Raw genomic sequence first — 114400 nt, forward strand, 5'->3', positions numbered from 1 at the left:
CCACAGATCGTCGGTCAGCCGGTCGCTGATCGACAGTACATAAGGACTGTTGCGCGCCTTGCGCCGCACCAGCGTCCGCAACCGCCCCGGCCGCGCCGCCCAATAGGTCGCGAAATCCCGTCCCGCCGGGCGCAGCAGATAGCGCCCTCCCATCGGCCGCGACAGCGCAAACCAGCCCGCCCGCCGCAAGCTGGTAAGCAACGCGCCGCCATCTTCCAGCGGATAGAAATCGATCTGGCTATTGCCCACCAACAAATGGCGCGCCAGCGCATCGAGCAGCCGACGCTGTTGCACCGCGTCGGGGTCGCCCACAAATATCGGCGCCCAGGCAAAACTATACCAATTGGCCAGCGCCGACACCCGCCGCGCTTCCGGCTGCATCAGGACTATCCACGCCTGCGCGCCCCTCTCTTCCGCCACCAGCACGCGCACCGGCGCGGCGGCAAAGCAATGCTGGTGCAGCAGCGCATACCAGTCGAACCGGTCGAACAGGGAGGGCATGGTGAGGCGATCGGCACGGCCCTGCAGCGCGTGCCCGACTTCGGCCAGGCTGTGATATTCCCTTGTCGTCGGCAACCGACTATCTCCGCAACCAGAAGAGGAACGCTTAGGTGCAAAGTCTGGAAATGGAGTTAAGCCCGACAGGCCCGTCTGCGGACAGCCTGCCGATCGATCATGTCCTGCTGCGTGGCGATCCCCTCCGCCCGGCGCTGGACGGGCGTTCGGGCACTTACACTTTCGCCGAACTGGAAGAAACGCTGGGGCGGCTGGCGGGCTGGATGGCCGGGTTCGGGCTGGAACCGGGCGCGCGCGTCGCGAGCTGGATCGCCAAAGGACCGGTTGCAGCCTTGATGCCGCTCGCCGCGCCACGCGCGGGCCTCGTCCATGTACCAATCAACCCGCTGCTCAAACATGCCCAGGTCGCCCATATCCTGTCCGACAGCGGGGCGGCGATGCTGATCGGCACGGCCGCACGACTCGACAGCCTGTTGCCCGGCGACGTGCCACCCGATTGCCATGTGCATCGGGAGGAAGACGCCGCCTGCGCCATGAGCGGTGGCGACCCGATCGGCCCGTCCGACGCCGCGCCCGATGCGCTGGCCGCCATTCTCTACACCAGTGGATCGACCGGACGTCCCAAGGGCGTGATGCTCAGCCACGCCAATCTTTGGCTGGGTGCGGTTGCGGTGGCCGATTATCTGGGCATGGGCACGAACGACCGGACCGCCTGCGTCCTGCCGTTCAGTTTCGACTATGGCCAGAACCAGCTTTTCTCCACCTGGATCGCGGGCGGCTGCGTCTATCCGCTCGACTATCTGACCCCGCGCGACGTGATGAAGCTGGTCGACCGGCGCGACATCACCACGCTCGCCGGGGTGCCGCCGCTCTGGGTGCAACTGACCGAACTGGACTGGCCACAGGAGGTCGCGGCCAAGCTCAAGCGCCTGACCAACAGCGGCGGCGCGCTGACCCGGCCGCTGGTAGCGAAGCTGCGCGCCCTGTTCCCCCGCGCCGACCTCTATCCCATGTATGGCCTGACCGAGGCCTTCCGCTCCACCTATCTGCCGCCCGCCTTGGTGGACAGCCACCCCGATTCGATGGGCCGTGCGATCCCCTTTACCGAGATACTCGTGCTGCGCCCCGATGGCAGCGTCACGGATGATGATGAGCCGGGCGAACTCGTCCATTGCGGGCCATTGGTGGCGCAGGGCTATTGGCGCGACGCCGCGCGCACCGTCGAACGCTTTAAGCCCGCGCCAACGGCCTCCCGCTATGGCGGCATGGCGGTCTGGTCGGGCGACACGGTGCGGCGCGATGCGCAGGGACTGCTCTATTTCGTCGGTCGCGACGATGCGATGATCAAGTCGGCGGGCAACCGCATCAGCCCGACCGAGATAGAGGAATCCGCCGTCGCCGTCGCCGGTGTCGCCGAAGCGGTGGCGCTGGGGGTGAAGGATGACCGGCTGGGGCAGGTGGTCCGACTGCTGCTACGCGCCGACGATCCGGCAGTCGCGCAGACGGTCGCCGCCCACCTCAAAAGTGAACTGCCCAATTATATGCAGCCACGGGACATCCTTGTGCTGGACGAATTTCCCAGCAATCCCAACGGCAAGACCGATCGAGTCGCCCTCACGCACCAACATGGTGCTCCTGCGAAAGCAGGAGCCTAGGGTGAGGCAGGTGACCTATCGCCCTGGACTCCTGCTTTCGCAGGAGCACATATGAAGCTGAGAGGGTTTTACAGATGAAGCCGATGGGACCGATCCCGCCCTGGTTCGCGGGCGAGGAGGGCATGTTGCTGATCGGCGGCTATGGCGCGGCCAGCCTGGTCGACGAGGCAGGCGACACGCCGCTCTTCGCCTATGACATGGCCATCGTCGAAGCGCAGGTCTGGCGCTTCCGCGCCGCCATGCCGCCCGCCCTGCACCTCCATTATGCGATCAAGGCGAACCCCTACGCCCCGCTGCTCGCGGGCATGGTGGCGCAGGTCGACGGCTTCGATATCGCGTCGGGCGGCGAACTGGACATGGCGCTGGCGGCCGGGATGGACCCGGCGCGGATCAGCTTTGCCGGGCCAGGCAAGCGCAATGACGAACTGGAAGCGGCCATTTTCGCAGGCGTCACGCTGAACCTCGAATCCGAAGGGGAGGGGCGTCGCGCGCTCGCCATCGGCCAGCGGATCGGCAAGACCCCGCGCGTCGCGGTGCGGGTGAACCCGGACTTCCACCTCAAAGGCTCCGGCATGCGGATGGGCGGGGGGGCCAAGCCGTTCGGCGTGGATGCCGATCGCGCGGCGGCGCTTGCCCGCACGATGATTGACGGCGGGGCCGACTGGCGCGGCTGGCACATTTTCGCCGGCTCGCAAAATCTCGATGCCCTGGCGATCATCGAGACGCAGGCTGCCACCCTCGCGCTGGCGGCGCGCCTGTCCGAAGCGGTCGGCGTCGCGCCGCCGCTGGTCAATCTGGGCGGCGGCTTTGGCCTTGCTTACTTTCCCGGCGACGTCCCGCTCGACATCCGCCCCATCGGCGTCGCCCTCGAAAGGGCGCTGGAGGCGCTGCCCGACATCCTCAAACCCACCCATTTCGCGATCGAACTCGGCCGCTGGCTGGTGGGGGAGGCGGGCGTCTATCTGACCCGCGTAATCGACGTAAAGATCAGCCAGGGCGAAACCTTTGTCGTCGTCGATGGGGGCTTGCATCATCAACTCGCCGCCAGCGGCAATTTCGGCACCGTGGTCCGCCGCAACTATCCGATCGCCATCGCCAACCGTTTCGGCGCGGACCCGGCGGCAGAACCCGTGACGGTCGTCGGCTGCCTTTGCACGCCCATTGACCGTCTCGGTGACAAGGTGGCGTTACCCCCGGTGCAGGAAGGCGACCTCATTGCCATCTTCCTTGCAGGGGCCTATGGCGCGTCGGCCAGTCCGACGGCTTTTCTTGGCCATCCAAGTCCTCGTGAAGTTTTACTTGGCTGAATTACTCTGCACATAACTCCTAACGGTATCTTTACCCTTTGACGGCATGAAGAGGTCCGAAGCCCTGTGCTGAACGGCCTTGCCACCCCTCTTTGGCGACCGGTCGCGCAAGGCCGCACAAAGAGGTGAGAATATGCGTTTCCTGTCCGTTTCCAGGCTCCTGATCGGTGCATCCTTGCCCGCCGTCGCCCTGTCGGGCTGCGCCACGGTGCCTGCCGGGCCGCAACTGCCCCCGGCATCCTTCGTGTCGACGCAGGAAGGGCCGGGCGAGGAATATATCATCGGCCCGCTCGATGACCTCACCATCTTCGTGTGGCGCAACCCCGAATTGGGGGCCAAGGTGCAGGTGCGGCCCGACGGGCGCATCACCACGCCGCTGATCACCGACATGCCGGCGGTGGGCAAGACGCCCCGGATGCTCTCGGACGACATCAAGCTGGCGCTGACCAAATATATCGAAAATCCGCTCGTCTCGGTCATCGTCAACAATTTCAGCGGCACCTTCAGCCAACAGGTGCGGATCGTCGGCGCGACCGACAAGCCCGCCTCCATTCCCTATCGCGCCAACATGACCCTGCTCGACGCGATGATCTCGGTCGGTGGCTTGTCCGAATTTGCCGCGGGCAACCGCGCGCGTCTGGTCCGCTTCGACAAGGATAGCGGCAAGCAAAAGGAATATCAGGTCCGCCTGAACGACCTGCTCAAGAAGGGCGACACGCGCGCCAATGTCATGCTCGCCCCCGGCGACGTCATCATCATCCCTGAAAGCATGTTCTGATATGGCCGGTCTGTACGACGAATTGCTGGTCCTGCTCCATGGCATATGGAGCCGCCGCTGGATCGCGCTGGGCGTCGCCTGGGGCGTGGCCATGCTTGGCTGGCTCGGCGTGGCGCTGATACCCAACAGCTATGAGTCCAAGGCGCGGGTCTATGTCAGCACCCAGTCGCTGCTTGAGGACAAGGTCGGCATCACCCAGGTCCAGTCGCAGCAGGAACTGGAGCGCGTGCGCAGCACGCTCGCCAGTGCCGAAAATCTCGAAAAGGTCGTGCGCGAAACCGATCTGTCGCAGGGCGTTTCCGGCCCGCGCGACGTCGCCGCCAAGATCACGACCCTTCGCGAAAATATCACCGTGATGGCGCAGGCCGACCCCAGCATGATCGACATCAGCGCCGTATCGGCCGATTCGAGCCTGTCGGATGGCGCCAACGCCCGCATCGCGCAGCAGGTGGCGCAAAAGCTGATCGACATCTTCCAGGAGGAAAATCTCTCCGGCGACCGCACCCAGACCCGGCAGAGCCTCGCCTTCCTAGACCAGCAAATTGCTGCACGCGGCAAGCAGATGGAGGCCGCTGACCAGCGCCGCGTCGAATTTGCCCAGCGTTATGTCGGGCTGTTGCCCGGCGCAGGCTCCATCAGCCAGCGAATGGACGCCGCCCGGACAGAGATCAACCAGATCGATTCGCAGCTGGTGCAGGCGCAAAGCGCTTTGAGCGCCATGAACGGCCAGCTGGCGGGCACCCCGCAAAGCCTGCCGGGCGTCGGCGCGGCGGGCGGCCCCTCGGCGCTTAGCCAGGCCCAGTCGAACCTTGCCGGGATGCGCGCGCGCGGCTGGACCGCCAATCATCCCGATGTGATCGCGGCCCAGCGCGAAGTCGATGCGCTGCGCCGTCAGGGTGGCGGCGGCAGCGCGGGCGGCGGCGGCACGCCCAATCCCGCCTATCTGTCGATAAAGTCGATGCAGGCCGAACGCGCCGCCACGGTGCAGGCGCTCTCCACCCGCAAGGCACAGCTTCAGGCCGACCTCAACGCCATGATGGCAAAGCAAGTCGACGAACCCGGCATCGCATCGGAGCAAGAAAAGCTCGACCGCGACTATGAAGTGCTCAAGACCCAATATGACAAGCTGCTCGCCGACCGCGAGGAAATCCGCCTGCGTGGCGAGGTGAAGTCGGAAACCGGATCGGTCCAGTTCCGCGTCATCAACCCGCCCAGCGTCCCCACCGCGCCGACTGCGCCCAACCGGCCGCTGCTGCTGCTCGGCGTGCTGATCGTCGGCATTGGTGCTGGCGTCGGCGTCGCCTTCGCCATGGGCCAGCTCAAGGGCACATTCCCCACCGCCGCCCGTCTGGAACGCGCCATCGGCCTGCCGGTCGCCGGATCGATCAGCCAGGCGGTCAGCGCGACGCAGGTTGCCGTCGAAAAGCAGCGGATGAAGTGGTTTGCGGGCGCCAGCGGCGGTCTGGCGGCGGTCTGCCTGCTGCTGATCGTCGTCGAATTTGTCCAGCGTGGCATGGCTTGAGATGTGGGCGTGAAGGAACCAGGAAACATGAACCAGCATAGCCCCATCAAAGGTGGATCGCTGATCGAGCGCGCCACCGAAATCTATGATTTCAGCGCTGCCCTGCGTGGACGCGCCGCGCCTGCGGTCGAAATGCCCGCCGATGCGCCGCCGGTCGCCGAGCCGGTCGCCGTCGCGCCCGCCGCGCTGGCCCCGGTGCCGACGGGCTTCCGCGCCTTGCCCTGGACCGGCCCCATCCAGCCGATCGACCGCATCGCGCTCGCGGAAGCTGGCCTGCTCCAGCCCGACGGCCCCGTCACGGCGATGAGCGAGGAGTTCCGCCTGCTCAAGCGCGACCTGCTTGCGCAGCTACAGGATAATAAGCGCGGCAACCGCATCCTCGTCTGTTCGCCCCATAGCGGCGACGGCAAGAGCTTCTGCGCGATCAACCTGGCGCTCAGCCTCGCGGCCGAAAAGGACCGCGAAATCCTGCTGATCGACGCCGACTTCGGCAAGCCCGGCATCCCCGCAGCGCTGGGCCTCGATGCTGGCCCTGGCCTCATGGACGCGCTCGCCGATCCGATGGTGGCGATCGAGGATTGCGTGATCCGCACCGACATCCCATCCCTGTCGATCCTGCCCGCCGGACAGCGTAGCAATGCGGACACCGAATTTCTGTCCTCCGCGCGCACCGAACAATTGCTCGCGCGCCTGACGGAAGGACGGCCCGACCGCATCCTCGTGTTCGATTCGCCACCGCTGCTCGCGGCCTCGCCCGCCGCCGTGCTGGCCAGCCATGTCGCCATCGCCCTGCTGGTGGTGCGCGCCGACAAGACCAGCGAAGCCGCCGTGCGCGACGCGATCGGTCTGCTCAAGGGCGGGGCGCAGGTGCAGCTTCTGCTAAATGCCGTCCGTTTCACCGGCGGCGGCCGCCGTTTCGGCAGCTATTATGCCAAGGGGGAACCCCGCTCATGACCCGTTTCTGGATCGGCGGCGCATCGCTCGTCGCGCTGGCGACCGCCGCCGCGCCTGCGCTGGCGCAGGATACGGATCGCCGCATGAACGTCACGCCCTATATCGGCATCGATCAGGTCGTGACCGGCCCGCTCAAGGGCGGCGGCGATGTGCTGACTTATACCAATGTCACCGCTGGCCTGACCGCCGAAGTGCAGAACCGCCGCGTCGAGGCGGTGGTCGACGTTCAATATAATCACAGCTTTGGCTGGGGTAGCCAGGCACCGGACCAGGATGTGCTGAGCGGTATCGCCAGCGCGCGCGTCAACCTGGCGCGTGGTCTCTCGCTCAATGCGGGCGGCTTTGCGACGCGGGTGCGAACCGATGGCTTGTCGGGCGCGACCTCGCTCAACGACAATAGCTATACCAGCCAGGTCTATGCCGGTTATGTCGGCCCGTCCTACACGACGCAGGTCGGCGACTTCACCGTCAACGGCTCCTATCAACTGGGCTATGCGCGGGTCGAAGACAGCGTCAATGCCGATTTTGCGGGCGGGCAGGGCGGTTCCTTCGCCGATAGCTGGACGCACAGCCTGTTGGGGTCGGTTGGCTTTGCCCCCGGCACGCTGCTGCCGGTGGGCCTGACCGCCAGCGCAGGCTATAATCGCGAAGACGCCAGCCAGCTCGATCAGCGGTTCGAAAATGCCTGGGGTCGGCTCGATGCCACCCTGCCGGTCTCGCGCACCGTCGCGCTGATCGGCGGCATCGGCTATGAAAAGATCGAGATCAGCCAGCGCTCGCCGCAACGCGCGACCGACGGCACGCCACTCATCCGCAACGGCCGCTATGTCACCGACAAAAGCTCGCCGCGTGCGCTTATCTATAATTTCGACGATATCATCTGGGATGCAGGCGTCCTGTGGCGGCCCAGCCGCCGCACCTCGCTGACCGCGCGCGTGGGTGAACGCTATGGCGGCATGACCTATCAGGGCAGCTTCACCTGGCAGGGTCAGGACAGCAGCTTCGGCGTCATGGTGTTCGACGGCATCGACAGTTTCGGCCGCATGATCATGGCCGATGTCGCCGCCGTTTCGGGCAGCAGCCTCAACGTCGTGCGCAATCCCTTCACCGGCGACCTCACCGGCTGCGCCTTCTCGACCACCGGCGGGGGCCAATGTTTCAACGATTCGCTGTCGGGCATCACCGACGCCAATTTCCGCTATCGCGGCGTCGCGGCGCAATATGCGCTGCGGCGGGGACAATGGGGCTGGGGCCTGGGCGCTGGCTATTCGCAGCGCAAGTTCATCACCCCCCAGGGCCAGAGCGTGCTGATCAGCGGATCGCGCGACGAAAACTGGTATGGTAACGGTTCGGTCAGCTACATGTTCAACGACAGCGACAGCATGGATCTGGTCACCTACATCAACTATTTTGATGCCAGTGGCGATCGGCCGGACGTGCTGAACTTCGGTGCGTTCACCAGCTATTACAAAAGCCTGACCCGGCGCTTGTCGGCATCGGCCTCGGTCGGTGTGGACGGCGTTCAGGCGGACGATTTCGAAACCATCATCAGCGCGTTGGGCCAGGTCGGCCTGCGCTACAGCTTCTAACGGGTCGGCCTGGGGAGACGAAGATATGTACGATCAATTCTACGGTTTGCAGGGTCGCCCGTTCCAGCTGACGCCGGACCCGCATTATTATTTCGAAAGCGCCACCCATCGCAAGGCGCTGTCCTATTTGGGCTATGGCCTGGCGCAGGGTGAAGGCTTCATCGTCATCACCGGCGACATCGGCGCGGGCAAGACCACTTTGGTCGGCCATCTGATGCAGACGATCGACCCTTCGCGTCTCACCGCGGTCAAGATCGTCTCGACCCAGGTGCAGGGCGACGACATGCTGCGCCTCGCCGCGCAGAGCTTCGGCCTCGCGACCGAGGGCATGACCAAGGCGGCGACGCTGCAACAGGTGGAAGCCTATCTCCACATGCAGGCGCGCGCCGGACGGCGCACCCTGCTGATCGTGGACGAGGCGCAGAATCTCGCGGTCTCGGCGATCGAGGAATTGCGGATGCTGTCCAATTTCCAATTGGGCGGCCAGTCGCTGCTGCAGATTTTCCTGCTCGGCCAGCCCGAATTTCGCGACCTGCTCAAATCGCCGCAGCTCGAACAATTGCGCCAGCGGGTCATCGCGACCCATCATCTCGAACCGATGATGGCCAATGAAGTCGAACCCTATGTCATTCACCGCCTGACCGTGGCGGGCTGGGACGGTCGCCCGATCTTCAGCCGCGATGCCTTCGCCGCGCTCTACGCCGCGACCGGCGGCGTGCCGCGCCGCCTGAACGCGCTGGTCAGCCGCGTCCTGCTGATGGGTGCGATCGAGCAGTTGGAAGCGATCGACGCCGATGTGGTGCAGGCGGTCGTCGCCGATATGGGGCTGGACATTGATGTCACGCCAGCGGCGATGACGCCGTCCGCGCTGGACGATGTCGAAGATGTCGAGGGCGATAGCACCCCAATCGTGCCGGAAGTCGAAGCAGAAGGCGAAGCAGACGGGGCAGATGACATCGCACCGCTCGAACTGGAAACAGTCGAAGAAGCGGACGAGATCGTCGCCGAAGTCGAGGAAGAGCAAGATATGATCGACGAGAGCTGGCCCTTGGCCTCCGACACACAGGATGCCGTGATCGAAGACGCGCCGGTCGCGCTCGAAGACAGCCCCGCACAGGATGACGCCACCCTTGGCGACTTCACCTCGCCCTACGACCAGCAGGACTGGTCGATGCAGCGTGCGCCTTTCGCGCCGCCTGTCGGGGTGGAAGCCATCGAAGAGGATGACGATCAGCTCGAAGCCGACGTCGTCGAAGAATTGGCCGACGAACTGGACGCCAAGATCGCCGACCTGCACGAAGCCGAAGCGGAACAGCCCGACACCATCGATGCCCAGGCCGTCGAAACGCTGCGTCACGATATGCTGGGTGAGATCGAAGCCTTGCGCGCCGAAATCGCTTCGCTGCGCGCGGTGCAGGCGCATGTGCCCTTCGTCCCCGCCCAGACGATCGATCCCGAAGCGCTCAAGGACTGCTTCACCCTGATCGAGGAACGCCTGTCCTCGCTGGAATTCCGCGCCGAGGAACAGGACACTGCATTGCGCCGCGTCCTGACCCTGCTGGTCGATTGGGTCGAACGCGAAGATCGCATGGCGGGGGTGACGCAGGACAGCGTCGCCGCCTGACTGCAAGACGCGCTGGGATCACCGGAATGATGCAGAACGCCCTGTCGGTCGATGTCGAGGACTGGTTCCAGGTCGGCGCGTTCGAGCGCACGATCCGTCGCGCCGATTGGGACGGGCTGACTCACCGGGTCGAGGGCAATACCGATGCGGTGCTCGACCTGTTCGCGCAGGCGGACGTCAAGGCGACCTTCTTCACCCTGGGCTGGGTGGCGGAACGCTATCCCGCTTTGATGCGGCGCATCGCCGACGCGGGGCATGAAGTCGCCAGCCATGGCTATGACCATGCCCGCGTCTTCACCTTCACTCCCGAAGCCTTCCGTTCCGATTTGCGCAAGGCGCGCGCCATATTGGAAGATGCCAGCGGTCAGGCCGTAACCGGCTATCGCGCACCGAGCTTCTCGATCGACACGCGCACCCCCTGGGCGCATCCCATCCTGGCGGAGGAAGGCTATCGCTATTCTTCCAGCGTCGCGCCGATCCGGCATGATCATTATGGCTGGCCGGAATCGCCGCGCTTTGCCTGGAAACCCGTGTCGGGGTCCGATCTGGTAGAATTGCCGGTGACGACGGCGAAACTGGGCAATCGCACACTGGCGGCGGGGGGAGGGGGCTTTTTCCGCCTACTCCCCTATGGATTTTCGCGCTGGGCGATCCGGCAAGTCAATCATCAGGCCGGGCGACCCGCGATCATCTATTTCCACCCGTGGGAAATCGACCCGGACCAGCCGCGCGTCGCTGACGCACCGCTGCGCTCGCGCCTGCGCCATTACAGCAACCTGTCCGTCATGGCCGCCAAGCTGCGCCGCCTGACACGCGATTTCGCCTGGACGCGCGTCGATGCGCTGGCCGACGCCGAAGCGGCACGCGCGTCCTGACCATGGGGCAGTCTGCCACCCCCTTCGTCACGATGATCGACCTGTCCGACCCGGAACAGGCGCGGGCGGTTGACGCCTATGTCATGGCCCATGCCGACGGCACCCCCTTTCACCGCCCGGCCTGGTTGCTCGCCGTGCAGGACGGCACCGCCAATCCGGCCCTGCTACTCGCAGCAGTCGGCCCTTCGGGCGGCATCAGCGGCCTGTTGCCGCTGCATCATGTGCGCAGCCGCCTGTTCGGCCAAGCGCTCGTTTCGACCGCCTTCGCCGTCGATGGCGGTATATTGGCGGACAATGATCGCGCCGCCGCAGCCCTCGTCAGGGCGGCGGAAGATCTAGCGCGCGATCGCGGTGGCCTGTCGCTCGAACTGCGCGGCGGCCCGGTGCCCGGCGGAGCCTGGGAACAGCGCGCCGATCAGCATGTCGGCTTCGTCCGGCCGATCGCCGCCGACGACGACGCGGAACTGCGCGCCATACCGCGCAAGCATCGCGCCGAACTGCGCAAGGCGCTGGCGAACCCCGCCTTGGCAATCGACATCGGCCGTAGCCGCCAGCATCTGCGCGACCATTATCGCGTCTACGCCACCAGTGTCCGCAACCTCGGCACCCCGGTCTTCCCCGCGCGCCTGTTCCGCGCCGTGCTGGAGCGGTTCGGCGAGGATGCGGACATATTGATCGTGCGCGATGGCGACCGGCCTGTCTCGGCCGTGCTGACGCTCTATCATCGCGGGCGGGTCATGCCCTATTGGGGCGGGGGCCTCGCCGACGCGCGGCGGCTGCGTTCCAACGAACTCATGTATTATCGCTTGATGGGCCATGGCCGCGCACGCGGCATGACGATGTTCGATTTTGGCCGCTCAAAAGTCGGCAGCGGGCAGGCGGCCTGGAAAAAAAGTTTCGGTTTCGAGCCGCAGCCTCTGGTCTATCATGAATGGGCACCCGATGGCGCGCGGCGCGACGTGAACCCGCATAGCGAAAAATATCAGCGCCGCATCGCGCTGTGGAAACGATTGCCGCTGCCGGTCGCCAATCTGGTCGGTCCGCTCATCGCGCGCGGTTTGGGATGATATCTGGGATATATGCTATGCCGGTCCATGGGGCCGGCTGGGGTCGGGGGGATTAGGACGTCGTGTTCATGCAAGGGATAACCGAGGTCGGCCTCATCGTGGAAGAGGCGCGCCTTACCGATGCGGCGGAGGTCGCCGCGATCGACGCCTGGGTGCGCACGCATCCGGCATCGACGCCGTTCCAGCGCCCTGGCTGGATCATGGGGGTCGAACATGGCACGGGTCAGAAAGCCCTGATGCTGGTCGCGCGGCTGGGCAGCCAGATCGTCGGCGTCCTGCCGCTCACCTATATCCGCTCGATGCTGTTCGGCCGCGCCCTCGTTGGCAGCGGCTTTGCGGTCGATGGCGGCATCCTCACCACCCATCGCAAGGCCGGCGAGATGCTGGCCGACGCCGCCTGGACGCTGGCCGAAAAGCTTGGTTGCGCGACACTCGAACTGCGCGGCGGCGAAGCGCCAGCCGGTCTCGCCTGGCAGGCAAAGGCCGACGCCTATCTCGGCTTCTCGAGCCCCCTCGCTGCCGATGACGAAGCAGAACTCAAGGCCGTGCCCAAGCGCCACCGCGCCGAAATCCGCAAAGGCCTAGCCAACGACCTGATCTTCGAGAGTGGCCGCGACAAGCGGCTGCGCGACATCCATTACCGCCTCTACGCCCATAGCGTCCATCATCTGGGCACCCCGGTTTTCCCACGCGCCCTGTTCGACGGCGTGCTGGATCGCCTTGGCGGCGACGCCGACATCGCCCTGGTGTCAAAGGACGGCAAGCCCTTGTCGGCGGTCATCAGCCTCTATCATGGCGGCGCGTGCATGCCATACTGGCATGGCGCGGCGGATGGCGCGCGGACCATGCGCTCGAACGAAGCGCTCTATTTCCTGCTGATGCGCCAGGCGCGCGAACGCGGCTGCACGACCTTCGATTTCGGCCGGTCAAAGGTCGGCACCGGCCCCGCCGCCTGGAAAAAGACCTGGGGCTTCGAGGGCGAACCGCTCGGCTATCATCTGCGCACCGCACCGGGCAAGGAGACGCGCGACGTCAATCCGCTCTCGCCCCAATATCGGCGCAAGGTCGAATATTGGAAGAAGCTCCCCGAAAGCCTCGCGACGCTGATCGGCCCGCATATCGCGCGGGGCCTTGGATGACGGGCGACATCCTTTTCCTCTGCCACCGCATCCCCTTTCCGCCGGACAGGGGAGACAAGATCCGCTCGTGCAACCTGCTCAAGCGCTTGGCGCAGGTCGCGCCCGTTCATGTGGGCTGTTTCGCCGATGATGATCGCGACATGGGCTTTGCCGGGGAACTCGACGCCATCGCGCAGAGCCAGTGCGTGCTACGGCGCGACAGGTCCAGGATCGTGGCGGGCCTCACTGGCCTCGCTAAGCGCGAACCGTTGCTCGTTTCGCTGTTCGACCATCCCGGCCTGCACCAGTGGGTCGCCCAAACGCTCGCTGACCGCCCGATCCGCGCCGTCGTCGCCTATTCGGCGCAGATGGCGCATTTCGTCCCCGCGCTGCCCCCCGGCGTCCGCTTCCTGATGGATTTCGTCGATTTCGATTCGGCCAAATATGCCACCTATGGCGCGCAGGGGTCCGGCCCAATGGGCTGGATCAACCGGCGCGAAGGCCGCGTGCTGCTCGACTTCGAACGCCGCGTCGCCGCCCGCGCCGACATCTCCACTTTCGTCAGCGAAGCCGAAGCCGGCCTTTTCCGCACCGCCAGCGGCCTTGGCCCCGACCGGATCGTGCCGCTCGAAAATGGCGTCGCGCTCGACTATTTCGATCCGGCCGCTGACTTACCCCCAGTGGCACATGGCGACGGCCCCTTGCTCGTCTTCACCGGCCAAATGGACTATCGCCCCAATGTCGAGGCGGTCGAAAGTTTCGCGCGCCAGACCTTGCCCGCCATCCGCACCGTCCATCCCAACGCCCGCTTCGCCATCGTCGGTCGCAACCCGTCCAAGGCCGTCGAAGCGCTCGCCGCCCAGCCCGGCGTGATCGTCACCGGCGGCGTGCCCGACGTGCGCGGCTGGCTGGCGGCGGCCGACATCGTCGTCGCGCCCTTGCGCATCGCGCGCGGCATCCAGAACAAGGTGCTGGAAGCCATGGCGATGGCCCGCCCGGTCGTCGCCTCGCCCCAAGCCGCCGAAGGCATCGACGCGCAGGATGAACTGCACTTCTTGATCGCCGCCAACCCCGCCGAAGAAGCCGCCAAGATCAACAGCTTGCTCGCTGATCCCGCCCGCGCCGCCCAGTTCGGCCTCGCCGCCCGCGCGCGGATGGAGGCCCGCTACCGCTGGTCGGCCACGCTCGCGGATCTGCCCGACCTGCTGTTCGGCCGCGAAGCGGACAGCCGCGCCGCATGACCGGACAGACGCTGCCGATGGCGCGCACCCCACTTGTCGACCTGACCGGATGGCGCGGCCATCTGACCGCGCTCGGCGTCGTCGCCTTCGCGATCCTGACGCTGTTCTTTGACGACGTGCATTCGATGGTGTCGATCTGGTGGAATTCCTCCACCTTCGGCCATTGCCTCTTCATCCCGCCGCTCATCGCCTGGCTGGTGCAGCAACGCCTGCCGGGCCTGCGCCAGTTGGAGCCGGTGGCCTGGACGCCGGGCCTCCTCTGGCTGGGGCTGGGCGCGCTCGCCTGGCTGCTCGGCGCAGCGGCGGGCGTCGCGATGGTCCGCCATGGCGCGCTGGTCCTAATGCTCCAGGGCGCGACCGTCGCGCTGCTTGGCCCAGCGGTCGCGCGCGCGCTCATCTTCCCGCTCTTCTACGCCTTCTTAATGGTGCCCTTCGGTGAAGAACTCGTGCCGCCGCTGCAACTGGTGACGGCGCATCTGACGATGTTCTTCCTCGACCTGTCGGGCGTACCCGCCCATATGGAAGGCATCTTCATCACCACGCCGACCGGCTATTTCGAAGTGGCGGAGGCCTGTTCGGGCGCGAAATTCCTGATCGCCATGACCGCCTATGGCGTTCTCGTCTGTAACGTCTGTTTCAAAAGCTGGCCGCGCCGCATCATCTTCATGGGCGGCGCGCTGCTGCTCTCGATCCTCGCCAATGGCGTGCGCGCTTTCGCCACCATCTTGGTCGCGCATCTGACCACCATCGACGCCGCCGTCGGCTTCGATCATGTCGTCTATGGCTGGGTCTTCTTCGCCATCATCATGATCGTCGTGATGGCAACCGCCTGGCCCTTTTTCGACCGCAAGCCGGGCGACCCCTGGTTCGATCCGCAGCGCCTGCAAAGCCCCGTCGTCCAAACCGGATCGGCAGGCCGGAACGCGGGCATTGCACTGGCCCTGATCGTCGCCGCGCCGCTCTGGCTCGCCGCCACCGCCGCCAATGCCGATCCCTTGCCCGCGCGCATCGACTTGCCTTCGGTCCCCGGCTGGACCCGCAGCGCGACGCCGATGGCCTATCCCTGGAAGCCGCGCTTCGATGGTGCCGACCATGCCACACTGGGGCGTTACCACAACGCTGACGGCCAGATCGTCGATCTCGCCATCATTGCCTATGAACGGCAGGATGAGGGCCGCGAACTGGTCGGTTTCGGCCAGGGCGCGGCCGATCCCGACAGCCAATGGGTCTGGTCCTCGCCCGCCGCCGCGCCACAGGGCGCGCGCGGCGAACAGATCACCGCCCCCGGCCCGGTCGTGCGGCAAGTGGTGAGCTATTATGTCGTCGGCGGCAATGCGCCGACTGGCAGCCGCCCGCAGGTCAAGATCGCCACGATGAAAGCCCGCCTGCTGGGCCAGGATCAGCGCGCCGTCGCCATCCTCATCTCCGCCGAAGAAGGGCAGGGGCGTCCCGCCGATGCGGCGATCCGCGCCTTCCTGACCAATGTCGGCGACATACAGCTTTTGGCTGACCGCAGCGCGGGCATCCGCTAGGGAGGTTCGCATGTGCGGCATAGCGGGTATCTTTCATCTGGAAACGGCCAAGCCGGTCGATCCCGCGCGGGTGCGCGCCATGCTCGATGCGATGCCGCATCGTGGCCCGGACGGCAGCGGCATCTGGACCGCGCCGGGCGTCGGCCTTGGGCATCTGCGCCTCTCGATCATCGATCTGGAATCGGGCGCGCAACCGATGCTGACCGACGACGAGGCGTTAGCCGTCGTGTTCAACGGGGAAATCTATAATTTCGCCGAAGTCCGCGCCGAACTGGAGGCGAAGGGCCATGTCTTCCGCACCCATAGCGACACCGAAGTCATCCTCCACGGCTATCGCCAATGGGGCGAGGAGTGCGTCCACCGTTTCAACGGCATGTTCGCCTTCGCCCTGTTCGATGCACGCGCGCAGTCGCTCTGGCTGGTGCGCGACCGTCTGGGGGTCAAGCCGCTTCATTATGCCTTGCTGTCCGATGGCAGCCTGATCTTCGGATCGGAACTCAAAAGCCTGCTCGCCCATCCGCTGCTGCGCCGCGCGCCGGACCTGTCTGCGCTCGAAGATTATATGGCCTATGGCTATGTTCCCGACGATGCCTGCCTGGTCGCGGGCGTGCGCAAGCTCGGCGCGGGCGAAACGCTCCGCCTGGTGCGCGGCCGTCCCTTGCCCCAGCCGCACCGCTATTGGGACGTCAGCTTTGCCGACCGCACCAAATCCTCGCCCCAGGAATCGGAAGAGGAACTGGTCGCCCTGATGCGGCAGGCCGTCCGCTCGCGCATGGTCGCCGACGTGCCGCTGGGCGCCTTCCTGTCGGGCGGGGTGGACAGCAGCAGCGTCGTCGCCCTGATGGCCGAAGCCTCGTCGCAAGCCGTCAAGACCTGCACCATCGGCTTCGATGTCGCCGCGCTCGACGAAACCGCTTATGCCGACCGCATCGCCCGCCGCTTCGCCACCGATCATCGCAGCCGCATCGTCTCGCCCGACGATTATGGCCTGATCGACCGGCTCGCCTATCATTTCGACGAACCCTTCGCTGATGCCTCCGCGCTGCCCACCTTCCGCGTGTGTGAACTCGCGCGCGAGCAGGTCACGGTCGCGCTGTCGGGCGATGGCGCGGACGAAGCCTTTGCCGGCTATCGCCGCCACCGTTTCCAGATGCAGGGAGAACGGATTCGTGGCCTCATCCCCGCCTCGATCCGCGAGCCTCTATTCGGGACGCTCGGCAAATATTATCCCAAGGCCGACTGGGCACCGCGCGCGCTGCGGGCCAAATCGACCTTCCTCGAACTCGCGGGCAGCGGCGGCGAAGCCTATGCCGCGTCGGTCGGCGTCACCCCCCATGCCCTGCGCCAGCGCCTGTTCACGCAGGAGGTCAAGGGGCGGCTCGGCGGCTATCGCGCAGAAGATCGCTATGTGAAGGCGATGGCCAACGCGCCCGCGCGCGATGCGCTCGACCGCGCGCAATATGCCGACATCAAATATTGGCTACCCGGCGACATCCTGACCAAGACCGACCGGATGAGCATGGCCGTCAGTTTAGAAGCGCGCGAACCCCTGCTCGATCATCGCCTCGTGGAATTTGCCGCGCGCCTGCCGGTCAGCCAGCGCATTCGCGGCAATAGCGGCAAATATCTGCTGAAAAAGGCGATGGAGCCGTATCTGCCGCAAGACATACTCTATCGCCAGAAAATGGGCTTCGTCACGCCCATCAGCGCCTGGTTCCGTGGCGCGCTCGCGGGCGAAGCGACCGCGATCGCGGGCGGCTCAGCCCTGGCTCGGACCGAATGGTTCGACAGCGCCATGCTCGCCCGCATCGCCACCGACCACCGCTCCGGCGTCGCGGACCATGGCCGCCTGTTGTGGCAACTGTTGATGTTGGACAAGTCCCTGACACGCTTGTTCGGGGTGTAGGGTCCACGCGATCGACCCTAGCCGCATCCTCCCCTGTAAGGGGAGGTGGCAGCACGCAGTGCTGACGGAGGGGTGTCCCCCTATCGATGGCGGGACACCCCTCCGTCTGACCTTCGGCCAGACACCTCCCCTGAAAGGCGAGGATGAACAAGAGCGGACACTGCGACTTCCACCCCCTTGCAACCCGCGCCGCCTGGTGCCAACGGAGCGCATGGCGATGATCAGGGCGCAACAGTGACAGTTTCCAAGGAAATCGTGCGGTTCCGGCTTTACGCGCTGTGCCTCGGCGGGGACATGGCCGGGCTGTTCTGCGCTTTCCTCGCCGCCAACTGGTTCGTGCTGGGCGCGCTGTGGGGCGAACCGGGCAAGCCCCACGGCCTTGTCATGTTCGCGATGATCGCGCCGCTCTATGCGCTGCTGGCGGTGCAGGGCGGCGGCTATGGCATTCAGAGCATCAACAATGTCCGGCGGGGCATCGTCCGTGCGCTCTGGGCGCTGGTGCAGGCGGCGCTGCTGATGCTGCTGATCGTCTATCTCGGCAAGATGGCCGAACAATTGTCGCGCCTGACCTTCGTCACCGGCCTTGGCCTCGGCGGTCTTGCCGTCGCACTGGTGCGCCTCGCGATCGCGCGGCTGGCAAGCCAGGTGCTGGGCGACGTGCCCGACCTCACCGTCGTCATCATGGATGGCGTGTTGATCGCCACCGGGCCGCACATGACCGTCATCGAAGCCGCGGCCATCGACCTGCGCCCCGAACGCCATGATGCCGACATGGCGGCACGGCTGGCGAGCGCGGTCGGCATGGCCGAGCGCGTGATCGTCGCCTGTCCGCTCGACCGGATGGCCGACTGGTCGGCGGCGCTTAAATCGCTGTCGGCGCGGGGCGAGATCGTCGTGCCCGAACTGCTGCGTTTCGCGCCTGCGCGGGTTGCCGAATTTGACGGCCAGCCGACCATCATCGTCGCAGGCGGCCCGCTCCAGTTCCGGGACCGGTTGATCAAGCGGCTATTCGACCTGATCGTCGCCACCGTTGCCACCATCCTGCTCTCGCCCATCCTGATCGGCGCCGCGCTGGCGGTGAAACTGACCAGCCCCGGCCCGATCCTCTTCCGCCAGCCGCGCATCGGCAAGGATGGCCGCTCCTTCTCCATCTACAAATTTCGTTCGATGCGGGCGGAGGCCAGCGACACGAAGGCCGCAACGCTAACCAAGCGCGACGATGATCGCGTGACCCCGATCGGCGCTTTCCTGCGCAGGACCAGCATCGACGAATTACCTCAACTTTTCAATGTTTTAGAAGGCGATATGAGCATCGTCGGCCCGCGCCCCCATGCCGCCGCCGCGCGGGCAGGGGACAGCCTCTATTGGGAAGTCGACCCCCGCTATTGGGCGCGCCACTGCATCAAGCCCGGCATGACCGGCCTCGCCCAGGTGCGCGGCCATCGCGGATCGACCGACCATCATCAGGATCTGATCGACCGGCTCCAGTCGGACCTGGAATATGTCAGCGACTGGTCGGTCTGGCGCGACCTGCGCATCATCGTCGCGACTCTGGGCGTCCTCGTCCACCACAAGGCCTATTGAGCATGACCGACCTGCTGATAGGCATTCTACTGTCCGCTTCGCTGTTCGCTTTGCTGTGGCCCTTCCTCTTCTACCCCCTGATTCTGCGCGCTTTGCCGACGCTTCCCGAAGCGCCCATGGCGACCACGCCGCCCAGCGCCTCGCTGCTCTACTGCGCCTATGATGAAGCCCATGCGATGCCCGAAAAGCTCGCCAATATCGCCATGCTCAAGGCCCGCCATCCGGACCTTGAATGCCTCGCCTTCGACGATGGTTCGTCCGACGGCACCGGCGACCTGATCGCCGCCCAGGGCGATCTCGTTACCCTGATCCGTGGCCCCGGCCGCAGCGGCAAGGCGCATGGCATGAAGCATCTCGCCGCCCGCGCCACTGGCGACGTGCTGATCTTCACTGACGCCAATGTCCTGCTGGACGGCGACGCGATCGACAATCTGCTCGCCCGCTATGCCGACCCGGCTATTGGCGGCGTGTTGGGGTCGCTCCATTATATCGGCGCGGACGAAAGCGCGACCGCCTCGGTCGGCTCGCTCTACTGGCGGATCGAGGAACGGCTGAAGGACGAGGAATCGCGCACCGGCAATGTGTTGGGCGCCGACGGCTCGATCTTCTCGATCCGCCGCGACCTCTATCCCGATTTCCCCGACAGCGTGCTGGATGATCTGACTGTCTCGATGGCCGTCGTGTTCGCGGGCAAGCGCCTGATCAAGGCCAAGGACGTCATCGCCCGCGAACGGCTGGTGACGGGTCGCAAGGATGAATATCGCCGCAAGGTACGGATCGCCGCCCGCGCCTGGCACACCCATGTCCATCTGCGCCCGCAACTGCGCCAAATGCGCGCGATCGATCGCTTCAAATATGCCTCGCGCAAGATCGTCCGCTGGTTCGGCGGCATCTTCATCCTGACCGGCGCTGTCGCGGCGGGCACGCTGGCGATGCGGATTTCGCCCATGCTCTATATGGTCGGCGCGCTGGCCGTCGCCCTGGCGATCTGGGCCGGTGTCCGCGCGAAAAGCGGGCCGTTCGCGGCGCTGGTCGATATACTCATCGCCTATGCCGCCACCCTGCAGGGCGTGATCAAGGCCATGACCGGCCGCACCGTCACGACCTGGAATCCCGCCAAGTCACGCTGATGGGTCAATCCTCCCCTGTAAGGGGAGGGGGACCGCCGAAGGCGGTGGAGGGGTGTTACCCTATCGATAGGGTGACACCCCACCGTCAGGGCTACGCCCTGCCACCTCCCCTACAAGGGGAGGATGCCTTTGCCGCTTTACCTTCAGAATATACGGAACCTCTCTCACCCCCCTCGTCAAACGCCGACGATATTGTATAGCCCATCCCCTGTTCCCAAGCGGAGAATGCCGTGATTACTGTCCAGCGGGTGGCCAAAGCCGTCGGCAAGCATCTGACCCGAACCGCGCTCCAGGCGCGCAAAGCTGCGGGTGTGCGGCGCAAGCGGGGCTGCCCGGCCTGTGGCGCGACCGTGGTGGGCTTCTTCCGCTATGGCGACAATGGCGAATGGGGCTGCCCCGAATGCGGCGCATCGCCGCGCGAGCGGCTGATGAACTGGCTGATCGCCAATGGCCGCCTGACCGTGCCAGTGGAAGGCGCGATCCTGCATATGGCCCCCAATGAAGCCAGCCTCGTCCGCCGCTTTTCCGCCGCCGCTTATTATATGCCCGCCGATCTCGATCCGTCGCGCTACACCGTCCCCAACATGGCGCAAATCGACCTGATGGAACTGGCCGTCACCGACCGCTACGACCTGTTCTACGCCAGCCATGTGATGGAGCATGTGCCTGACGATAGGACGGTGCTGCGCAACATCTACCGCGCCTTGAAGCCGGGCGGCGAAGCCTGGCTGATCGTGCCGCTGTGGACCAAGCCGACCGAAGATGGCAGTTTCGACATCCCCCCGCGCGAGCGCGAGCGCCGCTTTGGCCAGTGGGATCATGTGCGCCAATATGGCCCCGATTTCGCCGACCGCATCCGCGCCGCCGGCTTCGACCTCGAAGAGATTGACGCCAGCAGCATCGACGTCGCCGCGCGCCATTATTACGCGCTGGACGACCGGCTGTTCCGCGCCCGCAAGCCCGGCGGAGCCGCGCCGCGGTGAGCATCCTCGCGCGGATGGAGGCATCCGCCCGCATCCTCGCGCTGGTTAAGCTCGCCAATGTCGGCCTCGTGCTGATTTGGGGCTTTGCCGTCACCTTCGTTTTCGTCCGGGTCTTGCCGCTGGCCGAATTTCAGGCGTTCCTGCTGCTCGTCGCCTTCGGCAACTTCACCATTTCGGCAGAATTCGGCCTGACCAGCATCATCTACGCCCGGCTGCGGCGGCACTGGCTGGGCGGCGATCAGGCGGATGGCGGATTCCGGCTGGAGGAAATGGGGGTGCTGTTCCTGTTCCTTGGCCTCATCGTCGCGGGTGGCACGGCGATCCTGATCGGGGCGCTGGCGCTTGGCTGGTTCGACACGGCGATGCCGCTGCTGTTCCTCCTCTTCTTCCTGTCCGCCTGCCTCAACCTGCCTGCCTTGCTGGCCAAGCGGGCGCTGGCGGCAGTAGACGGCAATTTCCTGTGGGAAGCGCTCGATTGCGGACGGCGGGTGCTGACGATCGCGCTGCTGCTGGCGATCCTCCTGGGCCTGGACCCGCGCCTGTCGATCGCACTGCAACTGGCGGTCAGCCTGCTCGTCATCGGCTGGGCCATCGCCCATGTCCACCGGCGCTTGGAGATGAACACTCGCCACTGGCTGGCCTTCCGCGTCGGCGGCGGCCATGTCCGCGCCCATTATCTGCGTGACATCGGCGCATCGGCCGCGTTCACAGCATCCGACATCATCGCCTATAATGCGCCCTATTTCACCATCGCCATGGCCACGTCCGACGCCCGCCCGATGCTGATCTTCGACTTTTTCTTCAAAATGTCGCGTGCCCTTTCGATGCTGGTCCGCGCCGTCGTGGAGGCCGCCTTGCCCCGCATCACCCGCGCCTATCATGCGGGCGACCGCACAAGGCTGCGCCAGTTGCTGGCCCGCTCGCTCGGCGCGGGGCTGGTCTTTGCCGTCCTGCTGTCGGCCCTGTTGCTGGGGGCGGGAGGCTGGCTATTCACCACGCTGTTCGACGGTCGTGCCACGATCGACCGGACGGACCTCACGCTGATCGTCGCTGCATTGGCCGCGCTCACGATCATCTGCGTTTCGGTCTATGTCCAGGGCGCGCTCGGCCGCTTCTCGACCCTGCTGCATCGCTCGCTGCCCTTCCTCGCTGGATCGCTCGCTAGCGCGCCCCTTGCCCTCGCCATTGCACCCCAAGGCTTCGACCGCACCTTCCTTGGCCTCTACACGCTGACGCTCACCGGCGCGGCCATCCTGCATCTCATCTCGCTCCAAAGGCTGGCACGGGCATGAAGGTCGCGATGCTCGACCCGTCGCTCTTCACTGGGCGCTATGACGACAGCCTCTGCGCCGCGCTGGGGCACCAAGGCGCGCAGGTCACGCTGCTCGGCCGCCCGATGCGCACAACCGATGCCATCGTGCCGCACGGCTATGCCTACGCCCCCCATTTCTTCCGCCACAGCGAAAAGCTGCGGGACCGCCTCGGCGAGGGCCGCGCCTTTCGTCTGGCCAAAGCGGCAGAATATGCGCTGGCCTGCGCGTTGGGTGATCTGACGCCCTTACTCGCCGCCGATGTGGCCCATAGCCAATGGCTCCCTCTCGCCCCCGCAGACCGTCTGATGTTGAAGCGACTCAAAGGGCGCACTGCTTTGGTCCACACCGTCCATAATGCCGACGCCTATCATGCCGATGCCGGGCTGCAGGGCCGGGGCTATCGCGCGTTGCTCGACGGCATGGATGCGTTGATCGTCCATGGCGACACCACCCGCGCTGCCCTCATCGCGCAGGGCATCGACCCCGCCCGCATCCACATCACCCCGCACCCGCCGATGCGGTTGGCGGCCGCCAGCGCCGACGATCTCGCCGCCGTTCCCGCCTCCACCAAACCGCGCCTGCTCTTCTTCGGCACGATCCGCCCCTATAAAGGCGTAGACCTCGCGATAGACGCCTGCCTCTCGCTCTGGCGCGACGGCCATGACTTCGACCTGATGCTGGCGGGCAAGCCCTTCATGGACGTCGCGCCGCTGTTGGCGCAGGTCGCGCAAGCAGATTTTGCCGACCGGCTGCTCACCGACTTCGGCTTCCTGACCGAAGGCCGCCTCGACGCGCATATGGCCCGCGCCGACATCATGGTCTTTCCCTATCGCCATATCGATTCGAGCGGTGCCTTCCTCTCGGCGCTCCATCATGGCAAGGCGATGGTCACGTCCGACGCGGGCATGTTCGGGCGATTGCCTGACGGCGTGGCAGTCAAGGCACCTGCGGGCAATGTCCCCGCTTTGGCCGCCAGCCTCTTGCCGCTGGTGCAAAGCGCCGCCATCAGGCAGGAACAGGGCGAGGCGTCGCGCGCCTATGGGGACAATATGGGAAGCTGGAACGACATGGCGGTGGCGACGATGAATATCTATCAAACCATGCTGGCCGCGCGCGCATGAACCGCTATTGGCGCGAATTGTCCGACCGCAGGCTGGCCGCGCGTCTGGCGCTCGCTGGACGGGTGCATCAATATCCCGAAATCCAGGCGCTCCGGCGCTTCCTCTCCACCTTCGCGGTCGATTGCCTGTTCGACGTTGGTGCCAATCGCGGCCAATATGCGACGATGCTGCGCAAGGATGCGGGCTATAAGGGGCTGATCCTCTCCTTCGAGCCGAACCCCGATGTGTTTGCGGAGCTACAGCGCCACGCCGCCTCCGATCGTCTCTGGCACGTCTTCAACATGGCGCTCTCCGATTTCGACGGCACGGCCAGCTTCAACATCATGGCCGCCGATCAATTCTCGTCGCTCAAGACTCCATCGGGCGAACAAGATGCGATCTTCGCCGATCGCAACAAGGTAACCAAGACGGTCGAAATGCAGTGTCGCCGCCTCGACACGCTGCTGCCCGAACTGGTGGCGCAGCATGGATTTACCCGCCCGTTTCTGAAAATGGACACGCAGGGCCACGATCTGTCGGTGTGCGAGGGCGCGGGCGACGTGCTGGCGCAGATGCTGGGCATCCAGACCGAACTCGGCGTCCGCCCCATCTACGAAGGCGGCACCGGCTATCGCGCGATGATCGACTGGCTGGACGCCCGCGCCTTCGTGCCCTCCGCCTTCTTCGCCAATAATAAAGGCCATTTCCCCCTGCTGGTCGAAATGGACGGCATTTTCGTCAACCGGACGCTGGTCGCGGCGTGACCGGGGGCGGGGCGACCAGCTTCGTGAGCGCGCGCCGCCTGTTCCTGGCCGGCGCGATCGGCCTGACGCTCTGGCTGGGTGCCACCTTCGTCTGGCATGTCACCTGGCGGCAGGGGATCAGCCTGCCGGTCATCCTGTTTCTGGATCAGGATTTCCCGCTCCTCCTCGGCTCGCTGCTGCTGCTGGCGCTGGCCGCGCCCTTTGCGGAAGGGAAGGGCATCCGCCTGCCGCGCCCGACCGCGCGCATCATCGTGCCGCTGATCCTGCTCATGGGGCTGGCGGCTTGGGCGGGCCATTATGCCCTGTTCCAAAATTACGCCATTTCCCGTGACGAGGAAGTCGCGCGTTTCGCCGCCGCCTATATGCGCGAAGGGCTGTTCGCCCGGCCAATCCCGGTCGAATGGGAACCCTATCGCCGGGCGATCATGCCCGAATTCTTCTCCCCCTTCGGCGCGGCGGATTATTGGACGGCGGCCTATCTGCCGGTGAACAGCGCGATCCAGGCCTTGTTCTGGCAATTGGGCGATCCCAATCTGGCTGGGCCAGTGCTGCTGATGGCCGGGCTGCTTGCGCTCTGGCGCGTCGCGCTGCGGCTGATGCCCGATCGCCCGGACGCGGTGTGGGTCACCGTGCTGCTTGGCTGTTCGTCCAGCCAGCTCTGGATCACGGCGATGACGCCCTATGCCATGACCGGCCATTTCGCGCTCAACATGATCTGGCTCGCGCTAATACTGCGCGGCGGGGTGATCGGCCATGGCAGCGCAGGCGTCGTCGCTTTGGTCGCGGCGGGCCTGCACCAATGGCATTTCCCGCCGCTGTTTATCGCGCCCTTCATCCTGTGGATGCTGCTCGCCCGGCGCTGGACCGTCGCGGCCTTCCACGCGCTGACGCTGGTGGCGATCGTCATCGTCTGGGCCAAGCTCTGGCCCGAATTTCTGCTCCATGCGCTGGGCGCTCCCGCAGATGTGCGTCCCTCCGCCGGAGTCGCCGACAAGGTTGGCAGCCTGTTCCAGAGGCTCGGCGACCGCTGGCAGCCACTCGTCAATTTGAGCCGCTACATCGCCTGGAACGACATATTGATGGTGCCGCTGGCGGTGCTGGGCATGGCCGCGATGCGCTGGCGCGCGATGTTCCGGGGGCAGGAAATCGCGCTACCGCTGGCACTCGGCTGCTTCGCGGGCTGCATGCTGGCGCTGGCGCAGGGCTATGGCTGGGGCTTCCGCTACGCCCATGGCTTCATCGGCCCCTTCTGCCTGCTCGCTGGCCTCGGCTGGGCGCGGTTCCGCCCGCAGGACGCGCTGCGCCCGCTGGTCATCGGCCTGTGCATCACCGCACTAGGCAGCATTTTCCTCGTCTGGCGCACCCACGCCTTCGTCGCCCCCTATGCCGCGAGCCACCGACTGATCGATTCGAGCCAAGCCGATGTGGTGCTGATCGATCCGCGTGGCGGGCTCTACGTCACGGATCTGGTGCGCGGCCGCAATGGCGTGCCAGGCAAGCCGATGGTCATGAACCTTGGCATGCTGACGCTTGATCAGGTCGACGAACTCTGCAAATCCTATGTCGTCGAACTTTTCGACCGCGCCGAATTTCGCCCGCTGGGCGTGCCACTCGCGCGCTGGAATATCAGCCGCATGGACACGCTGCGCGCGCATATGAAGGAAGCGGGCTGCGACAAGCCGGTCCAGCCGCCGCTGCCTGAAACCTTCGAAGACGCGCTGAACGCCGCCGACAACGCGATGTGAAAGGGCTTATTGCCCCTTCACATGCACCCGCTTGCCGCCGATCCACGTTTCCAGCACCTGCGTCTCCCGAATGTCCGCAGGCCGTGCGGTGGAAATATCCCGGTCGATCAGCAGGAAGTCGGCCCGCTGTCCCGGCACCAGACTGCCGAAACGCTTTTCTGCAAATCCGGCAAAGGCCGCCTGGCGCGTAAAGCCATCGAGCGCCGCGTCGAACCCAACCCGCTGCGTCGGCATCCACCCGCCCATCGGTTCGCCCTTGGCATCCTCGCGGCTCATGGCGACGGCTATGCCTGCAAAGGGATTGGGGCTTTCGACCGGTACGTCCGATCCGAAGGCCAAGGGCACGCGATTGTCGAGCATCGCTCCCCACGCATAGGCGCCGCCCAGCCGCGCTTCGCCCAGCCGTGCGGTGGCCATACGCCAGTCGGACGCTTCATGGACCGGCTGCATCGACGCGACGATGCCGAACTGGGCAAAGCGCGGCAGATCGGCCGGGCTGACAATCTGGGCGTGTTCAATGCGCCAGCGCCGGTCGCCCTTGTAGGTTTCGGACAATTCCTGGATCGCATCCAATATTTCGCTATTGGCCGCATCGCCGATCGCATGGGTGGCGATCTGGAAATTGTCCATCGCGGCGCGGCTCATCACATTGCGCAATTGCGTCGCCGAAATCATCGGCAGCCCGCGTTGCCCCGGCGCATCGGCATAGTCGGCCTTCAGCCACGCCCCGCGTGACCCAAGCGCGCCGTCCAGCACCAGCTTGATGCCGCCCAGCCGCAGCCGGTCGTCATACAGCCACTGCGTCGGCTCCGGCCCGGCGATCAGCGTCATATTGTCGAGACCCGCCGCATAGGCCATGATCCGCACCCGCAGCGCCCCGCGATCGGCCGAGCGGCGGAACGCCTGCCAGTCCTCGATGCTCGTGCCCATGTCGGCAATGCCAGTGACGCCCATCGCCAGCAAAGCGCGCTGCGCCTTTTCCAATGCGATGTCCCGATCCTTGGGTGCAGGCGCAGGTACGACCTTCTCGATCAGCGCCATCGCCTGATCCACGAACACGCCCGCAGGTTTGCCCGCCGCCATCTCGATCCGGCCGCCTGTGGGTGATTTGGTCGCGGCCGTCACGCCCGCCGCGCGGATCGCCGCGCTATTGGCCCAGCCCGCATGGCCATCGACGCGCGAGAGCCATACCGGAATATCACCGACCGCGGCGTCCAGTTCGGCGGCCGTCGGAAAGCGGCCCAAGCCCCATTGTTCCTGGTTCCAGCCCGTCCCGATGATCCATTTGCGCCCCGGACTGGCCTGCGCATAGGCACGGATCTTCGCCTGCGCCTCTTCGAGCGACTGTGTGTCCGACAGGTCCAGCGTGATGAGCGACAGGCCAAAGCTCATGACATGGCCATGCGCGTCGATCATGCCCGGCACTAGAGTCTTGCCGCCCGCGTCCAGCTTGAACGACAGCCCCTTGGGCGGCTGCGGCCAGGGCTGGCCGCGCTTCGGTTTCTTGGGCTTCTTATATTCCGGTTCCTGATGGCGGCCCGGAATCAGCCTCTCGACCTTGCCCTCATCATCGATCAGCAGCGCGCCAAAGCGCACGACCTTGCCAGTGGGATCGACCGCAATGCCATTCACATTGTCGATGACGCCGGACGCGAGCGCAGGGAAGGGGAGGGCGGCAATCAGCCCCAGACCCAACACCCCAAATCCGTTCGCCCTGAGCCTGTCGAAGGGTCTTTCTTTCTTCGATCGAGGTGCAGACAGAAAGGCAGCTTCGACAAGCACAGCCCGAACGGACGTTGGGGCAATATTCACGCCTTGATAATCCGTCGCACCAGCGCGCTGGTATCCTGCCGATGGCCACCCATCGCCTGCACATCGGCGTAGAATTGATCGACCATCGCCGTCACCGGCAACGTCGCGCCATTCGCTCGCGCTTCCTCCAGCGCCAGCCCCAGATCCTTGCGCATCCAATCCACCGCGAAGCCGAAATCGAAACTGTCCTGCGCCATCGTCTTCCATCGATTATCCATCTGCCAGCTTTGCGCCGCGCCGCCCGAAATCGCTTCGAACACGGTGTTGAGGTCGAGTTCGGCCGCCTGCGCAAAGCGCATCGCTTCCGCCAGACCCTGCAATACGCCCGCAATGCAGATTTGGTTCACCATCTTGGTCGTCTGGCCCGCGCCAGCACCGCCGACATGGACGATCCGCGCGGCATAGGCCTGCATCACAATCTTCGCCGCCGTCACGGCCGGCTCGGTGCCCCCACACATGATCGACAACCGGCCATTCTCCGCCCCGGCCTGTCCGCCCGATACCGGCGCATCGACACTATGGATGCCCCGGCTTTCGCCTTCGACGAACAATTGCCGGGCGATCCGCGCGGAAACGGTGGTGTGGTCGATGAACAGGCTGCCCGGCTTCATCGTGCGGAACGCGCCTTCGCGGCCCAGCGTTACCTGGCTCAGATCATCGTCGGTGCCGACGCAACTGATCACGATCTCCGCCTCTTCCGCCGCCTTGGCCGGGCTGGTCGCGACCGTCCCGCCATAGGCTTCGGCCCAGCTTTTCGCCTTGCCGATGGAACGGTTGTAAACGGTCAGGCTGTGTCCGGCCTTGGCCAGATGTCCTGCAACCGGGCCGCCCATGACGCCCAGGCCGATAAACGCGATGTTAGCCATATGCCTCGTAGGATAAGTGCTTGGCGACCAGCCATAGGGGCAGTTTTCCGACAGTGCCAGTTTCTTCCACCGCAATTTTGCGTTAGGGCGCGACCATATGAACACGCTTGCCAAGATCGAGAGCGCCCCGCCGCTGCCCATCACCGTCGATGACGTGCTTGCCGCGCGCACTCGCATTGCCGGGGCGATCGTCAAGACGCCGACGCTGATCAGCCAGACGCTCTCGCAAATGCTGGGCTGCAACGTCTATCTCAAATTCGAGAATCTCCAGTTCACCGCCGCTTACAAGGAGCGCGGTGCGCTCAATCGCCTGCTGCAATTGGATGAAGCCTCGAAGACCAAGGGCGTGATCGCCGCGTCCGCGGGCAACCATGCACAGGGCCTTGCCTATCATGGCAAGCGGCTGGGCGTCCCCGTGACCATCGTCATGCCGCTGACCACCCCGATCATCAAGGTGACACAGACGCGCGGCCATGGCGCGACGGTCGTGCAATATGGCGAGAAGTTCGATGACGCCTACGCCCATGCGCGCTTGCTGGAGGTGGAGCAGGGGCTGACCTTCATCCATCCTTTCGACGAGCCGGACATCATGGCAGGGCAGGGCACGGTCGCGCTCGAAATGCTGGAGGATGCGCCGGAAATCGACACGCTGATCATCCCGATCGGCGGCGGCGGCCTGTTTTCCGGCATGGCAACGGCAGCGCGGGCGATGAAGCCGGACATCCGTTTGATCGGCGTGCAGGCGGAACTCTATCCGTCGATGTACGACTATATCAAGGGCGAACATCTGCCCTGCGACGGCGATACGTTGGCGGAGGGGATCGCGGTCAAGCAGCCGGGCGACAACACCCGTCTCGTGGTCGAACGGCTGGCGGACGACATGCTGCTCGTCACCGAACGGCGGCTGGAAGAAGCGCTCAGCCTGTTGCTCCAGATCGAAAAGACCGTGGTCGAAGGGGCCGGGGCCGCCGGTCTCGCCGCGCTGCTGACCTATCGCGAACAATTTGTCGGGCGCAATGTCGGCCTCGTGCTGACCGGCGGCAATATCGACACGCGGCTGCTCGCCAACGTCCTGCTGCGCGATCTCGCCCGGTCGGGACGGCTCGCGCGGCTGCGCATCATCCTGCAGGATCGGCCCGGCGCGCTGTTCCATGTCGCCCGCATCTTCGATCAGGAAGCGGTCAACATCCTCGAACTGGCGCATCAGCGGATCTTCACCAACCTGCCGGCCAAGGGCTTGAGCCTCGACGTCGAGTGCGAGACGCGCGATCGCGCCCATCTCCAGCGGCTGATCGCCGCGCTCGGCGAAGCAGGCTATGAGGTCGCGCCGATCGAGGTTGCCTGACGGGCTGCAACCTTTTGTTAATATTTCGTGGTAAACGCCCTTTTCACGCGCGCATGGGGTCGGCATAGTCTGCGCATGACCCATATACGGCACAGCGATGAACAGGATAGAGGCGCGTGACCGCACCTTTCCGTTTCCCCCGCTTTTTCGTGACCAACCCCTCGCCCTGTCCCTATCTGCCGGGACGGAGCGAGCGTAAGGTGTTCACGGAATTGAGCGGCGACAATGCTGCCGAACTCAATGACGCTTTGGGCCGCATCGGCTTTCGCCGCAGCCAGAATGTCGCCTACCGCCCCAGTTGCGCTGATTGCACTGCCTGCGTCTCGGTCCGGGTCGTCGCCAGTGAGTTCAAGCCCAACGCGACCCAGCGCAAGCTCATCCGCCGCAACAGCGACTTGGTCGTCACTGCCTGCAAGCCCTGGTCCACCGAAGAACAATTCGCCCTGCTCCAGCGCTATCTCAGCGCGCGGCATCCGGGCGGCGGCATGACGGAAATGGACGAGATGGACTTTGCCGACATGGTCGAACAGACCCCGGTCGACAGCCATATCATCGAATATCGCGAGCCCGGCGTCGATGGGCGCGTCGGTCGGCTGGTTGGCGCCTGCCTGACCGATCGGCAGGGCGATGGCCTGTCGATGATCTACAGCTTCTTCGATACCGAAATCGACTATCGGCCGGGCCTCGGCAATTTCATCATCCTCGACCATATCCTTCGCGCCGGGTCGGCGGGCCTGCCCTATGTCTATCTGGGCTATTGGGTCGAGGGGTCGCAGCGGATGCAATATAAGGTCCGCTACCGCCCGCTCGAAAAGCTCACCCGCAGCGGTTGGACCCGCTTCGATCCTGATGAGCAGGTCGAGGCCATTCGTGGCGTGGTCGCGCGCGATGAACCGCCCTTGCCGGTCGAACTGGCAGCCATCTTCCGCAAATAGATGTAGGTCGGGGGCGGCGCTTACCGCCCCCAATGCGTCATCAGCAGGCGCAGGACCGGCGTGTGCGCCGCGTGGACCTGCGCACCGGCACGGTTTCCGTGACATAGCTGGTCGTGGTCGTCGTGGTCATGACGGGCTGCACCGTCACCGTGGTCACGACCGGCGCGGGATAATAATAGCCGCCCGAAACATAACCGCCCTGACCGCCTATGGGCGCGCCACCATGCGACCAATGCGGCGCACTGGCATAGGCTGGCGCGTCATAATCGACGCCTGCGCCACGGACATCGCCTTCGAACCGGCCTTCATAGGTGCCGGTGGTGCGGCGACCATCTTCGGTGGTCCAGGTGCCGGTCCAGCGCCCCTCATACTCATTGCTGCGGGTCACGCTGTCGTCGGCATAGCCATAGCCATCGTCATAGCTTGCACCGGGACGACGCGGCGGTGGGGCGTTGCGGCGCGGCGCATCCTCCGCCTTGTCGATCGCCATGCCAGCGACGGCCCCCACGCCTGCACCGATCAACGTGCCAGCCGTGCGATTGCCCCGCCCGGCAATGCGGTTGCCCGCGACTCCGCCGACGACGGCACCGATCGCGGCACCACCCACGCCATTGTCGCGGCGACGATCGTCATAAGTGCCGTTGTCGGGACCATAGCCGCCTTCGTAGCGATTCCAGTCGATATTGCTGCGGCTGTCATAGACCCGGCCATAGCGATCGGTCATCACTGCATCGTCATAATAGCGCGACCAGCCATAGCCATAGGCCGGGGCGGGCAGGCCATAGGCACCGTAATTGGCGATATAATAGGTCGGGCTGATCCAATATCGCGGCAGGACATAGCCATAGACTGGCCGACGATAGCCGTTCCAGCCACCCGGTGCGCGCCATCCCGCCACCCAGCGGCCGTTATGGCGCTGGCCCCAACGCTGGCCGCCATTCCAATGCTGGCCAGGGCGAACCCCATGCGCGCCGGGCTGGCGCACTTCACCGGCGAGCGCGGGGCTGCCCGCCGCCGTCAGCGCGACGGCTGTGCCCAAAAGGAAGAGGCCGGATATCCGCATGGTTAACGCTCCCTGTTTTCCGGCGCGCGAAGACGCGCGCGCAGATCAAAATGCTAACGCTCCGTCTAGCATGATGATCCGCCGCTATCCATCAGCGGGACGGGGGATTCCTGTCCCGAAACGGGTCGGAACGGGCTATCGGCATGGGAAAGACGGTTAACCGGTCAGCCGACCCGCGCCGCGATCACCGCGACCAGCGCTTCCAGCCCGGCAGTATCATCCGAGTCGAACCGCGCGGGTTTGGGGCTGTCGAGATCCAGCACGCCGACCACCCGCCCGTCGCGCAGGATCGGCACGACGATTTCCGACGCGCTGGCCGCGTCGCAGGCGATATGGCCCGGAAAAGCGTGGACATCCTCCACCAACTGCGTCTCCCCCGTCGCCGCCGCCGCGCCGCATACACCCCGACCCATCGGAATGCGGATGCAGGCGGGCTTCCCCTGAAACGGCCCCAGCACCAGTTCGTCACCGACCAACCGATAAAACCCCGCCCAGTTCAGGTCCGGCAGAAACTGCCACAACAGCGCGGAAACATTGGCCATATTGGCCACGGAGTCCGGCTCGGCCCCTGTCAACGCATCGGCGGCGGACAGCAGGTCGGCATACAAGGTCGCCTTGTCGGCGGCGTCAGTGGGGGCGAAGTCATACATGGCGTTGATATAGGGCCGTCGGCGGCGAACGCCAAACGTTCTGGCGCTTATCTATAGGCCTGTCAGCTTCGAGGATGCACAGCCTGTTTCTTTGAGATAGCTGCCTATCGCGTCCATCCGTCTGGTCGTCGTGGACCTCTCGATTTCTGCTTCCTTGACACCAGCACGGACGAAATCGGCGCGATCAAAAACCTCTACACGATAACCTTGGCACAGATCAGGAACCGTTCCCGGATCCAGATGCGCCATACTCATGATGATAGGTTTGCGGACCATTCCACCGTCGATACGTACGACATCCTGTCCGAAGACGCTGCCGCGGGCGTCGACAAGGACAACGTCCGCTTTACGTGCAACAATGGCGGCATGGGCACGCGCATGAGGCGCAACGAAACGGTAGATCATCGCCGCTTGTGCCATCATCAACACCAGCGCCAGCACGCAACTTTGCAGCACCGGTCGGAGTGTCGAATGAACCGTATGACGGTCAGCCCATCCTCGGCCGGCAAGTAGGCAAAAAGGTCCGATATAGCCGTGAAGATAACGATAGCCCCAACCAAGCCCCTGATGAACGGTAAGTAGCATGCCGACAAGACAGCCGGCTGCTAGCGCCAGAAACAGCAAATTCGGGTATGTCGCAGCTTTGCCTTTACAAAAGCCTTTTGCTGCGCTCCGTGCCCCCAAGAGTGACAGTGGAAGGAGGAGAGCGTTGTTCCAAGCAAAGAAGCGTGGAATGTAGATGAGGGGATCAAGGCTATGCAGTCGCGGCGAAATGCTTGCATTTTGGGATCCCGCCCCAGAGAGCGGAATGTCCAGCGAATGTGCCAGCAATAGTGGATAGAATTTAAGCCAAAATATGATGAAAATACTATAGCTTACTGCGTAGATGGCAGACAGTAACCAGCGGCGTTGATATAAAAGAATGATGAGAACTGGCCCCGCGAACAAGGCATGGAACTGAACCTTATGCAGGCCAAGGGCAATTGCGCCCACCAAAATCGCTCCCGCGTGCGCCAAGGGTCTGTCCGCCACAAACAGAGCCAACCATAGTAAATTCAGGGCGAAATGTGCGGTCATGGCGTAGGGTGTCATGGCGTTGAAAAGCAACTGTCCCGACGTCAGCGCTAACAGCATCACAACGATCCGAGAATCCCGTCGGGCCGGCAGGAGGATTCCCGAAACATGCCAGAGGGCGGCCAACCCGACCAGCAGCAACAATGGCTGGGAAAGTGCCGGGTCCGCCACCAGCGACACCAACGCTTCGAAGAGCGCAGATCCCGGTAGATAAATCGAAATCCAGTATCGCTCGCCACCGATAGGGTGTTGAAATTCGGGCAACATTGCACCGCGGAACGCACGCCACTCAGGGGGAATGGCGATACCCATCTCGCCCCGCGCTATATAGTTTGCCGCCAGTCGCGCCAGGTCTTCGTCGCGCGACAGTGCGTAGCCCTGCATCAACCAATAATGACCGATCCATGCGATGCCTGCCATGACCAGCATGGCGCAGGCCAACGTTCCGGGTTGGCTAAGTAATTGCTTCCTCGTCGCTTCGTTCTGCCATCTGACCAGCATCAGGAAGCCGATCATCAGAGCAGCGACTGGAACATCTTGCGTGAGGAAGAAATATTGGGGCTGGCTTACGCTAGAGCTGGATGTGGCAAATAGAATGGCCAAAGCCATCCAAATCGCGGCGGGTACGGCAAACCAGCGTAGCCTCACCATTTTGTTCGGCGCAGAGCCATATGTTCCGCTCAAACAGATCGTCGACGCCATCTCCTGCCCCTTCAAGGACGGCATAACCGAAAAATGGTTAATATGAACTTGATGTCAGAGGTCGCGAACCTTGCCACGCCCTTGCTTGACCGTACTGCGCGCCTTCTTGGAATCCACCCGCCGTGCCTTGGCGGCTTTGCCCGGCTTGGTCGCTATACGGCGGGCGTCGCGCTGGTGGGCTTTGGCGATCATCTCGGCCAGCCGTTCGCGCGCATCCTGACGATTGGCACCCTGGGTGCGGAAGCGTGAGGCCTCGATGATAATCTCGTTGCCCGATGTCAGCCGCGATCCGGCCAGTTCCCTGATCTTGCGATAGGCATGGGGCGGCAGGCCGAGCCGGAACAGGTCGACGCGCAACTGCACCGTCGTCGCCACCTTGTTGACATTCTGTCCGCCCGGACCGCCCCCGGTGATGAAGCGCTCTTCCAGCGCATCATCGGGAATCTCAAATCCCGGCATCGTCCAGCAGCTCCGGGCCAAAACCGGCGGCGGCAAAGGTCGCGGGCAGGGGGGCCGTCGCCTCCGCCGCAGGCTTTTCGCCGCGCGCGATGCTCAGGAACCGGCTGTGCAGCAACATCGGCACGCCGCCCTCGCCATAGACCGGGTCGCCGACGATCGGAAAGCCCAGCCCGTGCAGCGCATGAACGCGAATCTGATGCGTGCGCCCGGTGCGCGGGGTGAAGGCGATCAGCGACCGGCCGTCCTTCTCGGCAATCTTGCGCCATTCGGTGATGGCGACCTTGCCCGCCTTGGCCGGGATCATGCGCCAGCCTTCCTCGGCGGTACTGACCTTCTTGAGCGCCAGTTCGATAAGGCCGGTATCCTCCGCTGGCACGCCCTCGATCACCGCAACATAGCGTTTGGCGACGGTGCCAGCCTCGAACGCCTGGGCGAAGCGTTTATGCGCCTTGGGGTTGCGCGCCAGCAGCAGGCAGCCGCTGGTGTCGCGGTCGAGCCGATGGACCGGCAGCGGCCAACGCTGGAAACCGAAGGTCAGCGACTGAAGATGATTTTCCAGCGCGATCGACCCATCGCGCGGCGCATCGACCGGCAGCCCGGCAGGCTTGTCGAGAATGAGGGCTTCGCCATCGATGAACAAAACATGGTCGGTAAGCAGGGACAAAAGGGGAATCCGATCGGGGCAGCAAGGGGTGTGGAATTGACGCGCGCGTCGCTTCCTATAGGCGGTGGGGCCGATGGAACATAGTGGGGAAAATAGCGGGGGTGCCGCGACACCATCGCCGGGTCGGCTGGACTGGGTGGATGTCGCACGCGGCATCGGCATCATCGCCGTCGTCGTCGGCCATGTGTGGACGCGCGGACCTGTGCGCCACGCCATGTACAGCTTTCACATGCCGCTCTTTTTCCTGCTATCGGGCATGCTCTCGCGCCCGCAGCCGATCATTCCCTTCGCCCGGCGGCAGTTGTTCAGCCAGATGCGACCCTATTTTCTGTTCCTCGCGCTGGTGATCGCGGCCGATCAGATCATCGAACCACTCAAGGGCAATCGACCGATCTTTCGCGACTGGCCGCAGGACATCGGACCGCTCCTGCTGGGCGGTTCATGGCTCGCTGGCCCCTTCATCATCTTCTGGTTCGTGCCCTGCCTGATGGTGGCCCGCATCCTTTTCAACGCCTTGTCGTGCCGATGGCCCGACCCGCTCACGCGCCGTTGGGGATTGGCGATGCTGCCCATCCTGCTCGTCGCCTATGCGTCCGGCCATATCACCCGCTTGTCGCCGCTCGGCCTGTTGACGGTGCCGATGGCTTTCGTGCTGCTTTGGGTGGGGGCGGCGTGGCACCGTGTCGGCTGGCGAGGGTGGATGATGATACCCTTCTTGTCGCTCTCCGTGGCGGGTCTGAGCGGCCTTCTGCCGTCGCTGAATATGCGAACGGCTGATTATGGCTGGCCATTGGCGTCGATGGGAGCGGCCATCGCGACGTCGTTTTTGATCTTCAAACTGTCGGTAACGATCGCGCCCCACGCCGCGCCGCTCGCGGCGATAGGGCGAGGATCATTGACGATCATGTATCTCCATGTGCCGCTGATCCACTATCTGTCGCCCTATATGGACAAGCTGCCGCTGCTTGCTCTGGCCCTGTCCGCGCCTTTCGCACTGGACCGGCTTATCCGCCTCTCTCAACGCGCAACCCGCTGGCTGCTGTAGCGGAAAGCAAAAAGGGGCCGATGCACAGTCCCGGTGCATCGACCCCTGCGGCGTGCCGTAATCTTCGTGCGACACAAAGTCTCGGCAGTCCACACCTCTAGACGGGGCGGTCGGCGATCAACCGTGCAGCTTGATCGCGGTTTCCGCGATACGGCGCCCCTGATAGCGCGCGCCGTCCAGTTCTTCTTCGCTGGGCTGACGGCTGCCATCGCCATCGGCCAACGTCGTCGCGCCATAGGGCGATCCGCCGCGCACCTTGTCTACGCCCATTTGGCCCTGGAACCCATAGTCGAGGCCCACGATCGTCATGCCGAAATGCAGCAGGTTGGTGATGATCGAAAATAGCGTCGTTTCCTGCCCGCCATGCTGGCTCGCGGTCGAGGTGAAGGCACCGCCGACCTTGCCATTGAGCGCGCCGCGCGCCCACAGGCCACCCGCCTGGTCGAGGAACGCCGCCATCTGGCTCGACATGCGGCCAAAGCGCGTGCCGGTGCCGATGATGATCGCGTCATAATCGGCCAGTTCCGCAACGGTGGCGACCGGTGCGTCCTGATCCAGCTTGAAATGCGCGTTCTTGGCGACCTCCAGCGGTGCGGTTTCGGGCACGCGCTTGATATCGACCTGCGCGCCAGCGGCGGCTGCGCCTTCGGCCATGGCCTTCGCCATCGTTTCGATATGACCGTAGGAAGAATAATAGAGAACCAGAACCTTAGCCATGATGCGTCTCCTTATTGAGGGGATTGAAAGGGGTGCCGCCCGCACGAGGGAGAGGCGCGGGCGGCGGGCCGATCCGTCCAAGAAGGGAATGGACGGATCGACCAAAGTTACAGGCTGTCCACCAGGACGATTTCGGCGTCCTCATGGGCCGTGATGGTGATGGGCTGGCCGCCGATAATGGCCGCGCCGTCCCGTGCTTCGAACGTCTGTCCATCGATCTCGATCCGACCCGTCGCCGGGACGAGATAAAGGTGACGACCCTCCGCACTGTCATAGGTCACGCTCGTCCCGGCCTTGATCGTTCCGCCCAGCAAGCGGGCATCGGCGCGGATGCGTAGCGCTTCCTTATCCTCGTCATAGCCGCTGGCGAGAACGACCAGTTTGCCCGACCGATCGCCGCGCGGGAAAGGCTTGGCACCCCAGCTTGGGGAACCGCCGCGCGCGCGCGGAATGACCCAGATCTGGAAGAGGGTGGTGGTTTCATCCTCCAGATTATATTCGGCGTGACGGATGCCTGTGCCCGCCGACATCACCTGGACATCACCCGCTTCCGTGCGGCCTTTGTTGCCCAGGCTGTCCTGATGCGTGATCGCGCCGGTGCGGACATAGGTGATGATTTCCATGTCGGCATGGGGGTGCGGCGGAAAGCCCGAACGCGGGCCGATCTCATCATCATTCCACACCCGGATCGCGCCCCAGTGCATCCGGTCTTCGTCATGATAATCGGCGAAGGAAAAATGATGGCGCGCATTCAGCCAGCCATGATTGGCATGACCGAGTGAGGCGAAGGGGCGGCGCTCGATGCGGCTCGCTGTGGTCGTGTTCATATGCTCTGCCTTTCGGTTTCGAACTCAATAGTTCGGGTGCCTTTTGACCAAGCGCCGGAGGTTCCGGCTTGCTTTCCGCCAATCTAGTCATCAGTATCGTTTCTGAAACAAGCAGCATCGAAACGGATTGTTTCCCTATGCGATTACCGGATTTTGAGGCCTGGGCGATGTTCGCCGCCGTGGTCGAACATCGCAGCTTCACCGACGCAGCCAAGGCACTCAGCGTATCCAAGGCGACCGTGTCCAAGGCGGTGACGCGGTTGGAAGAGCATCTCGACACCAGCCTGTTCAACCGCACCAGCCGTCGCCTGGCCTTGACCGAGAGCGGCAAGCGGCTCGCCGATCATGCCCATCGCATCATGGCCGAAGGGCAGGCGGCGGAGGAAGCGGCGCGCGACGAAACGGCGGAACTATCGGGCGTCGTGCGATTGGGCGCGCCGATGACCTTCGGCCTGCTCCGCATCGCGCCGCTGGTTGCGGAATTTACCAAGACCCATCCGCTGGTCGATGTCGACCTGCACTTGTCGGACGCGCATATCGACATCGTGGAAATGGGTCTGGACGCGACCATCCGCATTGCCGACATGCCCGACAGTTCGCTGCGCGCCCGGCGGTTGGCGGACGTGACGCTGCATCTGGTCGCATCGCCCGCCTATCTGGCGGAGCGTGGCACGCCGCAGCATCCGTCCGATCTCGGCGCGCATGACTGTATCTGCTACGCCAATGAAGCGACGCCCGACGTCTGGCGTTTCGCGGGGCCGGGGCAGCAGAATGTCGTGGTGCAGGTCCGCTCGCGCATCACCGTCAACAGCGGCGAAGCCATGCTGCCTGCGCTGCGCTTGGGCGTGGGCATTTCGCGCCTGCCGGACTTCATTGTCGGCGACGCGCTCGCAGCGGGCGAGTTGGAAGAGCTATTGGTGGACTGGCGCCCGGCCCCCTTTGGCCTGCATCTTGTCACGCCGCCATCGCGCCTGCGTCCGGCGCGGGTCGAAGCCTTGCTCGACTTCATTACCCAACATCACGCCTGCTGATATTTGTTACGAACATGAATCTACATTGACTGCGCATGAATCGTTTCGGCCTCAACGCTTTGTAAATGGATTCGTTTTTATACGACTCGCGGTTTTCTGCGGGTTAGCAATAAATTAACCTTTGTCGTTCAGAAGTTTTTTGGTTAATGAATTGGAGCAGTAGCCGTTCTGGTGGGGTGAACGGACCTGCGACGCAAAGGGGCTTCACATGCGCGTGCTGCTGATTGAGGACGAACCGACGACGGCCAAGGCGATCGAGCTGATGCTCACGACCGAAGGCTTCAACGTCTATACCACCGATTTGGGCGAAGAAGGCCTCGATCTGGGCAAGCTCTATGATTACGACATCATCTGTCTCGACCTGAACCTGCCCGACATGCACGGCTATGACGTGCTTAAGAAGCTGCGCGCTGCCAAGGTGCAGACGCCGGTCCTGATCCTGTCGGGTGTCGCCGAAATGGACAGCAAGGTCCGCTCCTTCGGCTTTGGTGCCGATGATTATGTGACCAAGCCGTTCCACCGCGAGGAACTGATCGCCCGTATCCATGCCGTGGTGCGCCGGTCCAAGGGCCATTCGCAGTCGGTCATCCGCACTGGCAAGCTCTCGGTCAATCTCGACGCCAAGACCGTGGAAGTGGACGGCAACCGCGTCCATCTGACCGGCAAGGAATATGCGATGCTGGAGCTGTTGTCGCTCCGCAAGGGCACGACGCTGACCAAGGAAATGTTCCTCAACCATCTCTATGGCGGGATGGATGAGCCGGAACTCAAGATCATCGACGTCTTCATCTGCAAGCTGCGCAAGAAACTGGCGCTGGCGTGCAGCGGCGACAATTATATCGAGACGGTCTGGGGCCGTGGCTATGTGCTGCGCGACCCGGATGAAGTGCTGGAGGAACAGGCCAAAGTCGCCTGACGCTTCACGCGGCAAGCCCAGTTTCACGGGGGTGGAAAGGCCGGTGGTCCGCACGGATCGCTGGCCTTTTTCGTTGTCGCGGGGCTCGGGACTGCCATAATGACCTCTCGTAACAATAAGTAGCGAAGGAGAGGGCATGACTACCCGCCATCTGATCGACCCGGAAATCGCGCCGGTGCTGGACCTGTTACCGGAACTCGACCTGCGCCCGGAAACGCTGCCCACGATCCGCGCTGGAATGGCATCGCCAGTCGACTATCCGGGGCCAGTGGCAGTTCCCCGCATTCGCGCCGTGCCCGGCCGCGACGGCGCACCTGACGTGCCACTTCATATCTTCAACGCCGATCCCGCCCGGCCGGGACGCCCCGCCATTCTGCACATCCATGGCGGCGGCATGATCCTGGGGACGGCCGACATGGCGAGCCGGTCGATCGGGCCGTTGGCGGAGGCGATGGGCTTCGTGGCTGCGTCGGTCGAGTATCGGCTGGCACCCGAAACCCCGTTTCCGGGACCGCAGGAGGATTGCTACGCCGCGCTCGAATGGCTCGTGGCGCAGGCCGATAGTCTGGGGATCGACCCGCAGCATATCGTGGTCATGGGCGAAAGCGCGGGCGGAGGGCTCGCCGCGGCGCTCGCGCAGATGGCGCGTGACCGGGGCGACATCGCGCTGGCGGGCCAGATCCTCATCTACCCCATGCTCGATCACCGCACCGGCGGCCCGGACTGCCGCTGGCGTTCGCGCAGCGCGGGAGAATTTGTCTGGACGCCCACGTCCAACCAGTTTGGCTGGAATGCGCTGCGCGGCGATTATAGCTGCGATGATGTGCGTCGGGGTTGGTTCTCGCCCGCGCTCGCCGATGATCTGTCGGGCTTGCCGTCCACCTATCTATCCGTTGGGGCGCTCGACCTCTTCATCGACGAAGATCTGGATTATGTCAGGCGACTGGCGGGGGCCGGGGTGCCGGTGGAGTGCCATGTCTATCCCGGCGCGATCCACGGGTTCGACATGATGGCCACCGCGCGGGTCACGCAGCAGGCGCAGCGCGACCTGACGGCAGCCATCCGGCGGCTGCTCAACCTGTCCTGATCCGTCGGCGCAGACGGCATCAGCCGGTGTGGAGCGTCCAACGCGCGGCGCCCTGCAGCCCCAGCGCGGTCAGGCGCCCGCTGCGATAGGCGCCCGTGTCGATGCCGATGCGATTCTCCTGCTCGTCCACATCCCCGCTGATGCTGTGGCCATGCACAACCATGTGCGGATGAGGCCCTATATGATCCAGGAAATCACGGCGTATCCAACGCAGGTCGGACGATTTTTGCGCCTCGATCGCTATGCCGGGGCGGATGCCGGCATGAACGAACAGATAGTCGCCCACGTCGGTCCAGTCCGGCAGGGCGCCTAGAAAATCGACATGGCCGCGCGGCACATGATGCAGCATCCAATCGACAATATCCTGATCGGTCATCACGGCAAAGACGTCCGGCGCAAGGCCATAGCTTTCCAGCGTCTGTTCGCCGCCCATGCGCCGGAAGGTCGGAATCACCCGTATGTCGCCCCGCGCTGCGGCGATGAACAATTCCTCATGATTGCCCTGAAGGCAGCGCACGTCGCCGCCTGACCCGACCAGCGCCATCACCCGTTCGATTACGGCGCGGGAGGAAGCACCTCGGTTCATCAGGTCGCCCAGGAAGATGAGGATGGGCTTTGCCGGACCGCGCGCCGCATCGTCCTGCCAGATCATGCCGAGCAGGGCATCGAGCAGGTCTGCCCGGCCATGGACATCGCCGATCGCATAGACACGGCGATCCTCACCCACGCTGGGTGGCATCCTGTCCGCTGGCGCAGCGGCACGCCGCGGCCATATTCGCCACCATGTCATGCGATGCAATGTCGCACGGCGTCAGAGCTTGGGCAATGTCACGCCCTGCTGCCCCATATATTTGCCCGCCCGGTCGGCATAGCTGACCTCGCACGGCTCATTGCCTTGAAGGAACAGGAACTGGCACGCGCCTTCATTGGCGTAGATTTTGGCGGGCAGGGGGGTGGTGTTGGAAAATTCCAGCGTCACATGCCCCTCCCAGCCCGGCTCCAGCGGGGTGACGTTCACGATGATGCCGCACCGCGCATAGGTGGATTTGCCGAGGCAGATTACCAGCACGTCGCGCGGCACGCGGAAATATTCGACCGTCCGCGCCAGCGCGAAGCTGTTGGGCGGAATGATGCAGCAGTCGGTCTTGCGATCGACAAAGCTGTTGGTATCGAAATTCTTGGGGTCGACGATGGTGCTGTCAATATTGGTGAAGATCTTGAACTCGTCCGCCACCCGCGCATCATAGCCATAGGAGGACAGGCCGTAACTGATGCAGCCGTCGCGCTTCTGGCTCTCCACGAACGGCTCGATCATGCCGGTGGAGAGGGCTTTGTCGCGAATCCATTTGTCGGAAAGAATGGCCATGATGGTCTTTTCAGCTTTTCCTGATGGGGGTGATGCCCAGATCGGCGGGGCCGAAGGCGTGGGGAAGAAGATCGGCGATGCGATGTTCGGTGACGCGGCTGCCTGACGGCGTGGCGCAATAGATGGCGATGGCGCGGCCCGCCATCTGTTCGGCCTCGTTCATCACCTGGCGGCACCGGCCGCAAGGGGTGACCATGGCTTCCTCGGTCGCGTCCATCGCCCCGCCGACCACGGCGATCGCGGCGACATCGGCAAAGCGACCCTGCGCATTGACGGTCGCCAGCGCCACCGTCTCTGCACAGAGCGACAGGCCATAGCTCGCATTTTCGAAATTGCAGCCAGTCACGATGCTGCCATCGGTCAATCGCACCGCCGCCCCCACCGCAAAGCGGCTATAGGGCGCATGGGCATGGGCCATCGCCCCGCGCGCGGCGGCGATCAGCAGCGCCACATGATCATCCGTCTCGCTCATGGTGCCACCACATCCCATCTCACCGGCCCGTCGACGCCGTCGATATGCCGCATGTCGCTGGCTGTCCACATCACCCAGGGTCGCGTCGCATAATCGGGCGGAAAGAAATTGCCGTCGAGCCAGAGCGTGCGGTTGATACCCGAACCCACATCGTACAGCGCATCAAAATCCTCGGTGACGTTGAGCAGCACCGTCTTGCCCGCATGGCTTTCGACCAGATTGACCAGCGTATTGAGTTCCGACAGCACGAGATCACGCCCAGGCCGCGCGGTGCAACCGGGGTCGAACGCCAGCCGGATCACCGGGGGCAGCGCGGCATTGTCGCGCGGCACTGTCGTCACGAAGCGGGTCGCCTGATCGCTCGCCAGCCGACACAGGCTATAGTCGAGCATCGCGCCATAGCGCAGCCCCGCCGTCCGCGCCGCGCGCCAGTTCGCAGCGAACGCCGGATCGCGCCCGGCCGCGCCCCGCGCTGCGCGGATATAGGCGAAGTCCGCCCCCTGCGCCGCCAGCGTGCCCCATTCCACTACGCCATTGTCGGCGCTGATCGTCACGCCCTGCACCGGATATTGGTCCCGCGCGGGCGCCCAGCTGCGCGCATAGAGCCACAGCGCCAGCGCCAGTAGCGCGATGATCGCCAGTCCCACGCCCACGCGGACCAGCAGCCCCCCCAAAGTCAGCCGCGAAATCGTCCCTACCCCTTGATATGCAACACGCAGATCAGCGTGAACAGGCGACGCGCCGTATCGAAATCGACCGTAATCTTGCCCTCCAGCCGTTCGATCAGCATCTCCGCCGCATCATTGTGGATGCCGCGCCGGGCCATGTCGACCGTCTCGATCTGCTGCGGCGACGCATTGCTGATCGCCTGATAATAGCTGTCGCAGATCGCGAAATATTCGCGGATCGGCCGCCGGAACCGCCCCAGCCCCAGGATGATCGCTTCGAGCGCGCTGTCATCCTCGCGATTAATCTCGATCACCAACCGCCCGTCCTCGACGCGCAGCACCACCTTGTACGGCCCCATATAGCCGTCCGCATGGACCCGCTGCGGTGCGAAATGATTATCCTCCAACAGATCGAAGATCGCGATCCGCCGTTCCTGCTCGACATCGGCATTGCGCCACAGGATCGTGCGCTCGTCGAGCTTGATGTCTATGATGCGCGGATCGGCCATGGTGAAGGGCATAGTCAGTGCGGCGATGTGCGCCGAAAAGCAAGCGGGACTTATCCACAGATGGATTGCGCGCCAGCCCTTGCGCGACGCGCGCGACCGGAGGATGAGAGGCCCATGGTCGAACTATTGAAAATCACTGCCGCCGAAGCCGGTGGCACCGAACTGCCGCGCAATGTCGAAGCCGAAGCCGCGCTGCTGGGCGCGCTGATGATCGACAATCGCATTGCCGAGGATGTCCAGATCAAGATCAAGGCGGAGCATTTCTTCGAGCCGCTCCATGGTCGCATCTATGACGCGATCATGAAATTGCTCGATCGCGACATGATCGCCAACCCGGTGACGTTGAAGCCGATGCTGGATCAGGATCCGGCGCTCAAGGAACTGGGTGGCGCGGCCTATCTCGCGCAATTGACCGGCAATGGCGCGGCGCTCATTGGCGCGCGCGACTTCGCGGCGCAGATTTACGATCTCGCGCTATTACGACAGCTTGTCAGTGTCGGCCGAGAACTGGTTGAAAATGCGCTGGATACCAGCGAGGATGTCAATCCGCGCGAACAGATCGAAGCGGCCGAAGTCGCGCTCTACAAGGTTTCGGAGGGCGAAGGCGAAAGCGGCTCGGTCAAGAGCTTCCTCTCCGCCTCCACCGCAGCGGTGCAAGTGGCCGAACGCGCGCTCAACAGCGGCGGCCATGTGTCGGGCATCACCACCGGCATCAACAGCCTCAACGCCAAGATCGGTGGCCTCCACAATTCGGATCTCATGATCCTCGCTGGCCGTCCGGGCATGGGCAAGACCTCGCTTGCCACCAACATCGCCTATAATGCCGCCTCGCGCTGGCTGCGCGACAATGCGGACGGTATTCCGCCCGAAAAAAATATGGGCGCCAAGACCGCCTTTTTCAGCCTCGAAATGTCCGCCGATCAGCTTGCGACCCGCGTGCTGGCCGAACAATCGGGGATCAGCGGCGAAGCGCTGCGCATGGGCAAGATCAGCCGCGCCGACTTCCAGAATCTCTCCCGCGCCGCCCGCGAGTTGCAGGAACTGCCGCTGTTCATCGACGATACGCCGGGCCTCACCATCGCCGCGCTGCGCACCCGCGCGCGCCGCCTGAAGCGCCGCCACGACGTCGGCTTCATCGTCGTCGACTATCTCCAACTGCTCCAGGGCAGCGGACGCGGCAACGAGAATCGCGTGAACGAAATTTCGGAAATTTCGCGTGGTTTGAAGACCTTGGCCAAGGAATTGCATGTCCCGGTGCTGGCCCTCTCACAGCTGAGCCGCGCCGTCGAACAGCGCGAGGACAAACGGCCCCAGCTCTCCGATCTGCGCGAATCCGGCTCGATCGAGCAGGATGCCGACATGGTCTGGTTCGTGTTCCGCGAAGATTATTACATCGCCGCCAAGGAGCCGGGGAACAAGGAAAGCGCCGAACATACCGAATGGGCGCAGCAGATGGAGCAGATTTACGGCCTCGCCGAACTGATCGTCGCCAAACAGCGTCACGGCTCCACCGGCCGCATCCGCATGAAATTCGACGCCCGCATCACCCGCTTCTCCGACATCGCCGAAGACGGCTATCAGGATCTCGAATATGAGTAAGCGGCCCTTCGAACGTTTGAACCGTTCGCCCTGAGCTTGTCGAAGGGCCGTCCTTCTTGAGAAGAAGGATGGGGCTTCGACAGGCTCAGCCCGAACGGCTTTTTTTAAGCGCCCATCTTCGCGCGCGCCGCCACGCGCTTCTCCAGCATCGACAGCGGCATCGCGCCTTCCTCAAGAATGGCGTGAAACTGCTTGATGTCGAACTTGTCGCCCATCGCCGCCTGCGCCGCCGCGCGCGCCTTGGTCCATACGCCATGGCCGACCTTGTAACTGGTCGCCTGCCCCGGCTGGGTGCAATAACGCTCCACTTCCCGCTGGCAGCGGGCAGGGGTAAAGCCGGTCTTTTCCACCATATAGGCGGTTGCCTGCTCGCGGCTCCACCGCTTGGCATGGATGCCCGTATCGACCACTAGCCGCGCCGCGCGGAACAGGAAGGATTGCAGATAGCCCGCCCGGTCGAGCGGCGTGGCATAGCCCTTCAATTCGTCGGACAGCTGCTCGGCATAGAGCGCCCAGCCTTCGCTATAGGCGCTCATGAACGCGGTCTTGCGCAGCATCGGAATATCGCCTGCGGTCTGCGCGGTCGAAATCTGGAGATGATGCCCCGGCACGCCCTCATGATAGTTGAGCGCGGGCAGCGTATATTTGGGCCAATCGCCGATCGCCTTCAGGTTGATGAAGAAGATCGCGGGCCGCGACCCGTCCAGCGCCGCGCGATTATAATAGCCGTTCGATGCGCCATCCTGAATCTCCACCGGCACCGCGCGGATTTCCAGCGGCGTGTCGGGGATGGTCGAGAACGCTTGCGGCAATTTCGCCTGCATCAGCTTGGCTTCGGCATTGAGCGCTGCGATCAGGTCGCTGCGCCCCTGCGCGGTATCGGGATAAAGCTGCGACGGCTCGGCATTGAGCGCCGCCAGCCGTTCGCCGATCGTGCCCTTGCTATAGCCCGCCGCTTTCAAAATCGTGTCGAGCTGCCCGCTGATTTCCGCGACCTGCTCCACGCCCATCGCGTGGATTTCGTCAGCGCTCATGTCGGTCGTGGTCGCGCTTTTCAGCGCAGCGGCATAGATTTCGTCGCCGCGCGGCGTGCGCCAAATGCCATCGCCCGCAGCCGTACCGCCCTTGAGCGCCTCGATCGCGGCAATCTGCTCGTCCAACGCCGGGTAAATGGCCTTTTCGACAACAGCCGTCGCTTGGCCCTGCCAATCGCCCGCCACATTCTTGGCCGCAGCCCGCTTGACCAGCGATTGCACGATCGAACTGGACGCAGCAGGCTGATCACGCAGCTTGCGCATCTGCGCCAGCGTCAGATCGAGCGACCAGCCCGGCGCAAGATAGCCGCGCGCCGCTTCGTCCCGCTGGACCGCCGTGTCGGTCCGCAGGTTGCGGGCAAAAGCATCGAGCCGCGCGACATAGGCATCCGCGTCGGCGGCCGTGTTGATGGTATGCGCGGTGTTCAGGAAATCGGGGGTGGAGAAATAACTGCCGCCCTGCTGAAAGATGCGATAGGGGCGCACCGCGCTGTTGAGGCCAAAGGTCGCCGGTGCGACCGTCTGCTGCCCCAGCGAATAGAGGACCACCTCCAGATTGAGCCGCTGCGGATCGGACAGGCTGGCCGATTGGAAGCCCTCCAATTCCTTGATCGCCGCCTGCGTCATGCTCAGCCGCTTCATCATCGCCGACTTGCTATTGTCGTCCAACTGGCTCTTCGCCCCGGCGCGCGCGCCCTTGTCCAGGCCGAGGCTCGTGACCATGCCGGGCGACACATCGAGCTGCTTCTCGAAAATGGTGGCGAAGGCGGCGGAAAGCCGCGCATCGTCATTGCCCGCCATCTGCGCCAGCGCGCGCGGGCCGGCGGCGGCGAGGGCAATGGCCCCGGCGGAGGAGAGAAACAGGCGGCGATCCATGGCGATGACTCCCTTATGTCTTGCCTGCCTGTCTTACCCCGCTCCGCCGCCTCGTCCAGCCCCTTGTAACAATGTTGCGCGCACGCAACATCTTCGGTCATCCAATGCGGGGCCGTTCAGCCTTCGCTCTGCAACTTGTCCTGCGTCCGGGTCGCGAAGTCTCTCGCGTCATGCCGTTCGTGCAATTGCTCTTCCAACGGGCCATTTGCCTTGTTGACCATCCGCCCGCGCTTCACTGCCGGGCGCGCGTCGATCTGCTGCGCCCAGCGCACGACATGGGTATAGCTGGCGACGTCCAGAAACTCCGCCGCCTCATAGGCGCGGCCCAGCACCAGCCCGCCATACCAGGGCCAGATCGCGATGTCGGCGATGCTGTAATCATCGCCCGCCATATAGGCGTTGTCCGCCAGATGCCGGTCCAGCACGTCCAACTGCCGCTTCACTTCCATCGTGTAGCGGTTGATCGGATATTCATATTTTTCCGGCGCATAGGCATAAAAATGGCCAAAGCCGCCACCCAGCAGCGGCCCAGCCCCCATCTGCCAGAACAACCAACTGAGTGCAGCAGTGCGCTTGGCCGGGTCGGTCGGCAGGAACGCGCCGAACTTCTCGGCAAGATAGAGCAGGATCGCGCCCGATTCGAAAACCCGCTGCGGCGGCGACACGCTATGGTCCATCAGTGCCGGGATCTTGCTGTTGGGATTGACCGCCACGAAGCCGCTCGAAAACTGGTCGCCATCGCCGATCCTGATTAGCCAGGCATCATAGTCGGCGTCGGCAAAGCCCGCCTCCAGCAATTCTTCCAGCATGATCGTCACCTTCTGCCCATTGGGCGTGGCGAGCGAATAGAGCTGGAGCTTATGCTGGCCGACCGGCAGCGCTTTGTCATGGGTCGCGCCTGCGATCGGCCGGTTGATATTGGCGAACGCCCCGCCATTATCCTTGTCCCAGGTCCAGATGCGGGGCGGGGTATAGCTGTCGGTCATGCGGGGCTGGCTCCAATATCGTGAAAGGATGGGCCGCAGGTAGGGGGCGACCCCATCCCCTGCAACCGACAGCCATCAGGCTTCACAGGATTATTCCGCAGCTACCCGCACGACGAGAACGCTGACCGGGCTTTGATGCACGATCGCCGACGCATTGGACCCCAGCAGCTTCGAGGAGAAAGACGGTTCATGCGACCCGATCACGATCAGCGTCGCGCCGACTCGTTCGGCGGCGCTGATCACTTCATCGCGCACCCGGCCGCGCCGCGTGTCGAAATGGACCTGCCCCTCGGCAAGGCCGCCTTCGCTCGCCCATTGCCGCATCAGCGCCAGCGCCTCGGCCTCTTCCTTGATGTCGAGGTCGCGCCCCAGAAGGTCGGAATAGCGGGTGGGCATATGATAGCGGACATAGAGCATATGGACCGTCGTTTCGGGTCCACAAACAGCCGCCGCCGCATCGATCGCGGCGCGCGCGTGCAGTACGTCGTTGATGTCGATGGCAACGACAATCTTCGAATAGGCCATGATGCATCCTCCTTATGGTTCTCCTTCACCAACAGGCGGGCGGGGCAGGGGATGCAGCATTCACGAAAAATAACGGTCGCGACATGAAGGCGCGGCTGACGGCAACAGTCGGTCTATCCATCGCAGGGGACATGCCATGTCGCGCGGCAATCGCCATAACCCGGAAGCGGGCGCTCGGTTGCGCGGCCCCGTAAATTTTTCTGCGCGATCGCCTTGACGCATAAAAGCACCGCTCCATATTTACGGCGCTAGCACTCTCCTCCAGTGAGTGCTAACAGCAACGCAGTTCAAGGGGAGACGGACAAGGCGATTGCGGTTTTGCGGGGAAATCATCCCCGGATCGCGCGCCGGACCCATCCCAAATAGAAGGGAAAGGCAATCAACATGGCATTTCGTCCATTGCACGACCGTGTTCTCGTCCGCCGCATCGAAGCGGAAGCGAAGACCGCCGGTGGGATCATCATCCCCGACACCGCCAAGGAAAAGCCGCAGGAAGGCGAAATCGTCTCCGTCGGCACCGGTTCCAAGGCTGAAGATGGCAAGGTCACCCCGCTCGACGTCAAGGCTGGCGACCGCGTGCTGTTCGGCAAATGGTCGGGCACCGAGGTCAAGGTCGACGGCGAAGACCTGCTGATCATGAAGGAATCGGACATTCTGGGCGTCGTAGCCTGATTTTCGGTTCGCGATTTTCACATCCAGCAACGGTGTGAACTTCGCAATTTTGCACATTCTCGATAGAAGGTATTAAGATCATGGCAGCGAAAGACGTAAAGTTTTCCCGCGACGCTCGTGAGCGCATTCTGCGCGGTGTCGACATCCTGGCCGACGCGGTCAAGGTGACGTTGGGTCCAAAGGGCCGTAACGTCGTGATCGACAAGAGCTTCGGCGCCCCCCGCATCACCAAGGACGGCGTCAGCGTCGCCAAGGAAATCGAACTCAAGGACAAGTTCGAAAATATGGGCGCGCAGATGGTGCGCGAAGTCGCATCGAAGACCAACGACATCGCCGGCGACGGCACGACCACTGCGACCGTCTTGGCGCAGGCGATCGTCCGTGAAGGTATGAAGTCGGTTGCCGCCGGCATGAACCCGATGGACCTCAAGCGCGGCATCGACCTCGCGGTCATCAAGGTCGTCGAAGACCTCAAGGCCCGTTCCAAGCCCGTTGCCGGGACCAAGGAAATTGCCCAGGTCGGCATCATCTCGGCCAATGGCGACACCGTGGTTGGCGAAAAGATCGCCGAAGCCATGGAGCGCGTCGGCAAGGAAGGCGTGATCACGGTTGAAGAAGCCAAGGGTCTCGAATTCGAGCTGGACGTCGTCGAAGGCATGCAGTTCGACCGCGGCTACCTGTCGCCTTACTTCGTGACGAACCCGGAAAAGATGGCTGTAGAGCTGGCTGATCCGTATATTCTGATCCACGAAAAGAAGCTCAGCAACCTCCAGTCGATCCTGCCGATCCTCGAAGCGGTCGTTCAGTCGGGTCGTCCCCTGCTGATCATCGCCGAAGACATCGAAGGCGAAGCGCTGGCGACCCTGGTCGTCAACAAGCTGCGTGGCGGCCTCAAGGTTGCTGCCGTCAAGGCACCCGGCTTTGGCGATCGTCGCAAGGCAATGTTGGAAGATATCGCGGTCCTGACCAAGGGCGAAGTGATCTCGGAAGACCTGGGCATCAAGCTCGAAAACGTCACGCTGGCGATGCTCGGCACCGCCAAGCGCGTCACCATCGACAAGGACAACACCGTCATCGTCGATGGCGCTGGCGACCATGACTCGATCAAGGGCCGTACCGAGCAGATCCGTCAGCAGATCGAGAACACCACCTCGGACTATGACAAGGAAAAGCTCCAGGAACGCCTGGCCAAGCTGGCTGGCGGCGTAGCCGTCATCAAGGTTGGCGGCGCTTCGGAAGTCGAAGTTAAGGAACGCAAGGACCGCGTCGACGACGCGCTGCACGCCACCCGTGCGGCCGTTGAAGAAGGCATCGTTCCTGGCGGCGGCACCGCTCTCCTCTATGCCACCAAGGCTTTGGCCGGCATGAAGGGCGCGAACGACGACCAGACCCGTGGTATCGACATCATCCGCAAGGCGATCGAAGCGCCGCTGCGCCAGATCGCCCAGAATGCGGGCGTTGATGGTGCCGTGGTTGCTGGCAACCTGCTGCGCGAAAATGACGAAACCCGCGGCTTCAACGCCTCGACCGACGTCTACGAAAACCTCGTCGACGCTGGCGTCATCGATCCGACCAAGGTCGTTCGTGCGGCTCTGCAGGACGCGGCTTCGGTCGCTGGCCTGCTGATCACCACCGAAGCGGCGATCTCGGAAATGCCTGCTGACGACAAGTCGCCCATGGGCGGCATGCCCGGCGGCGGCATGGGCGGCATGGGTGGCATGGACTTCTAAGTCCTGCTTTCCACACGACAAAGAAGAGGCCGGTGGAGCAATCCACCGGCCTTTTTCTTGTCGTCACCTGTACCAAATTCATCCGGCGCTGGTTTCCTAATCTTTTGAAGTCGCTATGCTACCCATCCAAGCATCGGGCCAGATCGACAGGGGCATTATGAACGACCGGATGGTAAGACTTTGATGCGCGGTATCCTGTGCTGATGGAGGGGGGAACGCTCTTTGCCCGCTGGCCCGAAGCGGGGCCAGTGGCGGGGCTCGTCATGGTGCTGCTGTTGTTCGTGGCCTTTGCGATGGAGCGGTTTCCGCCCGTCGTCATCGCCGTGATCGGGGCCATCCTGATGCTGGTGACGGGCATGTTGAGCCCGACCGACCTGCTGACGGTCTTCGCCAATCCCGCCCCCATCACGATCGCGGCCTTCTTCATTTTGTCCGGTGCGCTCATCCGCACCGGCGCGATCGAGGCATTGGCCAGCCTGATGGTCTCCCGTGCCAAGGAACGACCCCGGCGCACGGTGGCGGAATTGCTGGGCACGGCCATGCTGGCCCCGGCCTTCGTCAACAATACACCCGTGGTGATGGTGCTGATCCCGCTGGTCAAGCGACTGGCGCGCACGGTCGGCATCGCGGCGACGCGCCTGCTCATCCCGCTCTCCTATCTCGCGATTCTCAGCGGCACTTTGACCCTGGTGGGCACCTCCACCAACCTGCTGGTCGATGGCGTCGCGCAGGAAAATGGTCAGGCGGCTTTCGGCATATTCGAAATCACCACGGTCGGCCTGGTCGCACTGGTGACCGGTGGCATCACTCTGCTGATCCTGGGGCCGATACTGCTGCCCAACCGCCCCGACAATGAACTCGATGTCGACAGCGACCGCCTCTACATCACTGAACTTTGCCCTAAATTGAAGGATGACGGGACGCGACTGGGCGATATCAAGGCGCTGCGTCGTGGCTCCGTGCGGGTGCTGGGGATCGCGCGCGGATCGCAGATCCTGCGCAACATCGACAATGATGCTATCATCCTGCCCTCCGACCGGGTCATCGTCGCGACGAGCGCACATGAATTGGATGCCTTGGCCCGATCGCATGAATTTGTTGTCGGGCTTCAGAATATCGGACGACCGATCCGGCTGGCGGCGGACGAACGGGACAGCATGGTGGGGCTGATCGGCATCACCCTTGCCCCGACTCATCCCGCCATCGGTCGGAAGCTGCGGGAAATACCCTTTCTGTCGAATCTCAGCGTCCGCATATTGGGGCTCAGCCGCCCGCGTCATGTGGCTGGGCCGGATCTGGTGAATGTGCGCCTGCGCGCAGGCGACAGTTTGCTGGTGGCTGCCGACGATCAGGCGGCGGCTGCGCTGCGCGACAATATGAATTTCATCGCGGAGGATACCAGCGGCGTCAGGCGCTATCGCCGTCGGCGCGCGCCGATCGCTGCGCTCACGCTGGGCATGGTGATCGTGGGAGCTGCCTTCAACATCATGCCGGTATTCGCACTGGCGCTGATCGGCGTCGCGATCGTGCTGGCAACCCGCTGCCTCGATGCGGAGGAGGCCTGGTCGGCGATCGACGGCAATGTCATCGTATTGATCTTCGCCATGCTCGCCATCGGCCTGGCGCTGGAAAAATCGGGCAGCGTGGCGTTGATCGTGTCCACCCTGTCGCCCTGGATGGCAGCGTTGCCACCGTTGGCACTCATCATCGCCATCTATGCCGCGACATCGGTGCTGACCGAAACCGTCACCAACAATGCCGTCGCCGTCATCATGACGCCGATCGCCATCGGCATAGCCGGGCAGAATGGCGTCGATCCGCGACCGCTGATCATCGCCGTGATGTTCGCAGCCTCCGCCAGTTTCGCAACGCCCATAGGCTATCAGACCAACACGATGGTCTATGCAGCAGCCGATTACCGGTTCAGCGATTTCGTCAAGATCGGCGTGCCGATGAACGTCATCGTCGGTCTGGCGACCTGCTTTGCCATCTACTGGCTGGTATAAGGGAGCGCTGACATCATGAATTCGCCTGCGCCAGACCATCCCTATCCCGCGCGCTGGGATAATATTCCCTTCTATCGCTGGTGGCGGAAATCCGTGGTCGGATCGGTCGATCAGGAAAAGGTCGTCGCCCGCATCGTAGAGGAAAGCGGCTGCACGCCGCGCTATCTCTTCATGACCATGATGTCGGCTGGCATCGCCGTTCTGGGGCTGCTCCTGTCGTCGCCTGCCGTCGTCATCGGCGCCATGCTCATATCGCCGCTGATGAACCCGATTCTCGGCCTGGGGTTCAGCCTGGCGCTGTTCGACTTTGCCGAACTGCGCCGCTCGCTTTCGGCCCTGGCGATCGGGGCGGGTGCGGCGCTGCTGTTCACGGCCTTCATCGTTCTCGTCTCGCCGCTGAAAGCACCCACGGCCGAAATATTGGCCCGCACCCGCCCCAATCTGTTCGATCTGCTGGTCGCCCTCTTTGCCGCTCTGGCGGGCACCTTCGCGATCATCCGCGGGCGCGGCGAAACCATCGTCGGTGTCGCCATCGCCACGGCCCTGATGCCGCCGCTGGCGGTTGTGGGCTTCGGCCTTGCGACCTGGAACATGCCGATCCTGGGCGGGGCACTCGCCCTGTTCGTCACCAACTTCGTGACCATCGCTTTGTCGGCGATGGTGATGGCCCGCTATTATGGGTTCGGCCATTATCTATCGAGCCAGCAAAGTTGGACTCAGACCGTGCTGCTCATGCTGGTCTTCGTCGTCATGGCCGTGCCGCTGGCCATATCCCTCAGCCGCATCGCGGGCGAAGCGGTGGCCGTCAATCAAATCCGTGCCTTCCTCTCCGATCGTTATGGAGCGGAGTCGCGGATCACCCAACTCGACGTCAATTTCGACCGAACGCCCCTTGCTGTGCGCAGCGTGGTCATAGCCCCCCGATCCCGCGCTGAAAGCAACGCCTTGCTGCAGACCGACCTTAGCGACCGGCTGGGCCGCCCTGTGGCGCTGCGTGTGGACCAAGTCCTGCTCGATCCGGGCGCAGGGTCGGTCGAAGCGCAACGGGCCGAATTGCAGCAGGCCAATGATGCGCTGGCCAATGACCGCAGCCGCGCCAACAGAGTGGCCGGGCTGATCGCGCTGGCCGCTGGCGTGGCCCCCGACGCCGTGACGATCGACCGCGATCATCAACGCGCGACAGCGACGGCGGCCCTGTTGCCGGGCGCCGACCTCGCTACCTATGGCGCGCTCGAACAGCGCGCCATCCAGTCCGTGGAGGGATGGGAGGTCGCCATTATTCCACCGCTCACGCCGCTGCCGGTCATCGCCTTTGCCGACAATGTGGACGCGCTCGACCCGAAGGCGCGGCAAGCCGTGCTGCTTTCGGCCTGGGCGGCAAAGCGTTGGAACAGTCCGCAACTGTCCGTGCCCGGCTTGCCGACCGATGCCCCCGAACGACCATCCTTGCCGCAACGCAGGGCGCTAGCAATCGCCGCCCTCCTCAAGGAACAGGGCATCGCCGCCATCGCCGCACCGGCATCGGGTCAGACTTTCCGGCTACAGATTGCTGCAGCCAACCTGCCCTAACGAAGCCGACGCCACCTATTTCTGAATGATGGCCTGGGCCACGCGGATATGGTGGCCATTGATCACCGTCCGAAATTACAGCGACGCGCCGATTGACCGGAGCGCACGGACCAGGGCATCGATGTCGTCCGCGCTGTTGAACAGGGCGGGGGTTATGCGCACGCAGGCGCCGCACGCTGGGCCGTTGCGCTGCACGGAGAAGATGCGATGCTCGTCGAGCAGGCGCTTGGCGATCGCGGCATTGGCGCTGGCGCTTGTGTGGTCGGTGTAGCGGAAAGAGGTTATTCCGCCGTGCAGGCGCGGGTCGGCGGGCGTCAAAATTTCCAGCCCGGACGTACCCCGCAGGGTTTCGGCCCAGCGATCGCGCAAATACTGCAACCGGGCGGCGCGAGCGGGACCGCCGATAGCGTCCTGAAAATCGAGGGCGGCGGGCACGGTTAGTTGCGCGGCGAAATCCACGGTGCCGGTGTGGACGCGCGCATAGGCGTTGGCGGCGAAGGGTGGCGCATTGCCGATGTCGGGATCGATCAGGTCCATCTTGGCCTTGCGGATGTAGATGACACCAACGCCAAGCGGGGCGCCCCACCATTTATGCAGATTGAAGCCGATGAAGTCGGCATCCAGGTCGGGCAGCGAGAAATCGATCTGGCCCCAGCTGTGTGCCGCGTCAACGATGGCATCGACGCCCCGCGCGCGGGCCATGGCGACGATCTCCCGCACCGGGATGACGAGGCCAGTGCGGTGGCTAAGATGGGTGAGCAGGATGAGGCGAACGCGGGGATTGGCCTTGAGCGCCTGCTCATAGCTGTCGATCAACCCCTGATGAGTCGCCGGTTCGGGAAGGTCGATGCGGACGACATCGACATTGCGGCTATGTTTCAAGGATTCGAAACAGGCCTGCATGCTGTCATAATCCAGATCGGCATAAAGTACGGCGTCGCCGGGTCGCAGCCGATTATAGCCGCCGATCAGGCTTTTGAGCGCTTCGGTCGCATTGCGGGTGAAGGCGATTTCGCTGGGATCGACCTGCATCTTGGCCGCGACGCGATCGCGCACGGCGATCAGGTCGGGCGTCAGGCCGCGCCGGGCATAATAGCTGGTCGCGCGATTGACCTGCCGGACCTTGGCCTCATAGGCTTCCAGTACCGGGCGGGCCATCATGCCCCAATTGCCATTTTCCAGCTGGATGATGTCGGGCACCACATCATAATGCGCTGCGATCTTGGCCCAATGGCTTTCGTCATCGGGCCGGACGGCGGCCGCCGTCGGCAGGGCGGCGTCGATCCGTCCTGCCAGCGGAGCTGCCGCCGTTGCCATCATCATCTGCCTGCGACTGATATCCATCGGGCCATGCTATCCGATCAGAAGGTTACGCCCAAGCGAACATAATATTGGCCGCCATCGGTGTCGAAGGGGGCGTTGCGCGAGTAGATGAGGCCGCGCACCGCCTGGTTGGTGGCTTCGTCGGGATAGGTGTCGAAGATATTTTCCGCGCCCGCCCGGACCGTGATATTGTCGGTTAGTTGCGCGCTGGCCGACAGGTCGAACAGCGTCATGGCGCCAAAGCGCTGGAAGATGTCGCCAGTGGCATTGCCGCTGACGTCGGTCCATTTCCCATAATAGCGCGCGCGCGCCTGCAACCCGAACCGGCCGATCGTATAGCCGAGCGACGCCGTACCATTATGTTTGGGCAACCGTTCTTCGAAGATGACCCGCTGGGTGTCGTTGGCAATCGCGGCAGAGGTGCCGCTCGTCACCTTTGTCTGGTTGTAATTATAGGCGAGGCTGAGGTCGGCCTTGCCCGGTCCCACTTGCTGCGCATAGGCCAGCACGACATCAATGCCGCGGGTGCGGGTGTCGAAGTCGTTGGTGAAATAGGTGACGGCGGTGAACCGCTGCGGATTGGGCAGGGTTGCGGGCACGGTGAAGGAGCGTGATTGGCCGAACCGGTCGCGCAGCTTGATCTGATAGAGATCGATGCTGCCGCTCAGGCCGAACGCGGACTGGAACGTCAGACCGGCGGTGATGGTGCGCGACTTTTCCGGGGTCAGCGGTTGGGCACCCAGCGCGATGGCGATCGGGTCATTGGGGGACAGACGTCCTGTGTTGAAAATCTGCAGCGTTTGCGTGTCAAGGCCCTGGGTGGTGTTGACGGCGTTGAGCTGGGCCGGGGTTGGCGCGCGGAAGCCGGTGGAATAGGTGCCGCGTACCGCGACGCCCTTGACCGGCTCCAACCGCGCCGAAAGCTTGTAGTTGAACGTGTCGCCAAAGGCCGAGAAATCCTCATAGCGGCCCGCTGCGCCGAGCGTCAGCGCCTCGACCGGGTGGACTTCCAGATCCAGATAGCCGGCATAGCTGGTCTGCGACCATTCACCTGAACTTAGCGGATTGAAGCCAGGGAAGCCGTTGCTGTTGGGGGCAAGGCCGGTGGCCGCACCCGGCCCGATGGCGTAGGATGCCGGGTCACCAGGACGGATGCCGTAGGTTTCCTTGCGCCGTTCCGCGCCGAAAGCGATGTTGGCGGGTTCGGCCAATCCCAGCGGCAGGCGGTAGACGAAATCGGCGTTCAGGTTGAATTCGCTCTGGCGCAAACGGCCGAGATAGAAGCTCGTTGGGCTGAGCGGTCCCAACGAAGCGTTCAGCGATTCGGACATAGTATAGTTGATTCTGCTCCGGCCCGACGAGGCGCTGAGGTCATAGGTGAACTGATCGCTGATCGCGCCGCGCAGGCCGCCATCGGCCTGATAATCATCATATTGCGTGGCGAAGCGCGGCGTGAAACCGACGGGATAGACGCTGCTGAAGCTGAAACCGGGGAAGGCCGCGCTGGGATTATAGACGTTGCCGGTGCCGACCGGATTGCGCCAGTTGAAATCGGTGACGCCCTCGCCATTGCCGACCGTGCCGAAGGTATAAGCGGTGACGGCGTCGGAAAAATCATAATGGGCGTTCATCGCGCCACGGACGGAGCGCAGGTCGGGCTGGCCCCAGCGTTGCACCGGATCGGGTACGGTGAGCGTTGGATTGGCTGCCTGGAACGCAATGGCGTCGGGACGCTGGCGGGTGCGCGAGGTGGCATCCGATTTCGAAAATTCGCCGGTGAAGACGATGCTGCCGCGATTACCCAAGGCCAGGCCGCCCTGAGCGCCACTCTGGTAATTGGTGCCATCGCCCTCATAATATTGCGAATATTGGCCGAAGGCCTCCATGCCTGGCTCATCGTCGAGGATGATGTTGACGACACCAGCGATGGCGTCCGAGCCATATTGGGCAGATGCGCCGTCGCGCAGCACTTCGATGCGCTTGATCGCCAGATTGGGGATGGTTGCAAGGTCGGCGGACTGCGCGCCGCGGCTGCCCAGCAGAGCGGAACGGTGATAGCGCTTGCCGTTCACCAAGACGAGCGTTTGGTCGGCCGAGAGACCACGGAGCGTCGCGGGGCGGACAAAGGCCTGACCGTCGGCGGCGGGCAAACGCTGGACGTTGAACGATGGCAGGAGTTGCGCCAAAGTATCGGACAGATCGTTGGAAATACTATTATCGATGGACTTTGACGATAGCACGTCAATGGGCGCGAGCGTATCGAATTTCGTCCGCTTGGCATCACGCGTTCCAGTCACGATGATGGAGTCGCCACTGTCGATATCGGATGCAGCGGGCATATTGTCTTGCGCCACCGCGAATGCGCACGCAGAGAATTGCAGCGCGATCATCGCGCTACCGGCCAGAAATTTCATGATGGTCCCCAAAGGCTTGGTCGATATTATGCTATGACCGCGCCTTTAGTATGCGCTGATGACGGTTCTGTGTATCGAACCTGGAATTTCTATCGAGTGGGAGAGGCGGTTGGTACGGGCGGGGGGACTTGAACCCCCATGGGCAAAGCCCGACGGATTTTCTTACCCGCTACGGCTTTCGCCGCCGCCCGGAGGGGCGTTTGTGGTCTGGACTATCCCTTCACCATATCCCGGCAGGCCGGGGTGCAGGTGCTGCCCGTCTAGTCTCTACACCTTCCTGAAAGCGAACTTTCAGGCTTGGCTCGGGATTGCCATGTTAAAGGTTTCCCCGAATTTGAGCAGTTCTACGTCACAGATTTCCCTGTGCGCACTCAATGATCTAAGTCCGTTGCGTCTACCGATTTCGCCACGCCCGCATTACCAAGGCTGGCTATAGTCGGGAGGATCGGCAGAGCCAAGCGCGATTTGATGATCAGCGCCGGGCGACGTAATCGTCAATCCTCATGATCGGCATTCAGCCGTTCGCGCATTTCCTTGCCGGGTTTGAAATAGGGCACGCGCTTCGCGCTGACCGGCACCTGTTCACCAGTGCGCGGGTTGCGTCCAGTTCGTGCGTCGCGGGCGCGGGTGGTGAAGGCACCAAAGCCGCGCAGTTCCACACGACCGCCCGAAGCCAGTCGATCGACAATCTCCTTGAAGAAGAGATCGACGATTCGCTCGACTTCCGGGAGCGTCAGGCCCGGATTTTCGTCAGCCAGTTTCTGGATCAATTCCGAACGGATCATCGAATTCCAGAGCCCCCTGATTTTTTCCCTGCCTAATCATAGGGCTTTTACAGGGCGTTGACAATCGCGCAGGTCGGGGATTGTTTCGATACGGAAAGGATATGAAAAGCCCGCCGGGATGATGATCCCGGCGGGCTTCTCTAATTAGTCGACTTTGACGAAAGGCTTAGCCTTCGGTCTTGGCCTTGAGTGCTTCGCCCAGAATGTCGCCCAGCGACGCGCCGCTGTCGGACGAACCATATTGCGCAACAGCCTGCTTCTCTTCGGCGATCTGCATCGCCTTGATCGAGAAGGTGGGCTTCTTGGCACGATCGAAACCGGTGATCATGGCGTCGAACTTCTGGCCGATCTGGAAGCGTTCCGAACGCTGCTCGTCACGGTCACGACCAAGGTCGCTGCGCTTGATGAAGCCGGTGGCGCCATCGTCGCCAGCCTGGACTTCCAGGCCGCCGTCGCGGACTTCAAGAACGGTCACGGTGACGATCGCATTCTTGTTGAGGCCAGCAGCAGCAGCGGTCGTGCCGCCAGCGGCCGGACCACCACGCTCAAGCTGCTTCATGCCGAGGCTGATGCGCTCCTTCTCGACGTCGATGTCGAGAACGACAGCCTGAACGGCCTCGCCCTTGCGGTGCAGCGCCAGTGCGTCTTCGCCCGAAATGCCCCATGCGATGTCGGACATGTGGACCATGCCATCGACGTCGCCGTCCAGGCCGATGAACAGGCCGAACTCGGTCGCATTCTTGACTTCGCCTTCGACGGTCGAACCGATCGGGTGACGTTCGGCAAAGCTGTCCCAGGGATTGCTCTGGGCCTGCTTGAGGCCGAGCGAGATGCGGCGCTTTTCGGGATCGACTTCGAGGACCAGAACTTCGACTTCCTGGCTGGTCGAAACGATCTTGCCGGGGTGGACGTTCTTCTTGGTCCAGGACATTTCGGACACATGGACCAGGCCTTCGATGCCGGCTTCCAGCTCGACGAACGCACCATATTCAGTGATGTTCGTGACGCGGCCCGAAAGCTTGGCACCGACGGGGTACTTGGCCGATGCGCCTTCCCACGGATCGCTCTCAAGCTGCTTCATGCCGAGCGAGATGCGCTGCGTGTCGCGGTTGATGCGGATGATCTGCACCTTCACGGTGTCGCCGATGTTGATCATCTCATTGGGGTGGTTGATGCGCTTGTACGACAGGTCGGTGACGTGCAGCAGGCCATCGATGCCGCCCAGATCAACGAACGCACCATAGTCGGTGATGTTCTTGACGACGCCTTCGATGATCTGACCTTCGGCCAGCGTCTGGATGAGGCCGCTGCGCTGTTCGGCGCGGGTTTCTTCCAGAATGGCGCGACGCGACACGACGATGTTGCCGCGGCGGCGATCCATCTTGAGGATCTGGAAAGGCTGCGGAATGTCCATCAGCGGGGTGACGTCGCGCACGGGGCGAATGTCGACCTGCGAACCAGGCAGGAAGGCTACGGCGCCGTCGAGATCGACGGTGAAGCCACCCTTGACGCGGCCGAAGATGACGCCTTCGACGCGGGCGCTCTCGGTGAACTCGGCTTCCAGCTTGTCCCACGCAGCTTCGCGACGGGCACGGTCACGCGACAGCATCGCTTCGCCATGGGCGTTTTCGACGCGGTCGACATAGACTTCGACTTCGTCACCGACCTTGATGTCAGCCTTCTGGCCCGGCATCGCGAATTCGCGCAGCGGCACGCGGCCTTCGGACTTCAGACCTACGTCGATGACGGCCAGGTCGTTTTCGATGGCGGTAACGGTGCCCTTGACGACGCGGCCTTCGAAGCCGCCGTCCTCACCACCGAGGGAATCATTGAGAAGCGCGGCGAAATCGTCGCGCGTGGGGAATGCCGTAGAGGCCATGGTTAGTCCTTCACTCATCATTGCTGGCCAACCGGTTGTATCCGATGGTCTTTGGCCAAACTGTCCCGAACGCCGCATGCGGTCGGGACATCCGTTACCGCAAAGGCGTTTGCGGACGCGCAGACGAGAAAAGCGAAAAGGGCGCGCGGATTACCGCACGCCTTAACGGGTCAGCCTCTGGAGCGACCTTCAAGCTGGGCGTCCACAAGCGCAATCGCCTGGCGGACGGCCGCGTCTATAGACAAATCGCTGGTGTCTAGCAAGTCCGCACCATCGGCGACTTTGAGCGGCGCATGGTCGCGGCTCATGTCGCGGGTGTCGCGCGCCTGGATGTCGGCGATAAGGCTGTCCATGTCGGGATGGCCGCCATGCGACAGGGCATCCTGATAGCGGCGTTGAGCGCGGACATGGACGCTGGCGGTGACGAACAGCTTGGCATGGGCATCGGGCGCGATGACGGTGCCGATGTCGCGGCCGTCGAGGATCGCGCCGCCCGGTTGCGTCGCGAAATCGCGCTGCCGCTTGACCAAGGCGTCGCGCACCGCCTGATGCACGGAAACGCGCGAGGCGAGGCTGCCGACCGCTTCGCTGCGCAGCGCCGGGTCGGCCAGAGTTTCGTCGCCAAACGAGCAAGCCGCGAGCGCATCCGATTCGATGTCGGGATCGCCGCCTGCTTTCAGAACGGCAAGGCCGACCGCGCGGTAGAGCAGGCCGGTGTCGAGAACGGGCAGACCATAATGGCGACCAAGCGCCTTGGCGATGGTGCCCTTGCCCGATGCGGCGGGGCCGTCGACGGCGATGATCATACGGATTTTCTTTTCATGGCTTTGACGAGGCCCAGCAGGGCGATGAGGGTCCAGACGATTTCCAGCGCCATCGACGCCAGGTTGAAATGCACGGTCAGCGACCAGATGAGCAGCAGCGAACCGACAAGGTTCAACAGATTGAAAAAGACAAAGTTCATCTGCTTGGCGATGTTGCTGTAGGCATAAGCGACGACCATCATGGCGCTGCCCGCCAGACCGATGATGTTGGCCCAGTCGAAGGTCATGCCATCGCGCCTAAATTTTGGAGCAAAGCCGTGAAGGTCGGGAAGCTGGTGGCGACCGGGCGCATGTCGTCGATCGTCACGCCATCGCGTGATACGAGGCCCGCGACGGCGAAGCTCATGGCGATGCGATGGTCGAGCTTGGTAGCGATCGGACCGCCGCCTTGGAGCGGCGCGCCACCGCTGCCTTCAATGATGAGGCCGTCTTCCAGTTCCTCGACCGTCACGCCGATCGCGCGGAGGCCCGCTGCCATGGTGGCGATGCGGTCCGATTCCTTGACGCGGAGTTCGTCCAGTCCGCGAAAGATGCTGCGTCCCTGTGCGAGCGCAGCGGCGATGAAGGCGACCGGATATTCGTCGATCATGCTCGGCGCGCGCGCCGGGTCTGGCTCGACACCCTGGAGGGTGGAGGCAGTGACGAGCAGGTCGCCCACGGGTTCGCCGCCGACTTCGCGGGCGTTGATGACTTCGATGGAGCCGCCCATTTCGCGGAGCAGGTCGATAAGACCTGCGCGCGTGGCATTGAGGCCCACATTGGCGATCGTCACTTGCGATCCGGGCACCAGCAGCGCGGCGACCATCGGGAAAGCGGCGGAGGAGGGGTCGCCAGGCACGATAATCTGCTGCGGCTGCAATTCCGCTTCGCCGACCAGCGTGATGATGCGGGTGCCGTCGGCTTCCACTTCTACATGCAAGTCCGCGCCGAAGCCGCGCAGCATCCGTTCGCTATGGTCACGGGTCGGAATCGGCTCGACGACGCGGGTGATGCCCGGCGTATTGAGGCCCGCCAGCAGGATCGCCGACTTCACCTGTGCGGAGGCGACGGGCAGGCGATAGTCGAGCGGCACGGCGGGGCAGGCACCGCGCATCGTGAGTGGCAACCGGCCGCCGGGGCTGGTGGTGAAGCTGGCACCCATCTGCGTCAATGGGTCGGTCACGCGCGCCATGGGCCGCTTGCTGAGCGAGGCATCGCCGATGAAGGTGGCGGTCAGATCATGGCTGGCGAGCAGGCCCATCAGCAGGCGCGTCGACGTGCCGCTATTGCCCATGTCGAGCGCACCCTCCGGCTGGAGCAGGCCGCCAACGCCCACGCCATGGATATGCCAGATGCCATCGGCGTCGCGCTGAATGTCCGCGCCCATCGCGCGCATGGCAGCGGCGGTCGCCAGCACGTCCTCGCCCTCCAGCAGACCTTCGACCCGGCTTTCGCCCACGGCCAGCGCCGAAAGCATCAGCGATCGGTGCGAAATGCTCTTGTCCCCCGGCACGGTCACGCTGCCCGACAGGGCGGGTGCGGCGGTGAATGTCATCGGGCGGGGCGGTTCGGCGGCAGCGGTCACGGTTCGTCCAGTCTGGTCTGGCGGGAAAAAATGCGCCCGGCTTTTGACAGCGCGCTTGGGCTATGGCAAGGCGCGCGACGTTTCGTGGGCAACAGCCGTTGCGCCGCGTAAAGTCTATTTGAGCATCTAAAAAGGAACAGGCCGGACATGGTGAAGGCTGAATGGGGCACGAAACGGACCTGCCCGAAATGCGCAACCCGCTTCTATGATCTGGGCAAGGACGATCCGGTCGTCTGCATCAACTGCAACGCGGCCTGGGAACCGGAGCCGGTTCTCAAGTCGAAGCAGCCGCTTCCTTATGAAGAAGCGCCTAAGAAGGTCATCGAGACCGCTGACGGCAAGCTGGAAACGGCCGACGATGATCTGGACCTGGATCTGGACGTCGATGATGATGGTGATTCGCCGGACAATGACGTCGATCTGGGCGGTGACGACGACCTGGGTGTCGAAGCTGCAGGCGACGACGATAGCGATGACAATTAACTGATTTTTGTTCTTGCCAACGAGGTTGCTGCGACTTAATGGCAGCGACCTCGCAGGCGCCAACCCAAGGGCGCTTGATGATGGTGACGGGGCCTTAGCTCAGCTGGGAGAGCGCCTGCATGGCATGCAGGAGGTCAGCGGTTCGATCCCGCTAGGCTCCACCATCCTTATATTCGACCGGCGGCCTGGTTCCTCATGAAGCCAGCCGGACATGGTTCGATCCATGCGGCGGGCCATAGTGCCATGCCCAAATGGGGCCTTAGCTCAGCTGGGAGAGCGCCTGCATGGCATGCAGGAGGTCAGCGGTTCGATCCCGCTAGGCTCCACCATTTTCTGACATTGATGATGTTCTGGCGGGTGCGGCTTAGCTGCGTCTTGCTCATGCTGCGCGCACGCTTTCTAGAGCGTGATGACTTTACTCAGAACCGTTCGTCCTGAGTAGCCCCTTCGACTGCCTGCCAAGGCAGGCGCTCAGGACAGGCATTGAGCGAAGTCGGAGTCGCAGACGACCGAAGGGCAAATGGCGTATCGAAGGATATAAGCGCAGCCGACCCTTCGATACGGGTCTTCGACAAGCTCAGCCCCTACTCAGGGCGAACGGAGTGATGTGACTTAAAGTCATCATACCCTATATTGCCCGCACGACGAAAAACGGCGCCCCTTTCGGAGCGCCGTTTTATGTTTCAGCCTCAGCGCGGATCAGCGCTTGTCGACGGACACATAGTCGCGCTGCGTCGGGCCGGTGTAGAGCTGGCGCGGGCGGCCGATCTTCTGCGCTGGGTCGGAGATCATTTCGTTCCACTGCGCCACCCAGCCGACGGTGCGGGCGAGGGCGAAGAGGACGGTGAACATCTCGGTCGGGAAGCCGATCGCCGACAGGATCACACCCGAATAGAAGTCCACATTGGGGTAGAGCTTCTTTTCGATGAAATAGGGATCGTTGAGCGCGATCTGCTCCAGTTCCTTGGCGACGTCGAAGACGGGATCGTTGACGCCCAGCTTCTCCAGCACGTCCTTGGCGGTCTTCTGCATGACCGTCGCGCGGGGATCGTAATTCTTGTAGACGCGATGGCCAAAGCCCATCAGGCGGAACGGATCGTCCTTATTCTTGGCGCGGGCGATATATTCCGGGATCTTGTCGACAGTGCCGATTTCGCGGAGCATGTTGAGCGCCGCTTCGTTCGCGCCGCCATGCGCCGGACCCCACAGACAGGCGATGCCGGCCGCGATGCAAGCGAAGGGGTTGGCGCCCGAAGACCCTGCCAGACGCACGGTCGAGGTCGAGGCGTTCTGTTCATGGTCGGCATGGAGGATGAAAATCTTGTCCATGGCGTCCACGATCACCGGATCGGGGATATATTCTTCCGCCGGGACCGAGAAGGTCATGCGCAGGAAGTTGGCGGTGTAGGACAGGTCGTTGCGCGGATAGACGAAGGGCTGACCCACCGAATATTTATACGCCATCGCCGCGATCGTCGGCATCTTGGCGATCAGACGGTGGCTGGCGATCTTGCGCTGCAGCGGATCGTTGATGTCGGTCGAGTCATGATAGAAGGCCGACAGGGCACCGACCACGCCGCACATGATGGCCATGGGATGCGCGTCGCGACGGAAGCCGCGATAGAAGGTGGTGAGCTGTTCATGCACCATGGTATGGCGCGTGATGGTGGTGATGAAGTCGTCCAGCTCGGTCTTGGACGGCAGTTCGCCGTTCAGCAGCAGGTAGCAGACTTCCATGAAGCTGGATTCTTCGGCCAGCTGGCCGATCGGATAGCCGCGATGCAGCAGCACGCCTTCGTCGCCATCGATATAAGTCAGGCCGGATTCGCAGCTCGCCGTCGAGGTGAAACCCGGATCATAGGTGAACATGCCGGTGTTGGCGTACAGCTTGCGAACGTCGATGACCTGGGGGCCGACCGAGCCGTCCATGACGGCATAGTCTTTCGTCGCTCCTCCGACGGTCAAAGTGGCATTATTATCCGACATATTGTTCTCCTTGAGTGCCATCAACTTAACCGTGCGTGCCCACAGCGGTCAGCCGTTCCAAGCTTTCCTCTTTCCCCAACAGGAAGAGGACATCGAAAATCCCCGGCGAGACGGTGCGCCCGGTGAGCGCGGCTCGCAAAGGCTGCGCGACCTTGCCCAGTGCCAGACCGGCATCCTCTGCCACGCGGCGTATCGCGTCTTCGATCGCTTCGACCGTCCAGTTGGGGGCGATCGAGAGAGCGTCGGCCGTCTTTGCCAGCAGCGCGCGTGCCGAGTCGTCTAGCAGAGCCGACGCCTTTTCGTCAAAATCCAGCGGGCAATTTTTGAACAGAAATTCAGCACCCTCCGCAATTTCGTTAAGCGTTTTGGCGCGTGGCTTGAGCGAAGCCATCGCCTCGCCCAAAAGTGCTAGACCGGTGTCCGGCAGCGCCTTGCCCAGACGGGCTTCGACGCGGGGCGCCACCAGTGCGGCCAGACGGACATCATCGGCTTCGCGCAGATAATGGCCGTTGAGATTTTCCAGCTTCTTGATGTCGAAGCGCGAAGGCGAGCGGCCGACGCCCGCAATGTCGAACAGTTCAATGGCGCGGGCGACCGGAATAAACTCTTCGTCGCCATGGCCCCAGCCCAGGCGCAGCAGATAGTTCAGCACCGCTTCGGGCAGCATCCCCATCTCGTCGCGATAGGCATCGACGCCAAGCGCGCCATGGCGCTTCGACAATTTCGCGCCATCCGATCCGTGGATGAGCGGGATATGCGCGTAGATTGGCTCTTCCCACTCCATCGCGCGGAGGATGCAAAGCTGGCGGAAGGCGTTGTTGAGATGGTCGTCGCCGCGAATGACATGGGTGACGCCCATGTCATGATCGTCCACCACCACAGCCAGCATATAAGTGGGCGTGCCGTCCGACCGCAGCAGGATCATGTCGTCCAGCTCGGCATTCTGCACCACGACGCGCCCCTGGACCGCATCCTCGATCACCGTCTCGCCTTCGCGTGGTGCCTTGAGGCGGATGACGAAGGGGGCACCTTCGGGCGCTTCTTCGGGCGCGCGATCGCGCCAGCGGCCATCATAGCGCATCGGCTTCTTGGCGGCGCGCTGCTCTTCGCGCAGCGCGGCCAGCTCTTCCGGCGTGGCATAGCATTTATAGGCATGGCCGCCCCCCAGCATGGCATTGGCGACTTCGGCATGGCGCGGTGTCCGTTCGAACTGGAACACGGGCGGTTCATCGCCGCCAAGGCCAAGCCAGTCCAGCCCGTCGAAGATCGCGGCGACCGCTTCCTCGGTCGAGCGGGCGCGGTCGGTGTCTTCGATCCGCACCAGGAATTTGCCGCCATGATGGCGGGCGAACAGCCAGTTGAACAAGGCGGTGCGGGCACCGCCGATATGGAGGAAGCCTGTTGGCGAGGGGGCGAAACGGGTCACCACCGGCTTGTTCATTCCCGTTGCGTTCACCGCCATATTGCCTGACATTCGCCCTTCTGATCCATGGATGCGATGCCCCCTAGCATGGCTTTCGAGCCACGACAAACCTCCCTTATGGTCGAGGTCGCCACGCGCCTGCGCGCCGGGTTTGCGGGGGTGGAGCATTGGCTGGAGAAAGAGCGGGAGCAGGTGCCGCTTTGGGCACCGATCGCGCTGGGGCTCGGCATAACGGCCTGGTTCGCCTTGCCCCATCGGATGGCGTGGCTGGCCTTTTGCTGCGGGGCGTTGGCGCTGGGCTGTGTGGGGGTGTTGCTGCCCGAAGGCGCGCGGTTGCGGCGGATGATGGTGGCGGGCGGGGTGCTGGCCTGTATGGGGTGCGTTCTCATCTGGGGGAAGGCGTTGATGCTGGGGGAGCCACCGCTGGCACGGGCGACGTTCGTGCAGGTGACGGGTGATGTCCTGTCGGTGCGCGCGGTTCCGGCGCAGCAGATGGTGCGGGCGATGCTGCGGCCGGTCGGCGCGCCGACCCTGCCGCAAGTCATCCGGGTCAATATCGCGGAGAGCGACGTGCCCGATGGGTTGGGCGAGGGTGCGCGGATTCGTTTTCGGGTGCGGTTGATGCCGCCAGCGCCGCCCAGCGTGCCGGGGGGCTATGATTTTGCCGCGCGGGCCTATTTTCAAGGGATAGGTGCGACGGGCAAGGCGCTGAAGCCGATCGAGATGGCGAAGCCCGCGACGGGTGCGCCGCCGCTGCGGGCGCGGGTGTTTACGCATATTGCCGGGCAGGTGGATGATCCGGCGAAGGGTATCGCGATTGCGCTGGCGACCGGCGATCAGGGCGCGATCGCGGAAGTGGATGCTGAAGCGATGCGCAATAGCGGATTGGCCCATCTGCTGTCGATCAGTGGGTTGCATGTGACCGCGCTGATCGGGGCGGTGATCTTCCTGTTGATGCGGGTGATGGCGCTTAGCCGCCGGGCGGCGCTTGATTGGCCATTGATGTTGATCGCGGCCACGGGGGGTGCGTTGGCAGGCGTGGGCTACACGCTGCTCACGGGGGCCGAGGTGCCGACGGTGCGGTCCTGCATCGCGGCGCTGCTGGTGCTGGGCGGGCTTGCGATGGGGCGCGACGCGATCACATTGCGGCTGGTGGCGACGGGCGCGCTGATCGTGCTGGTCTTCTGGCCCGAAGCACTGGTTGGGCCGAGTTTCCAGATGAGCTTTGCCGCGGTCACGGCGCTGGTTGCTTTGGCCGAACATAAGCGATTTCGAGCCTTTGCCGCCGCGCGGGACGAGGTGCGTTGGCGCAAGACCGGCCGGATGCTGTTGGTGACATTGGCGACGGGTTTCGTCATCGAACTGGTGCTGATGCCGATCGCGCTGTTCCATTTTCACAAGGCCGGCATGTTGGGTGCCTTTGCCAATATCATCGCGATCCCGCTCACGACCTTTGTCGTGATGCCGCTGGAGGCGCTCGCCTTGCTGTTCGATGTGGTCGGGCTTGGCGCGCCTTTTTGGTGGTTGACGCAGCAGGCGCTGACGCTGTTACTGATGATCGCCCATGGGGTGTCGGCCAGTCCCTGGGCGACGATGTTGACGCCGTCGGTGCCGACGTTCGTTTTTGCGGGGATGATGGCGGGGCTGCTCTGGTGTTTGCTGTGGCGCAGCCGGTGGCGTTGGCTGGGCCTGGGGCCGGTGGTGGCGGGGGTCATCGCGATATTGCTGCTGTCGCCGCCCGACATATTGGTGACCGGCGATGGCCGCCATATTGCGGTGCGGACGCCTGATGGTCGCATGGCGATATTGCGTGCGGGGGCGGGCGATTATGTGCGCGATGTCTTGTCGGAAAGCGCGGGCTATGATGGTGCGCTGGAACCGATCGCGCGCTTGCCGCAGGCGCGTTGTTCGGATGATTTATGCGCGGTTGGGCTGATGGCGGGTGGTCGGCCGTGGCAGTTGCTCGTGACCCGCAGCAACATGCTGGTGGACCGCGCGACCTTCGCCCGCGACTGCGCGGCGGCGGATATCGTCATTGCCGATCGTGGCCTGCCGCGCTGGTGCCGCCCGCGTTGGCTCAAGATCGACCGTCGCCTATTGGCGCGAACCGGTGGCATGGCCATTGATCTGGACCATGCCACCATTCGCATCGTGCGCCAGCCGGGTGACGCGCATCCCTGGATCGCGCCCATCCCCAAGCGATCGCGCCGCTATGCTCCGTCTAAAACGCGCTCGTTCGATGCGCGGCCCCGGCCTCAATTATAGCGGCGGAGCAGTCCGGCCAGTTTGCCCTGGATCTGGACCTGACGCGGGTCGTAGATTTGCGGCTCATAGGCGCTGTTGGCCGGGTCCAGCCGAACCCTCTGCCCTTCGCGGCGGAAATATTTGAGCGTGGCTTCATTCTCGTCGATCAGGGCGACGACGATCTGGCCTTCGCGCGCGACTTCGGTCCGCTGGATCAGCGCGAAGTCACCGTCGAGAATACCGGCCTCCATCATCGAATCGCCGGACACTTCCAGCGCATAATGGTCGCCTGCGCCGAGCAGCGCGGCGGGAACGGACAGCATCGTCTGCCCTTCCATCGCCTCGATCGGGACGCCGGCGGCGATCCGGCCGTGCATCGGGATTTCGATCACGTCGTTGGCAGCAATGAGCTGTGGTGCCGAGACCTGTGGTTTGGGCGCGATGATCGGGGCCGGGATGCGGTGCATGGCATCGGGCAACTTCAAGACTTCGAGCGCGCGCGCGCGATTGGGCAGACGGCGGATGAAGCCGCGTTCTTCAAGCGCATTGATCAGGCGGTGAATGCCCGACTTGGAGCGCAGATCCAGCGCATCCTTCATCTCCTCGAAAGAGGGCGACACGCCGCCTTCCTCCAACCGGGTTTGAATGAAGCTCAGCAATTCCTGCTGTTTGGGCGTCAACATGGCTGCGGTCCTCCGTGGAACGTATAAGGAACGCATAGGAAACAGATGAAGGTTAGTCAAGCGCCGGGTGATCTAGGGTAGGGGCAGAATTTGCACCATGTCGCCGATGGCGGCTGGGGGGGAACCGGCGGGGCGGCGGATCAGGCAGTCGGCCAGCGCCATGGCGGCGGTGGCGGCGCTGTCCTGCGAGGTGACCGAGACGATGCCGCCTTCGCTGCGGAAGGCGCGGAGATAATCGTCGCGGTCGCCGGTGGCGGGGAGGGGGGACGCTAGGCGAGCTTCGTGCAAGGAAGGCAGGGGCGTGGATGCCCCTGCCATATGGCGGACCAGGGGCAGCAGGAAGAGGGTGCCGGTTACGAAGGCCGAGACGGGGTTGCCGGGCAGGCCCAGGAACAGCGCATCGCCGAGGCGGCCGGCCATCAGCGGCTTGCCGGGGCGCATGGCGATCTTCCAGAAATCGAGCGTGCCGCCCGCTTGCGCGAAGGCGGGGCGGACCATGTCATGATCGCCGACCGATGCGCCGCCGGTCGAGACGATGATGTCGGCCTGACGCGCGCGATCGAGCGCTATGACCATGGCGTCGAGATCGTCAGCGACGATGCCGAGGTCGATGACGTCGCAGGGCAAGGCGGCGAGCATCGCGGCGAGCATGGGCGCGTTGGAGGAGGGGAGCGCGCCCGGCGGGGTTGGTGCGCCGGGCGCGACCAGTTCGTCGCCGGTCGAAAGGAGCGCGACCTTGGGCCGCTGGCCAACGGGCAGGTGGCCATGGCCGCCCAGCACGGCTAGTGCGATCTGGGTCGGGCCTAACCGCGAGCCTGCTTTGAGCAAGGGTGCGCCCTGCGCGAAGTCCGACGCGGCGGGGCGGACGTGGCGGCCGGGGGGAAGCGGGTCTGCGCTGGCAGCGAGGCTGTCGCCGTGGCGGGTCGCATTTTCCTGAATCAGGACGGCGTCGGCCCCTTCGGGCAAAGGCGCGCCGGTGAAGATGCGGCAGGCTTCGCCCGGCGCGAGCGGGGGTGGGGGTGTGCCGCCTGCGCTGCTGGTCATGGTGACGTGCCAGGGGCCGGGCGCTTCGGCGGCGCGTACGGCATAGCCGTCCATGGCGCTGAGGTCGGCCCAGGGTTGAGCGCGCTGCGCGAGGATATCGCGGGCGAGCCAGCGTCCGGCGCAGGCCGTAACCGGCACGTCTTCTGCGGGCAGCCGGTCGGCCAGTGCGAACAAGCGGGCTTGCGCCTCCGCAACCGGCAGCAGGCTCATGGCCTGTGCCAGTCGCCCGACTTTCCGCCGGTCTTGCTGAGCAAGCGGACGCCGTCGATGACCATTGCCTTGTCGATCGCCTTGGCCATGTCATAGATGGTGAGCAGGGCAACGGATGCGGCGGTCAGCGCTTCCATCTCGACGCCGGTCTGGCCTGCGGTGCGGGCGGTGGCGGTGACGCGGACGCCGGTGTCGTCCAGGTCGAAATCGATCGTCACGGCGCTGAGCGCGATCGGGTGGCAGAGCGGGATGAGATCGGCGGTGCGCTTGGCGGCCATGATGCCCGCGACCCGCGCGACGGCGAGGACGTCGCCCTTCTTGACCAGGCCCCCGAGGATCGCGGCGGCGGCCGCCTCGCTCATCTCGATCCGTCCGTCGGCCACGGCTTCGCGCGCGGTCACGGCTTTCGCCGACACGTCGACCATGCGGGCTGCACCGTCGGGGTCGAGATGGGTGAGGTCGCTCATGCGCCGGTCAGCAGATGGCGGGTGGCGGCTTCGACATCGGCCTGCCGCATCAATGTTTCCCCGACGAGGAAGCAACGCACGCCATGGTCGGCCATGGCGGTGAGGTCGGCATGGCCAGTGAGGCCGCTTTCGGCGACGAAGGTGCAGCCTTCGGGGGCTTTGCCCACCAGTTCATAGGTGCGGGCGAAGTCGACGGTGAAGTCGCGCAGGTCACGATTATTGACGCCGATCAGGCGCGAGCGGAGTTTGAGCGCGCGGTCGAGTTCGGCTTCGTCATGCACTTCTATGAGGGCGTCCATGCCAAGGCCGAGCGCGGTATCCTCTATGTCCGCCATCTGGCCGTCATCCAGGGCAGCGACGATGATGAGGATAGCGTCGGCGCCGAGCGCCCGGCTTTCGAGGATCTGCCAAGGATCGACGATGAAATCCTTGCGCAGTACTGGCAGCGCGCAGGCAGACCGGGCGGCCATCAGATAGTCATCATGGCCCTGAAAATAGGGTTCGTCGGTCAGCACCGACAGACAGGCCGCACCGCCCGCCGCATAGGCCTGGGCATGGGCGGGGGGATCGAAATCTGCGCGGATCAGGCCCTTGGACGGGCTAGCTTTTTTGACCTCCGCGATCAGGCCGAAGCCGGAGCGTGCTGCGTCGTCGAGCGCCTTGCGGAAACCGCGCGGGGGCGTCTGTTCGCTGGCGCGGGCGTGGAGCGCGGCGATGCTGGTTGCGGCTTTGCGTCGGGCGACATCTTCGCGCTTGAAATCGCAAATCTCGATCAGCTTGTTGGTCATGTATAGGCAATCCAGCAATTGAGCAGGGCATTGGCGAGGCCGCGGTCGATCGTCTCGGCGGCTTCCTCGACGCCTTCGCGAAGGTCGGCCACGGCGTCCGCGACGACAAGGGCGGCGGCGGCGTTGAGCAGCACGGCGTCGCGATAGGGGCCGGTTTCGCCCTGGAGCAGCGCGCGCAGGGCGGCGGCGTTATGGGCCGCATCGCCGCCGCGTATGGCTTCGACCGGATGGGTGGACAGGCCGAGTTCTGCGGCGGTGATGCGGTGCATCGCGATCAGGCGATGACCCGTGACCTCCGCCATGTCGTTGCCGCCCGCCAGCGAGAGTTCGTCCAGGCCTTCGTCGCCCGATACGATCATGGCTCGGTCAACGCCCAGTTCGGCCAGCGCCTCGGCATAGATGGGGACGTAGGCCGGGCGGGCGATGCCGACAAGTTGGCGGCGGACCCCGGCCGGGTTGGCCAATGGTCCCATCAGGTTGAAGATGGTGCGCTCGCCGATCGCCTTGCGAATGGGGCCGAGGCGCTTGAGCGCGGGGTGGTAGTTTTGCGCGAAGAGGAAGCCGATGCCCAGGTCCGCGAGAGTCGCTTTTGCGGTGGTGGCGGCATGGTCGAGGTTCAGGCCCAGGGCTTCGAGCGTGTCGGCGGCCCCGGCCTTGGAGGAGGCGGCGCGATTGCCATGTTTGGCGACCGGCACGCCAGCGGCGGCGACCACCAGCGAGACGGCGGTCGAAACGTTGAGCGTATGATGGCCATCGCCACCCGTGCCGCAGACGTCGATGGCTCCGGCGGGAGCCGTCACCGGGATCATGCGGGCGCGCATGGCGCGGGCGGCGGCGGCGATTTCGATGGCGCTTTCGCCGCGACGGGCCATGGTGACGAGGAAGGTCGCGATCTCCGCTTCCGGCAGGTCTGCATCGAACAGCAGGTCGAAGGCGATGGCGGCAGCCTGCGCGTCGAGCGGCGAGGAGGGGTCGGGCAGGCGGGTCATGACGCTTCGCCTTAGTCGTGACAGGGCCGGTAAGTCGAGAGGCCGTTTGGGCTTAACTTCGCACTTTTCCCGCACAATTTGAAATATGATTTCCTATTGCCGACAGATTAGGAAAGTGACCGGCGCAGCATAGCAAAGCCCATCCCGGTAGGACAGGCGTCAGGCGGCTTCGCGCGTTTTCACCTTCATGCCGGCGATCCGCATGAAATTGGCCAGCATGTCGTGACCATGTTCGGTCGCGATGCTTTCGGGGTGAAACTGGACCGAGTGGATCGGCAGGGTTGCGTGGCGGAAGCCCATGACCGAGCCATCCTCGCTGGTCGCATTGACCAGCAGTTCGGCGGGAATATCCTCGACGATCAGCGAGTGGTAGCGGGTGGCGGTGAAGGGCGAAGGGATGCCCGCGAACAAGCCGGTGCCGTCATGGGTGACGGGTGAGGTCTTGCCGTGCATGAGGCCGCCGCGCACGACCTTGCCACCGAAATGCTGGCCGATCGCCTGATGACCAAGGCATACGCCAAGCAGCGGCGCGCCCGCGTCGGCGCAGGCGGCGACGAGGTCGAGGCTGACGCCCGCTTCGTTCGGCGTGCAGGGGCCGGGCGAGAGCAGGAAGGCCTTGGCGCCGCTGGAGAGGGCCTGGCCCGCCGAAATGGCGTCGTTGCGGACGACTTCGACCCGCGCGCCCAGTTCCATTAGATAATGGACCAGGTTCCAGGTGAAGCTGTCATAATTGTCGATGACGAGGATCATGGGGACAAGGCTATAGGGCGGTCGGCGGGCGAGGGGAAGCGGGCGCGTGCGCCCGTCCGATAAGAAATATCGCAACCGAAACAGCGCGACAGGGGGGCGGTGCGCCTGCTATGGGCAGCCATCGACGCGAACCCTGCCTGCAAGCATTCGCGTGACCGAGAGACGATCGCGCTCCCGCTTGCCAGCAAGGAGCGACCCTCTTGGGCGATCTCAACCATTATATAGGCTGTCGCACTGGTTCGAAGGACCAGGGCATATGAGCCGCGCGATCAATATCAAGGCGGAATTGGCCGACGTCAAAGCCATGTGCGAACGCCACAGCCTCGCGATTTCGACCATCGAGGCGCTGCCGGCCGGGGGCACGCGGGTCGTCATGCTGAACCCTGACGGGGCCGAGCGTTTGCGCACGCTGATGAAGGGCAAGCTGATCGATACGCCGGTGGTGCGGTCGTCCCTGTTCCTGGCGCGGCAGCCGCGGTCGGCGGGCTGATAGAGTCCGTCGGCGCGCAACGCTGACGGAACATCTTGAAAAGCCGTGCGGGCGCGCGCATATAGAGCGTGCCGGGTTCGCCCGGCTATGGTGATAAATTGTGTCGTATAATAGACGCAGCGGACCCGGGGGCAGTACCCGGCGGTTCCACCACATATCCCGATGGGCGCCATGCCTGGCGGGATGTCTGACGGGGCCGAACTAGGATCGACGTGTGTTCAAAGGCGATGTTTTTACCCGGCCCGTGTAAGCCGTTAAACTGTGCAAAACTCACAAGTGCCAACGATAACGAAGCACTCGCCATTGCAGCGTAACTGAGGGCCTCACGGCCTGACGTTACCCTAAAATAGCGCGGTTGAACCCACCGGGCAACAGAAGGGAATTCAGCGGCCTCCGGGAGGGCCGGGCAACAGAACCTCCCGGACCTTATTCCCTGACATCGATGTTCTTGGCTTCGCGTGCGATCTTCGCCGGAGCCTTACCCGCGACTCACGTCGCGAATCGATGGACATCGACCTGTCCTTTCGATTACGCTTTTATGACAGTGGGATGAAATATTCATAAGCTGCTGTTTTTACGTGAAACAAATTTGTTTCATCGAAAATGCGCGCTCTTGCGCTGATGTCATCTAAATGAAATACTCCTGACTATAGTAAGAAGTTTTTTTCAGGAGAATTAGGATGAAGACGGTAGCGGTAATGATGGGTTTTGCGCTGGCTTGTGTCGCGCCGGGCATGGCTCAGGCCGCACCGGATGAGGTCGTCGTCGTAGGCGTGCCCGATGGCCGCCTGGCCGCAGGATCGCTGATGCGCGGCGATTTCGACAAGGCTGCACGCCGTTTGAACGCGGTCCGCCCGGATGCGGCGAGCGATCCGGCCCGACTGATCAACCTGGGCCATGCCTATCTTGGCATGGGCCGCGTCGCCGACGCACATGATGCCTATAAGAGCGCGCGCTTTGCGCCCGAATCCGTGCTGGTGCTGGCCAATGGCGAAGAAGCGTCTTCGCGCGACATCGCGCGCCGTGCGATGGGTCGGCTGCAAACGAGCTATGCCATGCGCTGATTATTCAACCTTTGCATTCAAGTTCATATTATAGGGTAAGGTGTCGCTCATAAGGGCGGCACCCTTACCCTTGTCCTTATGGCAATTGTCATCATAGTGACATGTGAGTCATATAATAGTCATATAAATGACGCTCCAATGTCATGGAATGCCAACAAGCCTGTCACGTCCCGCGCCTAATTGCCCTCCTTGAGGGTGACAGGGGGCGTTATCCGATTCGATTTTCCCCTGCGCTCCGCATCCTGAACATATCCCGGCAGCAGCCGGAGCGGAGACGACATGGCCAAGATTAACCGTATCCAAACGATCCTGATGGCGAGCTGCGCTTGCGTCGGTCTGAGCGCTTGCGGCGCAGACGACATCTCCTCGCCCGGCGAAGGCACCATCGTCATTCCCGCGCCGACGCCAACGCCGACGCCAACCCCCACGCCTACCCCGACCCCCACGCCGACCGGCGTGACCCCGGCGGCGGAATGCCCCAACATCTCCGGTTCGGCTGACCTGACCGCGCGCGGCACCATTTCGGACAAGAATGGCAACACCTGGCTGAACTGTGGTTTCCCGACCCGCTTCACCGAAAGCACCACCTTGCCGAAGGTTGCCGGTGTTCTTTACTCACTCCCCGGCCGTGTCGACGTCGGCACCGACCAGGGTGCCGCCAGCACCAACACCGAAGTCACGCTGAACATCGAGCCCGGCGTTGTCGTGTTTGCGACCACGGGTGCGGCCTATCTGGCCGTCAACCGCGGCAACAAGATCAATGCTGTTGGCACGCCATCGCAGCCGATCATCTTCACCAGCGAATCGAACGTCCTGGGCAACGCCGACGATCAGACGTCGCAGCAGTGGGGCGGCGTCGTGCTGCTTGGCCGTGCGCGGATCACCGATTGCATCGCGCCTGCAGCAGCGGCCGGCACGGTCGCGTGCGAACGTGACACGGAAGGCAGCAGCGGCGCTCTGTATGGCGGCGCCAACGATGCCGACAATTCGGGTCGCATGTCCTATGTGCAGATCCGCTATTCGGGCTTCGCGCTCGCCGGTGGCAGCGAATTGCAGGGTCTGACCCCTTCGGGCGTCGGCAGCGGCACGCAGCTTGACCACATCCAGGTTCACAACAGCTCGGACGATGGCATCGAAGCCTTCGGCGGCAACGTCCACTTCAAGCATCTGGTGTTGACCGGCAACGAAGACGATAACTTCGACTCCGACGTCGGCTATCGCGGCACCGTGCAATATGTCATCAGCGCCCAGCGCGCTGGCAACGACATTGGCGACGGCTTCCTCGAAACCGACTCCAACGGTGGTTCGGCCGCGAACAATGGCGAAGATGCGCTGCCGCGTCAGTATCTGAAGATGGCGAACTTCACCTACATCCACCGTTCGACCACGGGCAGCAACGGTGCGGCCATGCTGCTGCGCGGCGGTGCGGACCTGACGCTGGCCAACGGCATCATCGTTGCGCCGACCAACAGCTGCCTGCGTATCGACAGCACGACCACGACCCGCGACGCCGACACGGCGCTGCAGGACGCGGGTAAGCCGCGCTACATCTCGGTTGTGATGCAGTGCAACAGCACGCCGTTCAAGGGCAGCCGTGGCGTCGATGCCGCCGCCGTCCAGTCGATCTTCGAAGCCGGTGCGAACAGCACGATCAGCTACACGCCGTCGCTGACCAGCCTGTTCATCAACGGTGCGACGGAAACGGCCCGCACCGCGATCGATCCCAAGACGCTCGACGCAGCGTTCGACACCACCAACTATATCGGTGCGGTCAAGGACAGCAGCGACACCTGGTATGCCGGTTGGACCTGCAACTCGGTGACCGCCAGCTTCGGCAGCACCAGCGGTAACTGCACCGCCATTCCGACGACCTGATCGGACCCACGACCTCAACAGGGGCGGGGGAGCGTGCATCTGCGCTTCCCCGCCTTCTTTTGCACTGCATATCCCAAAGGGGGACATTTAGCATGTCGAAGCCGCTCAGCCTGGCGCGCCTGCTCCTGATTTCATCCGCTCTGGTCGCGCCTGCGGCCATGGCGCAAATCGACGCCGGTGGTGCCGTGTCGCCCGCCGCTGCCCAAGAAGACGCGCAGCAGGACGGGGTCGATGTGTCGATCCCTGGTGCCGACATCGTCGTCACCGGTCGTCGCACCAGCAATGTGTCGCAGGCCGCGCCGCAGGTGGTGAACGTACTGTCCGCCGCCGACATCCGCCGCACGGGCGAAGGCGATATCGCCGGTTCGCTCCAGCGCGTGACGGGCCTGTCAGTCGTGTCGGGCGGCTATGTCTATGTCCGTGGTCTTGGCGATCGCTATTCGCTCGCCCTGCTCAACGGCTCGCCGCTGCCAAGCCCCGAACCCTTGAAGCGCGTCGTTCCGCTCGACATTTTCCCGACCAGCGTGATCGCTTCGACGCTGGTGCAGAAGACCTATTCGGTCAACTTCCCCGGCGAATTCGGCGGCGGCGTCATCAACCTGACGACCAAGGCCATTCCGAGCGAAAGCTATCTGGAAATCGGCGTCGGCAGCTCGGCCAATACCGAAACGTCGGGCCAGATGGGCTATACCCATTATGGGGCCAAGTCCGACTGGACCGGTTTCGACGACAGCTCGCGCGATGTACCGCCGCTGCTTCAGCAGGCGATCAATAGCGGCGTGCCATTCCCGAATCTGAGCCGGGCCGAACAGCAGGCCATTTCGATGCAGTTCCTGAACTCCGCCACGTCGGTCGTTCAGCGGACCAACAGCGCGCCCTTCAACTTTTCGGGCTCGATCAACGGCGGCACCGCCGTCGATGTCGGCAGCGACGGACGGTTGGGTGTGATCGCGACCGCGTCCTACAGCAACAAGTGGCGCACCCGCGAAAACCTGCAGCAGGCGTCGCTCGACGTCGCGGCCGGTGCGGGCCGCAGCTATAATCAGGTCAGCACTGACAATGAAATCACGGTCAACGGCCTCGTCGGCTTCGGACTGGAACTGGGCGACCAGAAGCTGCGCTGGACCAACCTCTATATTCGCGACACGTTGAAGCGCAGCGCGCTGGCGATCGGTCAGAATGATGGCACCATTCAGGAAGCCGATTTCCTGCAGCAGAATACCGCCTGGTATGAGCGGCAGTTGATCGACACCCAGTTGGTCGGTGAGTTCAAGCTGTCCGATGCGCTCAGCCTCGACATGCGCGGCGGCTTTGCCAATTCGCAGCGGGAAGCGCCCTATGAGCGCGAGTTCGTCTATGTTCGCACCAATCGCGATCTGGCGATCGATCCGGTCGGTGACCGTTTCGTCAATGCGCTCAACCGTCAACGCGGTGATGCGTCGGTCACGTTCAGCGACCTGAACGAAGATCTGTGGTTCGCGGGCGTCGATCTGAGCTACAAGATCGCACCGGGCTTCTCGCTGACGGCAGGCTATGCCTTCAACGATACCAAGCGTCGGTCGTCGCGTTACGAACTGCACTTCGATGCGGTGAACCTGCCGATCCCCGTGCAGCAATTGCGTCCCGACTTCCTGCTGTCGGATGCGTCGATCCAGCTCTATGATATCGGCTTGCTGGAATTTTCGGGCAACTACCCCGTTTATGACGCAGCGCTGCGGACCCATGCCGGCTATGGCCAGGTGCAGGCGGAACTGTTCCCCGGCCTGTCGATCAACGCCGGTGTTCGCTACGAAAAGGGCGATATGTCGGTAACCGGCGTGGACGTCTACAGCACGGGCCTGACGCCGTTCAACGAGATCCGCAACGATTATTGGCTGCCAGCCGTGACGGTTACGGTTGAAGCGGCCAGGGGTCTGCAGTTGCGCGCCAGTGCGTCCAAGACGATTGCCCGGCCGCAATTCCGCGAATTGATTGCCCAGCCTTATCTCGACACCGAATCCAACCGTTTCTTCCGCGGCAACCCCTTCTTGCAGGACAGCGAGTTGTGGAACGCCGACGTTCGGGCGGAATGGTATATGGGGCGTGACGAGCGGATCACGGTTGCGGCTTTCTACAAGAAGATCGACAATCCGATCGAAACCTACACCACGATCACCGACACCTATAATGTCACCACCAGCTTTGCCAATGCGCCCGAAGCGACGCTCTATGGCGCCGAGTTGGAAGTGCAGAAATATATCCCGCTCGACGGCTGGTCGGATTCGTCCTTCTTCCAGAGCCGCCGCATCGTGCTGATCGGCAACTACACCTACACCCAGTCGGAACTGAAGGTGCAGGATGGCGATACGACTATCCCCTACACCTACACCGTGGGTGATCCGCCAGCCGCGTCCGACTTCTTCCTCGACGGCGTGCCGTTGACGGGTCAGTCGGACCATCTGGTCAACCTGCAGATCGGCCTGGAAGACACGGACAAGCTGTCGCAGCAGACGCTCTTGCTGACCTATGCCAGCGACCGCGTGACCAGCCGTGGTCCCAACCTGCAGCCGGACATCAAGGAACGGCCGGGCGTACAACTCGACTTCGTGGCACGGCAGGGCGTCAAGCTGCCGGGCGGCATCAACAGCGAATTCAAGTTCGAAGCCCGCAACATATTGGGGTGCAAGTTCCAGGAGTTCCAGGAACAGGACGGTAACCGCGTCTATTATAACCGTTACAAGATCGGCACCACGATTGCCGCGTCGATGACGGTGGCATTCTGATATAAGCCAAGGGGCCGCCTGCACGCGGCCCTGCGGTTTGCCAAGCGACCGGCTCGTTTCGTGCGAGCCGGTCGTTTTGCGTCTGGACGCTTATGGCGGTCTTCGCATCCGTTCAGCCCCAGGGCTTTTCGCGATACCATTTGGTGATGACATGCTTGACGCCGCTGCGCACCTTCATGCCGTGATGGATGCTGGCGGGGTTCGGCTGACCGGGTGCCAGACGGTTGTTCCAGGCGAGCAGTTTGCCGGTCTGGGGCTGGACCGTCTTGCCGATTTTGGTGAAGCGGGTCGCGCCGCCGGCGGTCGGTTCGTTGAGATAGACCATCAACGTCCAGGTGCGGTTGCCCGCGACCGAGCAATAGGTCGCATAGTCCGCGCCCTTGGGGTCGAAATAATCGGTGTGCGCCTTGAATTCCTGCCCGACATCATAGCGCTGGCCCTGGATCGGTTCGCCATAGGCGGTCGCGATCCCGGCAAAAGCGTCCAGCCGGGCGTTGATGGCCGCGACGAACGGGTCGCCGTGGTCGAGATCGCAAGTTTCGCTGGTGCGGAAATAGCCGTCACCATTGGCGTCGGCGATGGTGGAGGGGCGACGCTGGGCGTCGATTCGCTCGATCAGCGCGGCGCAATCCTGCGCGGAGAGAAAATCGCGCAGGATGAACAGGGTCAGTTCCTTGTTCGGCACGCGCTGCACGCGGGCGTGCGCGCCGATCCAGGCTGGATCGCCGTCGGCGGCGGCGGTGATGGTCTGGTCCGTCATGGTCGGTCCTGCAATGGCGGTCGGATGCGGTAAAGACGCCGCCGTTGCTATCGTTCAGCCGCCAAAATGCAAGTGATGTGCGTGCCTGCCACCATGTCATATTACAGTCATATAAACGTCATCTTGCCGTAAGAAGAAATGCCTAGCAGGCTCCCATATCAAAGGGGGCTTCATCAGATCATGCGAGTGCCGTTCGGCCAGACTGTGCGCGGGTGGAGCGAGCGTAGACCGCGGGGCTTGCCGCCGTTCGACGGGTGGCGCCTGTTGGAGCGCGGCCTGTTGATGCTGCTGGCGTTGCAATTGGTGCGGCTCGTCTGGGCAGTCGTGGTGCCGGTCGGCAGCTTCGGACCATGGGAAGGGCGCCAAGCGCAAATCCTGTCGCCCAGCGCGCGGCAGGCGTTGTTCGCGTCCTTCGACCCCTTCTTCCGCAGCGATGCGCCAACGCCGTCGGGCGATGGCGTGGTCACGTCGCTGGCGCTCACCCTTTATGGCGTGCGCGTCAATGAAGGGTCCGGGCTTGGTTCGGCGATCATCGCGTCGCCGGATGGCGTGCAGAACAGCTTTGCCGTGGGCGACGAAATCATGCCCGGCGTGGTGTTGAAGGCTGTCGCGTTCGACCATGTGACGATCGACCGGGGCGGGGCGGAAGAGCAGATTTTCATAGATCAATCGACCCCGGCCCCCGCCGCCGCGCCCGAGGGTGGCGCGCCTTCTGTCGACGCATCACCATCACCGGGCGAAGGGTCGGTTGCGCCGATCGGCTCCGGGCCCACGGCGGATAGTTTGAAGCGCGACATCGGCTTTGCGCCCCGGATGCAGAATGGCCGGGTTACAGGCTTGGCGGTGAGCGCCAAGGGACCGGGCTTTGCCAGCGCCGGTTTCCGCCCCGGCGACATCGTCACCCAGATCAACGGTCAGCCGATCGGCGACCTGCTATCCATCCAGAACCAGATCGCGCCCGGTGCGCGCCTGTCCCTGACCGTGGAGCGCGGCGCTGCCGTCGCCTCCGTCAACCTGATCGTGCAAGGCCAATGACCCGCAAACTCCTCCACACCGCCGCCCTTGCCCTCGCGCTGGCGACGCCGATCGCCGCGCCGCTGATGGCGCAGCAGACGCTCAACGTCCGCGATGCCGATATTCGCGCCTTCATTCAGGACGCGGCGCGGGTGACGGGACGCACCTTCATCATCGACAATCGGGTGCAGGGGAAGGTGTCGGTCGTGACCGACCGGCCGCTGTCGCGTTCCGAATATTTCGAGATCGTGCTGTCCACGCTGCGCGCCAATGGGCTGGTTGCGGTGCCCGCACCGGGCGGTGCCTATCGCATCCAGCCCGCCGATGGCGCGTCGGGCCAACCGAGTAGCGTCGGCCGGGGTGCCAGCCGCAACAGCTTCGTGACCGAGGTGTTCCGCCTGCGCTCGATCGATGCGGCGAGCGCGTTGGAAACGCTGCGCCCGCTCGTCAGCAAGGAGGGGTCGGTCACGGCCAATCGTGCGGGCAACAGTGTGGTGGTCGCGGACTATGCCGATAATATCGCCCGCATCCGCCAGGTGATCGCGCGGGTCGATCGCGACACGTCGGCAACGCAGATGGTGATGCTGAAAAATGCCGGTGCGCGCGAGATTGCGACGTCACTGCAGGCGTTGGTCGCGAGCAGCGGTGGCGGGGAGAATGCGGTGGCTTCGGCCGCTACCGTGGTGCCGATCGATAGCAGCAACGCGATTGCCATCCGGGGCGATGCCAATACCGTCGCCCGCCTCTCTGCCATGGCGCGTCAGCTCGACCAGCAGGCCGCGAGCGGCACCGAAATCCGCGTCTATTGGCTGGAACATGCCGATGCCGAAAAGCTGTTGCCGGTGTTGCAACAGTTGGTGGGGCAGTCGACCAATCAGCCGGTGACCGCCTCCACGCCAGCGGCGGGCGGCAGCGCCGCGCCCGCTGCGCAGGCCGCGGCCCCGGTTGCGGCTGCGTCTTCGGGTTCCTCCAGCGGCAGCGGCATTTCGACCCGTGGTCCGGCGATCGTCACCCGTTACGAAGGCGCGAACGCGATCATCGTTGCGGCCAATAGCGATGTGCAGCGGATGCTGGGCGAGACGATCCGCCAGATCGACACGCGCCGCGAACAGGTGCTGGTGGAAGCCATCATCGTCGAGATCAGCGATGCGGCGGCCAAGAAGCTCGGCGTGCAATTCCTGCTCGGCAGCACCTCAACCGGCTTTGCTGCCTCCAACTATTCTAACGCCTCGCCCAATTTGCTGACGCTGGCCGGGGCCTATGGCGCGACTCAGCTGGGCACGACGACAACGACCGTTGTTGCGCCCGACGGCACGCGCACCACGACCGAGGTCCAGAATAGCGGCGACCTGGCCAGCACCTTGCAGCAGGCGGCGATCAACAGTCTGACCAGCGCGACCGGGGCGATCGCTGGCCTTGGTGGGAGCATCGGCAAGAATGGCATTTTCGGGGCGATCATCAATGCGGTGAAGTCCGATACGGAGAGCAATCTGCTGTCCACGCCGTCGGTGATGACGCTCGATAATCAGAAGGCGTCGATTTTGGTCGGGCAGCAGGTGCCGGTGACAACCGGCGAGGCGTTGAGCCAGAATTTCGATAACCAGTTCCGCACCGTCCAGCGGCAGGATGTCGGCATCAAGCTGGAAGTGAAGCCGCAGATCAATACGGGCGGCGCGATCAAACTGTTCCTGCGGCAGGAAGTGTCGAGCGTCGCCGGGCCGGTGAGCAATTCGAGCAGCGACCTCATCATCAACAAGCGTGAGATCGAGACCACGGTCACGGTCGATGATGGCGAGATATTGGCGCTGGGCGGCTTGCTCGACGATAATGAACGCAAGACGATCGAGCGGATTCCGCTGCTGTCGGACATTCCGGGGCTGGGCGAATTGTTCAAATCGCGCAGCCGCAGCCGGACCAAGACGAACCTGATGGTGTTCATCCGCCCGACCATATTGCGGTCGAAGGAGGACGCGCAAAAGCTGACGCAGCAGCGCTATGGCTATGTTCGGGGGATGCAGTTGCAGCGTAATCCCGACATGGAGCCGACCATCGATGAGCTGGTCCGCGACTATATGGGGGCGACACCGCCATTGCCGCCGCAGCCGACCGATGCGGTGGTGGCGCCTGCGCAGCCGGACGTGATCGAGCCGATCGTGCGGCAGTCGAGCGGCGTGGTGCGGCCGGTGGATCTGCCCCCAAGCGGAGGTCAGCAGTGAGCGACACGGGTCCAGCCATGCCAGCGGACGCTGCTTCCAGCATCGGGACGTTTCCCCCCGCGCCGCCGCGGCCCATCGACATACCCTACACCTTCGCGCGCAAGAATGGCGTCGTCATGCTGCCGATCGAAGGCGAGCGGCTGACGATCGGCGTGCGGGAGGGGAGCGATCCGCGCGTGCTGCTGGAGGTGCGGCGTCATTTGGCGCGCAGTTTCGATGTCGTTTTCACGACGCCCGCCGAGTTCGACCGGCATCTGTCCAACCATTATGCGATGGAGGGCAGCGCGGCCGCGATGGCGGGGTCGCTGGATGTCGGTGCGGATGAGCTGGACATATTGGCTGCCGATATTCCGACGGCCGACGATCTGCTGGATAGCGCGGACGATGCGCCCGCAATCCGCCTGATCAACGGCATCATCGCCGAAGCCGCGCGGCAGGGCGTGTCGGATATTCATATCGAACCCTATGAAACGGGCCTGATCGTTCGCATGCGCGTGGATGGCGTTCTGCGCGAAACGCTGCGCATGCCGCCGCATGTCGCGCCGGTTGTGGTCAGCCGCATCAAGGTGATGGCGCGGCTCGACATTGCCGAGCGGCGTGTGCCGCAGGATGGGCGCATCGGCCTGACGCTGGGCGGCAAGCTGCTCGACGTGCGTGTGTCCACCCTGCCAAGCCGGGCGGGCGAGCGGGTGGTGCTGCGTATTCTCGACAAGGAGAATGCGGGGATTACGCTCGACCTGTTGGGGATGAACGGCACGCCGGATCGGATTTTCCGCGAAGGATTGAGCGAACCCAATGGCATCATCCTGGTCACCGGGCCGACCGGGTCGGGCAAGACGACGACACTTTATGCCGGTTTGCGCCAGCTAAACGACGGATCACGCAACATTCTGACGGTCGAAGACCCCGTTGAATATGCGATGGAGGGCGTTGGCCAGACCCAGGTGAATGCCAAGGTCGGGTTGACCTTTGCGGCTGGGCTCCGCGCGATTTTGCGGCAGGATCCCGATGTGGTGATGGTCGGCGAAATCCGTGATCGCGAGACGGCGGAGATTGCGGTGCAAGCGTCGCTGACCGGGCATCTGGTGCTGTCCACCGTCCACACCAACGACGCGGTCGGGGCGATCACGCGGATGCGCGACATGCGGGTCGAGCCGTTCCTGCTGGCATCCACGCTGCGCGCGGTGATCGCCCAGCGGCTAGTGCGGCGCTTGTGTCAGAGTTGCCGCGAGCCGGTGCAGGCGGACAAGTCGGCCAGTGCGCTGCTGGGTTTCGATCCCGGCACGATCATCTATCGCGCGCGTGGCTGCGACGAATGTAGCGGTACGGGGTATAAGGGCCGGATCGGCGTGTTCGAGGCGATCCGCGTCGATGATACGATCCGCCGCCTGATCAATGATGGTGGCGACGAATCGCTGATTGCGCGCCATGCCTTCCTCAATGCGCCCAATCTGGGGTCGGCCGCGCGCGCTCTGGTGCGCGACGGACAGACCACGGCGGAAGAGGCGATCCGCGTGTCGCGGCGTGATTCGGTCGAGGCGGAAACGATCGTCGATGGCTGAGTTCGACTATGTCGCGATCGACCCGGCCGGCAAGGACCGCAAGGGATCGATCAAGGCCGATAGCATCGAGGAGGCGCGCGCCAAGCTGGACGCGCGCAAGCTGTTCATCGTCGCGCTGGAGCCGGGCGCGGTGGAGAGCGCGCGCAGCCGCGCGAATCTGTCGCTGCGCAGCCCGCGCCTGAGCGCCAAGGAACTGACGCTGTTCACAAGGCAATTGGCGACGCTGACGCAGGTCAGTCCGCTGGAAGAATCGCTGCGCACGATCGGGCGGCAGAGCGAGCAGGATCATGTCCGCGCCGTCGTCGGCAAGGTCCATTCGGGCGTGATGGAGGGGCGGCGGCTGGCCGATGCACTCGGCGCGGAGCCGAAAAGTTTCCCGCCGCTCTATCGCGCGATGATCTCCGCAGGCGAAAGCTCCGGCAGCCTGCCCACGATCATGGAGCGACTGTCAGACCTGATGGAACGGCAAGCCCTGATGCGGTCGAAGGTGCTGACCGCGATCGCTTATCCATCGGTGCTGGCGACCTTTGCGGTGTTCGTGGTAGCGGCGTTGATGATCTTCGTCGTGCCCAAGGTAGTCGAGCAGTTCGACACGGTGGGGCAGGAATTGCCGCTGCTGACGCGGATGGTGATGGGCTTGTCGGCGTTTCTGGCGGCCTATTGGTGGCTGTTGCTGATCGCGATGATCCTGGGCGGCGTCGCCTTCTGGCGGGCGCTCAAAAATGAGCGGTTCCGCTATCGGTTCGACGCGACTTTGCTGGGGCTGCCGGTGCTGGGCAAGCTGATCCGCGATCTGCACGCCGCGCGGATGGCGCGGACGCTGTCGACCATGGTGGCGAGTCGCCTGCCGTTGATGGAGGGGCTGACGCTGACGGCCAACACCGTGCATAATCGGGTATTGCGCCGCGCGTCGGACGAGATTGTCGAAGCGATCCGGGGCGGGGGCAGCCTGTCCGCCGCGCTGCGCCGGGCCGGTGTGTTCCCGCCGCTGCTGGTCTATCTGGCGGCCAGCGGCGAAAGTGCCGGGCGGCTCGATACGATGCTGGAACGCGCGGCGGATTATCTGGAGCGCGAGTTCGACTCGTTCACCTCGACCGCGCTCGCCATGCTGGAACCTATCATCATCATACTGATGGGCGGCATCGTCGCCGTCATCATCCTGTCCATCCTGCTGCCGATTTTGCAGTTGCAAAGCCTGACCGGGGCTTAGGAGTTGAATATGTTTAAGCTAAAATCCGTTCGGGTTGAGCGTGTCGAAGCCCCTTCTTTCTTTTCAGCAAAAGGAGTGCCCTTCGACAGGCTCAGGGCGAACGGAGATAACAGGCGGGGAGAAGAAGGCTTCACGCTGGTCGAATTGATGGTGGTCATCGTCATCATCGGCCTGCTGGCGACGATCGTGGCGATCAACGTCATTCCCGCGACCGATACCGCGCGGGTCGAGAAAGCGAAGGCCGACATCTCCACGATCGAACAGGCGCTGGAGCAATATCGGCTCGACAATCTGACCTATCCCGCCGGATCCGACGGGTTGCAGGCACTGCTCAATCCGCCCGCGTCGCTGGCCCAGCCGCAGCGCTATCGTCGCGGTGGCTATATCAAGAAGCTGCCCGACGATCCGTGGGGCCGCGCCTATATTTACACGGTGCCAGGGCGCAAGGGCGCGTTCGACATCAGTTCGCTGGGCGCGGATGGACAGCCGGGTGGCGAGAGCGAAAATGCGGATATCTATTCCAGCGAGATGTAACCTATCCGCCGTTCGCTTCGAGCGTGTCGAGAAGCGTTTAGCTTCGTTGAACCGGGCTCTGCCTCGTTTCTCGACTTCGCTCGAAACGAACGGATGTGAGTTCAACTTTGTGCGGCGTTCCGCCCAACAGGGATTCACGCTTGTCGAACTGATGGTCGTGCTGACGATCATCGGTTTCATTTCGGCTGCCGTCGTCATGGCCATTCCCGATCCGCGCGGGCGCGTGATCGAGGATGCCGACCGCTTTGCCGCGCGCGTTGCTGCCGCGCGCGACGAAGCGGTCGTCACGGCTGCGCCGATGGGATTGTGGGTGTCGGCGTCGGGCTATGGCTTCCAGCGCCGCGAGGATGGGCGGTGGGTGCCGTTGGAGGACAAGCCCTTCGTCACCGCCAACTGGAAGGGCGGCACGCGCGCTTTGGTGGGCAAGGACGGGCGGCAACAGATCGGCTTTGATGGCACGGGGCTGCCGACCGATCCTCTGACCGTCACGCTGGCGCGCGAAGGCGAGCGGGTGTCGGTGACGGTCGATATGGCCGGGAAGGTCATGGTCGGTGGGTAAACCCGAACGCCTTGCCCCCGCCCAACAGGGCTTTACGCTTTTAGAAATGCTCGTCGCGCTGGCGGTGTTCAGCTTGGCGGCGCTGGCGCTGGTGCGGTTGCAGGGGGTGACCCTGCGCACCGCTGCCGATCTCGACAGCAAGGCGTTGGGCCAGATCGTCGCGCGCAACCTGATGGTGGAGGTGCAGAGCGATCCTTTGCCGCCTTCGGTGGGCGAAGAGGAGGGCGCGGTCGCCAATGGCGGGCGGGACTGGCGTTGGCACCGGATCGTCAAGCCGACCGACGACCAGCGGCTGCTACAGGTGGACTTGACGGTGGACGGGCAGCCGGGCGCGTCGCCGGTGGTGCTGAGCTTTGTGCGGGTGGTGGAGTGATGCATTGCGCGCGCTCACATCTATTCGGGTCGTGCCACGGCTTCTCGACTTCGCTCGAAGCGAACGGAGAGCATGGTGCGGACGCGGGCTTTACGCTGATCGAATTGCTCGTCGCGCTGATGATCTTTGCGATGCTGGCCAGTGCGGGCGTCCTGCTGCTCGGCAATAGCGTGTCGGCGCAGGCGCAGATCAAGGCGCGGCTTGACGATATGGCCGCGGTCCAGCGCGCGAGCGGGGCGCTGGCGGGCGATCTGGGGCAAGCAGTGCCGCGCATCACCCGCACGGAGAGCGGCACGCTTGCGCCAGCTTTCTGGGCGAACGGGGAAGGCGAAGGCCAACCGGTGATGCAGTTCGTGCGCGGCGGCTGGGACAATCTGGGCGACCTGCCGCGGCCTTCGCTGCAAAAGATCGAATATTGGGTGCGGCAGGGGCGGCTGGAGCGGCGCAGCTATGCGCAACTGGACGGCGCGGCGGGCGATGAACCAGCGGCGCTGCTGGACAATGTCGAAGCGGTTGTCCTGAAATTTCGGGATGCGCAGGGCAAATGGCGGGATGATTGGACCCCGACCCAGCCCGACCTGCTCCCCCGCGCGGTCGAGATGGTGTTGACGCGGACGGGCGAACCGCCGGTTGCATTGCGCTTCCTGGTCGCGCCCGGCCCGATCGAGAGGCCGATTGTCGAAGGCGCAACCGGTGCCTGATCTGCGCAAGCCCAATGAACGCGGTGCGGCGCTGCTGACGGTATTGCTGCTGGTCGCGGTCATGTCCGTCGTCGCTGCGACCGCGCTTGAACGGGTGGCGCTGGCCACGCGCATGACGGGCAATGGCGGCGCGATCGATCAGGCGCGGGCCTATGCCGACGCCGGGACGCAGATTGCGCGCATGCGGATCGGTGATCTCGTCGCGTCCAATCCGGCCAGGATCACGCTGGCGGGCGGATGGATGGGGACGCCGCAGAGCATTCCCGTTCCCGGCGGCATCGCGACCGCGCGGGTCACCGACGGCGGCAATTGCTTCAATGTGAACAGCGTCGTGACAGGGGAGAGCGAGGCCAGCCTGAAGGTCCGGCCCATCGGCGTATCGCAATTTCAGGCCTTGCTTCAGGCGCTGGGTGTCGATGCGCGCCAGGCGCAGGGCGCCTCGGCTGCGCTGGCCGACTGGATTGATAGCGACAGCGTTGCGCAGCCCGGCGGCGCGGAGGACGAAACCTATGCGCAGGCCCCGCGCCCCTATCGCGCGGCAAACCGATTGATGGTCGATGCCAGCGAATTGCGCGCGGTCAACGGCATCACGCCTGCCATTTACGATCTGGCGCGGCCATGGGTTTGCGCGCTGCCCGTCACGGATTTGTCGCCGATCAACATCAATACGCTGCTACCGACGCAGGCACCGCTATTTGCGATGCTGTTGCCGGGGCAATTGTCGGTGGTGCAGGCGCGGCAATTGCTGGCGCAGCGGCCACCGGACGGCTACGGCAGCACGGTGCAATTCTGGGCTATGCCTTCGCTTAGCGGCCTGTCGCCGATGACCGAGGTGGCGGAGCAGGTCAAATTGACGACGGGGTTTTTCGAAGTGGACGTGTCGGTGAATGTCGGGGGAACGCAATTGGTGGAGCGCGCGCTGATCGACGCGCGGGAGAACCCGGCGACGATCGTGCGACGCAGTTGGGGCGCGGGCGCATGAGCGCACGCGATGCCTTGATCGTCTTTCTGCCCGAAGCGGAAGAGGCGGAGCCGCACTGGATGCGGGTGATCGATGGCGCGCTGGTGCAGTCGGGCGTGGGCGCCAATTGGCTCGCCGCCTGTGGCATCGCCGCCTTGCCCGATCAGGCGCGAGTAATGTTGGTGCCGCCGGCCGCTTTGGTGGCTTTGCACTGGACCGCCCATCCCGACCTACCGGTGCGGCAGGGGCGGGCAGCGGCGCGGTTGGCGGCCCTGGCGGGTGGCATTGCGCCAGCGGACCAGCTGTTCGCTGCCCCTTGCGCCAATGAAGACCCCGCCCGGCCGCATATCATCGCGCTCGCCAGCCGCGCCGACATGCAGCATTGGTTGCTATGGGCGCAGCATCACGGGCTGGACCCTGATTTGATCGTCCCCGCCGCTTTGCTGCTGCCTGAGCCGGAGGACGGCTTTGCGCGGGGCGACATTGGCGGCGCAACCGTGTTGCGCGGTGTCGACATGGCGCTGACCGACGACATGGCGACGGACGCCCTGGTCGGCGATGCACCGATTGCCGATGTGTCGCCTGGTTTGATCGAGGGGCGCGCCATCACCGCGCTCGACAATCCACCGCTCGACCTGCGCCAAGGCGATTTTGCCAAGCGGGTGCGGCGGTCGATCGACCAGCGGGTGATTGGGCGGATCGCTTTGTGGAGTGGCTTGATCCTGCTCGCCAGCCTGTTGATCGCGCTCATCGGCATTGCGAAAAATTATGGCGAGGCCAGCCGCCTCGACGCGGACAGTCTGGCGCAGGCGCAGCAAGTGCTGCCGGGCGCCAGTGATCCGGCGCAGGCATTGGCCGAGATGGAAGGGCAGCTTGCTGCGCGCGGGGCGGGTGGGCGTGCCTTTACGGCACCGGTCGCCGGATTGCTGAGCGCGATGCAGGATGCGCCGGGTGTGGCACTGACCAGCCTGTCGCGCGACCCGGACGGGATGGTCCGCGCGACGCTGGCCTCGGCGAAGGCCGATGACATCAACATCGTGCTGCTCGCGCTCCAGGCGGCGGGCTTCACGATCACGGCCACCCCATCGCAGGATCCGGGCGGGCGAACGCTGGCGGATATCACGGTGCGGTCATGATGGAACGGATGAAGAGCCTTTGGGCCGAACGCTCGGCGCGCGAACAGGTGATGCTGGGCGTGATGTTCGCGCTGCTGGCGGGCGTGATCCTGTGGTTCGGGGTGGCGATGCCGCTCGACCGGGCGCAGGTTGCAGCGCGTGATGACTTGCGCGCCGCGACCGACCGCAACGCCGCGGTACGCGCGGCGGTCAAGCAGTTGAAGGCCTTGCCCCGCAATGCGCAGGCGGCAGGACCGAGCGCGCCGATCGACCAGTTGGTGGGCCAGAGCGCGGGTGAGGCGGGATTGACGCTGGAACGGGCGCAAGCGCAAGGGGCGGACCGGATGGACATCGCGCTCGCCTCGGTTCGCCCGGTGGCGCTGTTCAGCTGGCTCGCCACGCTGGAAGCCCAAGGCGTGCGCGTCGATACGATGAGCGCGCGGCCTGCACCCATGGCGGGCAGCGTGTCGGTGCAGGCCGTGCTTGCGCGAGGGAACGGACAATGATGGGCCTGACCCTGTCGCGTCGGATGCGGATCATCCTGCTCGTCACGCTGGCGCTTGGCTTGCTGATCTTCCTGCCGATGCGGGTTGCGCTGGGCCTTGCTGGGCTGGAGCGCCTTGGTGTCGCTGCACGGGAAGTGCGGGGGACGGTGTGGAGCGGGCGGATCGACCAGTTGATGCTGGGCGAGATGCCGATGGGGAGCGTGCGCGCGGGTCTTTCGCCCATTGCCCTGCTGACCGGGCGTGCGCGATTCGACATAGAGCGGCGCAACGGCCTGGCCGACGATATTGGCGGCGCTTTGACGGTCGGCTTCGGCCGGATCGGCATCGACGATGTGACGGGCGCGGTGCCGCTGGGTCGCACCTTTGCGCCGCTCCCAGTGGGTAGCCTGATGCTGGAGGATGTCAGTGCCTATTTCGCCGGAGATCGCTGCGGCCATGCCGAGGGGCGAGTGCGGGCGCGGATGGCGGGGCAATTTCCCGGCCTCAACCTGACGCAGGGGCTTTCGGGCGTCGTCAGTTGCGATGGCGATGCCTTGCTGCTGCCGCTGGTCAGCCAGTCGGGCATGGAAAAGCTGACGCTGCGCATCTGGCGGTCGGGACGCTATTCTGCTGAAATGCGGGTGGAGACGGCGGATCCGGCACTGGCCGCGGCGCTGGGACTGGCGGGCTTTACGGCTGTTGGCAACGGGCAGTTGCTCAAGGTCGACGGCACACTGTGATCGAGCCGGTTGCGGCGCTGATCGGCGGCCTTGCGGGTGCCATTCTCGGCAGTTTTCTCGCGACGCTGATCCTGCGCTGGCCGCAGGGGCGCAGCGTGATGCGGGGGCGATCGGCCTGCGACGGGTGCAGGCGGACGCTTGGCGCGCGGGATTTGATACCGTTGGTCAGCGCGATGATGCAGCGCGGGCGATGCCGCAGTTGTGGGGCAGCGATCGACCCTTTGCATGGCCGGGTCGAAGCGGGATGCGCCGTGATTGGCGTGCTGGCGCTGGGCATGATGCCCAATCTGGGCGGCATCGGCTGGGCTGTGTTCGGATGGTTGCTGCTGACGCTGGCGGTGCTGGACTGGCGGCATTTCTGGCTCCCCGATGCGCTTACGCTGCCGCTGGCCTTTCTAGGCTTCACTATCGGCCTGTGGGCAACCGACGTGGCGCTGGTCGATCGCGCCATTGGTGCGGCGGCGGGCTATGGCGCGCTATTGGCCATTGCGCTTGGCTATCGGGCGGTGCGGGGGCGGGACGGGCTGGGCCTGGGCGATGCCAAGCTGCTGGGCGCGCTCGGCGCATGGACGGGCTGGCAAGCCTTGCCCTTCATCCTGCTGATTGCGTCGGCGACGGGTCTGTTGGTGATGCTGATGACGGGCAGGGCCAAGGAAGCCGGTGCGCGCGTCCCGCTGGGGACGTTCCTGGCGCTGGCGGCTGTGCCGGCCTGGATCATCGTGCAGCGCATCATGTGAGGTAAGTGGTCGGGGAGACAGGATTCGAACCTGCGACATCCTGCTCCCAAAGCAGGCGCGCTACCAGACTGCGCTACTCCCCGACGTCGATGCGCCTTAGCGGCCCAATGTGCGTGCCGTCAATCGACTTACAAACAAAAAGGGCGGACCTGACGGCCCGCCCTTCGGAAATCTCGCTGACGCGAAGATTACATCGCGTTCGCAGCGTTGTTTGCCATCATCGCAGCGTTGTCGGCAGCGTTGGCGGCATTCATGGCATTGTCCGAGGCGTTCATGGCGTTCTCGACGACATTCTCAACCACGGCGTTCGAAGCGTTCGCGGTTTCGTTGGCCGGGGTCTCACCGCAAGCGGCGAGAGCCATCAGGCTGGCCGAAGCGAAAACTACAGCGATCTTCTTCATTGTGTACGGCTCCCATAGCATTTTGCCGCGTCAGCCACTTTATGATGTGACCCTACGCGAGCGACCCGCATTAACGTGTGCGCTGCACAAATCAATGCTTTTCTGCGTCGGTGAAGCGACAGAATCACGCGACGGGGTGTTGTCTACAATAAAAGTTCAGTTAACGCCCATGGATTCTGATGCATTGGCGATAAGGTTCAATGTGACGGCCCAGGCGGCGACGTTTTGGCGCAGTTGCGCGGGGTCCACCTTGTCCAGCGTATCGTCGGGCGTGTGGTGCAGATCGAAATAGCGCGTGCCATCCTGCTGAAGGTCGATGACGGGCACGCCCGCCCGCACCAAAGGCGCGATGTCCGCGCCGCCGCCAGCCTCCTGCTTGCTTGCGCCGATGCCGAGCGGGGCCAGTGCCGCCGCTACGCGCGTCGCCAGCGCTTCATGCCCTTGCGGTAGCTTGAAATCGACGCGCCACACCCGGTCGGCACCAAAGTCCGACTCGATCGCCAGCGCATGTTTTTCCGCGCCATGGGCCTTGAAATAAGCGCGCGCGCCATCGCCGCCGACTTCCTCTGCGCCCGCCATCAGCACGCGGATAGTACGGCGGGGCTGTCCCGCTTTTGCGACATGCAGGGCGGATGCCGCCGCAATGGCGCAGCCGCTGGCGTCGTCGATAGCGCCCGTGCCCTGGTCCCAGCTGTCGAGGTGGCAGGCGGCGACAACGACGCCTGCTGCCGGATCGCTGCCGGGAATTTCGGCGATGACATTGCCCGATGGCTGATCCTTAAGCATCTTCGATGTCAGGGTGAGGTGGAGCTTGACCGGCTGACCGCGCGCAATGACGCGGGCGAGCTGTTCGGCATCGGGTACGGAGAGCGCCGCGGCCGGGATCGGCGTGACGCCATCGGCCCACATCTGAACGCCGGTATGGGGCATGCGGTGATGGTCGGTGCCGATCGAGCGGATGAGGATGCCGATCGCGCCCTTCTTCGCCGCGATGCTTGGCCCCTGCCGACGCGCTGCGCCGAAATAGCCGTAGGAGGAGCCGTCCTGCGTTGCATCCATACCATGGCTGACGAAGGCGATCTTGCCCTTCAGGCTCGCGTCGGGGGCCGCTTCCAGATCGGCGAGGGTCGGGAAATAGACGACTTCGCCGGTAATCCCCTTGTCCGTGGTCGATCCGCTATTGCCCAGCGCCGCCAGCACCAGATTTTGTGGGAAGGGCGAGAGGATCTTCGCTTCGTCATGCCCGCGTACCCATACCGGCATGGTATAGGGTTCGGACCGCACATTGCTGAACCCCAGCGCTTTGAGCTTGGCCACTGCCCAGTCGCGTGCGCGCGCCTCCTGCGGCGTGCCAGCCGGGCGCGGCCCGACTTCGGTGGTCAGCCCTTCGGTAAAGTCCCAGGCGACGTCGTCCTTGAGCGCCGCTTCGCGAATCGCGGTGCTGTCTGCCGGGGCAGCGAGGGAGAGGGTGGGGGTGAAAGCGCTGCCAAGGAGGAGGGCGGCCAGCGTGCCCGATCGGATTTTCTGCATGGATGGGAGCGTAGCGAGCCATCACCCATTTGCCAATGCGTCCCGCCTCCGCTAACTCCGCGCCAAATCCTTTCTCTGTCTTTATTCGGAGCTGCAGAACCCATGTCCGCCTCCTCGCAATATGCCTATGTCATGAAGAGCATGACCAAGACCTTCCCCGGCGCGCCCAAGCCGGTGTTGAGCAACATCAACCTGCAATTTTATCGCGGGTCCAAGATCGGCATCGTCGGGCCGAACGGCGCGGGTAAATCGACCCTCATCAAGATCATGGCCGGGATCGACACTGATTTTTCGGGCGAAGCTTGGCCGGGCGAGAATATCACGGTCGGCTATCTGGCGCAGGAGCCGCAGCTCGACCCCAACAAGAATGTCCTGGAAAACGTCAAGGACGGTGCCCGCGAGATTGCGGACAAGATGGATCGTTTCAACGAGATCAGCAACATCATGGCTGATCCGCCCGAAGACGTCGATTTCGACGCGCTGATGGAGGAAATGGGCACGTTGCAGGAGCAGATCGACGCGGTCGATGGCTGGACGCTCGACAATCAGCTCGAAATTGCGATGGAAGCGTTGCGCTGTCCGCCGTCCGACCTGTCGGTCGAAAATCTGTCGGGCGGTGAAAAGCGCCGCATCGCGCTGACCCGGCTGCTGATCCAGAAGCCTGACATCTTGCTGCTGGACGAACCGACCAACCATCTCGACGCCGAAAGCGTCACCTGGCTGGAAAATCACCTGAAGGAATATGCGGGCGCGGTGCTGATGATCACCCATGACCGCTACTTCCTCGATAATGTCGTGGGCTGGATTCTGGAACTCGATCGGGGCAAATATTTCCCCTACGAAGGCAATTACTCCACCTATCTGGAGAAGAAGGCCAAGCGTCTGGAGCAGGAAGACCGCGAGGCCACCGGCCGCCAGAAGGCGATCAATGACGAGCTGGAATGGATCAGGGCCGGGACCAAGGGGCGTCAGACCAAGTCCAAGGCGCGTATCAAGAAGTTCGAGGAACTGGTCGCAGGGCAGAATAATCGCAGCCCCGGCAAGGCACAGATCGTCATCCAGGTGCCGGAGCGTCTGGGCGGCAAGGTCATTGAGTTCAAGGGCATCAGCAAGGCCTATGGCGACAAGCTGTTGTTTGAAGACCTGTCCTTCCTGCTGCCGCCGGGCGGCATCGTCGGCGTGATCGGGCCGAACGGCGCGGGTAAATCCACGCTGTTCAAGATCATCACCGGTCAGGAGACGCCCGATAGCGGCGAAGTCGATATCGGCACGACCGTGCGGCTGGGCTATGTCGACCAGAGCCGTGATCATCTCGACCCAAGCAAGAATGTCTGGGAAGAAATCTCCGACGGTCTCGATTATGTGAAGGTCAATGGCCATGACATGTCGACGCGCGCCTATGTCGGGGCCTTCAACTTCAAGGGGCAGGACCAGCAGAAGAATGTCGGCAAGCTGTCGGGCGGTGAGCGCAACCGCGTCCACATCGCCAAGATGCTGAAAAAGGGCGGCAACGTCCTTCTGCTCGACGAACCGACCAACGATCTCGACGTCGAAACGCTGGGCGCGCTGGAAGAGGCGATCGAAAATTTCGCGGGCTGTGCCGTGGTCATCAGCCATGACCGCTTCTTCCTCGATCGGCTTGCCACCCACATCCTGGCGTTCGAAGGCGATAGCCATGTCGAATGGTTCGAAGGCAATTTCGAAGCCTATGAGGAGGATAAGCGCCGTCGCCTGGGCGATGCGGCCGATCGGCCCACGCGCCTCGCCTATAAGAAGCTGACCCGATAATCGCGCATCACGGATTTTTGACGATGACCAACTCTACTCCTCCGTTCCGCGCCGACCATGTCGGCTCGTTGCTGCGACCCGCTGCCGTTACCGCTGCCCGAAAAGCCTTTTTCGAAGAGGGCAGCATCTCCCGCGAGGAATTGACCGCCATCGAGGATGCCGGGATCGTCGAAGCGGTAAAGATGCAGGAATCCGTTGGCCTGAAGGTCGTGACCGACGGTGAAATTCGGCGGTCCTTCTGGCATTATGATTTCATGGGCGGGCTGACCGGCTTCGACCTGGAACAGCGCGACCCGGAAGATGGCGCGCAGTTTCATGGCGTCAAATTGCGGCCGACCTTCCCGGTCATCACGGGCAAGCTGGACTTCCCAGCGGACCATCCGATGCTCGACCATTTCCGGTTCCTGGCGAAAACGACCAGCGTGACGCCGAAGATTTCGATCCCTGGCCCTAGCTGCTGCCATTTTCGGACCGCGAAGGAGGATATTCGCGTCCCCGAATATGCCGATCTCGGTGCGCTATTCGCGGACTTGTCCGCGACCTATGCCAAGGCGGTTCAGGCCTTTTATGATGCGGGTTGCCGCTATCTGCAGATGGACGACATCTTCTTCGCCTATCTCTGCGACCCCAAGCATCGGGCGCAGAAGGTGGCCGAAGGCATCGATCCTGACTGGCTGATCACCGCCTATGCCCGCATGATGCAGGACGCGATCAAGGATCGTCCCGCCGACATGTTGATCGGGATGCATATGTGCCGCGGCAATTTCCGTTCCACCTGGGCGGCCGAGGGTGCCTATGATCTGGCGGCGGATGCCATCTTCAATCAGACCGGCGTCGATCTGTTCTTCATGGAATATGATAGCGAGCGGGCCGGTGGTCTGGAGCCGTTGCGCTTCCTGGCCAAGGGCAAGCAGCGGGTCTATCCCGGTTTCATCACGACCAAGGTGCCTGACCTGGAGCCGATCGATGGCTTGAAGCGCCAGATCGAGGAAGCGGCGAAATATGCCGATATCGACCAGCTCGGCATCGCGCCCCAGTGCGGCTTTGCCTCCACCGAAGAGGGCAATGCGATCACGCCGGATGAACAGCGGGCGAAGCTCGAACTCGTCGTACAGACGGCACAAGCCATCTGGGGCGAAGCCTGATTCCATTGCGGTTGCAACATTTGCAACCGCAGACCATCGCTTTGCACTTGTTATGATACCGCTATCAATGCAGGAAGACGGTGCCTTTCAGGCATCCTCTCCTAAAACTTTACGGGCCGGTCTTTGCGAAGACCGGCCCTTTTTTTGCGATTGTCGGTAGCGTGGCGGCGTTTCGTCGGGCGGATCAATTGACCCGCTTGATCCAGACCTGTCCGCCTTCACGCGTTTCCGAGATGAAATTGGGGACGTCCTGCACCAAGTCGGACAGGCGTTTATAGCCATAATTGCGCACGTCGAAGCTGGAGCGGTTGCCCGCCAGTTGGCCCACCGATCCCAGTCGCACGAAGCCGCGTTCGTCGCGGGTGACCGATCCATAGGCGTCGATCAGCAATTTGATGACTTCCTCGTCCACGGCTTTCTTCGCCACCGGGGCGGGTGGCGCGGCTTTGGCCGGACTGGCTTTCGCAGGCGTGCTTTTTTCTGTCGCTGGCGGCGACTTGGCGGCGGTTGCTGTCGCTTTCTTCGCGACCGGCTTGGCCAGCGGCACTTCGGCTGCGGCCAGTGCGGCGACGTCGATGAAACGGGTGCAGGCGCGGCGGAAACCTTCGGGCGTCTGGACCGAACCGAAGCCATAGACCGGAATGCCCTGCTGCCGGATGCGGGTGACGAGCGGGGTGAAGTCGCTGTCGCTCGACATCAGGCCAAAGCCATCGACCCGGCCCGATGCCATCAGGTCCATGGCGTCGATCGTCATCTTCATGTCGGTGGCGTTCTTGCCTTTGGTCAGATCGAACTGCTGCTGCGGCTCGATCGCCTGCGCGACCGAGAGCGCCGCCCAGGTCTTGAGCGTGGTCTTGCTCCAATTGCCATAGGCGCGGCGGATATTGACCGTGCCGAGTTCGGCCAGGACGGTCATCACCGGATCGAAATGCGCGGCGGACGCATTGTCGGCGTCTATCAGCAGGGCGATATTGCCGCTGCCATCGCGCGTCGATGCCATATCAGTCCTTTCAGGCGGGTGAGAAAATGCCGCTTTGGTCGTCCATCACGTGCAACTGGCCATCGGCAATGGCGAAGAACGCACCGACGAGTTTCAATTCGCCCTTGCGCTCCTTGGACCGGACGCAGGGGAAGGTGCGCAGATTGGCGAGGCTGACCTTCACCGCCTCCTGCTCCATCGCCCGTTCGACTGCGTCGCTACGTTCGTCACCATGGGCAGCAATCACCGTCTCGCGCGCATCGTCGAGCAGTTCGATCCAGGCATGGATGAAGCCGCCGTCGCCCGGCTCCGCGTCTTTCAGATCATGGCTGAGCGCGGCCTTGCAGCCGCCGCATTTGCCATGGCCCATGACGACGATCTCGCCGACTTTCAGTACCTGCACCGCAAATTCCAGCGCCGCCGACACGCCATGATGGCCAGGCGTCGTTTCGAACGGGGGCACGAGGGCAGCGACGTTGCGGACGACGAAGATTTCGCCGGGGCTGCTGTCGAAAATCTGGGTCGGGTCAACCCGGCTGTCGGAACAGGCGATCACCATGACGCGGGGGCTTTGCCCTTCGTTCAATTCATCCCATCGGCCGCGCTGTTGCGCCCATCCGGTTTCACGGAAGCGGCGATAGCCTGCGAGCATGTCGGTAAAGTCGGTCATGCGACGGGGTGTGCCCGACAATATCAGCACTGGCAAGACCGGCCCTGCATCGCTATCTGGGGCCAATGAACGACATTGCCCCCATCCCCGTGCCCGGTCAGCCGGAGCGCATGCGCAAGCCCGACTGGATCCGCGTCAAGGCACCGACCAGTCCCGCCTATCATGAAACGCGCAAGCTGATGCGGGACAAGGGGCTGGCGACGGTATGCGAGGAAGCGGCCTGTCCCAATATCGGCGAATGCTGGTCGAAGAAACATGCGACCGTCATGATCCTGGGCGATGTCTGCACGCGGGCCTGCGCCTTCTGCAACGTCAGGACGGGGATGCCGCGTAAGGTCGATGTCAACGAGCCGCAGAATCTGGCCGATGCGTCGGCGGAGATGGGGCTGGAGCATATCGTCATCACCTCGGTCGATCGCGACGATCTGCCCGATGGCGGTGCGTCGCAATTCGTCAAGGTGATCGAGGCGCTGCGCCGGACGACGCCCAACACGACGATCGAGATACTGACCCCGGACTTCCGCAACAAGCATGAGCGGGCGGTCGAAATGATCGTCGCGGCGCGGCCGGACGTTTATAACCATAATCTGGAGACAGTGCCGCGCCTCTACCCGACCATCCGGCCCGGCGCGCGTTATTATGCGTCGCTGCGGCTGTTGGAGTCGGTCAAGCGGCTCGATCCGTCGATCTTCACCAAGTCGGGCATCATGCTGGGGCTGGGCGAAGAGCGGCTGGAAGTGCATCAGGTGATGGACGATATGCGGTCGGCCGATATCGATTTCCTGACGATGGGCCAATATCTGCAGCCCACGCCCAAACATACCAAGGTGATGGAGTTCGTCACCCCGGCGGCGTTCAACAGCTATGCCGCGATCGCGCGGGCCAAGGGCTTCCTTCAGGTTGCATCCAGTCCACTGACCCGGTCGAGCTATCATGCCGGCGAGGATTTCGCGCAGATGCGCGCGGCGCGTGAAGCGAAGTTGGCCAAAGCGGCCGTGAAGGCCTGAGCTCTCAATGCCCAAGCATAGCGAAACCCGCCATCTGCCCTATACGCCGACCCAGATGTTCGACCTGGTGTCCAATGTCGCGGCTTATCCTGAATTTCTGCCCTGGATCAGTGCGATCCGTGTCCGATCGGACAGCGAAGCGGACATGGTTGCCGACATGATCGTGGGCTTCAAGGGGATCAAGGAAAGCTTCACCTCGCGCGTTCACAAGCATCGGCCCGACCATGTCCGGGTCGATTATATGGACGGGCCGCTCAAGCATCTGCACAATGAATGGCGCTTTCGCGATGACGGGCAGGGCGGGGTGTTGGTGGATTTCGAGGTCGAATTCGAGTTCAAGAACCGCCTGTTCGAAATGCTCGCGGGCCAGGTGTTCGACCGGGCGTTACGCAAGATGATCGGCGCGTTCGAAACGCGCGCAGCCGCGCTTTATGGTGCCGAGGGTTCGGGCAGCAACAGTTCGAGCGCGCATAGCGCCGCCTGAAGCCGGACGCCGCCCCGGCCGGTATCGCCGAAATGCCGCATGTCGGCGACGACCTTGTCCGCCGACGCGCCGCGTTCGGCGCGGGCAAAGACGACCGTGCCAACGGGTTTTTGTTCGGTGCCGCCGCCCGGTCCTGCGATCCCGGTGATGGCGACGGCGACATGGGCGTGGCTTTGCTTGAGCGCGCCTTGGGCCATGGCCCATGCGGTGGCGATCGAGACGGCGCCGAAGGTTTCGAGCACATCCTGAGACACTTTAAGAAGTTCGACCTTCATGTCATTGGAATAGGTTATGAAACCTGCCTCGAACACGTCGGATGATCCGGCGATTTCCGTCAGCGCAGCCGATACCAGCCCGCCGGTGCAGCTTTCCGCCACGGCGACGGTGCGGCCTGCGCGCCGGTTGGCGATGATGACGCGCTCGGCGAGATCGACGAGTTCGGCGGGAAGGATGTTGTCGGGCATGATGTCAGGATAGCGCGGGAAGGGAGAGGGTGGCAACCGCCTGCGCCGCAATACCTTCGCGCCGCCCGGCAAAGCCCAACCGCTCCGTGGTCGTTGCCTTGACGCTCACCCGGTCGATCGGGACCGCGAGAATGGTGCCGATGCGGGCGCGCATGGCGTCGCGATGCGGGCCGATCTTGGGCGCTTCGCAGATGATGGTCAGGTCGACATGATCGATCCGCCCGCCGCGCGCCGTCACCCGATCGCCCGCATAGGCGAGGAAACGATCCGACGACGCGCCACGCCATTGCGCGTCGGAAGGCGGGAAATGGCTGCCGATATCGCCTTCCGCCAGCGCGCCGAGCAGCGCATCGACGATGGCGTGGAGGGCGACGTCGGCGTCGCTATGCCCGGCGAGGCCACGATCATGCGGGACCAGCACGCCGCCCAGCCATAATAATTCGTCCGTCGCCAGGCGATGGACGTCATAGCCCATGCCAACGCGCACGGTCATAATGGGCGCCAGCCGCGCTTCGGCGCGGGCAAAATCCTGGGGATAGGTCAATTTTTCCAGTCCTTCATCGCCATCCACCAGGATGGCGTCATGGCCGACGGCGCGGAGAATTTGGGCGTCGTCGGTGGCTTCGCGGGCGATGTCCCAGGCCTGGTGAGCCGCGAGTATCGTGTCGAAGCGGAAGGCTTGGGGCGTCTGCACCCGAAACAGTGCGTCGCGGGGCACGCCGTCGGCCATGCGCCCGTCCATGCCGCGCACCAGCGTATCGGCGACCGGCAGCACAGGGATCGCGCCTTCTGCCTCGCCTAGCGCGCCGAGTAGCCGATCGATCACCACGCCCGGCAGGAACGGCCGGGCGGCGTCATGGATCAAAATCCGCGCTGCGCCACCTGTTGCCGCAATCGACTCCAGCCCGGCGCGCACGGAGCCGCGGCGGCTGTCAGCGCCTTCGATGAAGGAGGCCACGCGATCGCCGAGCAGTTTGCGGGCCATGTCTTCCTGCCCTGCGCCCAGCACGATATGGATCGCATCGATCGCGCCATGCGCTGCCAGCGCGTCATAGGCATGGGCCAGCACGGCCTTGCTCGCGACCAGGCGAAATTGCTTGGGGGTGTCGCCACCGGCCCGGTTGCCCTGGCCCGCCGCGACGAGCAGCGCGACAGTCTTGCTATTGTCTATCATGGGGCCAGCGCATAGCCGAGTGCCGGGAGGGCCGCCAGACCCCATCCCTTGCCGACCCTTCCCATTTCGGCTATGGCCTGCCTGTTTTTTAGGCAGTAGCATCAGAGTTTATGTCCAGGCTTTCCCCCATCTCCATCGGCCCGGTGACCATCGCCACGCCAGTCGTCCTTGCGCCGATGACCGGCGTGACCGACATGCCGTTCCGCACGCTGGTCCGTCGCTATGGCTGCGGCCTCAACGTGACCGAGATGATCGCGACCGCCGCGATGATCCGTGAGACGCGCCAGTCGCTGCAGAAGGCGGCCTGGCATCCGCTGGAAGAGCCGGTGTCGATGCAATTGGCGGGCTGCTCGCCGACCGAAATGGCCGAAGCCGCCAAGTTGAACGCTGACCGCGGCGCGGCGATCATCGACATCAATATGGGCTGCCCGGTCAAGAAGGTCGTCAATGGCGATGCTGGCAGCGCGCTGATGCGCGACCTGCCGCTGGCCGCTGCGCTGATCAAGGCGACGGTCGAGGCGGTGGACGTGCCGGTGACGGTGAAGATGCGGATGGGCTGGGACCATAGCAGCCTCAACGCGCCCGAACTGGCGCATATCGCCGAGGATCTGGGTGCGAAGCTTATCACTGTTCATGGCCGGACCCGGTGCCAGATGTACAAGGGCAGCGCCGATTGGGGCTTCATCCGCTCCGTTAAGGAGGCGGTGAAACTGCCGGTGATCGCCAATGGCGACATTTGTTCGATCGAGGATGCCGACATGGCGTTGGAGCAGAGCGGCGCGGATGGCGTGATGATCGGGCGGGGTGCCTATGGTCGTCCCTGGCTGATCGGTCAGGTGATGGCCTGGCTGGAACGGGGCGAGCGTATCCCGGATCCTACGCTGGAAGAACAATATCGCGCGATTATAGGCCATTATAAGGCGATGCTCGATCATTATGATAACCATACCGGCGTCAATATGGCGCGCAAGCATATCGGCTGGTACACCAAGGGGCTGACCGGATCGGCCGAGTTCCGCCATGCCGTGAACCAGGAACCCGACGCCGCCAAGGTGCTCGACATGCTCGCCGGTTTCTACGAACCGTTGATCGCCAGCGGTGCGGATGCCACCGCCATGCGTCAGGCGGCATGACCGTTGCCATGACGGTCGTCCCGCCGCTTCGCATGCAGCAGGACGGACCATCGCTCAGCGACCAGATGACGGCCTTGCCGGTCGCGACCCTGTTGGTGCGGCCGGACAACAGCATTGCCGAAGCCAATGTCAGTGCCGAGACGTTGCTCAACATGGCGCGATCGGCGATCATCGGCAGCGATGTGGCGCGGACGATCCGTATCGCGGAGGCAGGCGCGCGCTTCGATATCTGGCACAGCAACAAGCCGATCGCCGCCTATGACATCAAGGTCCATGCCGGGCGCACCGCCGAGATGGAGGTTGATCTGATGATCTCGCCGATCATCGATCATGAAGGCTGGCGGGTCGTGTCGCTCCATGCGCAGAGCCAGGCGCGTAAGATCGGTCATCGCGGCACATCGGGCGGGGCGCGCTCGGCCATGGGTGCGGCGGCGATCCTGGCGCATGAGATCAAGAACCCGCTATCGGGCATCAGGGGCGCAGCGCAACTGCTTGAATCGGGGCAGGATGGCCGTGACAGTGCCTTGACCCAGCTCATCTGCAACGAGGTCGATCGCATCGCGGCGCTGATCGACCGGATGCAGGATTTCACGACCGACCGGACGCTGGAATGCCGCCCCGGCAATATCTATCCACTGATCGACCGCGCGGCCGGGATTGCGTCGGCGGGATTTGCACGAAACGTAAAGATCATAAAACATTATGATCCATCCTTGCCATTCGCCAACATCAATGAAGATGCGTTGGTGCAGGTGATGATCAACCTGCTCAAAAATTCCGCCGAAGCGCTGGAGCAGGTCGAAAATCCCTGCATTCGCGTCGAGACGGCCTTTCGCCATGGCGTGTCCGTGGTGATGGGCGGGGGCAAGGGGAGTGCGGTCCTGCCGATCGAGATCGTCGTGGTGGACAATGGACCGGGGGTTCCCGAACATATTTTGGACCATCTCTTCAACCCCTTCATCACTGGCAAACGGGACGGGCAGGGGCTTGGGCTGGCGTTGGTCGATAAGCTGGTCCGCGACATGAGCGGCTTCGTTCAATATTCGCGCGATGCTGATGCGGGCGAATCAACGTTCCGCATCCTCCTGCCGATGGGCATGGGCTAATGGCGGCGACGGGAACCGTTCTGGTCGTCGATGACGATCCCGCCATCTGCGTGGTGGTGGGCGAGGCGCTGCGGCGGCAGGGGCATAAGGTGAAGACCGCCGCATCGATCCGCGAGCGGGCGGCGCTGATGGAGAGTTTCCGGCCCGATATACTGATCACCGACGTCATGCTGCCCGATGGCGACGGGCTGGAGGGCGTGGCGGACATCATCGCCAGTCGGCCGGACCTCAATGTCATCATCCTGTCGGCGCAGAACACACTCAACACCGCGATCCGCGCGACCGAAAAGGGCGCGTTCGAATATCTGCCCAAGCCGTTCGACCTTAACGAACTGACCCGTGCCGTCGCCGATGCGCTGGGCACGCGGGAGAGCGCGACGGAGGAGGAGGGCGATGGCGGCCTGCCGCATGACGGACTGCCGCTGGTCGGTCGATCGCCCGCGATGCAGGAGGTCTATCGCACGATTGCGCGGGTGCTTTCCAACGACCTGTCGATCCTGGTGCTGGGCGAGTCGGGCACGGGCAAGGAACTGGTGGCCGAAGCGATCCACAGCCTGGGCCAACGACGCACGCGCCCTTTCATCGCCATCAACATGGCGGCGATTCCGCGCGAGCTGATCGAGGCGGAATTGTTCGGTTATGAGAAGGGCGCTTTTACCGGCGCCCATGCCCGCACCGCCGGCAAGTTCGAGCAGGCGCAGGGCGGCACATTGTTCCTCGACGAGATTGGCGACATGCCGATGGAGGCGCAGACGCGGTTGCTGCGCGTCCTGCAATCGGGCGAGGTGACGACGGTGGGCGGGTCCAAGCCGGTGCGGGTCAATGTCCGCATCATTGCCGCAACCAACAAGGATCTGCCGCCGCTGATCGAGGAAAATCGCTTTCGGCAAGATCTCTATTACCGGCTGAACGTCGTGCCGATCGCATTGCCCGCGCTGCGGGAGCGGCGCGATGACGTGATCTTGCTGGCGCGTCATTTTCTGGAGCGGGCGGCGCAGGAAGGCCTGCCGCGCAAGACGCTGGCGGACGATGCGGCGCAATTGCTGATGGCCTATCATTGGCCGGGCAATGTGCGCGAATTGCAGAATATGATGCAGCGCCTGTCGGTGCTAAGCCGGGAAAATGTCATCACCGCGGATATCCTGCGCAACATGCTGCCGATGGATGCGGTGCCCGCCGATTATGCCGCGCCCGCCGATCATCTGGCCCACGCCGTGCGCGATTGGGCGAAGCGGCAGCTGGGCATAGGCCTCGGGCAGGCCAATCGCAGCCTACATGATGATCTGCTTGCGGTGATCGAGCCGATCCTGTTGCAAGAGGTGCTCTCGAGCGTCGATGGCAATCAGATTCGCGCCGCCGGACTGCTGGGGATCAATCGCAATACGCTGCGCAAGAAACTGACCGATTATGGCCTGGACCCGCTCCAGCTTCGCCTTGCCGACTGATCGGGACGCGCCCGCTTTTCGGGACGAACCGACGGGCGATATCGACCAGCGACAGGTTTTGGCCCAAATACTGTGTTTGATCGGGCACGGGGTTGTTGTAACAAAGCCACTATGAGCGGCGCGACCACATTTTCCCGGCGGGCATCGACATGGCGCCGACGATTGCCGCCTTTCCTGCGGCATGGACGGTTGGCGGCGCTGGTAGAGGGCGTAACGCTCGCCCTGTTCCTGGGCGTTGCGGTGCTGACCTATCAATTGTTGGCGGGGGGGAGTGCGCCGTCGGGCGCCCTGCTGCCCCCGCCGATCATCGCGCTGTTGCTGGTAGCCAATCTGGTGCCCGCGATCGCGCTGCTGATGCTGTTGGGGCGGCGCGTGGCCAAGCGGCGTGCGGCGCAATCGGCGATCGGCAGCGATGGGCAGTTGCACGTGCGGCTGGTCGCCATCTTCTCGATCGCGGCCAGCGTGCCGATGCTGCTGGTCGTGATCTTCGCATCCCTGCTGTTCCAATATGGCGTGCAATTCTGGGCGTCCGACAGCGCGCGCGGGATGCTACAAAATGCGAGCGACCTGGCGCGCGGCTATTATGAGCAGAATTTGCGCGAGGTGAGCGATGAAACCGTCACCATGGCAGACGATCTGCGCGATTATCTGACTCAGTCCGATGTCTCCAGCCCGCGTTTTGCCGAAGGGTTCATCTTTCAGGTGGTGACGCGCAAGCTGAACCGTGCGTCGATCATCGAGGTCGGCAAGGATGGCGTGGCGCGGACGGCCGCGACGGTCGAGCCGGACAATCGCCCGGCATCCGAGATATTGACGCCGGAAGTCACCAAGCGGCTGGCGGCGGGCGAAAATGTCGTGGTGCAGGCGCGGCAGAATCAGATCGAGGCGGTGACGCTGCTCTATCCGGGGTCGAAAATCTATCTCTACGTCACGCGCAATGCGGGCAGTTCGTCCTTCTCCAATGCGGAGCGGGCGAAGACGGTGATCGCGGACTATGACCTGTTCGCGGCGCAATCGCGCGCGTTGCAGTTGCGGTTCAACATCGCCTTGTTCGTGGGATCGCTGCTGCTGGTCGGCATTGCCGTCTATATCGCGTTGGCGGTGGCCGATTGGATGGTGCGGCCGGTGAACGAACTGGTGACGGCGGCGCGGCGGATCACGGCGGGCGACCTGTCGGCGCGCGTCACCAGCCTGCAAAGCCGTGACGAGATCGGCACGCTGGCAGCGGCGTTCAACCGGATGACACAGCGGCTGGAAGCGCAGACCGGCGCGCTGGTGGGCGCGAACAGCCAGTTGGACGAGCGGCGCGCCTTTATCGAAGCGATCCTGTCGGGCGTCAGCGCGGGTGTCTTGTCGGTGGATCGTGACGGCGAGATCCAGTTGCTCAACCGATCGGCCGCCGCGATTTTGGTGGAGGAGGGCGATGATCCGGTCGGTCGGACATTGGCCGAGATCGCGCCGGAATTGGCGGAGTTCATTGCGTCGGGCGACGGCGCTGGCATCGTGCAGGTGCGCGCGCATGGCGACCTGCGCACATTGGCGGTCAAACGGTCCGAGGATGCGTCGCGCCATATTCTGACGTTCGATGACATCACCCAGCAATTGTCCGATCAGCGCCGGGCGGCCTGGTCCGATGTCGCGCGGCGGATCGCGCATGAAATCAAGAACCCGCTGACGCCGATCCAGCTGGCAGCTGAGCGACTCCAGCGGCGCTATGCCGAGGAGATCACCAGCGATCGGCCGACATTCACCCGGCTGACCAGTACGATCGTTCGGCAAGTGGGCGATCTGCGCCGGATCGTGGATGAATTCTCGTCCTTCGCGCGGATGCCCAAGCCCGTGTTCCGGCGCGAGGCCGTGGCCGATATTGCGCGCCATTCCCTGTTCCTGCACGAAGTCGCGCATCCGGCGATCCGCTTCGAATTCCATACCGACCAGCCCGACCTGGAAATGGTGTGCGACCGGCGGCAATTGGGGCAGGCGCTCACGAACATCGTCAAGAATGCGGTGGAAGCCATTGAACCCAAACCGGTTCCCGACGATGGCAGTCCGCGTGGCCATGTCCGCATGACGCTGGCGGGCGAGGGCGATGCGCTGATCATCACGGTCAGCGATGACGGCATCGGGCTGCCGCCCGAACGGGACCGCATACTGGAACCCTATATGACGACGCGGACCAAGGGGACGGGTCTGGGCCTGGCCATCGTCAAGAAGATTGTGGAGGAGCATCTGGGGGAAATCCGCTTTGACGATGCGCAAGGTGGCGGTGCGCGCGTGACATTGCGGTTTGCCGCAGGGGCGCTGGAACGACTGGAAGAGGGGCAGGTAATCGCCATGCCCCAGGGTAATTTGACGGGAAAAGTGACGGCCAATGGCGCTTGATATTCTGATAGTCGACGATGAGGAGGATATTCGCGATCTGGTCGCGGGTGTTTTGGAGGATGAGGGCTTTACCGCCCGCACCGCCGGCAATGCCGATGCCGCGATCGAGGCGCTGGACGCGCGCCGCCCTTCGCTCGTCCTGCTCGACGTCTGGTTGCAGGGGTCGCGGATGGACGGCCTGGAACTGCTGGACGAGATCAAGCGGCGCGACCCCACCATCCCGGTTTTGATGATTTCGGGTCATGGCAATATCGACACCGCCGTCGCGGCGATCCGCAAGGGCGCAGCCGACTTCATCGAAAAGCCGTTCGAGGCCGACCGGCTGTTGCACCTGGTCAGCCGCGCCACCGAGACCGAACGGTTGCGGCGCGAAAATCAGGTGCTGCGCGCCCGTTTCGGGCAGGATGACGAGTTGACCGGCAGTTCCGCGTCGATCAACGGCGTGCGCGCCACGATCAAGAAGGTTGCGGGCACCGGCAGCCGCGTGCTGATTTCGGGTCCGGCGGGCGTCGGCAAGGAGATTGCCGCGCGGATGCTGCATAGCTGGAGCGGGCGGGCCGACTCGCCCTTCATCATCGTCGCTGCCGCGCGCATGGACCCCGACCGGGTCGAAGAGGAATTGTTCGGGCTGGAGGACCAAAGCGGTCTCGTCCGCCCCGGCTTCCTGGAGCAGGCGCATGGCGGCACGCTCTATATCGATGAAGTTGCCGACATGCCGATCACCACGCAGGGCAAGATCTTGCGCGTTCTGACCGACCAGAGTTTCACGCGGGTTGGCGGCCAGCGTCATGTGAAGGTGGACGTGCGGGTTATCTCGTCCACGGCACGCGACCTGGCGGGCGAGATTGAGGAAAGGCGATTCCGTGAGGATCTTTTCTATCGCCTCAATGTCGTGCCACTGGCCATTCCGCCTCTGTCCGAACGGCGCGACGATATCCCGCCGCTGGTCGAACATTATCTTGCCCGCTTCGCCGCAGAACGGCGCGTGCCGCCGCCGGAGATGGCGAGCGATGCGATGGCTGCGCTGCAGGCCAATGAGTGGCCGGGCAATGTCCGCCAGTTGCGCAATGTCATCGAACGCACGATGATCCTGGCGCCGGGCGACCGGATCGGCCGGATCGAACTCGACATGCTGCCGCCTGAATTGACCAGCGGTGGTGGCGGGGAAGGGATGGGCCAGTCCGCGATCATGGGCGCGCCGCTGCGCGAGGCACGCGAGAGTTTCGAGCGCGAATATCTGCGCATTCAGATCCGGCGTTTTTCGGGCAATATCTCGCGCACCGCGACCTTCATCGGCATGGAACGATCGGCATTGCACCGGAAATTGAAGCTGTTGGGGATAACCGACGACAAGGAATAGACGCGCGCCATTCCCCATGGACGACTGTTCGCAATTGCGATACGATCGTTGCGCCTCCGACAAGCGGGGGCAAGCAAGACACCCTGCTTAAGGGCGCACGAGCGGGTAACGTCCCGCCAAGAATAAAGGACTGGCGACGACCATGGCCGACAAAATGAACAATTTGCAGGATATTTTCCTCAACAGCCTGCGCAAGAGCAAGACCCCGGTGACCATGTTCCTGGTGAAGGGCGTCAAGCTGCAGGGCATCATCACCTGGTTCGACAATTTTTCTGTGCTGCTGCGCCGCGATGGCCAGTCGCAGCTTGTCTACAAGCATGCCATTTCGACCGTCATGCCAGCGCAGCCGATGGACTTGTCCGACCTGCGCAAGGCGAGCGAGGGCAATGGCAAGGCCAAGCTGCTGCAGGAAATCTTCCTGTCGGCCGTCCGCAAGTCGGGCAGCCCGGTGACGATGTTCCTGGTCAACGGCGTCATGCTGCAGGGCGAAATCGCTGCGTTCGACCTGTTCTGCATGCTGCTGGAACGCGATGGCATGGTCCAGCTCGTCTACAAGCACGCCATTTCGACGGTCCAGCCGCTCCATGCGCTCGACCTGACCGGCGAGAATGAACAGGACGATTGACCTATCCTGCGCGGAACGCACGCGCCGTCCGCATTTCATCGAATACTAGTCTATGCGCTCCCGCGCAGGCCTTTGCCCCGTTCCTTCGTTGGACCGGGTAATTGTCTGTTCGGGAGCGTCCTGTGTTTTGAGGCGTTAACTTCCCATGGCCATATTCAATCGCGATTCCGAAGATGAAGTGGCGCGCGGCGCGCGCGCTGTCGTCGTTCATGCCGAAACCCATGGCGGCGATCGGCGCGACAGCGATGCGCGGCTGGAGGAAGCGCGCGGATTGGCCTTGGCGATCGGCATCGATGTGCGAGCGGCGCAGGCGTTCCGGGTGCGGGATCGCAAGCCCGCCACCTTGTTCGGCAGCGGTCAGGTCGATCAGATCGCTACACTGGCGCGGCAGGAAGAGGCCGACCTCATCATCGTCGATAATAGCCTGTCTCCCGTGCAGCAGAGCAACCTCGAAAAGGCGTGCGAGGCCAAGGTCATCGACCGAACCGGGCTGATCCTGGAAATCTTTGGCGAACGCGCGGCGACCAATGAAGGTCGGCTGCAGGTCGAGCTGGCGCATCTCGATTATCAGGCCGGGCGCTTGGTGCGCAGTTGGACCCATTTGGAGCGGCAACGCGGCGGCTTTGGCTTTCTGGGTGGTCCGGGCGAAACCCAGATCGAGGCGGATCGGCGCATGATCCGCGATCGCATGGCCAAGATTCGCAAGGAGCTGGATCAGGTGACCCGCACGCGCGGGCTGCATCGCGCCCGGCGGCAGCGCGCACCCTGGCCGGTGATTGCGCTGGTGGGCTATACCAATGCGGGCAAATCGACGCTGTTCAACCGGATGACCGGCGCTGACGTCATGGCGCAGGACTTGTTGTTCGCCACGCTTGATCCGACGATGCGCCAGATTGCGTTGCCGGGCCTCGACAAGGCGATCCTGTCCGACACGGTGGGCTTCGTTTCCGACCTACCGACGCAGTTGATCGCGGCCTTTCGCGCCACCTTGGAAGAAGTGTTGTCGGCCGACCTGATCGTGCATGTCCGCGATATTGCCCATCCTGATAGCGATGCGCAGCGCGACGATGTGCTGGATGTTCTGGGCGAACTGGGTGTTGCGGGCGAAGCCGCGCTGGAGCGGGCTGAGGGTGAACCGCCCGCGCCATTGATTATCGAGGCTTGGAACAAGCTCGATTTGCTGGATGCCGACGCCGCTGTGTTGGCGCGCGAAACGGCGGCGCGGCGCGATGATGTGGCCATCTTGTCGGCGCTGACCGGGGAGGGGGTAGAGCAGCTTCAACGCATGATCAGCGACCATATGACCACAGGCGCGAAGGTCTATGGCCTGCGCATTCCGGTGTCGGATGGCGCGGCGATGGCCTGGCTGCATGAACATGGCGAAGTGCTGTCGACGGACGTGGAAGAGGAGGAGAGCCGCGTCGAGGTACGGCTATCCGATGCGGCCTTTGCGCGGTTCGGGAAGCGCGGGGAAGCCTAAGCGCTTAGGGCGTTTTCTCCTGCCGCTTGGCCTGCTGCCATAGCTCTTCTTTCGCTTCCAGCGAGAGGGCGGCGAAGTCGGCGCCAGCCTGCTGCTCCATCGCGCGGAAGCGGCGATCGAATTTTGCATTGCCTGCGCGCAAAGCGGCTTCCGGGTCGACCTTCAAATGGCGTGCGAGGTTGACGACGGCGAACAACAGATCGCCCACTTCCTCGGTGCGCTCGGCCTGCGTGGTCGCAGCGCGGACTTCGTCCAGTTCCTCCACGATCTTGTCGATGACGCCGACCGTATCGGGCCAGTCGAAGCCGGTACGGGCGGCGCGCTTCTGCAGCTTTTCGGCGCGAAGCAATGCGGGCAGGGCATTTGCCACACCGGCAAGCGCGCTGGGGTCCGGTTCCTTTTCGGCTCGTTCGGCGGCCTTGATCGCTTCCCATTGGGCATGGCCGTCTTCGCGCCGTGCGTCTTGCCCGAAGACATGGGGATGCCGCCGGGTCATCTTTCGGGTGATGCCGTCGATCACATCCTGCAGATTGAAATGCCCGGCCTGTTCGGCCATGTGGCTGTGAAACGCCACCTGGAGCAGAAGGTCGCCAAGTTCATCGCACAGCGCCGCCATATCGTTGCGCTCGATGGCGTCGGCGACTTCATAGGCTTCCTCAATTGTATAGGGGGCGATCGAGGTGAAATCCTGCGCGATGTCCCATG

Annotated in this window: 102 protein-coding genes, 3 tRNA genes and 1 other RNA gene (2 of these 106 running past the window's edge); 64 read left to right on the forward strand and 42 right to left on the reverse strand. The window is 63.8% G+C overall.

The window, feature by feature from the left end:
- Positions 1-576 carry the 5' portion of a GNAT family N-acetyltransferase gene (locus SxD43FB_RS00535; protein WP_176482639.1) on the reverse strand. It extends 429 nt beyond the left edge of the window, so only the first 576 of its 1005 coding nucleotides appear in the window; the start codon lies at positions 574-576; the stop codon falls past the left edge of the window.
- A gap of 50 nt (positions 577-626) precedes the next feature.
- On the opposite strand from SxD43FB_RS00535, the gene SxD43FB_RS00540 reads away from it, so the two are divergent.
- The 20 genes from SxD43FB_RS00540 to SxD43FB_RS00635 all read left to right on the forward strand — a co-directional run bounded on the left by SxD43FB_RS00540 (position 627) and on the right by SxD43FB_RS00635 (position 26303).
- The gene (locus tag SxD43FB_RS00540) at positions 627-2171 is read left to right on the forward strand and encodes an acyl-CoA ligase (AMP-forming), exosortase A system-associated (protein WP_096060545.1); all 1545 of its coding nucleotides are present in this window, start codon (positions 627-629) and stop codon (positions 2169-2171) included.
- A 74-nt stretch (positions 2172-2245) separates the two neighbouring features.
- The gene (locus SxD43FB_RS00545; protein WP_096060546.1) at positions 2246-3478 is read left to right on the forward strand and encodes a pyridoxal-dependent decarboxylase, exosortase A system-associated; all 1233 of its coding nucleotides are present in this window, start codon (positions 2246-2248) and stop codon (positions 3476-3478) included.
- A gap of 133 nt (positions 3479-3611) precedes the next feature.
- A complete protein-coding gene (locus tag SxD43FB_RS00550) occupies positions 3612-4256 on the forward strand; it encodes an XrtA/PEP-CTERM system exopolysaccharide export protein (protein WP_069064870.1) in 645 nt (214 codons plus the stop codon).
- A 1-nt stretch (position 4257) separates the two neighbouring features.
- Entirely contained in the window at positions 4258-5778 is a 1521-nt protein-coding gene (locus tag SxD43FB_RS00555) for an XrtA system polysaccharide chain length determinant (protein ID WP_096060547.1), read from the forward strand.
- A 27-nt stretch (positions 5779-5805) separates the two neighbouring features.
- Positions 5806-6732, forward strand: a complete 927-nt coding sequence (locus tag SxD43FB_RS00560; protein WP_096060548.1) for a P-loop NTPase — start codon at positions 5806-5808, stop codon at positions 6730-6732.
- A complete protein-coding gene (locus SxD43FB_RS00565; protein ID WP_096060549.1) occupies positions 6729-8321 on the forward strand; it encodes a hypothetical protein in 1593 nt (530 codons plus the stop codon). Before SxD43FB_RS00560 ends, SxD43FB_RS00565 begins: the two co-directional genes overlap by 4 nt.
- Positions 8322-8346: 25 nt before the next feature.
- Positions 8347-9945: an XrtA/PEP-CTERM system-associated ATPase gene (locus tag SxD43FB_RS00570; protein WP_096060550.1), complete on the forward strand. Its 1599-nt coding sequence runs from the start codon at positions 8347-8349 to the stop codon at positions 9943-9945.
- Positions 9946-9971: 26 nt separating this feature from the next.
- Complete coding sequence (locus SxD43FB_RS00575) at positions 9972-10820, forward strand: XrtA system polysaccharide deacetylase (RefSeq protein ID WP_176482640.1); 849 nt, start codon at positions 9972-9974, stop codon at positions 10818-10820.
- Positions 10821-10822: 2 nt separating this feature from the next.
- Positions 10823-11887, forward strand: a complete 1065-nt coding sequence (locus SxD43FB_RS00580; protein ID WP_096060551.1) for a FemAB family XrtA/PEP-CTERM system-associated protein — start codon at positions 10823-10825, stop codon at positions 11885-11887.
- A gap of 68 nt (positions 11888-11955) precedes the next feature.
- On the forward strand, positions 11956-13026 hold the full coding sequence (locus tag SxD43FB_RS00585; RefSeq protein WP_096060552.1) for a FemAB family XrtA/PEP-CTERM system-associated protein: 1071 nt from the start codon (positions 11956-11958) through the stop codon (positions 13024-13026).
- Positions 13023-14246 carry a TIGR03087 family PEP-CTERM/XrtA system glycosyltransferase gene (locus tag SxD43FB_RS00590; protein WP_096060553.1) on the forward strand — a complete coding sequence of 408 codons (1224 nt, stop codon included), beginning with the start codon at positions 13023-13025 and terminating at the stop codon, positions 14244-14246. The genes SxD43FB_RS00585 and SxD43FB_RS00590 overlap by 4 nt, the downstream gene beginning before the upstream one ends.
- Complete coding sequence (gene xrtA / locus SxD43FB_RS00595) at positions 14243-15778, forward strand: exosortase A (RefSeq protein WP_096060554.1); 1536 nt, start codon at positions 14243-14245, stop codon at positions 15776-15778. Before SxD43FB_RS00590 ends, xrtA begins: the two co-directional genes overlap by 4 nt.
- A 10-nt stretch (positions 15779-15788) precedes the next feature.
- Positions 15789-17684, forward strand: coding sequence for an XrtA/PEP-CTERM system amidotransferase (locus tag SxD43FB_RS00600; RefSeq protein WP_096060555.1), 1896 nt, complete (start codon positions 15789-15791; stop codon positions 17682-17684).
- 234 nt (positions 17685-17918) lie between these two features.
- Positions 17919-19268 (forward strand): sugar transferase, encoded by a 1350-nt coding sequence (locus SxD43FB_RS00605; protein WP_096060739.1) that lies wholly within the window; start codon positions 17919-17921, stop codon positions 19266-19268.
- A gap of 2 nt (positions 19269-19270) precedes the next feature.
- Positions 19271-20398 (forward strand): glycosyltransferase, encoded by a 1128-nt coding sequence (locus SxD43FB_RS00610; RefSeq protein WP_096060556.1) that lies wholly within the window; start codon positions 19271-19273, stop codon positions 20396-20398.
- 230 nt (positions 20399-20628) lie between these two features.
- Positions 20629-21381, forward strand: a complete 753-nt coding sequence (locus tag SxD43FB_RS00615) for a methyltransferase domain-containing protein (RefSeq protein ID WP_096060557.1) — start codon at positions 20629-20631, stop codon at positions 21379-21381.
- Positions 21382-21395: 14 nt separating this feature from the next.
- A complete protein-coding gene (locus SxD43FB_RS00620; protein ID WP_096060558.1) occupies positions 21396-22673 on the forward strand; it encodes a hypothetical protein in 1278 nt (425 codons plus the stop codon).
- A complete protein-coding gene (locus tag SxD43FB_RS00625) occupies positions 22670-23815 on the forward strand; it encodes a glycosyltransferase family 4 protein (RefSeq protein ID WP_096060559.1) in 1146 nt (381 codons plus the stop codon). The genes SxD43FB_RS00620 and SxD43FB_RS00625 overlap by 4 nt, the downstream gene beginning before the upstream one ends.
- The gene (locus SxD43FB_RS00630) at positions 23812-24558 is read left to right on the forward strand and encodes an FkbM family methyltransferase (RefSeq protein WP_096060560.1); all 747 of its coding nucleotides are present in this window, start codon (positions 23812-23814) and stop codon (positions 24556-24558) included. Before SxD43FB_RS00625 ends, SxD43FB_RS00630 begins: the two co-directional genes overlap by 4 nt.
- Positions 24559-24581: 23 nt before the next feature.
- Positions 24582-26303 carry an MFS transporter gene (locus SxD43FB_RS00635; RefSeq protein WP_255245556.1) on the forward strand — a complete coding sequence of 574 codons (1722 nt, stop codon included), beginning with the start codon at positions 24582-24584 and terminating at the stop codon, positions 26301-26303.
- Between the two features lie 6 nt (positions 26304-26309).
- On the opposite strand, the gene SxD43FB_RS00640 is transcribed toward SxD43FB_RS00635, so the two are convergent.
- Both SxD43FB_RS00640 and SxD43FB_RS00645 read right to left on the reverse strand, forming a co-directional pair.
- Positions 26310-27998, reverse strand: a complete 1689-nt coding sequence (locus SxD43FB_RS00640) for an amidohydrolase (RefSeq protein ID WP_096060740.1) — start codon at positions 27996-27998, stop codon at positions 26310-26312.
- A gap of 113 nt (positions 27999-28111) precedes the next feature.
- Positions 28112-28981 carry an NAD(P)-dependent oxidoreductase gene (locus SxD43FB_RS00645; RefSeq protein WP_096060562.1) on the reverse strand — a complete coding sequence of 290 codons (870 nt, stop codon included), beginning with the start codon at positions 28979-28981 and terminating at the stop codon, positions 28112-28114.
- 97 nt (positions 28982-29078) lie between these two features.
- Here SxD43FB_RS00645 and SxD43FB_RS00650 point away from each other — a divergent pair, with 97 nt between their 5' ends.
- Together SxD43FB_RS00650 and SxD43FB_RS00655 are read left to right on the forward strand one after the other, a co-directional pair.
- Complete coding sequence (locus SxD43FB_RS00650) at positions 29079-30326, forward strand: threonine ammonia-lyase (protein ID WP_037477672.1); 1248 nt, start codon at positions 29079-29081, stop codon at positions 30324-30326.
- Positions 30327-30442: 116 nt separating this feature from the next.
- The gene (locus SxD43FB_RS00655; protein WP_096060563.1) at positions 30443-31261 is read left to right on the forward strand and encodes an arginyltransferase; all 819 of its coding nucleotides are present in this window, start codon (positions 30443-30445) and stop codon (positions 31259-31261) included.
- A 40-nt stretch (positions 31262-31301) separates the two neighbouring features.
- Here the strand turns inward: SxD43FB_RS00655 and SxD43FB_RS00660 are convergent, their stop codons facing one another.
- From SxD43FB_RS00660 to SxD43FB_RS00680, 5 genes are all read right to left on the reverse strand, one after another.
- Complete coding sequence (locus SxD43FB_RS00660; RefSeq protein ID WP_096060564.1) at positions 31302-32324, reverse strand: RcnB family protein; 1023 nt, start codon at positions 32322-32324, stop codon at positions 31302-31304.
- A gap of 164 nt (positions 32325-32488) precedes the next feature.
- Positions 32489-32974 (reverse strand): GAF domain-containing protein, encoded by a 486-nt coding sequence (locus SxD43FB_RS00665; protein WP_096060565.1) that lies wholly within the window; start codon positions 32972-32974, stop codon positions 32489-32491.
- Positions 32975-33025: 51 nt separating this feature from the next.
- Positions 33026-34750 carry a hypothetical protein gene (locus SxD43FB_RS00670; RefSeq protein ID WP_141249439.1) on the reverse strand — a complete coding sequence of 575 codons (1725 nt, stop codon included), beginning with the start codon at positions 34748-34750 and terminating at the stop codon, positions 33026-33028.
- Positions 34751-34804: 54 nt separating this feature from the next.
- Positions 34805-35209: an alternative ribosome rescue aminoacyl-tRNA hydrolase ArfB gene (arfB, locus tag SxD43FB_RS00675; protein WP_096060567.1), complete on the reverse strand. Its 405-nt coding sequence runs from the start codon at positions 35207-35209 to the stop codon at positions 34805-34807.
- Positions 35196-35873: an RNA pseudouridine synthase gene (locus tag SxD43FB_RS00680; RefSeq protein ID WP_069066545.1), complete on the reverse strand. Its 678-nt coding sequence runs from the start codon at positions 35871-35873 to the stop codon at positions 35196-35198. The genes arfB and SxD43FB_RS00680 overlap by 14 nt, the downstream gene beginning before the upstream one ends.
- Before the next feature lie 73 nt (positions 35874-35946).
- Between SxD43FB_RS00680 and SxD43FB_RS00685 the strand changes: the two genes are divergently transcribed.
- On the forward strand, positions 35947-36918 hold the full coding sequence (locus tag SxD43FB_RS00685; protein ID WP_096060568.1) for an acyltransferase family protein: 972 nt from the start codon (positions 35947-35949) through the stop codon (positions 36916-36918).
- Between the two features lie 117 nt (positions 36919-37035).
- Here SxD43FB_RS00685 and wrbA read toward each other — a convergent pair whose 3' ends face one another.
- The gene (wrbA, locus tag SxD43FB_RS00690) at positions 37036-37635 is read right to left on the reverse strand and encodes an NAD(P)H:quinone oxidoreductase (protein ID WP_096060569.1); all 600 of its coding nucleotides are present in this window, start codon (positions 37633-37635) and stop codon (positions 37036-37038) included.
- 107 nt (positions 37636-37742) lie between these two features.
- Complete coding sequence (locus SxD43FB_RS00695) at positions 37743-38462, reverse strand: pirin family protein (protein WP_037476012.1); 720 nt, start codon at positions 38460-38462, stop codon at positions 37743-37745.
- 137 nt (positions 38463-38599) lie between these two features.
- Between SxD43FB_RS00695 and SxD43FB_RS00700 the strand changes: the two genes are divergently transcribed.
- The 3 genes from SxD43FB_RS00700 (at position 38600) to SxD43FB_RS00710 (ending at position 41496) form a co-directional block, all read left to right on the forward strand.
- Positions 38600-39493 (forward strand): LysR family transcriptional regulator, encoded by an 894-nt coding sequence (locus SxD43FB_RS00700; RefSeq protein ID WP_096060570.1) that lies wholly within the window; start codon positions 38600-38602, stop codon positions 39491-39493.
- Positions 39494-39701: 208 nt separating this feature from the next.
- Positions 39702-40409, forward strand: coding sequence for a response regulator transcription factor (locus SxD43FB_RS00705; protein ID WP_043151297.1), 708 nt, complete (start codon positions 39702-39704; stop codon positions 40407-40409).
- A gap of 136 nt (positions 40410-40545) precedes the next feature.
- Positions 40546-41496 (forward strand): alpha/beta hydrolase, encoded by a 951-nt coding sequence (locus SxD43FB_RS00710; RefSeq protein WP_096060571.1) that lies wholly within the window; start codon positions 40546-40548, stop codon positions 41494-41496.
- A 19-nt stretch (positions 41497-41515) separates the two neighbouring features.
- On the opposite strand, the gene SxD43FB_RS00715 is transcribed toward SxD43FB_RS00710, so the two are convergent.
- From SxD43FB_RS00715 to SxD43FB_RS00735, 5 genes are read right to left on the reverse strand one after another with little or no spacing between them, the layout of a single operon-like run.
- On the reverse strand, positions 41516-42286 hold the full coding sequence (locus tag SxD43FB_RS00715; RefSeq protein WP_096060572.1) for a metallophosphoesterase: 771 nt from the start codon (positions 42284-42286) through the stop codon (positions 41516-41518).
- 21 nt (positions 42287-42307) lie between these two features.
- A complete protein-coding gene (dcd, locus tag SxD43FB_RS00720; protein WP_069066552.1) occupies positions 42308-42862 on the reverse strand; it encodes a dCTP deaminase in 555 nt (184 codons plus the stop codon).
- 10 nt (positions 42863-42872) lie between these two features.
- Positions 42873-43334 (reverse strand): cytidine deaminase, encoded by a 462-nt coding sequence (locus tag SxD43FB_RS00725; RefSeq protein ID WP_096060573.1) that lies wholly within the window; start codon positions 43332-43334, stop codon positions 42873-42875.
- Complete coding sequence (locus tag SxD43FB_RS00730; RefSeq protein ID WP_096060741.1) at positions 43331-43999, reverse strand: GH25 family lysozyme; 669 nt, start codon at positions 43997-43999, stop codon at positions 43331-43333. Before SxD43FB_RS00730 ends, SxD43FB_RS00725 begins: the two co-directional genes overlap by 4 nt.
- Before the next feature lie 29 nt (positions 44000-44028).
- A complete protein-coding gene (locus tag SxD43FB_RS00735) occupies positions 44029-44511 on the reverse strand; it encodes a UPF0262 family protein (protein ID WP_096060742.1) in 483 nt (160 codons plus the stop codon).
- A 114-nt stretch (positions 44512-44625) separates the two neighbouring features.
- Here SxD43FB_RS00735 and SxD43FB_RS00740 point away from each other — a divergent pair, with 114 nt between their 5' ends.
- On the forward strand, positions 44626-46110 hold the full coding sequence (locus SxD43FB_RS00740) for a replicative DNA helicase (RefSeq protein ID WP_037476023.1): 1485 nt from the start codon (positions 44626-44628) through the stop codon (positions 46108-46110).
- A gap of 104 nt (positions 46111-46214) precedes the next feature.
- Here the strand turns inward: SxD43FB_RS00740 and SxD43FB_RS00745 are convergent, their stop codons facing one another.
- The 3 genes from SxD43FB_RS00745 to SxD43FB_RS00755 all read right to left on the reverse strand — a co-directional run bounded on the left by SxD43FB_RS00745 (position 46215) and on the right by SxD43FB_RS00755 (position 49531).
- On the reverse strand, positions 46215-48020 hold the full coding sequence (locus SxD43FB_RS00745; protein ID WP_096060574.1) for a DUF885 family protein: 1806 nt from the start codon (positions 48018-48020) through the stop codon (positions 46215-46217).
- A 116-nt stretch (positions 48021-48136) separates the two neighbouring features.
- Positions 48137-49006 (reverse strand): glutathione-dependent disulfide-bond oxidoreductase, encoded by an 870-nt coding sequence (yghU, locus tag SxD43FB_RS00750; protein ID WP_096060575.1) that lies wholly within the window; start codon positions 49004-49006, stop codon positions 48137-48139.
- A 90-nt stretch (positions 49007-49096) separates the two neighbouring features.
- Complete coding sequence (locus SxD43FB_RS00755; RefSeq protein WP_096060576.1) at positions 49097-49531, reverse strand: universal stress protein; 435 nt, start codon at positions 49529-49531, stop codon at positions 49097-49099.
- A 384-nt stretch (positions 49532-49915) separates the two neighbouring features.
- On the opposite strand from SxD43FB_RS00755, the gene groES reads away from it, so the two are divergent.
- The 4 genes from groES (at position 49916) to SxD43FB_RS00775 (ending at position 55508) form a co-directional block, all read left to right on the forward strand.
- Entirely contained in the window at positions 49916-50203 is a 288-nt protein-coding gene (groES, locus tag SxD43FB_RS00760; protein WP_007704439.1) for a co-chaperone GroES, read from the forward strand.
- An 80-nt stretch (positions 50204-50283) separates the two neighbouring features.
- Positions 50284-51933: a chaperonin GroEL gene (groL, locus tag SxD43FB_RS00765; protein WP_037476035.1), complete on the forward strand. Its 1650-nt coding sequence runs from the start codon at positions 50284-50286 to the stop codon at positions 51931-51933.
- A gap of 203 nt (positions 51934-52136) precedes the next feature.
- Entirely contained in the window at positions 52137-53939 is a 1803-nt protein-coding gene (locus SxD43FB_RS00770; protein ID WP_096060577.1) for an SLC13 family permease, read from the forward strand.
- Between the two features lie 15 nt (positions 53940-53954).
- Positions 53955-55508: a DUF389 domain-containing protein gene (locus SxD43FB_RS00775; protein WP_096060578.1), complete on the forward strand. Its 1554-nt coding sequence runs from the start codon at positions 53955-53957 to the stop codon at positions 55506-55508.
- Positions 55509-55583: 75 nt separating this feature from the next.
- Here the strand turns inward: SxD43FB_RS00775 and SxD43FB_RS00780 are convergent, their stop codons facing one another.
- The 7 genes from SxD43FB_RS00780 to aroA form a co-directional block, all read right to left on the reverse strand.
- Positions 55584-56852 carry an aminotransferase class V-fold PLP-dependent enzyme gene (locus SxD43FB_RS00780; RefSeq protein ID WP_096060579.1) on the reverse strand — a complete coding sequence of 423 codons (1269 nt, stop codon included), beginning with the start codon at positions 56850-56852 and terminating at the stop codon, positions 55584-55586.
- Between the two features lie 17 nt (positions 56853-56869).
- Positions 56870-59245: a TonB-dependent receptor gene (locus SxD43FB_RS00785; protein ID WP_096060580.1), complete on the reverse strand. Its 2376-nt coding sequence runs from the start codon at positions 59243-59245 to the stop codon at positions 56870-56872.
- Positions 59246-59739: 494 nt separating this feature from the next.
- Positions 59740-60030, reverse strand: a complete 291-nt coding sequence (locus tag SxD43FB_RS00790) for an integration host factor subunit beta (protein WP_037480067.1) — start codon at positions 60028-60030, stop codon at positions 59740-59742.
- A gap of 166 nt (positions 60031-60196) precedes the next feature.
- Complete coding sequence (gene rpsA / locus SxD43FB_RS00795; RefSeq protein WP_037480069.1) at positions 60197-61909, reverse strand: 30S ribosomal protein S1; 1713 nt, start codon at positions 61907-61909, stop codon at positions 60197-60199.
- 170 nt (positions 61910-62079) lie between these two features.
- The gene (cmk, locus tag SxD43FB_RS00800) at positions 62080-62715 is read right to left on the reverse strand and encodes a (d)CMP kinase (RefSeq protein WP_096060581.1); all 636 of its coding nucleotides are present in this window, start codon (positions 62713-62715) and stop codon (positions 62080-62082) included.
- Positions 62712-62960: a hypothetical protein gene (locus SxD43FB_RS00805; RefSeq protein WP_096060582.1), complete on the reverse strand. Its 249-nt coding sequence runs from the start codon at positions 62958-62960 to the stop codon at positions 62712-62714. The genes cmk and SxD43FB_RS00805 overlap by 4 nt, the downstream gene beginning before the upstream one ends.
- Positions 62957-64297: a 3-phosphoshikimate 1-carboxyvinyltransferase gene (gene aroA, locus SxD43FB_RS00810; RefSeq protein ID WP_096060583.1), complete on the reverse strand. Its 1341-nt coding sequence runs from the start codon at positions 64295-64297 to the stop codon at positions 62957-62959. Before aroA ends, SxD43FB_RS00805 begins: the two co-directional genes overlap by 4 nt.
- 147 nt (positions 64298-64444) lie before the next feature.
- Here aroA and SxD43FB_RS00815 point away from each other — a divergent pair, with 147 nt between their 5' ends.
- The 3 genes from SxD43FB_RS00815 (at position 64445) to SxD43FB_RS00825 (ending at position 65109) form a co-directional block, all read left to right on the forward strand.
- Positions 64445-64780 carry an FYDLN acid domain-containing protein gene (locus tag SxD43FB_RS00815; protein WP_037480080.1) on the forward strand — a complete coding sequence of 112 codons (336 nt, stop codon included), beginning with the start codon at positions 64445-64447 and terminating at the stop codon, positions 64778-64780.
- 88 nt (positions 64781-64868) lie between these two features.
- A tRNA-Ala gene (locus SxD43FB_RS00820) sits at positions 64869-64944 on the forward strand.
- Between the two features lie 89 nt (positions 64945-65033).
- A tRNA-Ala gene (locus SxD43FB_RS00825) sits at positions 65034-65109 on the forward strand.
- Between the two features lie 370 nt (positions 65110-65479).
- Here SxD43FB_RS00825 and SxD43FB_RS00830 read toward each other — a convergent pair.
- Positions 65480-66766, reverse strand: coding sequence for a citrate synthase (locus SxD43FB_RS00830; RefSeq protein ID WP_096060743.1), 1287 nt, complete (start codon positions 66764-66766; stop codon positions 65480-65482).
- Between the two features lie 25 nt (positions 66767-66791).
- Positions 66792-68240, reverse strand: a complete 1449-nt coding sequence (gltX, locus tag SxD43FB_RS00835) for a glutamate--tRNA ligase (protein WP_255245557.1) — start codon at positions 68238-68240, stop codon at positions 66792-66794.
- Positions 68241-68306: 66 nt separating this feature from the next.
- Here gltX and SxD43FB_RS00840 point away from each other — a divergent pair, with 66 nt between their 5' ends.
- Positions 68307-70454: a ComEC/Rec2 family competence protein gene (locus SxD43FB_RS00840; RefSeq protein ID WP_255245558.1), complete on the forward strand. Its 2148-nt coding sequence runs from the start codon at positions 68307-68309 to the stop codon at positions 70452-70454.
- Here the strand turns inward: SxD43FB_RS00840 and lexA are convergent.
- From lexA to SxD43FB_RS00870, 6 genes are all read right to left on the reverse strand, one after another.
- Positions 70445-71116, reverse strand: coding sequence for a transcriptional repressor LexA (gene lexA / locus SxD43FB_RS00845; protein WP_096060585.1), 672 nt, complete (start codon positions 71114-71116; stop codon positions 70445-70447). The two genes, SxD43FB_RS00840 and lexA, sit on opposite strands and share 10 nt — an antisense overlap.
- Positions 71117-71188: 72 nt before the next feature.
- Complete coding sequence (glp, locus tag SxD43FB_RS00850; RefSeq protein ID WP_096060586.1) at positions 71189-72370, reverse strand: gephyrin-like molybdotransferase Glp; 1182 nt, start codon at positions 72368-72370, stop codon at positions 71189-71191.
- Positions 72367-72837, reverse strand: a complete 471-nt coding sequence (gene moaC, locus SxD43FB_RS00855) for a cyclic pyranopterin monophosphate synthase MoaC (protein ID WP_096060587.1) — start codon at positions 72835-72837, stop codon at positions 72367-72369. The genes glp and moaC overlap by 4 nt, the downstream gene beginning before the upstream one ends.
- Positions 72834-73625: an indole-3-glycerol phosphate synthase TrpC gene (trpC, locus tag SxD43FB_RS00860; RefSeq protein ID WP_096060588.1), complete on the reverse strand. Its 792-nt coding sequence runs from the start codon at positions 73623-73625 to the stop codon at positions 72834-72836. The genes moaC and trpC overlap by 4 nt, the downstream gene beginning before the upstream one ends.
- Positions 73622-74614, reverse strand: coding sequence for an anthranilate phosphoribosyltransferase (trpD, locus tag SxD43FB_RS00865; protein ID WP_096060589.1), 993 nt, complete (start codon positions 74612-74614; stop codon positions 73622-73624). Before trpD ends, trpC begins: the two co-directional genes overlap by 4 nt.
- Before the next feature lie 159 nt (positions 74615-74773).
- Entirely contained in the window at positions 74774-75364 is a 591-nt protein-coding gene (locus SxD43FB_RS00870) for an aminodeoxychorismate/anthranilate synthase component II (RefSeq protein ID WP_096060590.1), read from the reverse strand.
- A 256-nt stretch (positions 75365-75620) separates the two neighbouring features.
- On the opposite strand from SxD43FB_RS00870, the gene SxD43FB_RS00875 reads away from it, so the two are divergent.
- From SxD43FB_RS00875 to SxD43FB_RS00895, 5 genes are all read left to right on the forward strand, one after another.
- Positions 75621-75854 (forward strand): hypothetical protein, encoded by a 234-nt coding sequence (locus tag SxD43FB_RS00875; protein WP_096060591.1) that lies wholly within the window; start codon positions 75621-75623, stop codon positions 75852-75854.
- Between the two features lie 31 nt (positions 75855-75885).
- Positions 75886-76240, forward strand: a transfer-messenger RNA (tmRNA) gene (gene ssrA / locus SxD43FB_RS00880).
- Positions 76241-76534: 294 nt separating this feature from the next.
- Complete coding sequence (locus tag SxD43FB_RS00885) at positions 76535-76918, forward strand: hypothetical protein (protein WP_069066725.1); 384 nt, start codon at positions 76535-76537, stop codon at positions 76916-76918.
- A 279-nt stretch (positions 76919-77197) separates the two neighbouring features.
- Positions 77198-78793 (forward strand): hypothetical protein, encoded by a 1596-nt coding sequence (locus SxD43FB_RS00890; RefSeq protein ID WP_069066724.1) that lies wholly within the window; start codon positions 77198-77200, stop codon positions 78791-78793.
- Positions 78794-78885: 92 nt separating this feature from the next.
- Positions 78886-81555 carry a TonB-dependent receptor gene (locus tag SxD43FB_RS00895; protein ID WP_096060592.1) on the forward strand — a complete coding sequence of 890 codons (2670 nt, stop codon included), beginning with the start codon at positions 78886-78888 and terminating at the stop codon, positions 81553-81555.
- A 112-nt stretch (positions 81556-81667) separates the two neighbouring features.
- Here SxD43FB_RS00895 and SxD43FB_RS00900 read toward each other — a convergent pair whose 3' ends face one another.
- Positions 81668-82315: a 2OG-Fe(II) oxygenase gene (locus SxD43FB_RS00900; RefSeq protein ID WP_096060593.1), complete on the reverse strand. Its 648-nt coding sequence runs from the start codon at positions 82313-82315 to the stop codon at positions 81668-81670.
- 180 nt (positions 82316-82495) lie between these two features.
- Here SxD43FB_RS00900 and SxD43FB_RS00905 point away from each other — a divergent pair, with 180 nt between their 5' ends.
- From SxD43FB_RS00905 to SxD43FB_RS00965, 13 genes are all read left to right on the forward strand, one after another.
- Positions 82496-83350 (forward strand): type II secretion system protein N, encoded by an 855-nt coding sequence (locus tag SxD43FB_RS00905; protein ID WP_096060594.1) that lies wholly within the window; start codon positions 82496-82498, stop codon positions 83348-83350.
- The gene (gspD, locus tag SxD43FB_RS00910; protein WP_096060595.1) at positions 83347-85545 is read left to right on the forward strand and encodes a type II secretion system secretin GspD; all 2199 of its coding nucleotides are present in this window, start codon (positions 83347-83349) and stop codon (positions 85543-85545) included. Before SxD43FB_RS00905 ends, gspD begins: the two co-directional genes overlap by 4 nt.
- A 17-nt stretch (positions 85546-85562) precedes the next feature.
- Positions 85563-87107 carry a type II secretion system ATPase GspE gene (gene gspE, locus SxD43FB_RS00915; protein ID WP_096060745.1) on the forward strand — a complete coding sequence of 515 codons (1545 nt, stop codon included), beginning with the start codon at positions 85563-85565 and terminating at the stop codon, positions 87105-87107.
- Positions 87100-88317 (forward strand): type II secretion system inner membrane protein GspF, encoded by a 1218-nt coding sequence (gene gspF, locus SxD43FB_RS00920; RefSeq protein ID WP_096060596.1) that lies wholly within the window; start codon positions 87100-87102, stop codon positions 88315-88317. The genes gspE and gspF overlap by 8 nt, the downstream gene beginning before the upstream one ends.
- Before the next feature lie 9 nt (positions 88318-88326).
- On the forward strand, positions 88327-88851 hold the full coding sequence (gene gspG, locus SxD43FB_RS00925; protein ID WP_176482641.1) for a type II secretion system major pseudopilin GspG: 525 nt from the start codon (positions 88327-88329) through the stop codon (positions 88849-88851).
- 109 nt (positions 88852-88960) lie between these two features.
- On the forward strand, positions 88961-89410 hold the full coding sequence (locus tag SxD43FB_RS00930) for a GspH/FimT family pseudopilin (RefSeq protein WP_096060598.1): 450 nt from the start codon (positions 88961-88963) through the stop codon (positions 89408-89410).
- Positions 89403-89783, forward strand: coding sequence for a type II secretion system minor pseudopilin GspI (gene gspI / locus SxD43FB_RS00935; RefSeq protein WP_255245559.1), 381 nt, complete (start codon positions 89403-89405; stop codon positions 89781-89783). Before SxD43FB_RS00930 ends, gspI begins: the two co-directional genes overlap by 8 nt.
- On the forward strand, positions 89783-90484 hold the full coding sequence (gspJ, locus tag SxD43FB_RS00940) for a type II secretion system minor pseudopilin GspJ (RefSeq protein WP_096060600.1): 702 nt from the start codon (positions 89783-89785) through the stop codon (positions 90482-90484). The genes gspI and gspJ overlap by 1 nt, the downstream gene beginning before the upstream one ends.
- Positions 90477-91466 (forward strand): type II secretion system minor pseudopilin GspK, encoded by a 990-nt coding sequence (gene gspK, locus SxD43FB_RS00945; RefSeq protein WP_096060601.1) that lies wholly within the window; start codon positions 90477-90479, stop codon positions 91464-91466. Before gspJ ends, gspK begins: the two co-directional genes overlap by 8 nt.
- Positions 91463-92581, forward strand: coding sequence for a type II secretion system protein GspL (gene gspL, locus SxD43FB_RS00950; RefSeq protein WP_096060602.1), 1119 nt, complete (start codon positions 91463-91465; stop codon positions 92579-92581). Before gspK ends, gspL begins: the two co-directional genes overlap by 4 nt.
- Complete coding sequence (locus SxD43FB_RS00955; RefSeq protein WP_096060603.1) at positions 92578-93066, forward strand: type II secretion system protein M; 489 nt, start codon at positions 92578-92580, stop codon at positions 93064-93066. The genes gspL and SxD43FB_RS00955 overlap by 4 nt, the downstream gene beginning before the upstream one ends.
- The gene (locus SxD43FB_RS00960; RefSeq protein ID WP_096060604.1) at positions 93063-93785 is read left to right on the forward strand and encodes a type II secretion system protein N; all 723 of its coding nucleotides are present in this window, start codon (positions 93063-93065) and stop codon (positions 93783-93785) included. The genes SxD43FB_RS00955 and SxD43FB_RS00960 overlap by 4 nt, the downstream gene beginning before the upstream one ends.
- Positions 93782-94522, forward strand: coding sequence for an A24 family peptidase (locus tag SxD43FB_RS00965; protein ID WP_096060605.1), 741 nt, complete (start codon positions 93782-93784; stop codon positions 94520-94522). Before SxD43FB_RS00960 ends, SxD43FB_RS00965 begins: the two co-directional genes overlap by 4 nt.
- Before the next feature lie 6 nt (positions 94523-94528).
- Here SxD43FB_RS00965 and SxD43FB_RS00970 read toward each other — a convergent pair.
- The 3 genes from SxD43FB_RS00970 to SxD43FB_RS00980 all read right to left on the reverse strand — a co-directional run bounded on the left by SxD43FB_RS00970 (position 94529) and on the right by SxD43FB_RS00980 (position 96453).
- Positions 94529-94605, reverse strand: a tRNA-Pro gene (locus SxD43FB_RS00970).
- Between the two features lie 105 nt (positions 94606-94710).
- Positions 94711-94923, reverse strand: coding sequence for a hypothetical protein (locus SxD43FB_RS00975; RefSeq protein ID WP_037472731.1), 213 nt, complete (start codon positions 94921-94923; stop codon positions 94711-94713).
- A 156-nt stretch (positions 94924-95079) separates the two neighbouring features.
- Positions 95080-96453 (reverse strand): M20/M25/M40 family metallo-hydrolase, encoded by a 1374-nt coding sequence (locus tag SxD43FB_RS00980; RefSeq protein WP_096060606.1) that lies wholly within the window; start codon positions 96451-96453, stop codon positions 95080-95082.
- 102 nt (positions 96454-96555) lie between these two features.
- Between SxD43FB_RS00980 and ettA the strand changes: the two genes are divergently transcribed.
- Together ettA and SxD43FB_RS00990 are read left to right on the forward strand one after the other, a co-directional pair.
- Positions 96556-98241 carry an energy-dependent translational throttle protein EttA gene (gene ettA, locus SxD43FB_RS00985; protein ID WP_037472204.1) on the forward strand — a complete coding sequence of 562 codons (1686 nt, stop codon included), beginning with the start codon at positions 96556-96558 and terminating at the stop codon, positions 98239-98241.
- A gap of 23 nt (positions 98242-98264) precedes the next feature.
- On the forward strand, positions 98265-99386 hold the full coding sequence (locus SxD43FB_RS00990) for a 5-methyltetrahydropteroyltriglutamate--homocysteine S-methyltransferase (protein ID WP_096060607.1): 1122 nt from the start codon (positions 98265-98267) through the stop codon (positions 99384-99386).
- A gap of 184 nt (positions 99387-99570) precedes the next feature.
- Here the strand turns inward: SxD43FB_RS00990 and SxD43FB_RS00995 are convergent, their stop codons facing one another.
- The gene (locus tag SxD43FB_RS00995) at positions 99571-100386 is read right to left on the reverse strand and encodes an NYN domain-containing protein (RefSeq protein ID WP_096060608.1); all 816 of its coding nucleotides are present in this window, start codon (positions 100384-100386) and stop codon (positions 99571-99573) included.
- A 10-nt stretch (positions 100387-100396) separates the two neighbouring features.
- The gene (locus SxD43FB_RS01000) at positions 100397-101035 is read right to left on the reverse strand and encodes a carbonic anhydrase (protein ID WP_096060609.1); all 639 of its coding nucleotides are present in this window, start codon (positions 101033-101035) and stop codon (positions 100397-100399) included.
- 65 nt (positions 101036-101100) lie between these two features.
- On the opposite strand from SxD43FB_RS01000, the gene lipA reads away from it, so the two are divergent.
- The gene (lipA, locus tag SxD43FB_RS01005) at positions 101101-102042 is read left to right on the forward strand and encodes a lipoyl synthase (protein ID WP_096060610.1); all 942 of its coding nucleotides are present in this window, start codon (positions 101101-101103) and stop codon (positions 102040-102042) included.
- A 7-nt stretch (positions 102043-102049) separates the two neighbouring features.
- Positions 102050-102526 (forward strand): type II toxin-antitoxin system RatA family toxin, encoded by a 477-nt coding sequence (locus tag SxD43FB_RS01010; RefSeq protein WP_096060611.1) that lies wholly within the window; start codon positions 102050-102052, stop codon positions 102524-102526.
- Here the strand turns inward: SxD43FB_RS01010 and SxD43FB_RS01015 are convergent.
- Both SxD43FB_RS01015 and SxD43FB_RS01020 read right to left on the reverse strand, forming a co-directional pair.
- Entirely contained in the window at positions 102472-102990 is a 519-nt protein-coding gene (locus tag SxD43FB_RS01015; RefSeq protein WP_069066707.1) for a CinA family protein, read from the reverse strand. The genes SxD43FB_RS01010 and SxD43FB_RS01015 overlap by 55 nt on opposite strands.
- A gap of 4 nt (positions 102991-102994) precedes the next feature.
- On the reverse strand, positions 102995-104164 hold the full coding sequence (locus tag SxD43FB_RS01020) for a bifunctional 2-C-methyl-D-erythritol 4-phosphate cytidylyltransferase/2-C-methyl-D-erythritol 2,4-cyclodiphosphate synthase (protein ID WP_096060612.1): 1170 nt from the start codon (positions 104162-104164) through the stop codon (positions 102995-102997).
- Positions 104165-104274: 110 nt separating this feature from the next.
- On the opposite strand from SxD43FB_RS01020, the gene dusB reads away from it, so the two are divergent.
- The 7 genes from dusB to hflX all read left to right on the forward strand — a co-directional run bounded on the left by dusB (position 104275) and on the right by hflX (position 113695).
- The gene (gene dusB / locus SxD43FB_RS01025) at positions 104275-105297 is read left to right on the forward strand and encodes a tRNA dihydrouridine synthase DusB (protein ID WP_096060613.1); all 1023 of its coding nucleotides are present in this window, start codon (positions 104275-104277) and stop codon (positions 105295-105297) included.
- Positions 105294-106403, forward strand: a complete 1110-nt coding sequence (locus tag SxD43FB_RS01030) for an ATP-binding protein (RefSeq protein WP_096060614.1) — start codon at positions 105294-105296, stop codon at positions 106401-106403. Before dusB ends, SxD43FB_RS01030 begins: the two co-directional genes overlap by 4 nt.
- Entirely contained in the window at positions 106403-107848 is a 1446-nt protein-coding gene (gene ntrC, locus SxD43FB_RS01035) for a nitrogen regulation protein NR(I) (RefSeq protein WP_096060615.1), read from the forward strand. The genes SxD43FB_RS01030 and ntrC overlap by 1 nt, the downstream gene beginning before the upstream one ends.
- Positions 107849-107959: 111 nt before the next feature.
- Entirely contained in the window at positions 107960-110230 is a 2271-nt protein-coding gene (locus tag SxD43FB_RS01040; RefSeq protein ID WP_096060616.1) for an ATP-binding protein, read from the forward strand.
- Entirely contained in the window at positions 110220-111590 is a 1371-nt protein-coding gene (locus tag SxD43FB_RS01045; RefSeq protein ID WP_037474542.1) for a sigma-54 dependent transcriptional regulator, read from the forward strand. Before SxD43FB_RS01040 ends, SxD43FB_RS01045 begins: the two co-directional genes overlap by 11 nt.
- A gap of 130 nt (positions 111591-111720) precedes the next feature.
- Positions 111721-112215, forward strand: a complete 495-nt coding sequence (gene hfq, locus SxD43FB_RS01050) for an RNA chaperone Hfq (protein ID WP_310222215.1) — start codon at positions 111721-111723, stop codon at positions 112213-112215.
- A 145-nt stretch (positions 112216-112360) separates the two neighbouring features.
- Complete coding sequence (gene hflX, locus SxD43FB_RS01055) at positions 112361-113695, forward strand: GTPase HflX (RefSeq protein WP_069066700.1); 1335 nt, start codon at positions 112361-112363, stop codon at positions 113693-113695.
- 4 nt (positions 113696-113699) lie between these two features.
- Here the strand turns inward: hflX and mazG are convergent, their stop codons facing one another.
- On the reverse strand, positions 113700-114400 hold the 3' portion of the coding sequence (gene mazG, locus SxD43FB_RS01060) for a nucleoside triphosphate pyrophosphohydrolase (protein ID WP_096060617.1). 79 nt of this gene lie beyond the right edge of the window; the window shows 701 of its 780 coding nt (coding positions 80-780); its start codon lies off the right edge, out of view; its stop codon occupies positions 113700-113702.

Origin of the sequence: Sphingobium sp. D43FB, assembly GCF_002312805.1 — a bacterium.
Lineage (GTDB): Bacteria > Pseudomonadota > Alphaproteobacteria > Sphingomonadales > Sphingomonadaceae > Sphingobium.

What these genes read in the sequence shown, in the direction of transcription:
- SxD43FB_RS00540 (WP_096060545.1), top strand. Translation starts at nt 627, where the DNA reads ATGGAGTTAAGCCCGACAGGCCCGTCTGCGGACAGCCTGCCGATCGAT.
- SxD43FB_RS00545 (WP_096060546.1), top strand. Translation starts at nt 2,246, where the DNA reads ATGAAGCCGATGGGACCGATCCCGCCCTGGTTCGCGGGCGAGGAGGGC.
- SxD43FB_RS00550 (WP_069064870.1), top strand. Translation starts at nt 3,612, where the DNA reads ATGCGTTTCCTGTCCGTTTCCAGGCTCCTGATCGGTGCATCCTTGCCC.
- SxD43FB_RS00555 (WP_096060547.1), top strand. Translation starts at nt 4,258, where the DNA reads ATGGCCGGTCTGTACGACGAATTGCTGGTCCTGCTCCATGGCATATGG.
- SxD43FB_RS00560 (WP_096060548.1), top strand. Translation starts at nt 5,806, where the DNA reads ATGAACCAGCATAGCCCCATCAAAGGTGGATCGCTGATCGAGCGCGCC.
- SxD43FB_RS00565 (WP_096060549.1), top strand. Translation starts at nt 6,729, where the DNA reads ATGACCCGTTTCTGGATCGGCGGCGCATCGCTCGTCGCGCTGGCGACC.
- SxD43FB_RS00570 (WP_096060550.1), top strand. Translation starts at nt 8,347, where the DNA reads ATGTACGATCAATTCTACGGTTTGCAGGGTCGCCCGTTCCAGCTGACG.
- SxD43FB_RS00575 (WP_176482640.1), top strand. Translation starts at nt 9,972, where the DNA reads ATGATGCAGAACGCCCTGTCGGTCGATGTCGAGGACTGGTTCCAGGTC.
- SxD43FB_RS00580 (WP_096060551.1), top strand. Translation starts at nt 10,823, where the DNA reads ATGGGGCAGTCTGCCACCCCCTTCGTCACGATGATCGACCTGTCCGAC.
- SxD43FB_RS00585 (WP_096060552.1), top strand. Translation starts at nt 11,956, where the DNA reads ATGCAAGGGATAACCGAGGTCGGCCTCATCGTGGAAGAGGCGCGCCTT.
- SxD43FB_RS00590 (WP_096060553.1), top strand. Translation starts at nt 13,023, where the DNA reads ATGACGGGCGACATCCTTTTCCTCTGCCACCGCATCCCCTTTCCGCCG.
- xrtA (WP_096060554.1), top strand. Translation starts at nt 14,243, where the DNA reads ATGACCGGACAGACGCTGCCGATGGCGCGCACCCCACTTGTCGACCTG.
- SxD43FB_RS00600 (WP_096060555.1), top strand. Translation starts at nt 15,789, where the DNA reads ATGTGCGGCATAGCGGGTATCTTTCATCTGGAAACGGCCAAGCCGGTC.
- SxD43FB_RS00610 (WP_096060556.1), top strand. Translation starts at nt 19,271, where the DNA reads ATGACCGACCTGCTGATAGGCATTCTACTGTCCGCTTCGCTGTTCGCT.
- SxD43FB_RS00620 (WP_096060558.1), top strand. Translation starts at nt 21,396, where the DNA reads ATGGAGGCATCCGCCCGCATCCTCGCGCTGGTTAAGCTCGCCAATGTC.
- SxD43FB_RS00625 (WP_096060559.1), top strand. Translation starts at nt 22,670, where the DNA reads ATGAAGGTCGCGATGCTCGACCCGTCGCTCTTCACTGGGCGCTATGAC.
- SxD43FB_RS00630 (WP_096060560.1), top strand. Translation starts at nt 23,812, where the DNA reads ATGAACCGCTATTGGCGCGAATTGTCCGACCGCAGGCTGGCCGCGCGT.
- SxD43FB_RS00645 (WP_096060562.1), bottom strand. Translation starts at nt 28,981, where the DNA reads ATGGCTAACATCGCGTTTATCGGCCTGGGCGTCATGGGCGGCCCGGTT.
- SxD43FB_RS00650 (WP_037477672.1), top strand. Translation starts at nt 29,079, where the DNA reads ATGAACACGCTTGCCAAGATCGAGAGCGCCCCGCCGCTGCCCATCACC.
- SxD43FB_RS00660 (WP_096060564.1), bottom strand. Translation starts at nt 32,324, where the DNA reads ATGCGGATATCCGGCCTCTTCCTTTTGGGCACAGCCGTCGCGCTGACG.
- SxD43FB_RS00665 (WP_096060565.1), bottom strand. Translation starts at nt 32,974, where the DNA reads ATGTATGACTTCGCCCCCACTGACGCCGCCGACAAGGCGACCTTGTAT.
- SxD43FB_RS00670 (WP_141249439.1), bottom strand. Translation starts at nt 34,750, where the DNA reads ATGGCGTCGACGATCTGTTTGAGCGGAACATATGGCTCTGCGCCGAAC.
- arfB (WP_096060567.1), bottom strand. Translation starts at nt 35,209, where the DNA reads ATGCCGGGATTTGAGATTCCCGATGATGCGCTGGAAGAGCGCTTCATC.
- SxD43FB_RS00685 (WP_096060568.1), top strand. Translation starts at nt 35,947, where the DNA reads ATGGAACATAGTGGGGAAAATAGCGGGGGTGCCGCGACACCATCGCCG.
- wrbA (WP_096060569.1), bottom strand. Translation starts at nt 37,635, where the DNA reads ATGGCTAAGGTTCTGGTTCTCTATTATTCTTCCTACGGTCATATCGAA.
- SxD43FB_RS00695 (WP_037476012.1), bottom strand. Translation starts at nt 38,462, where the DNA reads ATGAACACGACCACAGCGAGCCGCATCGAGCGCCGCCCCTTCGCCTCA.
- SxD43FB_RS00700 (WP_096060570.1), top strand. Translation starts at nt 38,600, where the DNA reads ATGCGATTACCGGATTTTGAGGCCTGGGCGATGTTCGCCGCCGTGGTC.
- SxD43FB_RS00705 (WP_043151297.1), top strand. Translation starts at nt 39,702, where the DNA reads ATGCGCGTGCTGCTGATTGAGGACGAACCGACGACGGCCAAGGCGATC.
- SxD43FB_RS00710 (WP_096060571.1), top strand. Translation starts at nt 40,546, where the DNA reads ATGACTACCCGCCATCTGATCGACCCGGAAATCGCGCCGGTGCTGGAC.
- SxD43FB_RS00715 (WP_096060572.1), bottom strand. Translation starts at nt 42,286, where the DNA reads ATGACATGGTGGCGAATATGGCCGCGGCGTGCCGCTGCGCCAGCGGAC.
- dcd (WP_069066552.1), bottom strand. Translation starts at nt 42,862, where the DNA reads ATGGCCATTCTTTCCGACAAATGGATTCGCGACAAAGCCCTCTCCACC.
- SxD43FB_RS00725 (WP_096060573.1), bottom strand. Translation starts at nt 43,334, where the DNA reads ATGAGCGAGACGGATGATCATGTGGCGCTGCTGATCGCCGCCGCGCGC.
- SxD43FB_RS00735 (WP_096060742.1), bottom strand. Translation starts at nt 44,511, where the DNA reads ATGGCCGATCCGCGCATCATAGACATCAAGCTCGACGAGCGCACGATC.
- SxD43FB_RS00740 (WP_037476023.1), top strand. Translation starts at nt 44,626, where the DNA reads ATGGTCGAACTATTGAAAATCACTGCCGCCGAAGCCGGTGGCACCGAA.
- SxD43FB_RS00745 (WP_096060574.1), bottom strand. Translation starts at nt 48,020, where the DNA reads ATGGATCGCCGCCTGTTTCTCTCCTCCGCCGGGGCCATTGCCCTCGCC.
- yghU (WP_096060575.1), bottom strand. Translation starts at nt 49,006, where the DNA reads ATGACCGACAGCTATACCCCGCCCCGCATCTGGACCTGGGACAAGGAT.
- SxD43FB_RS00755 (WP_096060576.1), bottom strand. Translation starts at nt 49,531, where the DNA reads ATGGCCTATTCGAAGATTGTCGTTGCCATCGACATCAACGACGTACTG.
- groES (WP_007704439.1), top strand. Translation starts at nt 49,916, where the DNA reads ATGGCATTTCGTCCATTGCACGACCGTGTTCTCGTCCGCCGCATCGAA.
- groL (WP_037476035.1), top strand. Translation starts at nt 50,284, where the DNA reads ATGGCAGCGAAAGACGTAAAGTTTTCCCGCGACGCTCGTGAGCGCATT.
- SxD43FB_RS00770 (WP_096060577.1), top strand. Translation starts at nt 52,137, where the DNA reads ATGGAGGGGGGAACGCTCTTTGCCCGCTGGCCCGAAGCGGGGCCAGTG.
- SxD43FB_RS00775 (WP_096060578.1), top strand. Translation starts at nt 53,955, where the DNA reads ATGAATTCGCCTGCGCCAGACCATCCCTATCCCGCGCGCTGGGATAAT.
- SxD43FB_RS00780 (WP_096060579.1), bottom strand. Translation starts at nt 56,852, where the DNA reads ATGGATATCAGTCGCAGGCAGATGATGATGGCAACGGCGGCAGCTCCG.
- SxD43FB_RS00785 (WP_096060580.1), bottom strand. Translation starts at nt 59,245, where the DNA reads ATGAAATTTCTGGCCGGTAGCGCGATGATCGCGCTGCAATTCTCTGCG.
- SxD43FB_RS00790 (WP_037480067.1), bottom strand. Translation starts at nt 60,030, where the DNA reads ATGATCCGTTCGGAATTGATCCAGAAACTGGCTGACGAAAATCCGGGC.
- rpsA (WP_037480069.1), bottom strand. Translation starts at nt 61,909, where the DNA reads ATGGCCTCTACGGCATTCCCCACGCGCGACGATTTCGCCGCGCTTCTC.
- cmk (WP_096060581.1), bottom strand. Translation starts at nt 62,715, where the DNA reads ATGATCATCGCCGTCGACGGCCCCGCCGCATCGGGCAAGGGCACCATC.
- SxD43FB_RS00805 (WP_096060582.1), bottom strand. Translation starts at nt 62,960, where the DNA reads ATGACCTTCGACTGGGCCAACATCATCGGTCTGGCGGGCAGCGCCATG.
- SxD43FB_RS00815 (WP_037480080.1), top strand. Translation starts at nt 64,445, where the DNA reads ATGGTGAAGGCTGAATGGGGCACGAAACGGACCTGCCCGAAATGCGCA.
- SxD43FB_RS00830 (WP_096060743.1), bottom strand. Translation starts at nt 66,766, where the DNA reads ATGTCGGATAATAATGCCACTTTGACCGTCGGAGGAGCGACGAAAGAC.
- gltX (WP_255245557.1), bottom strand. Translation starts at nt 68,240, where the DNA reads ATGTCAGGCAATATGGCGGTGAACGCAACGGGAATGAACAAGCCGGTG.
- SxD43FB_RS00840 (WP_255245558.1), top strand. Translation starts at nt 68,307, where the DNA reads ATGGTCGAGGTCGCCACGCGCCTGCGCGCCGGGTTTGCGGGGGTGGAG.
- lexA (WP_096060585.1), bottom strand. Translation starts at nt 71,116, where the DNA reads ATGTTGACGCCCAAACAGCAGGAATTGCTGAGCTTCATTCAAACCCGG.
- glp (WP_096060586.1), bottom strand. Translation starts at nt 72,370, where the DNA reads ATGAGCCTGCTGCCGGTTGCGGAGGCGCAAGCCCGCTTGTTCGCACTG.
- moaC (WP_096060587.1), bottom strand. Translation starts at nt 72,837, where the DNA reads ATGAGCGACCTCACCCATCTCGACCCCGACGGTGCAGCCCGCATGGTC.
- trpC (WP_096060588.1), bottom strand. Translation starts at nt 73,625, where the DNA reads ATGACCAACAAGCTGATCGAGATTTGCGATTTCAAGCGCGAAGATGTC.
- trpD (WP_096060589.1), bottom strand. Translation starts at nt 74,614, where the DNA reads ATGACCCGCCTGCCCGACCCCTCCTCGCCGCTCGACGCGCAGGCTGCC.
- SxD43FB_RS00870 (WP_096060590.1), bottom strand. Translation starts at nt 75,364, where the DNA reads ATGATCCTCGTCATCGACAATTATGACAGCTTCACCTGGAACCTGGTC.
- SxD43FB_RS00875 (WP_096060591.1), top strand. Translation starts at nt 75,621, where the DNA reads ATGAGCCGCGCGATCAATATCAAGGCGGAATTGGCCGACGTCAAAGCC.
- SxD43FB_RS00885 (WP_069066725.1), top strand. Translation starts at nt 76,535, where the DNA reads ATGAAGACGGTAGCGGTAATGATGGGTTTTGCGCTGGCTTGTGTCGCG.
- SxD43FB_RS00890 (WP_069066724.1), top strand. Translation starts at nt 77,198, where the DNA reads ATGGCCAAGATTAACCGTATCCAAACGATCCTGATGGCGAGCTGCGCT.
- SxD43FB_RS00895 (WP_096060592.1), top strand. Translation starts at nt 78,886, where the DNA reads ATGTCGAAGCCGCTCAGCCTGGCGCGCCTGCTCCTGATTTCATCCGCT.
- SxD43FB_RS00900 (WP_096060593.1), bottom strand. Translation starts at nt 82,315, where the DNA reads ATGACGGACCAGACCATCACCGCCGCCGCCGACGGCGATCCAGCCTGG.
- SxD43FB_RS00905 (WP_096060594.1), top strand. Translation starts at nt 82,496, where the DNA reads ATGCGAGTGCCGTTCGGCCAGACTGTGCGCGGGTGGAGCGAGCGTAGA.
- gspD (WP_096060595.1), top strand. Translation starts at nt 83,347, where the DNA reads ATGACCCGCAAACTCCTCCACACCGCCGCCCTTGCCCTCGCGCTGGCG.
- gspE (WP_096060745.1), top strand. Translation starts at nt 85,563, where the DNA reads ATGCCAGCGGACGCTGCTTCCAGCATCGGGACGTTTCCCCCCGCGCCG.
- gspF (WP_096060596.1), top strand. Translation starts at nt 87,100, where the DNA reads ATGGCTGAGTTCGACTATGTCGCGATCGACCCGGCCGGCAAGGACCGC.
- gspG (WP_176482641.1), top strand. Translation starts at nt 88,327, where the DNA reads ATGTTTAAGCTAAAATCCGTTCGGGTTGAGCGTGTCGAAGCCCCTTCT.
- gspJ (WP_096060600.1), top strand. Translation starts at nt 89,783, where the DNA reads ATGCATTGCGCGCGCTCACATCTATTCGGGTCGTGCCACGGCTTCTCG.
- gspL (WP_096060602.1), top strand. Translation starts at nt 91,463, where the DNA reads ATGAGCGCACGCGATGCCTTGATCGTCTTTCTGCCCGAAGCGGAAGAG.
- SxD43FB_RS00955 (WP_096060603.1), top strand. Translation starts at nt 92,578, where the DNA reads ATGATGGAACGGATGAAGAGCCTTTGGGCCGAACGCTCGGCGCGCGAA.
- SxD43FB_RS00960 (WP_096060604.1), top strand. Translation starts at nt 93,063, where the DNA reads ATGATGGGCCTGACCCTGTCGCGTCGGATGCGGATCATCCTGCTCGTC.
- SxD43FB_RS00975 (WP_037472731.1), bottom strand. Translation starts at nt 94,923, where the DNA reads ATGAAGAAGATCGCTGTAGTTTTCGCTTCGGCCAGCCTGATGGCTCTC.
- SxD43FB_RS00980 (WP_096060606.1), bottom strand. Translation starts at nt 96,453, where the DNA reads ATGCAGAAAATCCGATCGGGCACGCTGGCCGCCCTCCTCCTTGGCAGC.
- ettA (WP_037472204.1), top strand. Translation starts at nt 96,556, where the DNA reads ATGTCCGCCTCCTCGCAATATGCCTATGTCATGAAGAGCATGACCAAG.
- SxD43FB_RS00990 (WP_096060607.1), top strand. Translation starts at nt 98,265, where the DNA reads ATGACCAACTCTACTCCTCCGTTCCGCGCCGACCATGTCGGCTCGTTG.
- SxD43FB_RS00995 (WP_096060608.1), bottom strand. Translation starts at nt 100,386, where the DNA reads ATGGCATCGACGCGCGATGGCAGCGGCAATATCGCCCTGCTGATAGAC.
- SxD43FB_RS01000 (WP_096060609.1), bottom strand. Translation starts at nt 101,035, where the DNA reads ATGACCGACTTTACCGACATGCTCGCAGGCTATCGCCGCTTCCGTGAA.
- lipA (WP_096060610.1), top strand. Translation starts at nt 101,101, where the DNA reads ATGAACGACATTGCCCCCATCCCCGTGCCCGGTCAGCCGGAGCGCATG.
- SxD43FB_RS01010 (WP_096060611.1), top strand. Translation starts at nt 102,050, where the DNA reads ATGCCCAAGCATAGCGAAACCCGCCATCTGCCCTATACGCCGACCCAG.
- SxD43FB_RS01015 (WP_069066707.1), bottom strand. Translation starts at nt 102,990, where the DNA reads ATGCCCGACAACATCCTTCCCGCCGAACTCGTCGATCTCGCCGAGCGC.
- SxD43FB_RS01020 (WP_096060612.1), bottom strand. Translation starts at nt 104,164, where the DNA reads ATGATAGACAATAGCAAGACTGTCGCGCTGCTCGTCGCGGCGGGCCAG.
- dusB (WP_096060613.1), top strand. Translation starts at nt 104,275, where the DNA reads ATGTCCAGGCTTTCCCCCATCTCCATCGGCCCGGTGACCATCGCCACG.
- SxD43FB_RS01030 (WP_096060614.1), top strand. Translation starts at nt 105,294, where the DNA reads ATGACCGTTGCCATGACGGTCGTCCCGCCGCTTCGCATGCAGCAGGAC.
- ntrC (WP_096060615.1), top strand. Translation starts at nt 106,403, where the DNA reads ATGGCGGCGACGGGAACCGTTCTGGTCGTCGATGACGATCCCGCCATC.
- SxD43FB_RS01040 (WP_096060616.1), top strand. Translation starts at nt 107,960, where the DNA reads ATGAGCGGCGCGACCACATTTTCCCGGCGGGCATCGACATGGCGCCGA.
- SxD43FB_RS01045 (WP_037474542.1), top strand. Translation starts at nt 110,220, where the DNA reads ATGGCGCTTGATATTCTGATAGTCGACGATGAGGAGGATATTCGCGAT.
- hflX (WP_069066700.1), top strand. Translation starts at nt 112,361, where the DNA reads ATGGCCATATTCAATCGCGATTCCGAAGATGAAGTGGCGCGCGGCGCG.